The sequence below is a fragment of the Paenibacillus sp. TAB_01 genome, assembly GCF_043945595.1.
Classification (GTDB): domain Bacteria; phylum Bacillota; class Bacilli; order Paenibacillales; family NBRC-103111; genus Paenibacillus_S.
In genome coordinates, this window is record NZ_JBIFNP010000001.1 from 6,647,171 (window position 1) to 6,748,452 (window position 101,282).

General features: G+C 50.3%; 95 protein-coding genes, 5 tRNA genes, 5 rRNA genes, 9 pseudogenes and 1 other annotated feature (1 of these 115 cut by a window edge). Of the genes and pseudogenes, 57 read left to right on the forward strand and 57 right to left on the reverse strand.

The genetic code is table 11. The features are described from left to right. Both ACHHV8_RS32415 and ACHHV8_RS32420 read right to left on the reverse strand, forming a co-directional pair. Positions 1-547: the 5' end (the start) of an NAD(P)/FAD-dependent oxidoreductase gene (locus tag ACHHV8_RS32415; RefSeq protein WP_395163298.1), read on the reverse strand. Its footprint begins 632 nt before the window's first position; only the first 547 of its 1,179 coding nucleotides appear in the window; it begins with the start codon at positions 545-547; the stop codon falls past the left edge of the window. A gap of 36 nt (positions 548-583) precedes the next feature. After that, complete coding sequence (locus ACHHV8_RS32420; RefSeq protein WP_395163299.1) at positions 584-1,015, reverse strand: DUF1641 domain-containing protein; 432 nt, start codon at positions 1,013-1,015, stop codon at positions 584-586. Positions 1,016-1,612: 597 nt separating this feature from the next. On the opposite strand from ACHHV8_RS32420, the gene ACHHV8_RS32425 reads away from it, so the two are divergent. The 3 genes from ACHHV8_RS32425 (at position 1,613) to ACHHV8_RS32440 (ending at position 4,748) form a co-directional block, all read left to right on the forward strand. After that, entirely contained in the window at positions 1,613-2,236 is a 624-nt protein-coding gene (locus tag ACHHV8_RS32425) for a TetR/AcrR family transcriptional regulator (protein WP_395163300.1), read from the forward strand. A 145-nt stretch (positions 2,237-2,381) separates the two neighbouring features. After that, the gene (locus ACHHV8_RS36845; RefSeq protein WP_483874895.1) at positions 2,382-3,266 is read left to right on the forward strand and encodes a PEP/pyruvate-binding domain-containing protein; all 885 of its coding nucleotides are present in this window, start codon (positions 2,382-2,384) and stop codon (positions 3,264-3,266) included. 27 nt (positions 3,267-3,293) lie between these two features. Then, positions 3,294-4,748 (forward strand): PEP-utilizing enzyme, encoded by a 1,455-nt coding sequence (locus tag ACHHV8_RS32440; protein WP_395163301.1) that lies wholly within the window; start codon positions 3,294-3,296, stop codon positions 4,746-4,748. A gap of 80 nt (positions 4,749-4,828) precedes the next feature. Here the strand turns inward: ACHHV8_RS32440 and ACHHV8_RS32445 are convergent, their stop codons facing one another. Further along, complete coding sequence (locus ACHHV8_RS32445; protein WP_395163302.1) at positions 4,829-5,152, reverse strand: MGMT family protein; 324 nt, start codon at positions 5,150-5,152, stop codon at positions 4,829-4,831. 238 nt (positions 5,153-5,390) lie between these two features. On the opposite strand from ACHHV8_RS32445, the pseudogene ACHHV8_RS32450 reads away from it, so the two are divergent. The 9 genes and pseudogenes from ACHHV8_RS32450 to ACHHV8_RS32490 all read left to right on the forward strand — a co-directional run bounded on the left by ACHHV8_RS32450 (position 5,391) and on the right by ACHHV8_RS32490 (position 15,437). After that, a pseudogene (locus ACHHV8_RS32450) lies at positions 5,391-6,281 on the forward strand (TIGR01777 family oxidoreductase). 449 nt (positions 6,282-6,730) lie between these two features. Further along, complete coding sequence (locus ACHHV8_RS32455) at positions 6,731-8,626, forward strand: sulfatase family protein (RefSeq protein WP_395163303.1); 1,896 nt, start codon at positions 6,731-6,733, stop codon at positions 8,624-8,626. A 508-nt stretch (positions 8,627-9,134) separates the two neighbouring features. Further along, positions 9,135-10,139: an ABC transporter substrate-binding protein gene (locus ACHHV8_RS32460; RefSeq protein ID WP_395163304.1), complete on the forward strand. Its 1,005-nt coding sequence runs from the start codon at positions 9,135-9,137 to the stop codon at positions 10,137-10,139. A 27-nt stretch (positions 10,140-10,166) separates the two neighbouring features. After that, positions 10,167-11,168, forward strand: a complete 1,002-nt coding sequence (locus ACHHV8_RS32465; RefSeq protein WP_395163305.1) for a FecCD family ABC transporter permease — start codon at positions 10,167-10,169, stop codon at positions 11,166-11,168. Beyond that, a complete protein-coding gene (locus tag ACHHV8_RS32470) occupies positions 11,165-12,208 on the forward strand; it encodes a FecCD family ABC transporter permease (protein WP_395163306.1) in 1,044 nt (347 codons plus the stop codon). The genes ACHHV8_RS32465 and ACHHV8_RS32470 overlap by 4 nt, the downstream gene beginning before the upstream one ends. A 12-nt stretch (positions 12,209-12,220) precedes the next feature. Continuing rightward, positions 12,221-13,084, forward strand: a complete 864-nt coding sequence (locus ACHHV8_RS32475; RefSeq protein WP_395163307.1) for an ABC transporter ATP-binding protein — start codon at positions 12,221-12,223, stop codon at positions 13,082-13,084. A gap of 86 nt (positions 13,085-13,170) precedes the next feature. Next, on the forward strand, positions 13,171-13,755 hold the full coding sequence (locus tag ACHHV8_RS32480; protein ID WP_395163308.1) for a nitroreductase family protein: 585 nt from the start codon (positions 13,171-13,173) through the stop codon (positions 13,753-13,755). A 190-nt stretch (positions 13,756-13,945) separates the two neighbouring features. Continuing rightward, a pseudogene (locus ACHHV8_RS32485) lies at positions 13,946-14,041 on the forward strand (hypothetical protein); the annotation flags it as partial. Between the two features lie 196 nt (positions 14,042-14,237). Next, on the forward strand, positions 14,238-15,437 hold the full coding sequence (locus ACHHV8_RS32490; RefSeq protein WP_395163309.1) for a helix-turn-helix domain-containing protein: 1,200 nt from the start codon (positions 14,238-14,240) through the stop codon (positions 15,435-15,437). Positions 15,438-15,519: 82 nt separating this feature from the next. Here the strand turns inward: ACHHV8_RS32490 and ACHHV8_RS32495 are convergent, their stop codons facing one another. From ACHHV8_RS32495 to ACHHV8_RS32510, 4 genes are all read right to left on the reverse strand, one after another. After that, entirely contained in the window at positions 15,520-15,987 is a 468-nt protein-coding gene (locus ACHHV8_RS32495; RefSeq protein ID WP_395163310.1) for a hypothetical protein, read from the reverse strand. Between the two features lie 253 nt (positions 15,988-16,240). Further along, positions 16,241-16,744: an MFS transporter gene (locus ACHHV8_RS32500; protein WP_395163688.1), complete on the reverse strand. Its 504-nt coding sequence runs from the start codon at positions 16,742-16,744 to the stop codon at positions 16,241-16,243. Continuing rightward, on the reverse strand, positions 16,626-17,462 hold the full coding sequence (locus ACHHV8_RS32505; RefSeq protein WP_395163311.1) for an MFS transporter: 837 nt from the start codon (positions 17,460-17,462) through the stop codon (positions 16,626-16,628). The genes ACHHV8_RS32500 and ACHHV8_RS32505 overlap by 119 nt, the downstream gene beginning before the upstream one ends. A gap of 266 nt (positions 17,463-17,728) precedes the next feature. Then, complete coding sequence (locus ACHHV8_RS32510; protein WP_395163312.1) at positions 17,729-18,673, reverse strand: iron-hydroxamate ABC transporter substrate-binding protein; 945 nt, start codon at positions 18,671-18,673, stop codon at positions 17,729-17,731. A gap of 301 nt (positions 18,674-18,974) precedes the next feature. Here ACHHV8_RS32510 and ACHHV8_RS32515 point away from each other — a divergent pair, with 301 nt between their 5' ends. The 3 genes from ACHHV8_RS32515 (at position 18,975) to ACHHV8_RS32525 (ending at position 22,313) form a co-directional block, all read left to right on the forward strand. After that, complete coding sequence (locus ACHHV8_RS32515) at positions 18,975-20,195, forward strand: mandelate racemase/muconate lactonizing enzyme family protein (protein ID WP_395163313.1); 1,221 nt, start codon at positions 18,975-18,977, stop codon at positions 20,193-20,195. 187 nt (positions 20,196-20,382) lie between these two features. Continuing rightward, a complete protein-coding gene (locus ACHHV8_RS32520) occupies positions 20,383-21,450 on the forward strand; it encodes a Gfo/Idh/MocA family protein (RefSeq protein ID WP_395163314.1) in 1,068 nt (355 codons plus the stop codon). 20 nt (positions 21,451-21,470) lie between these two features. Then, positions 21,471-22,313 carry a sugar phosphate isomerase/epimerase family protein gene (locus ACHHV8_RS32525; protein WP_395163315.1) on the forward strand — a complete coding sequence of 281 codons (843 nt, stop codon included), beginning with the start codon at positions 21,471-21,473 and terminating at the stop codon, positions 22,311-22,313. 159 nt (positions 22,314-22,472) lie between these two features. On the opposite strand, the gene ACHHV8_RS32530 is transcribed toward ACHHV8_RS32525, so the two are convergent. Further along, positions 22,473-24,017, reverse strand: coding sequence for a malate:quinone oxidoreductase (locus tag ACHHV8_RS32530; RefSeq protein WP_395163316.1), 1,545 nt, complete (start codon positions 24,015-24,017; stop codon positions 22,473-22,475). 304 nt (positions 24,018-24,321) lie between these two features. Here ACHHV8_RS32530 and ACHHV8_RS32535 point away from each other — a divergent pair, with 304 nt between their 5' ends. Further along, complete coding sequence (locus tag ACHHV8_RS32535; protein ID WP_395163689.1) at positions 24,322-24,525, forward strand: AAA family ATPase; 204 nt, start codon at positions 24,322-24,324, stop codon at positions 24,523-24,525. Next, the gene (locus tag ACHHV8_RS32540; RefSeq protein ID WP_395163317.1) at positions 24,458-24,814 is read left to right on the forward strand and encodes a hypothetical protein; all 357 of its coding nucleotides are present in this window, start codon (positions 24,458-24,460) and stop codon (positions 24,812-24,814) included. The genes ACHHV8_RS32535 and ACHHV8_RS32540 overlap by 68 nt, the downstream gene beginning before the upstream one ends. 212 nt (positions 24,815-25,026) lie before the next feature. Here ACHHV8_RS32540 and ACHHV8_RS32545 read toward each other — a convergent pair whose 3' ends face one another. The 9 genes and pseudogenes from ACHHV8_RS32545 to ACHHV8_RS32590 all read right to left on the reverse strand — a co-directional run bounded on the left by ACHHV8_RS32545 (position 25,027) and on the right by ACHHV8_RS32590 (position 33,265). After that, entirely contained in the window at positions 25,027-26,250 is a 1,224-nt protein-coding gene (locus ACHHV8_RS32545) for an RNA polymerase sigma factor (RefSeq protein WP_395163318.1), read from the reverse strand. 7 nt (positions 26,251-26,257) lie between these two features. After that, positions 26,258-26,605: a YciI family protein gene (locus ACHHV8_RS32550; RefSeq protein WP_395163319.1), complete on the reverse strand. Its 348-nt coding sequence runs from the start codon at positions 26,603-26,605 to the stop codon at positions 26,258-26,260. Positions 26,606-26,885: 280 nt separating this feature from the next. Further along, a pseudogene (locus ACHHV8_RS36850) lies at positions 26,886-27,464 on the reverse strand (transposase); the annotation flags it as partial. Positions 27,465-27,649: 185 nt separating this feature from the next. After that, positions 27,650-28,894 (reverse strand): annotated as a pseudogene (locus tag ACHHV8_RS32565) (P-loop ATPase, Sll1717 family); the annotation flags it as partial. Between the two features lie 55 nt (positions 28,895-28,949). Then, positions 28,950-30,428: a KGGVGR-motif variant AAA ATPase gene (locus ACHHV8_RS32570; RefSeq protein WP_395163321.1), complete on the reverse strand. Its 1,479-nt coding sequence runs from the start codon at positions 30,426-30,428 to the stop codon at positions 28,950-28,952. Further along, positions 30,428-30,847 carry a hypothetical protein gene (locus ACHHV8_RS32575; protein WP_395163322.1) on the reverse strand — a complete coding sequence of 140 codons (420 nt, stop codon included), beginning with the start codon at positions 30,845-30,847 and terminating at the stop codon, positions 30,428-30,430. The genes ACHHV8_RS32570 and ACHHV8_RS32575 overlap by 1 nt, the downstream gene beginning before the upstream one ends. A 109-nt stretch (positions 30,848-30,956) precedes the next feature. Continuing rightward, a complete protein-coding gene (gene rlmH / locus ACHHV8_RS32580) occupies positions 30,957-31,436 on the reverse strand; it encodes a 23S rRNA (pseudouridine(1915)-N(3))-methyltransferase RlmH (protein WP_395163323.1) in 480 nt (159 codons plus the stop codon). A 402-nt stretch (positions 31,437-31,838) separates the two neighbouring features. Then, positions 31,839-32,006: a CxxH/CxxC protein gene (locus ACHHV8_RS32585; protein ID WP_395163324.1), complete on the reverse strand. Its 168-nt coding sequence runs from the start codon at positions 32,004-32,006 to the stop codon at positions 31,839-31,841. 27 nt (positions 32,007-32,033) lie between these two features. After that, positions 32,034-33,265 (reverse strand): annotated as a pseudogene (locus tag ACHHV8_RS32590) (S1C family serine protease). Positions 33,266-33,484: 219 nt separating this feature from the next. On the opposite strand from ACHHV8_RS32590, the gene ACHHV8_RS32595 reads away from it, so the two are divergent. After that, positions 33,485-33,703 (forward strand): hypothetical protein, encoded by a 219-nt coding sequence (locus ACHHV8_RS32595; RefSeq protein WP_395163325.1) that lies wholly within the window; start codon positions 33,485-33,487, stop codon positions 33,701-33,703. Here ACHHV8_RS32595 and ACHHV8_RS32600 read toward each other — a convergent pair. The 8 genes and pseudogenes from ACHHV8_RS32600 to ACHHV8_RS32635 all read right to left on the reverse strand — a co-directional run bounded on the left by ACHHV8_RS32600 (position 33,672) and on the right by ACHHV8_RS32635 (position 41,050). After that, positions 33,672-34,475 (reverse strand): MBL fold metallo-hydrolase, encoded by an 804-nt coding sequence (locus tag ACHHV8_RS32600; protein ID WP_395163326.1) that lies wholly within the window; start codon positions 34,473-34,475, stop codon positions 33,672-33,674. The genes ACHHV8_RS32595 and ACHHV8_RS32600 overlap by 32 nt on opposite strands. Positions 34,476-34,667: 192 nt before the next feature. Then, complete coding sequence (gene yycI / locus ACHHV8_RS32605; RefSeq protein WP_395163327.1) at positions 34,668-35,414, reverse strand: two-component system regulatory protein YycI; 747 nt, start codon at positions 35,412-35,414, stop codon at positions 34,668-34,670. A gap of 54 nt (positions 35,415-35,468) precedes the next feature. Next, a complete protein-coding gene (locus tag ACHHV8_RS32610; RefSeq protein WP_395163328.1) occupies positions 35,469-36,752 on the reverse strand; it encodes a YycH family regulatory protein in 1,284 nt (427 codons plus the stop codon). Further along, positions 36,749-37,297, reverse strand: a complete 549-nt coding sequence (locus tag ACHHV8_RS32615; RefSeq protein ID WP_395163690.1) for a sensor histidine kinase — start codon at positions 37,295-37,297, stop codon at positions 36,749-36,751. Before ACHHV8_RS32615 ends, ACHHV8_RS32610 begins: the two co-directional genes overlap by 4 nt. A gap of 12 nt (positions 37,298-37,309) precedes the next feature. Next, a pseudogene (locus ACHHV8_RS32620) lies at positions 37,310-37,591 on the reverse strand (histidine kinase dimerization/phospho-acceptor domain-containing protein); the annotation flags it as partial. Then, complete coding sequence (locus ACHHV8_RS32625; RefSeq protein WP_395163329.1) at positions 37,591-38,589, reverse strand: HAMP domain-containing protein; 999 nt, start codon at positions 38,587-38,589, stop codon at positions 37,591-37,593. The pseudogene ACHHV8_RS32620 and the gene ACHHV8_RS32625, both read right to left, overlap by 1 nt. A 3-nt stretch (positions 38,590-38,592) precedes the next feature. Continuing rightward, on the reverse strand, positions 38,593-39,309 hold the full coding sequence (gene yycF / locus ACHHV8_RS32630; protein ID WP_395163330.1) for a response regulator YycF: 717 nt from the start codon (positions 39,307-39,309) through the stop codon (positions 38,593-38,595). 178 nt (positions 39,310-39,487) lie between these two features. Then, positions 39,488-41,050, reverse strand: coding sequence for a peptidoglycan DD-metalloendopeptidase family protein (locus tag ACHHV8_RS32635; protein ID WP_395163331.1), 1,563 nt, complete (start codon positions 41,048-41,050; stop codon positions 39,488-39,490). 281 nt (positions 41,051-41,331) lie between these two features. Between ACHHV8_RS32635 and ACHHV8_RS32640 the strand changes: the two genes are divergently transcribed. Continuing rightward, positions 41,332-41,616 (forward strand): hypothetical protein, encoded by a 285-nt coding sequence (locus ACHHV8_RS32640; RefSeq protein ID WP_395163332.1) that lies wholly within the window; start codon positions 41,332-41,334, stop codon positions 41,614-41,616. Positions 41,617-41,781: 165 nt separating this feature from the next. Here the strand turns inward: ACHHV8_RS32640 and ACHHV8_RS32645 are convergent, their stop codons facing one another. From ACHHV8_RS32645 to rpsF, 11 genes and pseudogenes are all read right to left on the reverse strand, one after another. Then, positions 41,782-42,543: a hypothetical protein gene (locus tag ACHHV8_RS32645; RefSeq protein WP_395163333.1), complete on the reverse strand. Its 762-nt coding sequence runs from the start codon at positions 42,541-42,543 to the stop codon at positions 41,782-41,784. Between the two features lie 349 nt (positions 42,544-42,892). Then, the gene (locus tag ACHHV8_RS32650) at positions 42,893-44,176 is read right to left on the reverse strand and encodes an adenylosuccinate synthase (protein ID WP_395163334.1); all 1,284 of its coding nucleotides are present in this window, start codon (positions 44,174-44,176) and stop codon (positions 42,893-42,895) included. 325 nt (positions 44,177-44,501) lie between these two features. Next, positions 44,502-45,839, reverse strand: a complete 1,338-nt coding sequence (dnaB, locus tag ACHHV8_RS32655) for a replicative DNA helicase (protein ID WP_395163691.1) — start codon at positions 45,837-45,839, stop codon at positions 44,502-44,504. Between the two features lie 465 nt (positions 45,840-46,304). After that, on the reverse strand, positions 46,305-46,751 hold the full coding sequence (rplI, locus tag ACHHV8_RS32660; RefSeq protein ID WP_395163335.1) for a 50S ribosomal protein L9: 447 nt from the start codon (positions 46,749-46,751) through the stop codon (positions 46,305-46,307). Further along, positions 46,748-48,719, reverse strand: a pseudogene (locus ACHHV8_RS32665) (DHH family phosphoesterase). The gene rplI and the pseudogene ACHHV8_RS32665 overlap by 4 nt, the downstream one beginning before the upstream one ends. A gap of 23 nt (positions 48,720-48,742) precedes the next feature. Next, positions 48,743-49,645 carry a DUF2232 domain-containing protein gene (locus ACHHV8_RS32670; protein WP_395163336.1) on the reverse strand — a complete coding sequence of 301 codons (903 nt, stop codon included), beginning with the start codon at positions 49,643-49,645 and terminating at the stop codon, positions 48,743-48,745. 26 nt (positions 49,646-49,671) lie between these two features. Continuing rightward, positions 49,672-49,974, reverse strand: a complete 303-nt coding sequence (locus ACHHV8_RS32675; RefSeq protein WP_395163337.1) for a MazG-like family protein — start codon at positions 49,972-49,974, stop codon at positions 49,672-49,674. A gap of 52 nt (positions 49,975-50,026) precedes the next feature. Then, complete coding sequence (locus ACHHV8_RS32680; RefSeq protein ID WP_395163692.1) at positions 50,027-50,443, reverse strand: CBS domain-containing protein; 417 nt, start codon at positions 50,441-50,443, stop codon at positions 50,027-50,029. Positions 50,444-50,890: 447 nt separating this feature from the next. After that, the gene (gene rpsR / locus ACHHV8_RS32685; protein WP_395163338.1) at positions 50,891-51,175 is read right to left on the reverse strand and encodes a 30S ribosomal protein S18; all 285 of its coding nucleotides are present in this window, start codon (positions 51,173-51,175) and stop codon (positions 50,891-50,893) included. Between the two features lie 21 nt (positions 51,176-51,196). Further along, a pseudogene (gene ssb, locus ACHHV8_RS32690) lies at positions 51,197-51,678 on the reverse strand (single-stranded DNA-binding protein). Between the two features lie 42 nt (positions 51,679-51,720). Continuing rightward, a complete protein-coding gene (rpsF, locus tag ACHHV8_RS32695; RefSeq protein WP_395163339.1) occupies positions 51,721-52,005 on the reverse strand; it encodes a 30S ribosomal protein S6 in 285 nt (94 codons plus the stop codon). Between the two features lie 247 nt (positions 52,006-52,252). Here rpsF and ACHHV8_RS32700 point away from each other — a divergent pair, with 247 nt between their 5' ends. Next, positions 52,253-52,432: a YjzC family protein gene (locus tag ACHHV8_RS32700; RefSeq protein WP_395163340.1), complete on the forward strand. Its 180-nt coding sequence runs from the start codon at positions 52,253-52,255 to the stop codon at positions 52,430-52,432. Positions 52,433-52,494: 62 nt separating this feature from the next. Beyond that, positions 52,495-52,743 carry a hypothetical protein gene (locus ACHHV8_RS32705; RefSeq protein ID WP_395163341.1) on the forward strand — a complete coding sequence of 83 codons (249 nt, stop codon included), beginning with the start codon at positions 52,495-52,497 and terminating at the stop codon, positions 52,741-52,743. 99 nt (positions 52,744-52,842) lie between these two features. Here the strand turns inward: ACHHV8_RS32705 and ACHHV8_RS32710 are convergent, their stop codons facing one another. The 6 genes from ACHHV8_RS32710 to ACHHV8_RS32735 form a co-directional block, all read right to left on the reverse strand. After that, positions 52,843-53,007 (reverse strand): SEC-C metal-binding domain-containing protein, encoded by a 165-nt coding sequence (locus ACHHV8_RS32710; RefSeq protein ID WP_395163342.1) that lies wholly within the window; start codon positions 53,005-53,007, stop codon positions 52,843-52,845. After that, a complete protein-coding gene (locus tag ACHHV8_RS32715; protein WP_395163343.1) occupies positions 52,928-53,944 on the reverse strand; it encodes a hypothetical protein in 1,017 nt (338 codons plus the stop codon). Before ACHHV8_RS32715 ends, ACHHV8_RS32710 begins: the two co-directional genes overlap by 80 nt. 404 nt (positions 53,945-54,348) lie before the next feature. Beyond that, a tRNA-Ser gene (locus ACHHV8_RS32720) sits at positions 54,349-54,439 on the reverse strand. Between the two features lie 56 nt (positions 54,440-54,495). After that, a complete protein-coding gene (locus ACHHV8_RS32725) occupies positions 54,496-54,735 on the reverse strand; it encodes a DUF951 domain-containing protein (protein ID WP_395163344.1) in 240 nt (79 codons plus the stop codon). A gap of 161 nt (positions 54,736-54,896) precedes the next feature. Further along, the gene (locus tag ACHHV8_RS32730; protein ID WP_395163345.1) at positions 54,897-55,655 is read right to left on the reverse strand and encodes a mechanosensitive ion channel family protein; all 759 of its coding nucleotides are present in this window, start codon (positions 55,653-55,655) and stop codon (positions 54,897-54,899) included. Positions 55,656-55,664: 9 nt separating this feature from the next. Then, complete coding sequence (locus ACHHV8_RS32735; protein WP_395163346.1) at positions 55,665-55,907, reverse strand: putative Se/S carrier protein; 243 nt, start codon at positions 55,905-55,907, stop codon at positions 55,665-55,667. A 113-nt stretch (positions 55,908-56,020) separates the two neighbouring features. Here ACHHV8_RS32735 and yyaC point away from each other — a divergent pair, with 113 nt between their 5' ends. Further along, a complete protein-coding gene (yyaC, locus tag ACHHV8_RS32740) occupies positions 56,021-56,638 on the forward strand; it encodes a spore protease YyaC (RefSeq protein WP_395163347.1) in 618 nt (205 codons plus the stop codon). Here yyaC and ACHHV8_RS32745 read toward each other — a convergent pair. The 12 genes from ACHHV8_RS32745 to rpmH form a co-directional block, all read right to left on the reverse strand. Next, on the reverse strand, positions 56,610-57,104 hold the full coding sequence (locus ACHHV8_RS32745) for a DUF4446 family protein (RefSeq protein WP_395163348.1): 495 nt from the start codon (positions 57,102-57,104) through the stop codon (positions 56,610-56,612). The two genes, yyaC and ACHHV8_RS32745, sit on opposite strands and share 29 nt — an antisense overlap. A gap of 41 nt (positions 57,105-57,145) precedes the next feature. Beyond that, a complete protein-coding gene (locus ACHHV8_RS32750) occupies positions 57,146-58,300 on the reverse strand; it encodes an aminotransferase class V-fold PLP-dependent enzyme (protein ID WP_395163693.1) in 1,155 nt (384 codons plus the stop codon). A gap of 135 nt (positions 58,301-58,435) precedes the next feature. Next, complete coding sequence (locus tag ACHHV8_RS32755; RefSeq protein ID WP_395163349.1) at positions 58,436-59,290, reverse strand: ParB/RepB/Spo0J family partition protein; 855 nt, start codon at positions 59,288-59,290, stop codon at positions 58,436-58,438. Beyond that, positions 59,287-60,045 carry a ParA family protein gene (locus ACHHV8_RS32760; protein WP_395163350.1) on the reverse strand — a complete coding sequence of 253 codons (759 nt, stop codon included), beginning with the start codon at positions 60,043-60,045 and terminating at the stop codon, positions 59,287-59,289. Before ACHHV8_RS32760 ends, ACHHV8_RS32755 begins: the two co-directional genes overlap by 4 nt. A 209-nt stretch (positions 60,046-60,254) precedes the next feature. After that, positions 60,255-61,070 (reverse strand): nucleoid occlusion protein, encoded by an 816-nt coding sequence (gene noc, locus ACHHV8_RS32765; protein ID WP_395163351.1) that lies wholly within the window; start codon positions 61,068-61,070, stop codon positions 60,255-60,257. A 445-nt stretch (positions 61,071-61,515) separates the two neighbouring features. Beyond that, positions 61,516-62,241: a 16S rRNA (guanine(527)-N(7))-methyltransferase RsmG gene (rsmG, locus tag ACHHV8_RS32770; protein WP_395163352.1), complete on the reverse strand. Its 726-nt coding sequence runs from the start codon at positions 62,239-62,241 to the stop codon at positions 61,516-61,518. A 3-nt stretch (positions 62,242-62,244) separates the two neighbouring features. Next, positions 62,245-64,131, reverse strand: coding sequence for a tRNA uridine-5-carboxymethylaminomethyl(34) synthesis enzyme MnmG (gene mnmG, locus ACHHV8_RS32775; protein WP_395163353.1), 1,887 nt, complete (start codon positions 64,129-64,131; stop codon positions 62,245-62,247). A 36-nt stretch (positions 64,132-64,167) separates the two neighbouring features. Then, positions 64,168-65,544, reverse strand: a complete 1,377-nt coding sequence (gene mnmE / locus ACHHV8_RS32780; RefSeq protein ID WP_395163354.1) for a tRNA uridine-5-carboxymethylaminomethyl(34) synthesis GTPase MnmE — start codon at positions 65,542-65,544, stop codon at positions 64,168-64,170. Between the two features lie 81 nt (positions 65,545-65,625). Then, on the reverse strand, positions 65,626-66,243 hold the full coding sequence (gene jag / locus ACHHV8_RS32785; RefSeq protein ID WP_395163355.1) for an RNA-binding cell elongation regulator Jag/EloR: 618 nt from the start codon (positions 66,241-66,243) through the stop codon (positions 65,626-65,628). Then, entirely contained in the window at positions 66,240-66,974 is a 735-nt protein-coding gene (yidC, locus tag ACHHV8_RS32790; RefSeq protein ID WP_395163356.1) for a membrane protein insertase YidC, read from the reverse strand. Before yidC ends, jag begins: the two co-directional genes overlap by 4 nt. Positions 66,975-67,049: 75 nt before the next feature. After that, positions 67,050-67,394, reverse strand: a complete 345-nt coding sequence (gene rnpA / locus ACHHV8_RS32795; RefSeq protein ID WP_395163357.1) for a ribonuclease P protein component — start codon at positions 67,392-67,394, stop codon at positions 67,050-67,052. A 130-nt stretch (positions 67,395-67,524) separates the two neighbouring features. Then, positions 67,525-67,659, reverse strand: a complete 135-nt coding sequence (rpmH, locus tag ACHHV8_RS32800; protein ID WP_054975180.1) for a 50S ribosomal protein L34 — start codon at positions 67,657-67,659, stop codon at positions 67,525-67,527. A 503-nt stretch (positions 67,660-68,162) separates the two neighbouring features. Here rpmH and dnaA point away from each other — a divergent pair. The 24 genes from dnaA (at position 68,163) to ACHHV8_RS32920 (ending at position 91,934) form a co-directional block, all read left to right on the forward strand. Then, on the forward strand, positions 68,163-69,527 hold the full coding sequence (gene dnaA / locus ACHHV8_RS32805; protein ID WP_395163358.1) for a chromosomal replication initiator protein DnaA: 1,365 nt from the start codon (positions 68,163-68,165) through the stop codon (positions 69,525-69,527). Between the two features lie 205 nt (positions 69,528-69,732). Next, entirely contained in the window at positions 69,733-70,875 is a 1,143-nt protein-coding gene (dnaN, locus tag ACHHV8_RS32810) for a DNA polymerase III subunit beta (protein ID WP_395163359.1), read from the forward strand. A gap of 29 nt (positions 70,876-70,904) precedes the next feature. Then, positions 70,905-71,120 (forward strand): S4 domain-containing protein YaaA, encoded by a 216-nt coding sequence (yaaA, locus tag ACHHV8_RS32815; RefSeq protein ID WP_395163360.1) that lies wholly within the window; start codon positions 70,905-70,907, stop codon positions 71,118-71,120. 40 nt (positions 71,121-71,160) lie between these two features. Continuing rightward, complete coding sequence (gene recF / locus ACHHV8_RS32820; protein ID WP_395163361.1) at positions 71,161-72,270, forward strand: DNA replication/repair protein RecF; 1,110 nt, start codon at positions 71,161-71,163, stop codon at positions 72,268-72,270. Between the two features lie 51 nt (positions 72,271-72,321). Then, positions 72,322-72,570, forward strand: a complete 249-nt coding sequence (gene remB, locus ACHHV8_RS32825) for an extracellular matrix regulator RemB (RefSeq protein WP_094016635.1) — start codon at positions 72,322-72,324, stop codon at positions 72,568-72,570. Between the two features lie 28 nt (positions 72,571-72,598). Continuing rightward, the gene (gene gyrB, locus ACHHV8_RS32830; RefSeq protein ID WP_395163362.1) at positions 72,599-74,512 is read left to right on the forward strand and encodes a DNA topoisomerase (ATP-hydrolyzing) subunit B; all 1,914 of its coding nucleotides are present in this window, start codon (positions 72,599-72,601) and stop codon (positions 74,510-74,512) included. Further along, the gene (locus ACHHV8_RS32835; RefSeq protein WP_395163363.1) at positions 74,490-75,386 is read left to right on the forward strand and encodes a polysaccharide deacetylase family protein; all 897 of its coding nucleotides are present in this window, start codon (positions 74,490-74,492) and stop codon (positions 75,384-75,386) included. The genes gyrB and ACHHV8_RS32835 overlap by 23 nt, the downstream gene beginning before the upstream one ends. A gap of 107 nt (positions 75,387-75,493) precedes the next feature. Further along, positions 75,494-77,977 (forward strand): DNA gyrase subunit A, encoded by a 2,484-nt coding sequence (gyrA, locus tag ACHHV8_RS32840; protein ID WP_395163364.1) that lies wholly within the window; start codon positions 75,494-75,496, stop codon positions 77,975-77,977. Between the two features lie 105 nt (positions 77,978-78,082). Beyond that, complete coding sequence (locus ACHHV8_RS32845; RefSeq protein ID WP_395163365.1) at positions 78,083-79,150, forward strand: HD-GYP domain-containing protein; 1,068 nt, start codon at positions 78,083-78,085, stop codon at positions 79,148-79,150. A gap of 315 nt (positions 79,151-79,465) precedes the next feature. Continuing rightward, a 16S ribosomal RNA gene (locus ACHHV8_RS32850) occupies positions 79,466-81,008 on the forward strand. A 114-nt stretch (positions 81,009-81,122) separates the two neighbouring features. Next, positions 81,123-81,239 (forward strand): 5S ribosomal RNA (gene rrf, locus ACHHV8_RS32855). A gap of 37 nt (positions 81,240-81,276) precedes the next feature. After that, positions 81,277-81,353, forward strand: a tRNA-Ile gene (locus ACHHV8_RS32860). Between the two features lie 19 nt (positions 81,354-81,372). Next, positions 81,373-81,448 (forward strand) — tRNA-Ala (locus tag ACHHV8_RS32865). Between the two features lie 124 nt (positions 81,449-81,572). Further along, positions 81,573-84,522, forward strand: a 23S ribosomal RNA gene (locus tag ACHHV8_RS32870). A gap of 142 nt (positions 84,523-84,664) precedes the next feature. After that, positions 84,665-84,781 (forward strand): 5S ribosomal RNA (gene rrf / locus ACHHV8_RS32875). The 16S, 23S and 5S rRNA genes sit together here with 2 tRNA genes alongside, the layout of an rRNA operon. 316 nt (positions 84,782-85,097) lie before the next feature. Further along, a complete protein-coding gene (gene guaB, locus ACHHV8_RS32880; RefSeq protein WP_395163366.1) occupies positions 85,098-86,555 on the forward strand; it encodes an IMP dehydrogenase in 1,458 nt (485 codons plus the stop codon). Between the two features lie 142 nt (positions 86,556-86,697). Next, the gene (locus ACHHV8_RS32885; protein WP_395163367.1) at positions 86,698-87,984 is read left to right on the forward strand and encodes a D-alanyl-D-alanine carboxypeptidase family protein; all 1,287 of its coding nucleotides are present in this window, start codon (positions 86,698-86,700) and stop codon (positions 87,982-87,984) included. Between the two features lie 117 nt (positions 87,985-88,101). Then, a complete protein-coding gene (gene pdxS, locus ACHHV8_RS32890) occupies positions 88,102-88,983 on the forward strand; it encodes a pyridoxal 5'-phosphate synthase lyase subunit PdxS (protein ID WP_395163368.1) in 882 nt (293 codons plus the stop codon). 26 nt (positions 88,984-89,009) lie between these two features. Beyond that, positions 89,010-89,582: a pyridoxal 5'-phosphate synthase glutaminase subunit PdxT gene (gene pdxT, locus ACHHV8_RS32895; RefSeq protein ID WP_395163369.1), complete on the forward strand. Its 573-nt coding sequence runs from the start codon at positions 89,010-89,012 to the stop codon at positions 89,580-89,582. An 11-nt stretch (positions 89,583-89,593) separates the two neighbouring features. Beyond that, positions 89,594-90,874, forward strand: coding sequence for a serine--tRNA ligase (serS, locus tag ACHHV8_RS32900; protein WP_395163370.1), 1,281 nt, complete (start codon positions 89,594-89,596; stop codon positions 90,872-90,874). Between the two features lie 46 nt (positions 90,875-90,920). After that, positions 90,921-91,010: transfer RNA gene (locus ACHHV8_RS32905), tRNA-Ser, on the forward strand. A 203-nt stretch (positions 91,011-91,213) separates the two neighbouring features. Further along, positions 91,214-91,561: a hypothetical protein gene (locus ACHHV8_RS32910; RefSeq protein WP_395163371.1), complete on the forward strand. Its 348-nt coding sequence runs from the start codon at positions 91,214-91,216 to the stop codon at positions 91,559-91,561. Between the two features lie 16 nt (positions 91,562-91,577). Then, on the forward strand, positions 91,578-91,760 hold the full coding sequence (locus ACHHV8_RS32915; protein ID WP_395163372.1) for a hypothetical protein: 183 nt from the start codon (positions 91,578-91,580) through the stop codon (positions 91,758-91,760). Positions 91,761-91,787: 27 nt separating this feature from the next. Continuing rightward, positions 91,788-91,934: a small acid-soluble spore protein P gene (locus ACHHV8_RS32920; protein WP_395163373.1), complete on the forward strand. Its 147-nt coding sequence runs from the start codon at positions 91,788-91,790 to the stop codon at positions 91,932-91,934. A 126-nt stretch (positions 91,935-92,060) separates the two neighbouring features. Here the strand turns inward: ACHHV8_RS32920 and ACHHV8_RS32925 are convergent, their stop codons facing one another. Then, positions 92,061-92,267, reverse strand: a complete 207-nt coding sequence (locus ACHHV8_RS32925; RefSeq protein ID WP_395163374.1) for a hypothetical protein — start codon at positions 92,265-92,267, stop codon at positions 92,061-92,063. Positions 92,268-92,446: 179 nt separating this feature from the next. Here ACHHV8_RS32925 and map point away from each other — a divergent pair, with 179 nt between their 5' ends. The 9 genes and pseudogenes from map to ACHHV8_RS32970 all read left to right on the forward strand — a co-directional run bounded on the left by map (position 92,447) and on the right by ACHHV8_RS32970 (position 98,063). After that, positions 92,447-93,193: a type I methionyl aminopeptidase gene (gene map, locus ACHHV8_RS32930; RefSeq protein ID WP_395163375.1), complete on the forward strand. Its 747-nt coding sequence runs from the start codon at positions 92,447-92,449 to the stop codon at positions 93,191-93,193. Positions 93,194-93,266: 73 nt separating this feature from the next. Next, positions 93,267-93,341: transfer RNA gene (locus ACHHV8_RS32935), tRNA-Arg, on the forward strand. 216 nt (positions 93,342-93,557) lie between these two features. Continuing rightward, positions 93,558-93,890, forward strand: a complete 333-nt coding sequence (locus ACHHV8_RS32940) for an amidohydrolase family protein (RefSeq protein ID WP_395163376.1) — start codon at positions 93,558-93,560, stop codon at positions 93,888-93,890. A gap of 62 nt (positions 93,891-93,952) precedes the next feature. Next, complete coding sequence (locus tag ACHHV8_RS32945) at positions 93,953-94,969, forward strand: amidohydrolase family protein (protein WP_395163377.1); 1,017 nt, start codon at positions 93,953-93,955, stop codon at positions 94,967-94,969. A gap of 181 nt (positions 94,970-95,150) precedes the next feature. Next, positions 95,151-95,300, forward strand: a complete 150-nt coding sequence (locus ACHHV8_RS32950; protein ID WP_395163378.1) for a hypothetical protein — start codon at positions 95,151-95,153, stop codon at positions 95,298-95,300. A gap of 31 nt (positions 95,301-95,331) precedes the next feature. Further along, positions 95,332-95,724 (forward strand): sigma-70 family RNA polymerase sigma factor, encoded by a 393-nt coding sequence (locus tag ACHHV8_RS32955; protein WP_395163379.1) that lies wholly within the window; start codon positions 95,332-95,334, stop codon positions 95,722-95,724. Further along, positions 95,721-96,254: an anti-sigma factor gene (locus ACHHV8_RS32960; protein ID WP_395163380.1), complete on the forward strand. Its 534-nt coding sequence runs from the start codon at positions 95,721-95,723 to the stop codon at positions 96,252-96,254. The genes ACHHV8_RS32955 and ACHHV8_RS32960 overlap by 4 nt, the downstream gene beginning before the upstream one ends. Continuing rightward, positions 96,254-97,397 (forward strand): annotated as a pseudogene (locus ACHHV8_RS32965) (hypothetical protein). The gene ACHHV8_RS32960 and the pseudogene ACHHV8_RS32965 overlap by 1 nt, the downstream one beginning before the upstream one ends. Before the next feature lie 3 nt (positions 97,398-97,400). Beyond that, complete coding sequence (locus tag ACHHV8_RS32970) at positions 97,401-98,063, forward strand: hypothetical protein (RefSeq protein WP_395163381.1); 663 nt, start codon at positions 97,401-97,403, stop codon at positions 98,061-98,063. Positions 98,064-98,190: 127 nt separating this feature from the next. On the opposite strand, the gene tadA is transcribed toward ACHHV8_RS32970, so the two are convergent. Both tadA and ACHHV8_RS32980 read right to left on the reverse strand, forming a co-directional pair. Further along, positions 98,191-98,661: a tRNA adenosine(34) deaminase TadA gene (gene tadA, locus ACHHV8_RS32975; protein ID WP_395163694.1), complete on the reverse strand. Its 471-nt coding sequence runs from the start codon at positions 98,659-98,661 to the stop codon at positions 98,191-98,193. A gap of 163 nt (positions 98,662-98,824) precedes the next feature. Beyond that, on the reverse strand, positions 98,825-99,163 hold the full coding sequence (locus ACHHV8_RS32980) for a thiol-disulfide oxidoreductase DCC family protein (RefSeq protein ID WP_395163695.1): 339 nt from the start codon (positions 99,161-99,163) through the stop codon (positions 98,825-98,827). After that, positions 99,158-99,388 (forward strand) — a sequence feature (23S ribosomal RNA rRNA prediction is too short). (Overlaps the previous gene by 6 nt.) A gap of 154 nt (positions 99,389-99,542) precedes the next feature. Here ACHHV8_RS32980 and rrf (ACHHV8_RS32985) point away from each other — a divergent pair. Together rrf (ACHHV8_RS32985) and guaB (ACHHV8_RS32990) are read left to right on the forward strand one after the other, a co-directional pair. Beyond that, a 5S ribosomal RNA gene (gene rrf, locus ACHHV8_RS32985) occupies positions 99,543-99,659 on the forward strand. 316 nt (positions 99,660-99,975) lie between these two features. After that, the coding region (guaB, locus tag ACHHV8_RS32990) for an IMP dehydrogenase (RefSeq protein WP_395163382.1) at positions 99,976-101,282 on the forward strand (1,307 nt) is incomplete at its 3' end.

The window sequence follows — 101,282 nt, forward strand, 5'->3', positions numbered from 1 at the left end:
CAAGGCATACGGCTGGAAGCGTATCAACCAGCTCGCCGATCAGCTCGATACCGGAAAGGCCGCCGCCGCCGATAACGATCGTAGCGTCCGCTTTGTTCTTCGATTGCTTGTACGCATCAAGACGAGCGGAGATGTGAGCGCGGATACGGTTCGCATCATCAACCGATTTCAGCGTGAAGCTGTTTTCTTCCAGGCCTGGGATGCCGAAGAACGCCGTGTCGCTGCCGAGTGCGATAACCAGCACATCATAAGTCAATGTCGTGCCGCTTGTCAGCTTCACTTGCTTTTGATCTACCGCAATGTTCTCAACCGAATCGATGCGAAGATCGATGGATTTGCCGCCCAGCAGCTTTTCCAGCGGAAGCGCAACATTGTTCTCGTGTACGTTGCCGGCAGCCAGACGGTGCAGCTCAGTCACGATTTGGTGGGAAGGGATACGGTTTACAACCGTGATTGAAGCTTCTGCAGCCGATAAATGTTTACGTGCGGTCAGTGCAGTCAACAAACCGCCGTAGCCGCCGCCTAAAATCAAAATGTGCTTTGCCATGATGATCCTCCTCTTATTTTAACAATCCGTTCGAAATTAACGTTGGTTTTGGCGCTCCGACATCACATCAAGGTAAGCCTGCGTGAAACGGAACATTTTTTGCATTTGCGGATCCTTCAGCAATTTCAACAAGCCGAACAAACCGATCGTCGCGCTGTCTTTTTGAGCGCGGTCATTGGCTTCGATCGCTGCGGAAGCGATGTCCTTGGCTTTGTCCTGAACTGGTTTTACAAACTCGGCAAATCCATGCTTCATGTCATCGATAAGCACTTTATCCGTTGCGACGGTTTGAGCCAGATCGTATGCTTTGGTCAATACGGTTACCATCTCGGTCAATTTCGGTAAATTTTCTACCAGATCCGTCAGGGACTTTTGAATTTCGGGCTTCATCAGCTGATCAAGCACATCCAGCTCTTTCGCTGCAGTGGCTTCAACGCTAGCCGGTTGTTGTGTTAATGTTTCGGACATGTGAAAACGGCCTCCCTTGATTTAATGAATCCATGTTTTGCTACCGTTAGAGTAATATTCAGTAAGCCTGTTTTATCAATTATCCCACACACTTACGCTGAACATGCTCCACTACCTTTGTGAATTTATTCACAATAAAGTCACAAGTAATAAACGTTCCACTAATTAAATACTGACTTATCTATTGTAAAGCTTTTTTTCAATAACTGCAAAAAAAATTTTATCGATAAACTCGTATTCCTCTTCTTTTTATTCTGTTTTTACCCATTTTTACCGTATTCGCAAGCAATATCGATGGTTTTCTCCTGAATGCAAGGAAACAGCCTGTCTAATGCTAGATTATACCGAAATTTATAAATTTACCCGCATTTTTTAGGCAAATGATCTCGAAGACAACCAGGACGCCGGATGAAAAAAACGCTTCCGATCCATCGCCGGATCGTGTCCGGTTATGCAAACCTCCCTTCTCCCCCGGACCACTTCTCAGCCGCTGCACAATACAGCATCAGCCCATTGACCACGCTGGTCAACAATGCTACAATTCGTTTTGACCAGTGTGGTCAATTTATTTGAAGTCCTCATGAAAGAAGGAACCATATGTTCGAGAAGTTTCAAAGCCTTGAGCTGGAAAAGCAGGAGCTTATTTTGAATGCGGTGATGAAGGAATTTGCCGAGAAGGGCTTTAAGAACGCCTCTACGAATGAAATTGTGACAAGGGCGGGCATTTCCAAAGGGCTGCTTTTTCACTATTTCCATAACAAGAAAGATTTGTACCTGTACGTATACGACTATGTGCTGAATCTGCTGATTCACGAGTTTTTTGACAAAATCGATTGGAACGAACGCGATATTATTGCGCGCTTGAGGCATTGTTCCCGTCTGAAAGTCGACATTATTCAAAGGTATCCCGAGATGTTCGATTTTTCCCTGGCTGCCTTGCAGGAGGACGCTCCCGAGTTAAAGCATGAGCTGCAGCACAAAAACAAGGCGGTATTAACGAGTCATCAGGCTCGCCTGCTGGAAGGAATCGATCCTTCCTTGTTCAGAACGGACGTCGATATTCCGAAGGCACTGCAGATCATTTTGTGGACTCTGGAAGGAATGTCGAACCGCGAGAAGCTGAGAGCGCCGTCGACGATAATGGATGCAGCATATTATGCCCGAATTTTGGAGGAGACCGACACCTATCTGGACCTGCTGCAAAAAAGCTTTTACCGCTGATCAAGCGTCGGCTGAGTCAGAGCAAGCCTCCTTACTCTGCTGCACGAATACCTCCCTTGCGTCATGTGACGGCTCTGCATGAGGCCGGTCTGTCGAATCCCTCGCCAGCTTTGCAAAAGAGGTCAATTGAAAGGAGATGTTCCATGTGGAACATTGTGTCATTCGTTTTCGCGATGTAACGTCGGCTCATCAAGCCTCCGCAGGCGGCAAAGGCGGCATGCTTGCTAGAATGCTTCAGGCAGGCTATCCGGTGCCGGACGGCTTCGTCATCCTCCCTGCGGCCTTTCAGCAGGATGAGCTGGCTCCGGAAGCCTGGGAGCTCGTGGCTGAATCGCTGCGCACCTTGCGCAGGCATCAACCCTCGGCACCGGTTGCGGTCCGATCGTCCGCATTAAGCGAGGATTCGGATGCCGCCTCATTCGCCGGGGAGTTCGAATCCGTACTAAACGTACGGACAGAGGAAGAGGTACGGGAGGCGATTGCCGCTGTACGCCATTCCGGACGATCCGAGAGGGTGCAAGCCTACAGCCGGCATCAAGGCATGACAGAGGCTCACCAGGTCGCCGTCGTTGTGCAGCTGATGGTGCCCGCGGCACTCGCAGGTGTCCTGTTCACGGCAGATCCCATTACCGGAAGCCATGCGCGGATGTCCGGCAACTATGTCCACGGCTTAGGAGAACGTCTGGTTTCCGGGGAGGCCGATGCGCAGCCCTTCTCCTTCGAACGGCCTAAGGGAATATACACAGGTCCAGGAGGAGCTCAAGCCTTTCGCCAAAAAGCTGTACGCTCTGGCCGCCAGACTCGAACGCGAGCTGAAAAAACCGCAGGATATCGAGTGGGCTGCAGCCGACGGCAAACTATTTATTTTGCAAGCAAGGCCCGTGACGACCCTTCGAACGGGAAATCTCGATACGTACGAATGGAACGATTCGCTCGACGGCGATTTTCTGTGAACCAACACCAACGTAGGCGAGGCCATGTCCGATGTATTCACACCGCTCAGTTGGTCGATGATCCGGAAGCTGGATGAGGAACAAAGTGTCCTGCCCGGCTATTATTGTTCTCCGGCAACATCTTCGGACGCGCCTATACCAATATCAGTCTGGGCCTTTCCTTGTATCCGGCCTTCGGCAAAGAAATGACGCCTCTGATTCAACGTATGAGCGATGTATTCGGGCATATGCCGGAAGGAGTCCGGGTGCCGGTTTATCCGTTTTCCCGGATGAGCCTCCTTCGCACGATGATTCCGCTGGTGTTCACCCGGCTGCGCAAAATGAGGAAGGCAGCCCGGGCCATTCCTCGTCATCTGGCGGAAAATGCGGAAGTATGCGCAGAATTGACCCAGCGGATTCAGCAGACCGATACCGCCGCGGAGCTGGCTTTGCTCTGGCGCGATACCCTGCTGCCCTTGAATTTCGCGGCGCTATGGGCTGCCCTGACCGGCGGCCGCGGGATGGTGATCGCCCATAAGCTGAATCAGGAGCTCACCCGGCTCGCCGGTCAAGAGGATGCCAATACGCTCCTGTCCAATCTTAGAGGGGATGCCGTGCTGGAAAGTCTCGGGCCGGTAATCGGAATCTCATGTGTCATGAAAGGTGACATGGGCCAAGAGGAATATAAACGAAGCTACGGGCATCGCGGGCCGCACGAATTCGAGCTGTCCTTTCCCCATCCCGGTGAAGCGAATGACTGGCTTGCGGCGCAGATGGAGCAATTTGCGGCCTCCGGGGTGAACGTGGAGGAGCTGCTGCAGAAGCAAAACAAACAGTACGAGGAAGCCCGGGAACGTCTGAACCGCCGGCAGCCTGCGAAGACAGTGAAGCGAATCGGCAAGCAGCTGCAAAAGATTGCCGAAGCGGCGCGCCTGCGGGAAGCCGTCCGCTCCGAGTGGACGCGCACGTTTCGGGTCAACCGCGCCTTCGCCCTCCAAGCCGGGAAACTGACCGGCATTGGAGAGGCTGTCCACTTCCTCTATATCGATGAGCTGCTGGAGCTGCTTGGCGGCGATCGGAGCGCTCTGAAGCACGTTCCGGCCCGGCGCGAGACGCATGAGAAGTACCAAGCGCTCCCTCCCCTGCCTTCCCTGATCCGCGGCCGGTTTGATGCGCAGCAGTGGGCCGGCGATCCGCACCGGCGGGTCGATTACTACGATGCAGGTCAGCCCGCTCCGCCGCCGGATCGCTCGGAGACGCTGAAAGGCTTCGCCGGCGCCGCTGGCAGGGTTGAAGGCAGCGTGCGGGTACTGTACCGGCCCGAAGAGGGCGGTGAGCTGCAGGTAGGCGAAATTCTGGTGGCGTCCACAACCAACGTAGGCTGGACGCCGTTATTCCCCCGTGCCGCCGCTATTATTACCGACATCGGGGCACCGCTGTCCCATGCGGCCATCGTCGCCAGAGAGCTGGGCATCCCCGCCGTGGTCGGCTGCGGCAGCGCTACGGCAAGGCTTAAGACCGGCGACCGCGTCATCGTTGACGGCGGGCAGGGCTTGGTGTACCTCGTGAACCGAGGATAACGGGAACTTCAATGCCAAAAAGCTCCAGCGCCGCATTTCAATGGGGTGCTGGAGCTTTTGTTGAGTGGGCGGCCTGCCGCTTATACCCCACCTTCACAGTCGGGATTGTAGCGGTATACCTCCAAATCAATTCTTCCATTTCCGTCTACTTGTATGCCCTCACCTGTCAGATACAGCAGCTGCAGCGAGCGGGATTCGTCATCGCGGATCGCAATCTCGCCCTTGGCGTTAACCACCCGATGCCAGGGCAGCTGATGAATCCGGCTCAGGGAATGCAGAATTCTTACTACCTGACGGGCGCCTCTCCGGCTTCCGGCAAGCTCGGCTACCTGCCCGTAAGTCATCACACAGCCTTCAGGAATGCTTTTAATAATCTCGATTACCTTGCAAGTAAATGGATTCATGCGATACGCTCCCGCCGCTCATAGTCCTTGTCCCAGCCGGTTTTCTCCATTCCTCCGATGCCCGGACTTGGCGCTTTGAAGCGTATTGTACTCCATTTCCTCTCCGGTCTCAATAGAGCATACCCCGCCGCCGCTTCTTGCAGGCACATCCTTTCAGCGTCAAAATGCACGACACAATCCGGCGATCGTGGTACAATCGACGTAACTGTATCGGACATCATTACACGGGGGTGGAACCATGAGCAAAAAAGTCGTCTTAGCCGGTGGAAGCGGTTTCGTCGGGACTTATCTGGAGAAAAAATTTCGGCATCTCGGCTATGAGGTAGCCATCCTGTCGAGAACGCCCGGCCATATTTCATGGGATCAGCGCGAGGCTGTCGTCGATGCTTTGGAGGAGGCCGAGCTGCTTATTAACCTGGCCGGCAGGTCGGTCAACTGCCGTTATAACGAGGCGAACAAGAAAGAAATTTTGACATCGACGAACCGAAACGACCGCTCTGCTCGGGGAGGCCCTGCTTGCCTGCTCCAGCCCGCCCCCTTTATGGATTAATTCCAGCACAGCCACCATCTATAGGCATGCCGAAGACCGCCCCATGACCGAAGAGAGCGGCGAGATCGGGTCGGGCTTTTCCGTCGATGTCGCTAAGGCATGGGAGCAGACTTTCTTCTCTTATAAGCTCCCTACAACTCGTCAGGCAGCCTTAAGAATTGCGATTGTACTGGGGAAAGACGGCGGCGTGATGACCCCTTACCGCAACCTGACCCGCTTCGGCCTCGGAGGCGTCCAGGGACCGGGAACGCAGCGGTTCAGCTGGATTCACATCGAGGATCTGTACCGGATCATCCGTTTTCTTCAAGAAAGAAGCGATCTGAGCGGGGTGTTTAACTGCTCCTCTCCCCACCCTGTGACGAATCGGCAGCTGATGGAGCAACTGCGGTCGGCAATGGGCGCTTCTTTCGGGCTGCCCTCCCCGCGATGGATGCTCGAGCTGGGCGCTCGTCTGATCCACACCGAAACCGAGCTGATTCTAAAAAGCCGCTGGTCCTTCCCGAAAGACTCGTTCGTGAAGGCTATACGTTCCAGTTCGCCCAGCTGGATGAGGCGCTGCACGACATTTTGCAGCCTTAGACCTGCAATCGGGCGCTGCGGTACCTTGCGCTGCGCCCGCCCCTTCCCCCGCTTGCGATCTTTATTCTATTTTTGCGGCATCCGCCTTGTATGCTCTCCACTTACTCCAGTTTGTGCAGCTTCCGCTCCACATGCTTTCCACTTACTACAGCTTGTGGCTTCCTCCTTGCACGGTTTTCACTTACTCCAATCCAGAGCTTTCTCTCGGCACGCTCTCCACTTACTCCAATTCGCGGGTTCCGCTCTGAACCGCATACGCCGTCCGTATAGAAAACAGCTCCCAGGAACGGATATTTGGCAAGCAGGGGAGGCACAATCCCCAGCCCCAGCCTGGGAGCGCCTCGCAGAAAAAATGACAGCGGCTTTTCCTTTTCCCTCCCATCTGGTTATAAGCGGGAGGCCTCCTCATATATTTAACTTGGATATGTACCCAAAGGAGTGGATGAGCCTTGCACACAGCGAAAGCCAACGCTTTCCAGGCGGCGGACAAAAGCCGCGCCCCGCACAGCCGCAGGCCGAACTTTCTCGTCCTGATGGTCGACGAAGAACGGTACCCCCCTGTATATGAAACCGAGGAAATCCGGCAATGGCGCCGCGAGCATCTGCCTGCCCATGAATGGCTGCGCGAGCACGGCATGGAGTTTCACCGGCATTATGCCGGATCCGTCGCCTGCTGCCCAAGCCGCGCTACCTTGTTTACAGGCCAGTATCCTTCCCTCCATGGGGTTACCCAGACCAACATGCCGGGAAAAGGGCCTGCGAGCGAAGAGGTGTTCTGGCTCGATCCCAATACGGTCCCTACAATAGGGGATTATTTCCGAGCCGCGGGCTACCGGACTTTTTATAAGGGAAAATGGCACATTTCCTATGAGGATATCCCGATTCCCGGTACGTACAATGCGTTTCCCAGCTACAATCCGGCGAACGGCGTACCGGATCCAGGGAAGGAGAGCCTGTACGACAATGCCGACCGGCTGGACGCGTTCGGGTTTAACGCTTGGATCGGCCCTGAGCCCCATGGAGCGAATCCGCGAAATTCCGGCTCATCGGATGCGCGCGGCCTGGCGGGGAGGGACCAGGTCTACGCTGCGGAAACGGTCCGGCTGATCGAAGAGCTGGATCGAGAGCGGAAAGAGCAGCCGCAGGCGCAGCCTGAACCTTGGCTCATCGTGTCTTCCTTCGTCAATCCTCATGACATCACCTTGTTCGGAGAGGTGACCCGCAGGCTTCCGATTTTTCGATTCGAGGTCGATCCCGGCGTGCCGGATATTCCCCCACCCCCTACGCTTGCGGAGTCCCTGGCGACGAAGCCCCGCTGTCAGCAGAGCTACCGGGAGACGTATCCGCGTCTGTTTCAGCCTACGGCCAACAGTAATTTTTACCGCAGGCTCTACTATCAGCTTCAGCACAACGCCGACAAACAAATGCTCAAGGTGCTGCAAAGTCTGCGCGATTCATCCTTTTATGAGGATACGATCGTTATTTTCACTTCTGATCATGGGGATCTGCTCGGCGCTCACGGAGGCCTGCATCAAAAATGGTTTACCGCCTATGAAGAGGCTCTTCACGTCCCGCTCATTCTTCACAGCCCCCGGCTGTTTTCCCGCCGTCAAGCGGTTCAAATACCGACCTCTCACGTCGATTTGCTCCCCACGATGCTGGGACTCGCAGGCATTGATCCGGAGGAAATGGCGGAATCTCTTCGTTCCTGCCATACGGAGGTGCATCCGCTGGTCGGCAGGGACCTGTCCCCCTGGATACTGGGCCGCAAAACGTTCATATCCGAGGAACCGATCTATTTCATGACCGATGACGACCCCACATGGAACTCTATCCATGCGGGCGCCTTGGGGATCCCCTATGAGCCGATCCTGCAGCCGAATCACTTGGAGACCGTCATAGCGTCTCTCGTCATTCGCGGAGAGAAAACGGTCTGGAAATATTCCCGTTATTTCGATAATCCTCAATTTGTTCCAAATCCCGGCTCAAGAGATCTCGGGCCTGTTTCGATGGCCGGTACTGCCAATGCTGCCGATGTTTCCGGTGCTGCCAATGCTGCCGATACAGCCGGTTTGAACATCAGCCTCTCCGTTCCGCCGGGGCTGCCCTATCCCGCTGCAGCGGCAGCAGGCGCGCCTGCTCCGGTACCGGATGAGTTCGAGCTGTACAATCTGACCGCCGATCCGCTGGAACGCGTCAACCTGGCGCACCCGAGCTTCTCGACCGAAGAATCGAGAGAAGTACAAAGACATCTCGCCACGCTGCTGCAGGAGCAATGCCGGAAAAAGCGGCTGCCGCCGGCCAGCGGCGATGCGCCCGGAATGCCGTCATGCAGTGAAATTTGATTCAATATGCTGTGAGAGGCAGCCTATGCCGGGACATGGGCTGCTTTTAGCTATTCGAGATCCAAGATGAGGCTGGCTAACGCGTGCGAGTCTAACTGCGCGGCGGCCGTTCGAGCCTCACGCGAGTGTTTGCATCGTCCCCTGAGTCTGCCTCCTTTGACAGCCTCGGCTTTGCTGCTCCTGCCTCTCTTCCTGCTTTATCGCCCTTGCCACTTCTCCTGCATCCTCACCTTTCCCGTCCTCCCGCTGCCTCCGCCGTTCCTTCCATGGAACGCCTGCAGCACAGCCTGCTCCCCTTTACTGGCGCGTGCCTCTTCAGCGAAACACGTCATGATAAAATCAGTATGTAAAACGGATATAATCCGTCATGTACAACCGTAAGAGCGCCTTTTATAATTGATAATAATTATCAGTATCAACCATACAAAATCAGCCACGGCATCCTGCAGAAGACGGTCGTCTGCCGCAGCAGGTGCTTTGCTTTGCTGTACAAGGAGGAAAAACATCAATGAAAGCTTGGCCAATTATGATGATCCTGATGCTTGTCTGGGCGGTAACCGGCTGCGGAAGCACCGCGCCCAACAACGGAACCGGCAGCAGCGCCGCTGCCCCGCCAGCCAGTGCCACAGCTCCCAAGGATGCCTCGCAGCCGCCGGCTGCCGACGGAGAGAAAACCATCAAGCATGCGATGGGCACGCTGACGCTGAAGAAGAAACCGGAACGAATCGTCGTCCTGTTCAACGGGATGGTCGACATATCGGTCGCCCTCGGCGTCAAGCCAGTCGGAGCCGTCGAATCGTGGGACCAGAAGCCATGGTACAACTTCCTGCGGGATAAAATGGACGGCGTCAAGGATCTCGGCGAAGAAACGCAGCCGAACCTGGAGGCGATCATTGCGCTGAAGCCGGACCTGATCATCGGTACCAAATCGAGACATGAGAAAATTTATCCGCAGCTGAGCAGCATCGCTCCTACCCTCATTACCGAAGAGGTGTTCAACTGGAAGGAGAACCTGAAGCTCGGCGCCCAAGCGATGTATAAGGAAAAAGAGGCCGGCGATATCTTGACCAAATGGGATCAGCGCGTAGCCGAATTTAAACAAAAGGTCGGCAGCAAGCTGAGCCAGACGGAAATTTCGATCATGCGGTTCGAAGAAGACGGCAGTGCCCGCATTTATGTTACAGGCTTTGCCGGAACGATTTTTAATGAGTTGGGCTTATCCCGTCCGAAGGCCCAGCAGATAGAGGGCAAGACCGTCGTTAACTTGACCTCCAAGGAACAAATGTCGCAGCTGGACGGCGACTTCATCTTCGATATTACCCAGCTGGGAACCGATCCGGGTAAAGAGAAGACACAGAACGATTGGACCTCGCACCCGCTGTGGAAAAATTTGAAGGGCGTTAAAGCGGGCAATTATTACAAAGTCGATGTGGTCACATGGAATTTAAGCGGAGGAGCGCTGGCGGCTCAATCCCTGCTCGACGACTTGTACAAATACTTCAAAATCAACTAAACGGACAGGACTAAAAAGAGGATGAGAATGAACACGAATGTAGGGAAGGCTGCGGGGCTTCTGGCGGGCTGCGTTCTGCTGCTGCTCGGCATTGCGGCAAGCATGATGTTCGGTGCGTCCCATTACACCGTATCCGAAGCCTGGCAGGCAGCCTTTCATTATGATGAGTCGGTTAGCGAACAAATTATTATCCGGACGACGCGGATTCCGAGAGCCTTGATCGCCGCAGTCATCGGCGCCAGTCTGGCGATTGCGGGCGCACTGATGCAGACGTTGACCCGCAATCCGCTCGCTTCCCCGAGCGTGCTCGGGATCAACGCGGGCGCCAGCTTTATTGTCGTCCTGGCTGCCCTCGTCTTCTCGGTATCTTCCATGCAGGCGCTTATGTGGCTCGCATTCGCGGGAGCCGCCTTCGGCGCAGTGGTCGTCTATATGCTGGGGTCCGTCGGGCGCGACGGCCTCACCCCGCTTAAGCTTGTACTTGCCGGAGCCGCCATGACGGCTCTTTTCGCATCGTTTACCCAAGGGATTCTGATGCTGAATAAGCAGAGTCTCAGCACCGTGCTGTACTGGCTGACAGGCACCGTAGCGGGCCGGTCTCCGGATATGCTGCGCACCGTCATGCCTTACATCGCGGCCAGCTGGGTAGCTTCCTGGTTTATCGCCCGCGATTTGAACGTGCTGATGATGGGTGAGGACGCAGCCAAAGGATTGGGACAGCGCACTGTCCTGCTGAAAGCGCTGGCCGGGCTGCTGATCATCGTGCTGGCCGGAGCCGCGGTATCGGTCGCCGGGCCGATCGGCTTTATCGGCATTGTCATTCCGCATGCCGCCCGGTTTCTGGTCGGAATCGATCTGCGCTGGGTGATTCCTTACTGCGCGCTGCTCGGTGCGATTCTGCTTCTGGCCGCCGATCTGGTCGCAAGGTTCATCATGATCCCCGAGGAGGTGCCGGTCGGCGTCATGACCGCCGTGATCGGCGCCCCGTTCTTTATGTATATCGCGCGAAGGGGGATTTTGAAATCATGAAATCTTACATTCCCTTCCGCATCCCGAGGCGCAATTGGTCGTTCCTGGTGCATAAGAAGACGGTTGTCATCTCGCTCATCCTGTTCCTGGTTTGTCTGGCTGCCGCGATTGTCAGCACGGGGCTGGGAGATATGTATATCTCCCCTCTGGAAGTGATCCGCTCCTTATTCGGCAGGGGCGCGGAGGAGCACATGATGGTGGTGCAGAAGCTCCGGGTGCCGCGTATCCTCGTCGCCCTGCTGGTCGGCGGCTCCCTCGCGGCCTCAGGAGCGATTCTTCAGGGGATGATCCGCAATCCGCTCGCTTCGCCGGATATGATCGGCGTCACGGGCGGCGCATCGGTCGCAGCCGTCACGTTCCTGACGTTCTGGACCGGCCAGGCCAGCATCCGCTGGCTTCCCGTCGCCGCCATGGCTGGGGCGGTTGTCGTATCCAGCATCCTGTACATTCTCGCCTGGAAAAAAGGCGTAACGCCGATCCGTCTCATCCTGATCGGTATCGGCATGTCGGCCCTCACCTCGGCGGCGACGACGATGATGATTCTATTCAGCCCGAAAAATGACGCCGGGCAGGCCTACCTGTGGCTCACAGGCTCCGTGTACGCCTCGAATTGGGAAAACGTGCTGGCCATTCTGCCCTGGAGCCTGGTCTTGATCCCTCTTGCCTTCGTGATGGCAAGGCATATCAATATTGGGCAGCTCGGCGACGATATCGCCGCCAGCGCGGGCAGCGCCGTCGAGGCGAACCGGCTGCTGCTTCTGCTGATCAGCGTCGCTCTAGCTGGCGCAGCCGTCTCCGTCGCAGGAGGCATCGGCTTTATCGGGCTGATCGCCCCGCATATGGCCCGCAAGCTCGTAGGCTCCAGCTTTGGCAGCGTGCTTCCTGTTTCGGTGCTTCTGGGGGCTGTCATTGTCCTGCTGGCCGATCTTGCCGGCAGAACCCTTTTCCTGCCCCTGGATGTCCCTGTAGGGGTATTCACCTCCGCGGTGGGAGCACCCTTTTTTATTTATCTGCTGTACACCAAACGAAACTCGGCTTAGGAGGTCCATCGCATGAGCGTGCTGGAGGCAAGAAACCTTAGTTTAACCTATGGGAACGGTACGATTATCGACAGGCTAACGCTCACTGTGCCCAAGGAGCAGATTACCGTATTCATAGGCTCGAACGGGTGCGGCAAATCGACGCTGCTCCGTTCCATGGCCCGGCTGCTCAAGCCTTCGGAGGGTGAGATTGTGCTGGAGGGAAAGCTTATCGCCGAGCTGCCTACCAAGGAGATTGCCAGGAAGCTGGCCATTCTCCCTCAGGGGCCGATAGCCCCCGAGGGGTTAACGGTGTTCCAGCTTGTGAAGCAGGGCAGATACCCTTACCAGCACTGGCTCAAGCAGTGGTCCGACGAGGATGAACGGATGGTTCATCAGGCACTGGAGGCCACGAAGCTGACGGAATTCGCCGAACGTCCCGTCGATTCGTTGTCCGGCGGGCAGCGGCAGCGGGCCTGGATCGCCATGACCTTGGCTCAGGGCACCCGCACCATCCTGCTGGATGAACCGACTACGTATCTGGATATGGCACATCAGATCGATATTCTCGACCTGCTGTTCGAATTGAACGAGACGAAGAAAACTACGGTCGTGATGGTTTTGCACGATCTCAATCTGGCCTGCCGGTACGCCCATCATATTGTCGCCATCAAGGACAAAGCCATTTACGCGCAGGGCAAGCCGGAGGAAGTAGTCCACGCCGAGTTAGTGAAGCATGTATTCGACATGGATTGCCAGGTGCTGACCGATCCGTTTTTTGGCACACCGTTATGTATTCCGCAGGGCAGGGGACGAACCGTCGCAGCCGCAGACCCAGCTGCGTATGGAAGCGCCGGAGTCCTTCAGAACAACCGCGTATTGGTGGCCGGACGGTAAGGATAAGCACGCCTAGCTCGTGAGCATGGAGCGTGGACGCACCATGATAATAACAACCTGATATAACCAAAGGGAGGCACCTCGATATGAAGCCAGCAGAAACCAGACTGGAAAGCGCTGAAAGCACAATAGCGGAGCTGATCAAAAACCGGAGAACGGTCCGGCTGTTCAAAGACGATCCGGTTTCGGCCGAGCTGCTGCTCGAGCTGTTGAATGTCGCGATCTGGGCGCCTAATCATATGAACCGGCAGCCCTGGAGATTTATCCTCGTACAAGGGGAAGGACGCAAAGCCTTCGCCGAGGCGATGGTCCAAACCTACGGCGCGGATGACCGCGAACGGTACGGCAATAAGAAAAAAGCTTATTTCGAGCAGGTTCCGGCTCATCTCGTCGTCGTCCTGAAAGAAGATCCCCGCCAGAAGGTATGGGATGAAGACTATGCCGCCGTCTGCAGTCTGATCCAGAACTTCCAGCTCGCCGCATGGGAGCAGGGCCTGGGCGTTGTCTGGAAAACGAACAACTACGGCTACGACCCCCGCTTCCGGCAAGCCGTTGGCGTGAAGTCCGGAGAGAAAATTGCCGGCCTGCTGCATATAGGTTATCCCGCAGTGATTCCCCCCGTTCAGCCGCGCACCAAGGCGGAGGAGCTTCTGACCGTTTTTGAAGGCTAACCCGTCAGGTGTCCGGCCTCCCTTCCCAAACCGAAGCCAAATGGTTATACTTGCATTAGTGATAACCATTCTCAATGGTAACTTTGGTTTCGGGAAGGTGAAGCTGGTTATGCAGCCTGAGAGTACCTCCAACTACCCTCTTATATTCCTGTCCTCCCTATATAAACGAAGATATTTCCGGAGCAGCGCCATGCCCCTTTTCAAGCTCCCTGCCGATATCCTCTGCATTGTGATCCAAGGCAAAGGTCTGCTTCGCATCGACCATGAAGTGCTTCCGCTGCAGCCGGGAGATGCTTTCTTTCTCCGTCCCTCCATGCTGCTGGAAGTGATCCTCGAGTCCAGCCACGCCGACTGCTATATTCTGATGCCAAGCCGTGTGACGCTGTCCCGCCAAAGAGGACAATGGAATGCGGCTCCTACCGAAGCAGAGACGCCCCTGCTGCCTCCGGGCAAGCTGACTATGAAAACCTCCCGCTCCATTCTTGAGCAGGCACACCAGCTGTTCCATAACAGCCGGGCCTGCCAAGCCCGCTGGCGCTGGCGAGCTGCAGCTTCAATTCCAAAGTCTGATCGCCTCCATCCTCCGCGATTTGCCCGAGCAGGGGCTCAAGGAGGAGGCAAGCCAAGGCATCGATCTCAGCATCCAGTATATGTACAACCATTTTCGGGAAAAGCTCAAGCTCGATACGCTCTCCCAAATCGCAGGGCTGACGCAAACCTCTTATTCCAGAAGCTTCAAGAAGGCAAAGGGCGTCTCGCCTGTCGAGTATCTTAACCGCATCCGCATCGATTATTCCAAGCAGGTGCTGAATCAGGAAGGCTCGATTAAAGAGGTTTCCGAAATGGTAGGCTTCCGCAACGAATTTTATTTCAGCCGCATGTTCAAGCGGGAGACCGGCATCACTCCTACCCTGTATATGCAGCGAAAGCAGCTAAAAGTAGCCGTAGCGACCTGCTATCGCTATCAGGATAATTTGCGTTCGCTGGGCGTAGATGCTGCGGCTGTTATGAATTGCCACAACTATGGGGAGCGCAGTGAGACGGAGCATCGGCAGTTCATACAAGATCAGCTGAACGACCTGCGTCAAGCGCGGCCCGACTTGATTCTGGCTGATTTCCGGCATGTCCCGTTCTACGAGCAGCTCAAGCAGATTGCCCCTACCGTCGTGCTCGATTATACGATGGACTGGCGTAAGACGCACCGCAGAATTGCCGAGCTGGTCGGACGGGAAAAGGAAGCTCAGCACAATTTTGCGCAGCTGGAACAAAAGATCCACTACACCCGCCACCGGCTGGCCGATACCTTCGGTAAGGAAACGATCTCCGTCCTTCGTCTATACCCTGACAAAATAAGGGTACAGGGCTCCGTCGGGCATCCGCTTAATGAGCTGCTCTACTCGGAGCTAGGCTTAAAGCCAGGAAGTATCGTGTCGTTTAAGGAGCAGAACAAGGAGTTTCCTCTGGCCAGTCTGCCTCCTTTTGAGACGGACCATCTGTTTATCTACAAATATTATTTGCCCGACCAGGATGAGCAGGTGCAAGCACGGCTGCAGCAAAGCGTCTCCTGGACCGGCATGCAGGCCTACCGCAGCAGTCAGATCCGGATTATCGGAAACTGGATCAGCTCCAGCTGGGCTCCCGTAGGGCAGAGCCGCATTATGGACGAGCTTCTCGATTTGTGATAGATCGGCGGTTCCTTCTGCCAGATACATCAAAAGGAGGCGCCGCCTCCTTTTTAGTACAATAATATTGTATTGTTCAGCTTTATAGTTCGATAAGAGTCAGGCTGGCATAATCAATCCGCAGCAAGCTGCCGGACGGCAAAGGATTGGGGCCTGTCAGCCATATTTGTATTCTATCGCCTTTATCCAAATACTGAAGCAGCAGATTCGAGGTTACATATATCGTATCCGCCGTATTGGCATTAAAGCTCGTTTGCGAAGGTATGACAATGCCGCCGTTTCTTGCTATGGCGAAGGTCAGGACAGGGTTCGGGTTCTGCGGCGGAGGGAAGGCTACGTTCGCCAGTTGAATGGAGAACTGACACTGGTACAACCCCGACTTACGGACGGTCACCGTATCTGTACCGGCATCGAAGCGGAAGCCGTTTACCGCTCTTGCGCTGTTTAAGTTCACGATGAAAGGGATAGATGCAGCTGCATCAACGAATTGCTGAAGAAAATCGCTCGATACATAGATATGTCTCTTATCGCTATGATCCTTGGAAGACATTCATCTCACCCCCTCTCGGTTCCTCTTATAGTAGATGAGCGAGACGGCGTGCTTGTGTTAGTCTATTAACCTATTATCGAAGCAAACGGAGTTTTCTAGGTGATAACCCTGGCAGGATATATCACGTCTATCAACCCATGTCCCCTGCTCGCTATTCCTGGCGGTCTCTTTGCACGAGAATAAACCTAGCGATGCGTCCCATAACGGAAAAAAATAGAGGACACCCACTGGAGCTGTGGGTGTCCTCTAAGTTTTACTGGCTTTCCGATAAGGAACGAAGCCGCCGGAGCGACGGGAACAAATACATCCATAAACCCGCGATAACGATCGTACCCAGCCCTCCGATGAGGGCCGCCGGCACCGCTCCGACAAAACCGGCGAGCGTGCCTGACTCGAACTCGCCCAGCTGATTGGACGTCCCGATAAAAAGCGAGTTTACCGCGTTCACTCGCCCCCGCATCTCATCCGGGGTTTGCAGCTGCACCAGCGTGGACCGAATGACAACGCTGACGACGTCCGAAGCCCCGATAATAAGCAAAGCGAACAGCGATACCAGCAGATTCGTCGAAATCGCGAAGAGCATCGTCGCGAGGCCGAACACGGCAAGCGCTCCGAACAGCGTTGGGCCGAAGGCTTTTTTAAGCGGATAATACGCGAACAGGATCGACATCAGCAAAGCCCCGACTGCCGGTGCCGTCCGCATTAATCCAAGCCCCCAGGGGCCTGTATTCAGAATGTCCTGGGCGAAGATCGGCAGCAGCGCAGTCGCTCCGCCCAGCACGAGCCGCGAACAGGTCCAGCGAGATCGTACCCAGAATGACCGGGTTGCGATAGACGAATACCATCCCTGAGAAAAGAGAGCTTAACGATACAGGCTCTATCTTCCGCACGCTCTGCTCCATTCGGATCAGAATCGTCAAGACGGCGGCGACCAGCAGCGCCACGGTAGACGTAATATACACGGCGCCGGCGCCGAGCGAGAACAGCAGGCCTCCGAGGGACGGGCCCAGAATCTGGGCCGTCTGTCCGGCCGAGGTGCTCCACGATATCGCCTGCTGCAGGTTTTCCTTCGACACCAGCTGCGGCAGCAGCGCCGAAGACGAAGGGCCCTCAAAAGCACGGCAGGCGCCAATGATGGCCGCCGCCAGCAAGATCTGCTCGCGGCCGAGCCAGCCGGCCAGACTGCCCATCAGCAGCAGCGCAGCGATCACCGCTTCGACGAGCTGGCACAGGAAGACGATACGCCGGCGGTCAAACCGGTCGGCGACATGGCCCACAACCAAAGTAAGCACCACCATCGGCGCAAATTGGGCCAGTCCTACCAGTCCGAGACTGAACGCATCATGCGTCAGATCGTACATCTGCCATCCGATCGCAACGGACAGCATCTGGAAAGAGGATGAAGACAAAATTCGCGATGTCCAGAATTTCGCGAAGGAAGGCTGCTTCAGGAGCGAATCCGTTGATTGAAGCAAGGCAGCTCACGTCCTTTGTATAAAGTTTTGCAAAGAATAAATGATCTAAAGCCCGAATAGCCCGTACATAAATTGGGGTAAGGGATATTATACCATTTTAACGCGGTGTTGTGTTGAATAGAGAAATAAAAAAGAAAGACACCCCCTAAAGGGTGTCAGGCTGTCGAGAAAGCCTCGTTAAGTGAAGCAGGAGTACCGACGGAGTATCCTCCAAAATAGCAGCGAGCAGCCTCGCATATTAGATTCAGGCTGTATGAGCCTTCGTTCTATTCAGTACCCAGAAAGCCCTTCTTGAAAATACCGAACAAATATTCAAGCGATATCGGATCGCTGTAGGAAGCAGATTTCGTATCGATCTCAATGACGTGATTGTTTTTGACGGCGGGGATCTTCTTCCACACCTCAGAATCCATAAACGATTTGTCGCCCTTCAGGTCCCTGCTAAGCACGATATAATCGCCGGCATATTCCGGCAGCACCTCTTGGGATAGCATATAATAGCCGGGCCCGAGCGCATCCTTCGAGACCTTGTCAGGCATCTTCAGCCCCATCGCTTGATACAGAATCTCCGTGCCGCGCGCCCATTTGTCTCCAAAAACATAGAAGTTCTTCTGATCCGTCTCAAATACGGATACCGTGACATTCTCACCAAGCTTGGCTTTAATTTCCTTGCCTGCCGCTGCCGTCCGCTGTTTGAAATCGTCAATCCAGGCTTGGGCTTCCTTCTCTTTGTTAAGCAGCTTTCCAATCTCCAGCTGCTGTGCCAAATAATCGAGCTTGCCCCATGTGTAAACGACGGTTGGCGCTATTTTGCTGAGCTCGGCAATATTTTTCATTTGGGTACCTACGATGATCAGATCCGGGTCCTGGGCCGTAATTTTCTCCAGGTCCGCTTCCGATACAACTTCAACGCCCTCCACCTTCTTCGTAAACAGAGGATTCATCTGCGTCCACTGATCCACCCCCACCAGCGTCCCGCCGAGCGCGAGCACGTTAGGCGCATTCGTTAAGGCAACGATCCGCTTCGGGTTCGCAGGAACTTCGACCGGCCCCTGTTCGGACTGATACGTGACTTTACCGGAGTCCTTGGCATCTGATGCCGGCGCCGCTGTATTCGGCGAGGGAGCACTTTCCTTATTGGCTTGGCTGCCGCATGCGCTGGACACGACCATCAGCAGCAAAAGAACGGGAATTAACAGCTTGTTTTTCATGTTCAGATCTCCTTGTGTTGGGTTGCAGAAATTCAATACCGATAATGATTATCAATATCAGTCATTTGTTTATGATATATTCTCCTCCACCGGTTGTCAAACCTTTGACGGTTACAACGAGTCTCCTCTTAAAAAACTGCCGCAGAATGCGCCGGATCGATGAATTGTCTCGCTAAGGATTATATGATTTTGTCACAAATCTTGAGATAATGTAACCAATGGAATCTTCGATGAAATCGGAAGATGAAATTTCTCACGAAATTATGCACTCTATAATTCTACATTTTTAGGAGGGTTTATTATGGTTAACACGTATGACGATTTATCGTATTTACATTTGGATCCGAGTTTAGTCCAGCGCGGTACGAATGTAAGCACAGCCGACCTGGAGAGAGAGGCCAATTCTCCTGTTCTTCTCGTTGGCGACATTCCATCTCCTGTCATTATTGAATCCATAGAGCTGCTCTTTAATAACGGGCTTTACTTTCTTCGCTCAAGATCTAAGGACGGTTCCGAAGGCGTGGCTGTCTTAAGCCCGCGTGCCGAATATTTAGGGCCTCTACTCAAGCAATTAATTATTCCGTATTTTATAAATAAAGATGCCAGAGATTTGGAAAAGCTGTTGGACGAGGTCTACGTATTTGATAATAACTATAAGCTGTCGGGGCTTGCCCTATGGTGCTGCGTTTCTTGGCTTGAAGCCAGCCTGCTCGATCTGCTCGGACGCATCAGCGGGAAATCGATCGGAGATCTGCTCGGCGGCGTGATCCGAAATGAGGTTCCCATTTACGTAGCAAGCGGCAACCGGGGAACGACGCCTGAGGAAGAGATTGCGGTTCTCCAAGCACGTGTTGCGGAAACAGGGGCTAAGGCTATTAAATTCAAAGTAGGCGGCCGGATGAGCAAAAATGCGGACTCGATTAAAGGCCGTTCCGAGGGGCTTATCGAGCTTACGCGGAAAACCTTTGGCGACAGCATGAGCATTCATGCAGACGGCAATGGTTCCTATGATCCTGAGGTAGCTATTAAATATGGCAGAATGCTTGAAGATATAGGTGCGTTCTTCTATGAAGAGCCGTGCCCATTTGAGCATTTGGAAGAAACGAAAGAAGTGGCGGACGCCCTGGACATTCCTTTGGCTTTTGGCGAGCAGGAGACCAGCATGAGACGCTTCAGATGGATTATTGATAACGATGCCGCCCAGATCGTTCAACCGGATCTGCAATACAACGGCGGGTTTATAAGAAACACCCGGATAGCCAGAATGGCCGCTTTGAAGGGCATTCCTGTAACGCCTCATATCTCGGGAGGGTACGGCTATGTGTACGTGCTCCACTTCGCTTCCTATATTCCTAATATAGGAAAATTTCAGGAGCATAAGGCCGGCCTGAAAGAGACGCAAGGTTTATTTGCCCCAATGATGGAAGTGAAGGATGGCGTCATGAAAGCGCCTACCGGCCCGGGCCTGGGTATGGATTACACGGAAGTGAACCGCATTCTCCGCCGTGCCCTTATTTTATAAATTGACCCTATCACAATAACTGAATTTCCTCCCGTTTGGAGAGATAGGTCTGACGACTCTGACACAAACCAAGTCCGTATCCTTCTATGGTGCGGGCTTGTTTCGTAAAAAGCGGCCGGCATCCCACTGGAACCATACTAGGGAAAAGACGCTGAGCGGCAAACTTTAACGATAAGGAGAGGATGACATGGATCTTAATGCTCATATCAATCTCGGAATTATTGGTGCGGGAAGGGTTACCGTTGAGAGACACATACCGTCCATTCGATCACTGGGCCACCCGAAGGTGTCCCTGCTCGGAGTCGCGGACGCGCTGCCGGGTGTAGCGGAGAAACGGGCTGCAGAGCTTCACATCCCTTATGCGTTTGACGATTATAGAAAGCTGCTCGCACTGGATGAGATCAACGCCGTTTCCATATGTACACCAACCTTTACTCATGCCCAAATCGCAATAGACTCGCTGAAGGCCGGAAAGCACGTATACCTGGAAAAGCCCGCGACCCTGAACGAAATGGAGATGCACCAAGTGATGGAGGCGGCCAAGGAAAGCGGCAAGGTGTTTATTGTCGGCTCTAACGGTATGCTTCAAAGTCAAATGCTGATGTTTAAAAGGATGATCGACAACAACGAGCTGGGTGAAGTGTTCAATATTAGTATTACTCGAGCTTCTGCAAGAAGCAGCAATGATGTCAAACGAAAAACAATCGGCGGCGACGGCATCAGCATGGAAAGCGCGTCCCACAACGTGGAATGGGCGTTATATTTGTTAGGCGATCCCAAGCCCGTTTCGGTAACAGGGATAGGCTACTATAAATATGACAATCTATCCATTCCTCTGGAACTACGGGAACATAACGAAGTGGACGACTGCACGCTGGCTCTGATTCAGTTCGATAACGGAAGCAGCTTTATGTACAAAGCGATGAGAAATGCCGTAGCTCCTGCCGAATATGAGGTCCGCGTTCAAGGCGATAAAGGCCTGATTCAATACGATGTAAATAAATGCTATAAGGAAAAATCCGATGATTGTATTCGTTTCTTCAACCAACGGGAGGACGGGCATCTGGTGGAATCCAGACCGCTTATGAAAACCGGCAAAACCCACGCGGCTATGTATGCCCACTTTTTCGACTGCATCATGGAAGGTAAACCGTCTCCTATAAGCAGCGGAACCCGAAGCGTGGTCGTTATGAAAGTGTTGGATGCATTAAAATTGTCGATGCAAAACAAAGGAAAGCAGATCATCTTAAACTGATTTCAAGGATCGGGGGGCATATGATGATAGGACTCAGCTGTCATTCCAGAAACTACGGTGGAAGCACGCCCGATGAAATCTTTGAATTTATCAAGAAGCTCGGATATGAATTTATCGATGTCGATTCTGTCGGAACGATCAGGCAGGTCGATGTTCTCGATAATTATGAGAAGCAAGCGGAGCTAGTCAAGCACTTGTCTGAAAAATACGAGCTGAAGCTGGCCGAATATTTCTTGGGCGGCGTTATGGTAGATGGGCGGAAAATCGAACCCGGTGATCCGGATCTGAATAAAAGAAAGCAAATGTACGAGAGCTTCCATAAAATTTGCAGCTTTGCCCGGCTTGCAGGATTTCGAAGCATTATGGGGTCCGCGGGTGTTGCTCATAAGGAAGCCGGTATTGACCATTCATTCGAGTCTGCGGCCGCAGCTCTGGACAAGATGATTACAATTGCTTCAGAGCATGGAGTCGCTTTTCATGTAGAGCCCAGCCGTCATTCTTTGCTCAATACTCCGTCCAGGGCTCTTGAAATGGCGAAAGCAGTAAAAGGCTTGAAATATACGCTTGATTTCTTGCATTACCAGATCCATGGCTTCGATCAGAAGGAATCGATGAAGTTACTCGATTTTACTGGACATATGCATGCCCGGCAGGCAGCCGTCGGCTGGCCGAAATGCCCATTTGAATACGGGGAAATAGATTATGATGCGATCATCAAGAGACTTAGAGGGCTCCAATGGAATGGAGTCATTGCGATGGAGTTCTGGAACGGACCGGCAGAGGAAGCGGCGGGAATGAGTCCGGTTGAACAGACGATATTGATGCGATACCATCTGAAGGGCCTAATTAAAAAATACTACTAGTATGAACCCTACAAGTTCTTCTTAAAGGTCTCAAGTGCCAGAAACAACCCCACAAAGTGGGCTTTTGCTTCGAAGCGGACACAAGTACTTTGCGGGGGCCCCGAAAATTTACAAATTCTGATAGGCAGAAAAAAAAGCATAAATCGCCGAAACGGCAATTTATGCTTTCTTAACCATGCGGGTTTCGCCGCCGGTTTCTTCGCTGCTCGAAGCGGTTTGTTTGGTGCCCGCTAAACCAAGCATCCGCGCTGTTGTCACATGAATCTCGTGAATCAGACTCGGATTGTTCAATAACGATTCGCCGTAAGACGGAATCATTTCTTTAAGCTTCGGCTCCCACTCTTTGATATGCTGCGGGAAACATTTGTTTATAATTTCCAGCATAACGGAAACCGCGGTAGAAGCACCTGGAGAAGCTCCGAGCAATGCAGCTATCGAGCCGTCCGCCGCGCTGATCACTTCCGTACCAAACTGAAGCGTTCCTTTGCCGGCTGCCGTATCTTTAATAATTTGTACACGCTGACCTGCCACCAGCAGCTCCCAGTCCTCGCCTTTGGCGTTCGGGACGAATTCGCGTAATTCTTCCATGCGCTGTTCCTTCGACAGCATCACCTGTTTGATCAGGTAGGTGGTCAATGGAACGTTCTTCACCCCTGCCGCCATCATCGTGGTGAGATTGTGCCCTTTGATAGAGGTGAACAAGTCCAGCATGGAGCCGAATTTCAAAAATTTTGGCGAGAAGCCGGCAAACGGTCCGAAGAACAACGATTCTTTGTTATCGATGACCCTGGTGTCAAGATGCGGAACCGACATCGGAGGAGCGCCGATTGCGGCTTTACCGTAGACCTTAGCGCGATGCTGTTCCACAACCTCTGGATTCTTACACACCATAAAGAGTCCGCTGACCGGAAAACCGCCGATTCCTTTGCCCTCAGGAATACCGGATTTTTGCAGCAGATGCAGGCTGCCGCCCCCGCCGCCGATGAACACGAATTTTGCCGTATGCCGTTCAGCGTTGCCGCTGTCGACATTCCGCACCTTCAATTCCCACAAGCCGTCGCTAGTCCGTTTAATATCATCAACATTGTGATTGAAGTGGAGATCGACGTTCTTGCCCTTTAAGTGATCAAACAATATACGTGTCAAAGCACCAAAGTTGACATCCGTACCGGATTCAATTCTGGTTGCAGCGATAGGTTTATTCGATTTGCGATCCTTCATCATCAGCGGAATCCATTCCGCCAGCTTTGCCGGATCGTCGGAGAATTCCATTCCTTCAAACAGAGGATTGTCGGATAATGCTTCAAACCGTTTTTTCAGAAAAGCTACATCCTGCTCTCCTTGCACAAAACTCATATGAGGTACGGGTACGATGAAATCTCGCGGGTTCCGTATCAAATTGTTGTTGACAAGATAAGACCAGAACTGCCTTGAAGCTTGAAACTCTTCATTTACTTTTACAGCCTTGCTAATATCTATGGATCCGTCCGGTTTTTCGGTGGTGTAGTTCAGCTCACACAAGGAAGAATGCCCTGTACCTGCATTGTTCCATTCGTTAGAGCTTTCCTCACCTGCGTTTGCGCGTCTCTCAAACACTGTGATTTTCCAGTCCGGTACTAATTCTTTCAGCAGTGATCCCAAAGTCGCACTCATGATTCCGGCACCAATTAAGATAACGTCTGTTCTAGTTTGTCTGTTGCTCATTTTAACCGTCCTTATACCCTAAGATTTGCAGAAAGGATGTAGGCGCACCTATTAGACGCCACAGCAAGCCAGGGCGACCAGTCTCACATCTTTCCTGGATCAAAATATAACCTTAATTATAGTGTAACACTATTAAATGTAGATTAAAATATTAATTTACTATTAATATGATAGTTATGGGCTATAATCGATGCTAATTCGATATGAACGCTCGGTTTTCTCCGAACAATTGCCAAGCTGCCCATGATGTACTATGGTTGACTTCACCTATTTTCCGGGAAAAGAGGCCCAACCAGTGAATATTATGGATCCAGCTTCAAAAAAGGGCGTGATCATCCTGGTGACAGGAATGTCCGGCACGGGGAAGTCAACGGTTCTGGCCGAGCTGGCCCGCAGAGGTCACCGGGTGGTCGATACCGATTACGACGGCTGGAGCGAGCATGTGGACGGCTCCGGGTGGTTGTGGCGCGAGGACCCGCATCGATACGCTGCTCACAGAGCATACTAAAGGCGCACTCTTTATTTCGGGCACGGTATCTAATCAAAGGAAGTTTTATCCGAGGTTCGATGCCATCGTACTGCTAAGCGCTCCGCTGGAGGTCATCCTCGGGCGTATAGCTTCCCGCCAAACGAACGATTATGGAAAAACCGCCGAGCAGCGGGAAGAGATCGTACACTACTTCCATACGGTCGAGCCTCTCTTTCGGGCTGGAGCCACCCTTGAGATTGATACCCGGAAGCCGCTGCATCAAGTGGCCGACGAGCTTGAGCTTATTGTCGGGCAGGTTGCGGGTTAAAGGTTTACTGAGGAGATGCGTAGATCTCCCTTAGCTAGTTTATCCCTCACCCTGAACCCGTGAACGTTTTCCGCACATGCAAGCGACGAGTGTACGATTGTGAAAATATGCCATTTAGTGTTTAGGATACGGCTCTCCGCGCTGTCTTTAGCAGCAAGCTAAAGGCACCCTAGCCGGGTGCCTTGAAGAAATCTTTTTTATTGACTCTGTATTTAATTCTCGTAAGCTTGGCGGTTCAGAAATTGTCGAACCGACACATCTGTACTTAGACCAATAGCACGGCTATACGCGGAACGGGCATCTTCTTGTCGATGCATCCGCTTGTACAAATGCCCGGCAAGTGCCCAATAAGGCTGGTAGCCCGCCACTTCTGCAGTCGGAATAGCTTCCAGCAAGGCAATACCGCGTTCCGCCCCATAAGCCTCCGCGACCGAAGCGGCTCGACCGACTAAGGAGCCCAATGTAGGGTTCAGACGAATGAGACCCTCGTATAACTGAGCAATCGCTTCCCATTCTATACGCCCATTCCATAAACGCTGTGCATGTACTGATTGAATCGCGGCCATTAGCTGAAAGCGGCCGATTGTACCCGCCTGTGAGGCAATATTTAGATAACCCTCCGCCTCCATAATCAAGCCTCGTTCCCATCGCGAACAATCCTGTTCAGAGAGGGGAATATAGTTCCCCTCTTGATCATGACGAGCCTCACGGCGCGCTTCGCAGTGCAGCATAAGCGCCAGCAGGCCGTAAACCTCCGGTTCCCGGGGTGCGAATCGAAGGAGCAATTTGCCCAGGTAAATGGCCTCCTCTGCCAATTTCCTGCGAGGCGAATCAGCAGTAGCTGCTTCATCCCACCCGCTTCCATAGGCAGCATAAATAGCCTCCAGAACGGGATCAAGACGATCCGGGATTTCTTCCGGGTCAGGCATTTCAAAAGTAAGACGTTCGGCACGAATTTTAGCTTTTGCCCGAGTCAGACGCTGACTCATGGTGGAAGGCTTGATGATGAACGCAGACGCAATTCGGGCTGCATCGATGCCAAGCACCGTTTGCAGCATAAGCGGCGTACGCATCACGGGATCAATAGCCGGATGCGTGCAAAGAAACATCATTCTAAGTCGTTCGTCCGGAAAATCAGTACTTGAAGAAATCAGACGTTGTGTATCCTCCGACATGGCAAGGAGCGTCGGCAGCGCACTTTCGGAAATTCGCGCACGGCGGGAGCGGTCAATAAGCCGCCTGCGGGCGGTGGTCACCAGCCATGCCTCAGGCTTATCCGGAATGCCGTCCCTAGGCCAAGTTTCCAGTGCGGCGAGAAAAGCATCTCCCATAGCATCCTCAACTGCCTGCAAATCCCGCCAATTTACCGCGAGATAGGAGAGCAATCGGCCATACGCATCACGTGCCGTTTGTTCAATGACCTGATGAGTTTCCATTGAATGATTACTTCAACGCGGGAATGTTCTGTCTGACCTCAATCGTATCGACAGGTCCCCGAGCAGCCCACTCTAGTGCGGTGTCTAAGTCCGGAACATCTATCACGAATATCCCGCCAAGCTGCTCTTTCGTCTCGGGAAACGGTCCGTCCTGGACCACCATCTCCCCGCCGCGCCGTTTCACCGTGGCAGCTGTCTCAGGAGCATAGAGACCCGAACCGAATACCACGATTCCGGCCTGCCGCAAAGCGTGCACATAGTGAGTCCAGCCTGCCAAGTATTCTTGTTGCCGGGCCGGATCTGTTCTTGCCGCAAAATCCTCCTGGCTCTCGTAAAACATCAAGGTGTAATTCATACAAAGCTCCTCCCTTTAAATCGTATTGGAATTTGGTTTCATTATAATGTCGTATTGGTTGTTTCGATTTCTACATTTAGTAAGAAAAAATTTAATTTAGTTAGGGGGTGCCGTTATTGGTAGTATTGTCTCTGCGATGTCTATTAGCGGATAGTTTAGCCTTAAGTATAAGCCTTAGGAGAGGAAGCGTAATCTAGTTTCCTAATAATCCGTTTAATGCCCCTTACAAAGATTGTTAGTAAGACGTGGCCAATAGCTCCATATGCAGAATGAAGCAGCACGTATCGGTAGGTCGCTGATGAAGGCTGTAAAACAAAATGAATTGGTTTTCTGTTATCATCTGCACATTGTAGCCTAGCTTCAGCTGACCATTCTTCATGTGGTCTTCCTTCATACGCATAAATGTGGCATCCCGATCGGTTTTGGAATAGCTGTTGCGATCGCCGAAGCAAGCTTTCTGTGCTTCGTATGTGGCTAATCGTGGAGCATGTCCTCACGAATGATTTTTTAAGGCACTACGCTGCATCCCAGCTAACCACATGGCGGGAATATTCTCTTGGAGCAGCTTTTCCGTGCCCCGACAGGAGTAGACCTTCTGCGAGTACCCGTAGAGAATCATTTTGAGCATCATTTTGGGATGGTAGGCACTCCGACCTCCACCCGTATAATGAGCAAACAACAGCTCGTCAGGGACGGCTTCTATCATTTCATCAATGACCCGCGCCACATGGTGAACGGGGATAAGAGCCTCCACATCCAAAATCATGTTCATTTGCTTGTTGTCGTAGGCTTTGAAGGTAGGGGCAAGAGTTCGTTTGGAAATCACTCTTTCTTCCAAATCCCCTAGAGGAAGTGTCATTTGCATGGTATACTGTTCAGTAATAGTCGTCAGATTACGCATAAAAACCGTCCTTCTTAAAATGGTGGTGTGGTAACTTTCATTTTACAGGAAAGACGGTTTTTATGTGTGTATTTTTATCATTTAACAAAAACGGGGCGTCCAGTAGTCAGTTTTCACTGACATTCTGGACAGCCCCATTCTACTTATTTATGTGCTCTTAATCCTCTTCTTGCTAATCCAAGTCCTATAAGAAAAATATCCGGGATGTGATATCTTACTGGATCATTTTTTTTCCTTTGATAAGGTTTCATTACACCAATGTTAACCAAATCATCAATTGTAGCTTGTTCTCTATTTTGGGATACTCCACATGATTGTAGTGCATTTTTAAGATCATTTTCATTTGCAGGGAAATTTGGTAGATATTCTTTTAAGCTCGTAAAAATCTTCCGGTACTCATCGTATTCTTCTAATAGGTCTGTTACTCTATCGTTTGATACTTCAAACATAACATTTTGCAAATTTCTACTCTTAATCAGAATTTTTGATGGGAAAAGTTCGATTTGCTCTGATTCTTTTCTCGCAGCCGATGCAAATAATGTGATTATACTTCTTGGAACTATTTGATCATTTGTATCTGCTAGATGATTTCTAATCCAGTTATAGGTAAAAGCTGCTTTTCCGGTTCCCATACGTTCGCCGAACAGTATCTTTAATATAGCTTTATTGATATCAGAATCTGGTCTCGGTACATATCCTACTCTCTCGTCGTATGGTATTGCAAGTCCAAGTGGGCGTAGTGCATCTTTAAATAACTCCGCTAATGAATGGGAGTGCTGAACAATTCGTTTGTAAACCATCGCCAATAATGAATCATAGTTCCAAGATATCTTTTCTGAATAATTCCCAAGCTTGACTTTATCAGCAATATCCCTTACCTCATTTCTAAAAATATCCTCTCTCAAGAATATTTTCACGCTAATATTTTGATACCTTGAGATATATTCATACCAAAGCGAAATGAGGGCAGAAATCATTTTCCCTCTATAATCTTTATTTTTCAATAGTACATCTAATCCATCATAAATAATGGAAACCTTTTGGGAATTCTGTCCTAGAACTATATCTAGAGAATTCAAGTAATCCTCAAGTTTCTCGGATAACAACAAATCCTTTGATAGCTCCCTTAATTTACTAGTAGGAGAACTAAGTATTTCAGTAATTTCACTAAATACATTTGGAACCTCGATATTAACTTGTTTGTGTATTGATCTTATAGCCAATAATCTCCAATATCGACGAAAAACATCAACATCATCTTCACTACCAATAGATTCAAAGTTGGCAATAGATGGAAAATCGTTAGATTGCTTAAGTCCCTTCAATCCGGTAATCCAGTGAGTACTTTGAATTGATTCAGTTGTAAAACCGAGGTAAGATGCCAATTTTTCGGCATAATCACGGTGCTCTAGTACGGAAAATAAGGCTGTTTTTCCGCTTCCTTTACGGACCTAATATAAGAAACTTTTCTGTATCAAAAATAAACCTATGCTCACGTAATGGATAAAATTTATTTACTAGGTCTTCACTCGTATTAAACTCATTTTCTGATGCTGCTAGTGCCCCCGTCATAATCTCAGATATTTCTGTTAAAATAGTACTCTTGTTTGTGTAATTCTCTATAATTCTTTGGCCTAAATCTTCTCCAAAAAATGAGGCGATTTGTTCCGAAAGTTCAATGTAGCCATTAGAACTACCACTGTTATCTAACAATTTCTTTAGTCTACTGTTTGAATTTAAGAGTACTGCTAGGCTATCATACGAAATGTTGATTGGATAATGATCAGCACTTTCATCATAAATGTCAGGTAAATACTCTGGGAAGTAATCACTCTCAACTAATAAGTTGTATGTATTTTCTAAATAGTATTCTAATTCTTCTTTACTTTCTTCTTCAGTAATAGGAACTGGGCTATTAATTAATAAAAAAGGCACTTCAGCTTGTATTACTTTTGGCAATACTAATCTCATACCAGCAATGTTTTGTTCATTACCATAAAAAAGCAAGCAAGCCAAATCAGTGTAATTTGTTAATGTTAATCCTCCAACATCATTAATTCCTGTTCTAGCATCAAGTAATATAAATTCTGGTTTAAATCTATCCGAAATTTGTTTCAACATTCTTGATACTGGATTATCGATTCTTTCATAAATAGGGGAATTAAAATCAACTCTTCCCATTTTTTCAAGGTAATCGTCTGCTTTTTCTGTTGTTAATTTAGACGCTGGAAGAATATATACTTGCCCACCGTTATTACCCAACAATTGCTTATCTTTAAATGAGTATGTATATTCGTTTATATCTACTTCTAATTGAGTATAGACATTACTTTCAATTAAAAAATCAATCAAACCATAGTTTGGTGTTTCATCATTATCCGGAGGTAGTAACGAGGCTAAACCTGGTGCTTCTAAGTCAAAGTCAACTAAAACAACCGTTTTTCCTTTTCTAGCCAAATTTAACGCTGACATTACCAAAGAAGTTGTTCTACCTAATCCACCCTTAAATGAATAAAATGTAACAACTTTTGTTTTAGGTAAATTGATATATTTATTCTTTTCTCTAAACCAATTTAATCTAGTTAAGTGCCTTTCCCCAAAATAAATACTATTTGTAACTTCAAAAGTGCTTTCCCTCAGTTGGTTTATTATGCTTTGGTTTGAAGATATTTCTTCAACTTTATTAAACCATGAGGAACCTATTTCTGTTTCAAACAATTCCCTTAATTCTAACAGTGCTTTCTCGATCGCATCTGGAATGTAAACTCCATCTTGATTAACCACATATACAGATACTCTCCCAAAAACATCTCTAATAACATAAATACTTAACATATTATCAGTATTTCTACTTTTGAATTGTAATAATAAATTTATAACCTTTTCTTTAATTTCATCAAAATGAAGTATTTTTGAGTTCATTATATCACCCCATCCAATTTCATTTTATTTATCATATCCATTACGCACTGTGCTTCTGTAATATAGGCCTCAGCAATAGCCTCGGTATCCCAAATCCCGGTACTACCCTCATACCTTTTTTTAGGATCCCATTTATTGGGTTCATGGTATATAGTATTGCAGTCTTTTTTAAAATCTAAACAGTATTTTGCTAGAGATGGATTTATTAAAATATGGTCAGTAATAGAGTCATTTATTGTAGAAATGTCATGTCCATAACGTTTACTAGGCCCGTAAGATAGAAGTAACAACTTGCCGTAGCATTCCAGAATGTACCCTGAAAGATAACAGGTGTTAAACCAACTTTTCTTATTTGTTGAGTTCTTTAGTATGTTTGCATCTTCCCACATTCTTTGTGCCGTTTTAAAAAAATCATCCATAATTCAGATTGTCCCCTTATACTATCATCAAGATATATACATATTATTCTATTTCACTCTTGTTTTTCCTCCATTTTGCAGAAAAGTCTTGACAAAGAAAATTTAGCCGTCATTTATGATATGGTTCCCCCCGCATTATCTTAAACGCCCGATAAACCTGCTCCACCAGCACCAGCCGCATCAGCTGGTGCGGCAAAGTCATGCGCCCGAACGACAGCTTCAGTTCGGCGCGCTGCAATACCGCGGGGGCGAGCCCGAGCGAGCCCCCGATCACGAAAGCCACGTGGCTCCGCCCATACGTGGCCAGGCCCTCCACATGCCGCGCGAGCTCATCGCTCGAGAGCGGCTTGCCGTCTATGGCGAGCGCCACGACATAGGCGTCGCTCTTGATCTGCGCGAGGATGCGTTCGCCCTCGCGCTGCCGCACGAGCGCCTCCTCCGCGGCGCTCATCGACTCCGGTGCCCGTTCATCGGGCACCTCAGTGATCTGCACCTTGGCGTACGGCCCCAGGCGCTTCACATACTCAGCGATCCCCTGGACCAAGTACGCCTCCTTCAATTTGCCGACAGCAACGATTTGAATTTGCATGATTCCCTCATCCCTTTCTGTTCTGCATTCAGTCCAGAGTCCAGTCCACTCCGAGTGGACATAGACTCGGTTAGCAAAACCGTCTTCTAATCAACTCATCGTCCCTACAACTCGCCCGTCATCCTTCCAACACTCCGTCTTCCCAACTCTCTCTATCGACCTAACCTAAGCCTGTCCCAAATACATCCACCGCCCGTCAGCCTATTGTGAAACACATAGAGCTCCGTCAGTTCCATTTGTGCACAAAATATGAGTCTCTTCCGGCGAAGCAAAGCCCTGCGAATAAATGCTACCCAATGCAGCACCATACTCCCTACTCCACCCTTCCAATCCACCCATCCGTGCCTGAATCGCGAAAAAAAGGAAGGCCGCGCTCCCGCGCAAAGCCTTCCCCTTATTCATTTACACGACGAGAAACCGTGCCTTCGCCTGGCAACGTTCGCAGTGCGCCGGCGGCTCCCATGCCGAGAAGTGTGTCTTCTCCAGATCTACCACATCGGGAGCGTCCTCGTACTCGTCGACGAACTGGTCGATGGCCAGCTCCAAGTGTTCCATACAAACTACATACATCCCAAGACCCCATTCTTACTCTCTAATTTATCGATCCATCAGCTCGGTCATCGTTAACGTAACGTTCGCTTTTTTACTGCCCCTGTAGTAGGTGACGCCGATCTTATCGCCGATCTGCTTGTGCTCATAAATGTATTTGCGTAAAGCGAGCGTGCTGTTCACCGGCTGGCCGTCCAGTTCAACGATGACGTCATTCGTTTTAAGTCCCGCGTCTTTCGCCGGTCCTGTAGTATCTAATACAATAATACCAGTTTTCACATCTGCAGGCAGCTTTAAAACTTCTGTGCCCACAAAAGATTGCAAATCCTGCGTCACAACGCCCATGTAGGGCCGTTTGATTTTGTGATCCTTGATGAGCGTGTCGATGATCGGCTTGGCCTCGGTAATCGGGATGGCGAAGCCGAGTCCCTCGACGCCCATATCCGCGACCTTCATCGTGTTGATCCCGATCACTTTGCCGTCCAGGTTGACCAGCGCGCCGCCGCTGTTGCCCTGATTAATCGCGGCATCCGTCTGGATGACGTTCATTTCCCAATCGTACTCGCCCTGCTGGCCGAGCGATACAGGGATGGTCCGCTTCGGCCAGCTGATAATGCCCTGCGTAATCGTCGGCGCATAGCCGAGTCCGAGCGGATTGCCGAAGGCGACCGCCGTCTGTCCGGCTTTCAGCGTATCCGAATCTCCGAATTCGGCTACCTGTTTAACCCCGCTTCCGTCCATCTCCAGCACCGCCAGATCGGACATCTGATCGCGTCCAAGCAGTGTGGCTTTCTTTTGCTCCCCTGCCGAGGTTACGACGTCCAGCTGGTTGAAGCCTTCAACCACGTGGTTATTCGTGACGATCCTTACTTTGTCTCCCGCCTTTTGGAAAATGACGCCTGAGCCGAGACCCCTCGTACCGCCGTGCGGGGAAGCTTTTTCCCCTTCCTTCTGCGAGCCGATAATGCTCACTACGGTAGCTGCCCTACCTTCTCTACCATCCGCACGACCGTATCGCTGGCCAACTGGTGCGCATCTCCGGACGCTATAGCACTGGCTGCCTGCTGGCTGGATGCAGCCACGGAGCCATCGCCCTTGGAGCCCGTGCCGCCTGCGCTGAACAGGAGCACAACCCCCAGCATGACCGCAGCGCCGCCCAGCGCAGGCCAGACCCATGGCGCAGCCTTGCCTATCCGTACACGCCCGCTCCAGCCGCTCGGCGTCCACTGCTCCCAGCGCGATGTCTTCGTCGAATAAAAATCATCATCAAACAGGCTCATCTTCTCCCGCTCCCTTCTCCGCTGCTGACGAGCAGAGTCCCCATACTAGCAATCTGATAATCTTATAAACTTTTAAACATGGTGGAATGTTTTGCACCCTAGAAGACTAGAATAAGAGTAGATCCCATTCCGAGCTATGACAGATGACCCCAACAAGCCGGAAAATCTTCGAAAAGATGCCTGAGACAAAAACATATATCAAGAAAGGATGATGGAACGATGAACCGGATAACCAATCATTTGGAGCAGATCGATCTGATCGGCAAGCTCGCCGACCTGAAAAACGCCCACTACCAGAATGCGCTGATGGTCAGCGCGTTAATTGAGGTGCTGGTTGAAAAAGGCATCATCACCGCTCAAGATATCGCGACAATGTCCTCCTCCCTGGATGCGGCCTTTACTCCCGCTACTCCGTATCCAGCCGATCCCACTCCGTAGCCCGGTCATGATACGTATCCATGAGCCGTGCCCGATGATCCTCCGGCTCCAGGCGCTCCTCTACTACGTTATTCACGGTCAGCCTGGCCAGATCCATCAGATTGTGATCACGGCTCAAATGCGCCAAATAGACCCGTTTTGTCTTTGTTGTCATTACATCGACCAGTCCGATCCCCGCCGCTTCGTTGGATAAATGGCCGAGATCGCTCAGGATGCGGCGCTTGATGTTCCACGGGTATTTCCCCATGCGCAGCATCTCGATATCATGGTTGGACTCCAGAACGAGCACATCGCTGTCCTGAATCTGTTCCTTCACCTTGGCGCTCATATAGCCCAGATCCGTCGCCAGGCTGAGCTTCTCGTCCCCTTCGTAGAAGCAGTACCCAACCGGCTCAGCCGCATCGTGGGAAATACCGTACGACTGCACCTGGAGCGATCCGAAATCCCGGACCTCGCCGGTTTCCATCACGCACCGCTTGTCTTCGGCGATTTCCCCGACATGCCGGTTCAGCTCTTCCCAAGTCTTCTCATTGGCATAGATCGGCAGATCAAATTTGCGGGCTACCGCTCCCAAGCCTTTAATATGGTCGGCATGCTCATGCGTCACCAGAATCGCATCCAGCTCGGACGCCGACATTCCTTTTTCCTTCAACAGCTGGTCGATCTTCTTGGCGCTTAGGCCGGCATCGATCAGTACCTTGCTGTCCTCCGTCGCCACTACCATCGCGTTCCCCGTGGAACCGCTGGACAATACCGTAAAACGAATTCCCATCTGACTGACTCCCATCTCCTCATAGCCTTGCTGCGGCGCTGACCTGTTCCCCTAGCCAACAACCGAATAAACCGCCTTCGCTGCCCATTTCCCCGGTTAGTACATCCCGTCATCCAACACGATCAGCGGGCATGCCCAATGAGGCACAAGCATCCGCTTTTCGCTCCGTCAGTTTCCGTCGCTTTACCCTGGCTACTTCTTGTTCTTCTGTGGAAGCTCGACAGCTCCATTCAGCGCATTGACATAATATATGTCCCCATCCCCGTTCCCCAGCACAACCCGCCAATACGGCACCATAAACATCGTCTGCGAGTTGAACACCTGACCGTGGTATCCGAGCTTAATGCTCGTAACGACACTGCCGCTGGGAAAATAGGTCTCGATCAGGCTCCTGAGAACCGTGTACGGCGAAATGACCTTCTGCTCCTTCTGGTCGCTCTCCGACTGAACCTCCACATACCCCTGGCTGTAAGAAGTAATTAATCCATTCTCCTCGTTCAGCTCCAGCTTAACCTCAAACATCGGCACCGAATTGTACAGCTGATGAAACACGTACACACCGTTCACGCTGAGCACCGGATCGTATTGGTACGCATCCAGATTCGGAATGACGGCCTTGGCCGCCGTATCCTTCGGTGACCCCCGGCTGAGCAGCGGACTGTATTTAAACGGCGTGCCGAGCGGAATCCTTTTATCCGACTTCATCTTCTCATCGAATTGGACGACGATCTCCTTCAGCCGCGGAATTTCCTTCGGCATCTCCGCCGACACCTGGATGTTCTTGCTTTTTAACAGCCGCTGTATTTCCTCGGCCGCGCTCGCCGTGTTCGCATCGAATTCCAGAAGGTCGGACCGGGTTGTCCATAGCTGGTAGCCGAGCACAACGTTGAGCATGAAGAATGACAAAATCAGAATTAATTTGGCCCGGCCCCAGTCCATGGGCTCACCTCCCCAACGCGTTTTCGTTGAAATGCCTGCCTTTGCAAGCAGCCCTTACTCCAGAAATTCATACGTTCCGTCGCGCAGCTCAACCGTCCATGTCGGCACCAGCTCGACCGTCTGCTCCCCGACAATCGGGCGGTAGCCCGGAAAAACGGAAATGACCGCCGTCTTCTTGCTGTACTGATTCAGCTTCGCATCGAGCTCCTCGCCGCCAATGAGCGAGCCGTCTTTTTTGACGACGCCCCTCGGCTCGGGAATCATGGTCGAACGCTCGTAGCTGGATACGACGCCTTTTTGCAGCACCATCTTTATAAAGCCGATATTATCGCTGTTCTGATTAATAATCGGCAGCGAGCCGTAGTACTGCCGGAAAATAAACGCCTGATTGGCCGGCAGCAGCCGCTGAGGCACCTTTTGCACCGCGTATGTGCCGTTCCAGCCGCCATGCTGGTTCACAAACTGAACGGCTGACAGCAGGTTGTCCTTCAGGTCGACCTTGCTGTCGACAGGCGCCACAGGGTCGGAATACGTCATCCAGCGCTGATCATTCTTCAGCTGCAGCCCCCGTTTGCTGTCCGTATAAATCTCTGAGCCGTCCCGCTCCGATATGTTGCGCGTAATCGCCGGATCGACGAAGAAGCTGCGTTTCAGCTGATCGACCGTGTAGGAAATGTACGGCAGCTTATACACCGGAAAACCAAGCGGCTTGGCAGGCAGATAATAATCGCCGTTCGCCATCGCTTTGTAAGGAGTAACCTCTTCCATCGTTACGAAACGCTCGATATCCTTAGCGGAAATATCCGCCTTCTGAACCTCGTAGACCGTGCTCGCCGTATCGGTAAAAAGAATCGTACGAACCTCGTCCTTCGTATCTTTGGCGAAAATCCAAATCTTCGTAATCACATCATTATCCGCGGGAAGCTCGCCCTTGAGCTGCATGACCCGCTGAAGCACGTCAATCGGCACGCCGTCGCGGAACCGAACCTCAATCCCCTGCTGCTTATTGCGGATATCGTCCCAATTCAGGTTGAGCGTGGACAGATTCGTCTTGCGAAAACCGTCCAGCGTCCGCTGCTTCACATTGTCCAGAATGGAACTGTACGCCGCCGTGTCGGGGTAAAGTACGGTGTGTACCTGGTTGCCCAGATGCATCACGATTTCGTTCGGAAACAGCAGATCCTCCAGCGGGGCCTGCGAACCGATCGGGTCGGTCTTCACATATTCCTCCTGCACCAGCGGATCGAACTTCGGCGAATTGTACGAGAGAAAATACGTTTGCAGCAAACTGAGCGATACCAGCAGCACCAGCAGGGCTGTTTTCAGCTTTTCCATCATACCGCCGCCTCCTCCTCATGCAGATAAGGAAGCGTGAATGTAACCTTCGTTCCTTGGCCAAGCTCCGATTCCAGCGTAATCGTCCCGCCGTGGGCCCTTACTATTTCCCGGGCAATCGATAGGCCCAGACCCGTACCGCCCATACTGCGGGAGCGTGCCTTATCTACACGGTAGAACCGTTCGAAAATCCGGCTTAAATCCTTCTTCGGAATACCGATCCCGTTATCCTGAACGGAGATTTCCAGCAGCTTCGCATCCGGACGGGTCGCACGAATGATAATATGTCCCTCTTCCGCCGTATATTTAATCGCGTTGGATACGAGGTTGTCCAGCACCTGATCGATGCGGTCGCGGTCCAGCACGATTTCCTCCACGTCCGGCTGAACGTGAATTTCAACCCGGATCGAACGCTGTTCCAGCTGGAACGAGAACCGGTCCGCCACCTCGTCGAGCATCTCGCTGACATCGGTAACTTCTTTGCTGATAATCGCCTGCTTGGAGTCAAGCCGGGACAGCTGCAGCAAATCCGTAACTAGTCGTATCATCCGCTCCGTTTCGTTGCGTGTAACGCTGACGAACTTGGACGCCACCTTAGGCTCTTCCAGGGCGCCGTCCTCCAGCGCTTCCAGATAGCTTTTGATCGTCGTCAGCGGCGTGCGCAGCTCATGAGATACGTTGGCTACGAACTCGCGCCGGGATTCCTCCAGCTTCTCCTGGTCCGTCACATCCTGCAGCATGGCGATCGTGCCCGCCGAGCCTTTGCCCTTGCTGTGAATCGTCGTAAACGTCACGCGGACGGACAGCTGCTCTTCTTCCTCATCGTGATAAAAATGCATCATCAGCGTCGGGTCCTCTCCGGGTCCTGCTGCCGCATCGATTCCCTCGTGATGCCCAGCACTTCATACAGAGGCTTACCGAGCGTCGTATCCTCGTTCACCTGCAGAATCTGCTTCGCTCTGCGGTTAATGACGATGACATGTCCCTGATCGTCGGTCGCAATAAGACCGTCGTTCATATTCGTCAAAATGGAAGCCAGCTTCTCCTTCTCTTCCTCATTGAGGGAGAGAGCGTCCTTCAAGCGCTCCATCATAAAATTGAACGTCTGCCCCAGCTGCCCGATCTCGTCCTTGCCGAGCACCGGCACCTTGTCGTTGAAGCGCCCCTCGGCTACGGCCGTAGCCTGCCTTGTAATGGCCTTGATCGGCGACGTAATGGTAGCCGTCAGCAGTACGCCCAGCACGGCTGTCAGGCCTAGTGCAATGAGCGTACCGGTGATCAGGAACCGGTTAATCCGGTTCATCGTGTTGTAGAGGTCTTCCATGGAGGCAATAATGTACACGGCCCCATTGACCTTAACGCCGGAGCCGATCGGCTTCGCAATGATCATCTTGCGGATGCCGTCCAGATCGGTGAACATCCGCTGGTTGTCCTTGATCCCCTGCAGCGCGCGGCTGACCTCCGTCTGCGTGTTCTTCTGGCCGACAATCGCCTGATGGCTGGCCATCGAAGTGGAGAGCACAATCCCGTTCGCATCGATCACCTGAATCTCCGCATTGCTTATCGCGAACAGGTTGTTCACGACATCGTTCAGATCGGCATACGTCTTCCGGGTATCTCCCGCTTTGTTGTCCTCATTGTTAGCCGATAAATACGGCTCCACAAACTGCGTCAGCAGCAGCGCCTGTTTATTGTGCGAATCGATAAAGTCCGTCTTGAAATAGCTCTCCAGCGTACGGATGAAATATACTCCGATCAGCTGCATCGCGATCAGGATCAGGAGCACATAAATAATAATCAGCTTCGCTTGAATCGATTGAAAGAAACGAAGTCCTTTCATCGCTTAGAAGCCTCCGGTCTTCGGGTTGCGCATCATATAGCCGAGACCTCTGCGGGTCAAAATATATTCCGGCCGGCTCGGATCATCCTCGATCTTCTCGCGCAGCCGGCGAATCGTCACGTCGACCGTGCGGACATCGCCGAAATATTCGAAGCCCCATACCGCCTGCAGCAAATGCTCGCGGGTCATGACCTTGCCGCAATGCTTCGCCAAGTACTGGACCAGCTCGAACTCCCGGTGCGTCAGGTCCAGCGCCGCGTCATCTTTATATACGACATACATGTCGCTGTCGATAAACAGGCTCATGATCCGGATGCCCTGACGCGCTTCCGCTTCCTGAACGGGCGCCGTCTGCGCCTTCGTCTGTCGGCGCAGATGCGCCTTCACCCGGGCCAGCAGCTCCCGCGTCCCGAACGGCTTCGTCACGTAATCGTCCGCGCCAAGCTCCAGTCCCAGTACTTTATCAATCTCGTTATCTTTCGCCGTCAGCATAATAATAGGCGTGTTCAGCTTGACGCGTACCTCTCTGCAGACGTCCATTCCGTCTTTTACAGGCAGCATCAAGTCAAGCAGAATGAGATCCGGCTCCTCCTTGAAGGCCAGCTCCACCGCTTCCCCGCCGTCATAGGCACAGATGACCTCGTGCCCTTCCTTTTCCAAATTAAATTTCAATATATCCGCAATCGGTTGTTCATCATCGACAACGAGTATTTTCGCCAATCTCGATCACCGCCTTGAGAACTTGACATGGTATTAGGAATGGCTTATTTGCCTATTCCTTGCTCCCCTCTATCTTACCACACATGGAAGCAAAAAGAGACACGGACAAGCAGCTTTCCTGCTTATTCCATGCCCCTTTTCAGTTCAAAACAATTCTATGAATAATGGCTCTAACGCTCTAGCGGTTCAAATATTTCAAAGGATTTTGCGGTACCTCATTAACCTGAACCTCGAAGTGAAGGTGGATGCCTGTGGAGTCGCCCGTACTGCCCATATAGCCGATTTTCTCGCCCTTCTCTACGATCTTGCCTACCGTCACATCAATCTGGCTTAAATGCCCGTACAGCGTCTTATAGCCGTTCAAATGGTCGAGAATAATCGCATTTCCGTAGCCCGACTTCACGCCGGCAAAAACAACCTTACCGTTATCTGCCGCCATAATATTGCGGTTGCCCGTCAAATCGATTCCTTTATGGAAAGCGCCCCACCGGGTACCGAACGTACTCGTAATGTTGGAGGAGAGAACCGGCCAAGCAAATTTGCCCGTCCCTTCGCCCTTCACGACCTTCGTGCCTTTGCGCACAACGGCGGTTACCGGCTGCTGCACGACCTCTTCATTCAGCACCGTCTCGTCCGTCATCAGACCGTTTACCTTCGTAACCTGAATCATGACCTTCTTCACGCCGTTCTGTCCGGCTTTGATCACCTCGGACTCGCCCAAACGCATTGAATCGTCCTGCTGGGTTTCCGTCTCGTATTGAATTTCCTGCGTTTCAGCAACCTTCTCCACCGTACGGACAGCCAGCTTCGGCTGCAGCACGGTCAAATCGAGCTGCTGGCCTACCTTGATCATATCGTCGGTAATCGTCGGGTTGTTCTGATAAATAACCTGCTTCGGAATGTCCAGCTTCTTGGCGATGCACGACACGCAGTCGCCCTTCTCTACCGTATACTTGGTCGGCTGAACGTCGCCGGTCTCCAGCTTCTTCTGCATTTCATCCGGCTTCATAACGTCCTGCGGCTGCACGTCGACTTCCTTCAAATCTACCTTTTGAACGAACTCTACCTTTTGCAATTCTACCACTTCGGCATTGGATGCCGGCGAGGCGGACAGCACTTTAACAACGCCGGAATTTTTCTTCTTCTCCAGCGCCGTTGCTTTGATCGATTCCAGTACTTTATTGGCCGTTGATTCGTCCTTCACGACCCCCATCGGCTTCCCGTCTACGATCATCTCGATTCCTACCGGATGCGCCGTAATATAGCCCGACAGCTTGTCCATCACCTGTTGTTCCTGAGCCTTTGCCATGAAAGCCTTTTCAGGTGTAAATTCGATCTCCGGAACGTTAACCGACATCCGAACGTCAGTGCTGCTGTTGGACAATTCCTTGACCTTCGCGTCCTTGAATCGCTCCACGGTGTCCTTATCTTTAACGGTACCCAGCTCCTGGCCGTTTACCGCCACATGGTACACTTCCGAAATATGGCCGTGCACATACGCATTCCCGCCCCACACCAATACGGTTACGGCGCCTACGACAGTGGCCGTCTTAGCCAGCGTCCATTTATTGATTCGTGTGCCTTGTACTGCGATTTTATTTGTTGTTTCATTCGTTTCATCATTGGTTACCGGTTTGACCTTTAGCTTGGCAGTCAAGTTGCGTAATTGGAGCTGGGACAGCTTCTGTCTGGACTTGTCCAGCAGGCTCTTCACCCCGTCCATTCCCTTGAAAACTCTCATGATCTACTCCTTTTAAGTCCATTTTTACGAGATCTACATAAAAAAGCCTAAAATAGGGATAATAATCTTGCAAACAAGCTTTATGGCTATTCCATTCCCTATAGGGTACGTGCAATTGTTGTCAAGGCTGATTCCAGCCGAAATCACTGCAAAATGTAATATTTGTCACAAATCTAAATGTTCCTTTATCAATTTACCATAATCCATCTGCTTGTTTCAACATTATTCGCGGTCGCAGGGGTGTTTCCCCTCGTTTCGTGGCAGGAGTGTGAAGTTAATCAATGGAAAATATTACGGCTACCTTCCGCAGCTGGACGGATATCGAGCAGGTCTCGGCCGCGCTTCGCGAGCAGGGCGCCATTAATATTCATGTGGAATCCGATGGCACAGCATCCTATTCCTCCCCTGACCCCCTTGGTTTGGAAGCGTCCTTGCAGCAAGGGCTGACAGCATCGCAGCCGGACTGGAGCGGCGAAGAACCGAGCTATACGCTGCAAGTAATTGTTGAATCCTCACGGTCCCGCCAGGCGGCCGACACCATTGCCCGGTACGGCGGTCAGCCCTAGGACGGCCAATATACATTGCAGCTGCGGTGAAACAACGCTCAATCAATCAATTAAGGAAAGCTGCTCGTCATCGATTCTGGTCATGGCGGAAAAGATAGCGGCGGCCTTGGAGAATAGGCAAGCAAAAACAGGCGTCCCCTCTATGAAAAGGGACGCCTGTTTCTTTTAATTCGTCTTGATCATGCCGAGCAGCTGGTTATATTCGTCCTGCTTCAAATATTTTTGCAGCACCTGCTCGATTTCCTTCAGCTCGGATGCGGTAATGCCGTCCTCCATGAGCCGGGAGATACGCTGCATTTCATCCTGCGGGATCCGGGAAACGAGCAGATTGAATATTTTATTCTTGTCCTCGTTGGACAGCTGCTCCTTCTTCTTCGTGAAGTCCTCGCCGGATACGACGACCCGCCGATCCGCATCGGAGGCTTCGGAGCCGCTTAGCCCGCTCCCGGAGGAACCGGCGGCGCCAGCGCCAGACTGTCCGCTCTGATGGCCGAATACGGCAATCGCGTCCTCCGGCGGGTTCTTGTCCGCAGACGTGCCGTTCTTGACGGACGGAGCCGCGGGACTGCCGCTTCCGGTTCCCCCGGCGCCTGAGGTTCCTGAAGTGCCCGTGCCCGCCGCGCTGGCGCCGGAGGATGCTCCTGTGCCTTGCGGACCCGTACCGGATACGCCCGTATCCGTCCCTCCCGCGCCTGATGCGGCACCGCCCGATGCTCCACTCAGCGCCCCGTCTGGCTGCGCATCGGAGGCTCCCCCGCTCCCGCTGATCGAGCCGGAAACCGGCTGATCCGCCGGGGGCTGTTTTTTGTCGCCTAAGGCAACGCTCGACGAATCGATCTTCGACGAGCTGCCGGACAGCGACAGCTGCTGCGTTAACCGGCCGGCCAGCTGCGACCAGCTGGGGGTCGATTGTACCATCGGCTTCAACTGATACTGCTCCAACACTATATCAACATAAGTCTGAATCACCCAAAAGGTCGACGCTATACATACCGCTGACGTAATTAGTGCACTAAGAATAAGCTTTGTCAGCCACTGAATGCCTCTCATTGTTTTTTATCATCTCCCTAATGCTGGAATCATGCCGCCTCCCCTCCAGTATTGACCTTTTTGGCTGAATACAACCGCTTCTCGAAAAATATTCGCCGTTCGGCGCTCCTCTCGCTCTCCCCGTCCGTGCCCGTTTGAACAAAAAAAAGACCCCGCGGCCTTCCAAACATAAGATGTTCGGGCTCCCGGGATCTTTTCTGATCAATCTATTTGATAGTGCATCTTATTAATAAATCGGTTTTACCAGGTTCGTTTGCTCGCGGTTGCGGCCGACGGAGAAGATGGCAATTGGAATGCCTGTCAGCTCGGATACGCGCTCCACATAACGTCTTGCATTCTCAGGCAGCTCTTCCAGCTTACGTACGCCGGTAATATCTTCGCTCCAGCCTGGCATTTCCTCGTACACCGCTTCGCACTCGGAGAGCATTTTCAAGCTTGCAGGATAATGCTCGATCACTTCGCCGCGGTATTTGTAGGAGGTACAAATTTTGACCGTCTCCAGCCCTGCCAGCACGTCCAGCGAGTTCAAGGACAGACCGGTAATACCGCTCACGCGGCGGGCATGGCGAACAACGACGCTGTCGAACCAGCCGACACGGCGAGGTCTGCCGGTTACGGTACCGTACTCGTGACCTTTTTCACGGATCAGATGGCCGATTTCATCGTGAAGCTCCGTAGGGAACGGACCGTCGCCGACACGGGTCGTGTACGATTTCGCTACCCCGATAATTTGCTGGATCTTCGATGGCCCTACGCCGGAACCGATACATACGCCGCCGGCCGACGGGTTGGAGGAAGTAACGAACGGATACGTACCTTGGTCAATATCCAGCATAACCCCTTGCGCACCCTCGAACAGCACCTTTTTGCCTGCATCGATCAGATCGTTCAGCACAACGGAAGTGTCCGTCACGTAAGGACGAAGCTTCTCGGCATAGCCCAGGTATTCTTGAATGATCGTTTCCGCATCCAAGCCTTTGGAGCCGTATACCTGCTCGATCAGCACGTTTTTCTCAGCTACCATGTGGCGGACTTTACGCTCGAATTCCTCAGCGTCCATCAAATCGGCGATCCGGATACCGTTTCTTGCCGCTTTGTCCATATAGCAAGGGCCGATCCCTTTGCGGGTCGTTCCGATTTTGTTATCGCCTTTACGCTCTTCTTCCAGTCCATCCAGCAGCAGGTGGTAAGGCATAATCACATGCGCGCGGTCGCTGATGCGAAGATTTTTGGCGGAGAAGCCGTTCTCGTGAACGTAAGCGATCTCCTCCAGCAATGCACCCGGATTGATAACCATCCCGTTACCAATCACACAAACTTTATCTTCATAAAAAATGCCGGACGGCACCATCGTCAATTTATACTTCTTATTATCGATCAGAATCGTGTGGCCCGCGTTGTTACCGCCTTGGTAACGAGCAACGACCTCCGCCGACTCCGCCAGATAATCGGTTATTTTCCCTTTTCCTTCATCGCCCCATTGGGTTCCGACAACTACAACCGTTGACATATTCATAACCCCCGTCAGGTGAGTGTTCACCTATATTTAGCCAAAAGGCATAAAGCACCATCAAATAGTTTATCAGCACCCGGTAGTAAAGTCAATAAAAACGAACAATGATAGATGCCTCTTAATCATTGTTCGGGAATGGTTTATATGTAAGCGGTAAGCGCCGCGAGGCTCTTACCCTGTTTTTTTCAAGACCAATGTTCCCCGTGCAACATCTTATGGGGGGTTCCATCTTAACGATCGGCAAACGGCTGATTCACATTGCATCCGGACTTTCATCATGGAGACCAGCTACATCCAGACACCGGATGCGGCAAGTTATTTCCTAGCCTACTTCCTGATGCGTGCGATCCAAGCCGACGAATTTATTGAAATTTTTAAGGAAAGCCAGCTCTACCGTGCCTACCGGACCGTTCCGCTGCTTGGCGATAATAATCTCAATAATGTTCTTCTTCTCGGACTCTTTATCGTAGTAATCGTCACGGTACAGGAACGCAACGATATCGGCATCCTGCTCGATCGAACCGGATTCCCGCAAGTCGGACATCATCGGACGCTTGTCCTGCCGCTGCTCTACGCCCCGGCTGAGCTGGGACAAGGCGATAACGGGAACGTTCAGCTCCCTGGCAATCTGCTTCAGCGTACGTGAAATTTCGGAAACCTCCTGCTGCCGGTTATCCCCTTTGCCGCGGCCGTGGATCAGCTGGAGGTAGTCGATCAGGATCATCCCGAGCCCCTTCTCCTGCTTCAATCTGCGGCACTTGGCCCGGATATCGGCTACCGTTACCGACGGCGAATCGTCGATGTAAATATTCGCTTCCGACAGGGCGCCGATCGCCATCGTCAGCTTCTCCCAGTCGTCGCCTTCAAGGAAGCCTGTCCGCATCCGTGTCGCGTCCACATTCGCTTCAGCGCAGATCATCCGCTGAACGAGCTGAGCGGCGCCCATCTCCAGACTGAAGATGGCGACGGTTTCCTTCTCGCGCACCCCTACGTTTTGCGCGATATTCAAAGCAAACGCCGTCTTCCCTACGGAAGGACGGGCGGCAACAATAATCAAGTCGGACCGTTGAAAGCCGGCCGTCATTTTATCCAAATCCTGAAACCCGGATCTCACTCCCGTGGCTCCGCCCTTGTTGTTGTACAAGAACTCGACCTTGTCGAAAACCTCCATCAGCACATCGCGTATGGCGATAAAGCCCGTGCTCGAGCGCCGCTGGGAGATTTCAAGAATCTTCTTCTCGGCATCGCTCAGCAGGTCGCCTACCTCGTCGGACCCGGCGTAGCCGTCGGTCACAATATTCGTAGCCGCACGAATCAAACGGCGCAGCATCGACTTCTCTTCGACGATCTGAGCGTAATAGTCGATGTTCGCCGCCGTCGGCACCGCATTGGCGAGCTCCGACAAATACGTAATACCGCCGATCTCCTCCAGCTGCTGCTTGTTTTGCAGCTTCGCCGTCAGCGTAATCAAGTCGATCGGCTCATTTTCTTCCGCCAGCTCGATCATCGACTCGAAGATGCGCTGGTGGGAAGTGCGATAGAAATCATCGCCGGTGATGCGTTCCATCGCAGTGACGAGTGAATCGCTATCAAGCAAAATAGCGCCGAGCACGGCCTGCTCGGCTTCCAAATTTTGCGGAGGGATGCGATCCATAAACATACCTTCGTTCAAGTTCGTCTCCTCCTATATTCAAAGGTTTGCCCTCAGGCAAACCTGAGCTTGCTGCAGTACTCCGGTGAGGTACCTTCCTTCAGCCGCTGTTGAAATCCGTGAAATGGATTCGAATGAGCGGTATGTTCTCAGATTTCACACGTGGACGTTAGCTTGAATACCTCACCTGCGTTGAGGCCACTGAAAAAGGCATCGCTCCGCGTACGGAACATTCTTCCGATCGCTGTTGTCCCTGGATTTCTTTGATTATATCCCGCTCGTAGCGGTTGAAATCCAAGGACAAAGGCGAACGCATTCGCTTCTACAGAACGATTCCGCACGCTCCGCTAGTTTTTCAGTGGCCTCCCTGCGTTAAAGTTTATCTCTCACCTGTTCCAGGTTTCAGAACAGCCCGAGGTCTGTTCTGAAACCCTTCTATCCATCTCCGGCAAAAGCCGGATTATTCTTCCGCTCTTACTCTTCCGTGACATGCACCTTCAGCTTGGAGGTAACTTCCGGATGCAGCTTGACCGCCACTTCCGTGACACCCAGCGTCCGAATCGCGTCATCCATCACAATTTTGCGCTTATCCAGCTTGATCTGCTTTTGTTTCTCCAGCCCGTCGGCCACCTGCTTGCTTGTGATCGCTCCGAACAAACGACCGTCTTTCCCGGACTTCGCTTTCAGCTCCACCGTCAATGTCTCCAGCTTTTGCCCCAGCTCCACAGCATCGGCTTTCTCCTGATCCTTCTTGCGCTGTTCGGCCTTCTTCTGGTTGTCCAATACTTTGACAGACGAATCGTTAGCAGCTACGGCCAGCTGCTGCGGGAACAAGAAGTTCATTGCGTAGCCTTCGGACACGTTTTTAATTTCTCCTCTTTTTCCTTGACCCTTAACATCCTTCAACAAGATTACTTTCATTCGAAAAGCCCCTCCTCTGCGTGCATCTCATTTAATATTTGTTTTAACTTTTGCGCTGCTTCCCCAACGGTACTTTCCAGCTGTGTCGCCGCATTGGTCAAATGACCGCCGCCGCCCATCCGTTCCATCACGATTTGCACATTCATTTGGCCCAGTGAACGGGCGCTGATGCCGATTAAACCGTCAGGGCGTTCACTGATGACGAAGGAAGCCATCACGCCTGTCATAGTTAACAATGTATCAGCTACTTGCGCGATGAGCAACTGAGAATATTTGCGATTCGGCTCCGTCACCGCCAGAGCGATGTGATCGAAAATAATGACCGCATTCTTAATAATCTCCGAACGCTGAATGTAAGCGTCCAGATCCTCCTTCAGCAAGCGCTGAATCAAGGAGGAGTCCGCTCCGTTGCGGCGCAGGAAAGACGCTGCTTCGAACGTTCTCGCGCCTGTGCGGAGGCTGAAGCTCTTCGTGTCCACAACGATCCCGGCCAGGAGCGCCGTCGCTTCCAGCACGCCCATCGTCAGCCGTTCATTGAAATACTGCAGCAGCTCCGTCACGAGCTCGCAGGTGGATGAAGCATACGGCTCCATATACACAAGCGTCGCGTCCTGAATGAATTCCTCACCGCGGCGGTGATGATCGACAACGAATTTCCGCTGCGTCAGCTGCAGCAGCTTCGGCTCGGCTACCATGGAGGCTTTATGCGTATCCACAACGACCGCCAGCGAACGCTGATTCGTAATTTGCATTGCCTGCTCCGGCGTAATAAACCACCGGTTCAGCTTCTCGTCCTCGTGGATCGTATCCATCAGCTTTTGTATCGAAGGATTGATTCCTTCGAGTACGATATAGCCTTCCTTGTTGCTGACATGTGCCGCTTTCAGCACGCCGACCGCCGCGCCGATCGAATCCATATCCGGGTAGCGGTGGCCCATGATGATGACCTTCTCCGATTCGCGGATCAGGTCTCGCAGCGCATGGGAAATGACGCGGGCTCTGACGCGGGTCCGTTTCTCAATCGCATTGGAGCGCCCGCCATAGAAGGAAAGCCGCTCCCCTACCTTCACCGCCACCTGGTCGCCGCCGCGGCCCAGCGCCATATCCAAGCTCGTCTGAGCAAGCTGTCCGAGCTCCGTCAACGATTCCACGCCGGAGGCGATACCGATGCTCAACGTCAAAGGCAGCTTCTGCTCGATAGTCATATCCCGGACTTCATCGAGAATTTCAAACCGCGACTGCTCGAGCGCTTTCAGACCTTTTTGGTTCGATCAGGATCAAGTAGCGGTCGGACGCCGTCCGGCGCAGGTACACTTGATTCTTTTGCGCCCATTCGGTAATCTCGCCCGTCACACGAGCCATCATAATACTTCTCGTCTGGTCGTCCATCCCTTGGGTGGCCTCGTCCAAGTTGTCCATAGTGACAATCCCCATGGCCAGCTGGCTCTCCTCGTATCTCGCCGAAAGCGTCCGGTAGGCCGTAATATCGGTAAAATAAAGGAGGCGTTCGTCCGGACGGGCCTGCACCAGGTAAATTTGCTTGCCGATCGTGACTTCGAACTTCGTTTCCTTGACTTCCTTATCCTTGCGGGACTTCATTGCAGGAATCAGGTCAATCACAGATTCGCCGATCAACGACTCTTTGGAGAGCATTTTCGCAACAAACGGATTATGCCATTCAACGATCTTCTCTTCATTGTACAGCAGGATCCCCAAAGGAAGCTCCTGGATGACTTCGTTGCCGGCTCGTTTGATCCGGTGGGACAGCGTGCCGACATACTCATTCAAGTCTTTCCGGAAGGCCTGCTCGGCCTGCAGCGTATAGTAAATCAGTACACCGCAAAGAAGCAGGGCGATCACGCTGACCACCCATTGATAAGCCATAAGAATAAAAATCAAAATCGTCATTAATGCAAATATCCATACGATATGCAAGCCATGCCATCGCTTTAGCAGGAACTTCGGCATTTCACTCGCTCCTAATCATTTCATTATTTTCGGGTCATCCGTTCGCGAATCGGAAACGCTACATCAAAAACGCCCAACATACTGAACATGAAATAAGCTGGCGGGAAAAAGACCAACACCACGATCCCTCCGTAGGGCAGCGCGCGATTCCACCGGTTCCGATGGGCCACGAAAAACAGAAAAGCTACCGCTTGCACCGCGAACACCGCCGTCAAGAGAGGCAGCAAATTAAGAAGCAGAGTAAAAAGAATCGAATTCGTATCTTTTACGAAAAATTCCATAAACAAAGCAATCAGGTAATACCAGACAAAAGAGCGCGGCAGCATCCATTCCCGAATCGACTTGAACGCCGGCAGCCCTTCTCCTGAACGGTTCAACAGCTTTCTCGCCAGCCAATGAGTGACTACAACCAGGAATATCGAGTAGCCGATCATATACAGCGGCAGCATCTGGCTGACCAATTGCACCAGCGTTTCCTTCTCCATCGCCAGCATGCTCTGCAGCTGTTCAGGCAGCGTATTCATGCTTTCCATCATGAACTGCTTCATTTTATCGATCATATTGAAGCCCAGCGCATACCCGACTACAAGGCTGACCAGCATTTCCACCAGCAGCGTTACCGTACCTACCGTAATGACCGAGCGTGCCGGAGCCCGCTTCTTATATAAATTCCCCATCTGAATGACCGGAGGCAGCAGAAACAATGACATCGCTATCAGCAGAACACCTGCCCAGCCTACCATCATCAACGAGGTCAAGACATAAACCAAGGCCAAGCTGATACCGTAATACAAGAGAAACTTCTTCGTATCCAGCTTCACATACAGAATGACTACCGGAATCATCAGTAGGTGAAACGTAATTAAGCTAAACGGAGTTAGCACAGACAGGAGCAGCACAATGGTTGCCACGCTCCAGCCTAACATACGTACGGAACCCTTCCCCAACACCTTCACCTCTTACGCAAATGTTCTTCTAAAGCGGAAATATCGCCGTACCATTCTTCCAGCTGATGCCCTTCTTGTCTATGCTTCTTCATTTTGTCCAAAACCGCTTCATCCAGACTGCGCAGAGAAATGCCGAGACGCCTTCCGAGAATATAGGAGCTGGCTACCAGGCTCGCCAAAGCATCTGTAATTTTATGCGAGCTGCCTTCCCAAATCGCTTTTAACAAGTGTGCCATATGATCCACAATTTCCGTCTTCAGCCATTCAATAATTTTGGCCCGCTTCGCCAAATCGACATCACGTTCCATGCAGGACCAGCCGCCTCTCTCCTTAACACACTTTAGTTAATTATACCACAATTTATACCTTTTGTTCCGCTTGCCACAGCTTGAAGCAGTAATCGATGATCTCCCGGCGGCGGATAATGCCTATAAAAACGCCGTTATCGTCTACAACCGGAACATAGTTCTGATTCGTAGCCAATGTAATCAGGTCCTGCATCTGCTGATCGATTCGCACCGGTTTAATATTCATATGCTGAGGCACATCCTTAAGATGTACCTTATGCGCATTCTCAAACCCTATTTCCGGCGAATGCTTCAGCTTCCACAGCAGATCCCCTTCCGTGATCGTGCCGACATACCGGCCGTGCTCATCAATAAGCGGCACTGCGGAATACCGGTGATACTCCATCCGTTCCAATGCTTGGCGCATCGTTGAATTGGGAGATAAAAAAATAACGTCCTCTTTTGGTACCAGAAAAAACGCGATGTTCACCCAAGCCACCCTTTCCTCCAAAGTCAAGCTGCTCCCTGCCCAACCTTAAAACAGATTCCCTACCTTAACCTTATGATACATCGTGGTAAGATACGACCCTCCGTCTTGTTCATACACTTCTATTTTATCAAAAGATACGGCATACTTCACCCTGCGATGTCCTATATGGTATCAAATAAGCAAACCAGGAGGAATTCCAATCTGATCAAATGGCTGCACTCCCGGCCGCCAATGTCCGTTTCGGCATCTTCGATGGCGCTTATCGCCGTTTCTCGGATTTGCTTAGTTAAAAAAGCAGAAAGAGAACATCCAACCTGCGGTGGAGTCCTCTCCCTATAGGCTCTGAACGATGCCCGGAAATCCGGCTCACCGGCTTCCCTGCAAAGCTCAATTTCCATAAAAAAAGACGGCCCGAGCTTCCGTTCGAGTCGTCTTTTTGTGAAGCTATTACTCCGTAGTGTATGGCAGCAACGCTACTTGACGGGAGCGTTTGATCGCAATCGTCAGCATACGTTGGTACTTAGCGGATGTTCCAGTTACACGGCGTGGAAGAATCTTGCCGCGCTCGCTGATGAACTTCTTCAGCGTTTCGATGTCTTTATAATCAATGTGCTTGATTTTATTTACAGTGAAGTAACACACCTTACGGCGTTTTCCACCTTTTTTACCACGACCGCCGAATTTACGCTCGCCGCGCTCTTCGCCGCCGTTGTCTCTTCTTTGGAAACTCATCGATGCTCAGTCCTTTCTACGTTAGAATGGCAAATCATCATCAGAAATATCAATCGGTCTACCGTCATCTTGGAACGGATCTTGATTGTCGCGCCGGTCACTCCACCGTAACGCTGTTGGCCTTGGCCTTGGCTTGGAGCTTGGCCGCCACCCATACCTTCTTCACGGGCTCCGCCGCCACTATTGGAAGATTCCAAGAAACGAACATTATCAGCAATAACCTCCGTCACATAAACGCGACGGCCCTCGTTATTGTCATAGTTTCGTACTTGAATTCTGCCTTCCACCGCAGTTAACCGGCCTTTACGCAAATAATTGGCACATGTTTCAGCAAGCTGACGCCATGTTACAATATTAATAAAGTCCGCTTCACGCTCTCTTTGCTGGTTCGTAAAAGGACGATCCACAGCCAGTGTGAACGTAGTTACGGCTACGCCTGACGGAGTATAACGCAATTCAGGATCACGAGTCAGCCTTCCGATTAGAATCACACGATTTAGCAATCTAACACCCTCCCAACATGTCAATTACGGCACATGGATAACTTAAGCTACGTCTTTAACGATCAGGTAACGAATGACTTCATCAGAAATCTTCATCACACGGTCAAGCTCGGAAATAACCTCGTTGTTAGCATTGAAATGAACTAACACGTAATGGCCATCACGGTGCTTGTTGATCTCATACGCAAGACGGCGTTTACCCATTACATCGTGCTTCGTAATCTCGCCACCGTTGTTGATGATGCCTTGAAATTTCTCAATCGTAGATTGAACAACTTCTTGCTCGATGTCCGGACGAATGATGTACATCACTTCATATTTGCGCATGGTTTCACCTCCTTTTGGACTAACGGCCCCTCTAGTGAGGAGCAAGGAGCGAGTAAATAAACTAACGTTTCAAAACTCGCACCACAATACTATAGCAAAATCAGCGGACAATGACAAGTTTATTTTCTTCCACCCTATAAAAAGCTGGTGCATATGCTATTTTCCATCCGTGGTAAATATTAATCGTCATGCGATGGCCCCCCGCCGGAGAAACTACCAGTACACTTCGTACAGGAGGTGACCAGCGATGGGTGAATGGAGTCAATTCAGGCCCGGTGACAAAGCTCCGAATGACGGAGAATACTTGGAGATGGGTGAGAATGCGTTTCATATGGGGATCAATAACCCGAAAATCATCACCTTGAAAAAAGGGGATACGTTCCCCGAAACCTCCAACCATAACCGGAAGTGGAAAAGGAAATACTAGCTTCACCCTTCCGCGCGGCAGGCGCGGAGGGCTTTCCCATCAACTATTAAAGGAGCTTGCTCATGAACAATAAATTCACTCTGTTTTGTACCGCGATCGGCGCAGCCGTCTGTCTTATGCATGCCATCGGGCACGATTCCGAGCCGGTTTACATCCTATTTTACTGCCTCAGCGTTCCGGCCTGGTTTTACCCGATTTTCGGTTATACCAATGTGAACCCGGCGATTTTGTATGTTTTGACGATTCTTTCCTGGACGGTGATCGGCTATGTGATCGACCGTTTCAGCGTCCGGAGAAGAAGCCGGTCTTAATATAGGGATTTAGAAAAATAGGACGTCATCTCCCTGGAGAATCTTCTCGGGGTTATGACGTCCTTTTATTATTTTAAACGGAAGGCCTCACCTCAACGGTTAGGCTCCACAGCATTTTTTGTATTTTTTCCCGCTGCCGCAGGTACACGGATCGTTGCGGCCTACTTTTTTCTTGGAGGCGATTTTAACGGTTCCGATTCTGCTGCCTTCGGACTGCAGCAATTTTCTTTGGGCCGACAGCTGATTTAACGTATACCCCTTCAAGGTCCGATTGACGGGTGTGATTCTCAAGCAAGATGGTTTGCTCCATCACCGCTTTAATGAGATCAACCTCATCGAGATCCATTTTTGTCTGAAGCATCTTAAACAGATCGCTCGACGTCTTTCCGTTCCGAATCGCGTACACGCACTCTTGAATGACATCGTCCGCTTCATCGCGGGAAATCGTGTAGTTCACCTTAATCAGATTTACAAAGTTCTGGTAGATCGGCGTACGGTCGATGAAGCCGGGCTCGCCTGCAGCGAGCAGCTCTTCCTTGGTGCAAGGGGAAAATGCCAGCTCCGGTCTGGACTGCTGCTGCCGAAGCACCTCATCCGGATTTTGTACCCGCGTATGCCACACGATTCGATCGTTAGCTTCGAGTTCATCAGCCGCGGACGCGATACGAAGCAGTTGATCGGCAGCCGGTTTAACGCCGGTGTACAGCTCCATGCTCTCTGCCCACTGCTCCAATGTTTGGACACCATAATAATACAGCAGGCCTTGTGCCAGCCTGATAGTCTCATCCGCTTCTTGACCCAGCTCCACCTTTGGCGTCTTTTCTCCATCTGCAGCCTCTGCACCGGTCTCAAGCTTGGTGAAGCATGCCAATACTTCCTTCGGCATACGAGTCCAGGTTTTGCCCTCAATAGTCTCCTCGAAGAGGATAGCCCGCTGAGTGAAGAACTCCATCTCCGCTTCTTCTAGCTTCAGCTCACTATTCCCGCCTTCACCAGCAACCTGCCTGACAATGCCGGATTGCTTCTCATTTAACGCAGGAAACAGCTCGGTTAATTTCTCCGGTATTCTCTGTACCAATACTTCAACTAATTCTTGCTTCTTTAGTGTGCTAACACCCTGAATGCCTAAATGAGTACGGATGTGCGTCAGATTTTGTTTGGTCAGCCCTGTTAGGCATTCACTAAGAGTTAACTCCTTCACTGAACCCGTCCCCCCTTTTTTCTAGTTGAGCCGATATCATTTACTGAATCCACTTCTCTCAATAGCCTGTCCATACTTTCGTCCTTTCTGTCCATCCTGCGTTCCTTAGCAGCATGACTCCACTCGAACAACAGAAACCCTCCCACTTTCGGTAGGAGGGTCTAATTTGAGTAACCTATTTGTTTCACGTGGAACCGCCCAGCTCCTTAGCCAACCGTATCGCCTACCGGACAAAATGATCTCATTCCTAGTATATCCTTAAAAAGTCATCTTTACAAATTATATATGGTAAGGATGCGATTATCAACTTTAGGTGGTCATTCTTAACATAAAAAAAACCTTCTACGTCGATCTATCGCATAGAAGGTTGGTATGTCGTTAATCATTTTATACAAATGAATTGGTGGCGGAAAGAGTGGGATTCGAACCCACGCACGGCTTGCGCCGCCTAGCTGATTTCGAGTCAGCCCCCTTGGGCCTCTTGGGTACCTTTCCGCGTTTCAAAAGGGACAAGGCTTATAATAGCATAAGGAACCACCCTATGGCAAGCCCTAATTTAAATCATTTTCGCTCGTCCCGGAAAGCTCCTCTGCAGACTGAGGATTCGACCTCAGCACTTTCTTCAGCTTGCTTTCAAACTTGGCTCTGGGCACGAGCACGCTGTGCTTACACCCTACACACTTGATTCGAATATCCATCCCCATCCGTATGATTTCCATTTCATTGGTTCCGCAAGGGTGTGGTTTCTTCATTTGAACAATATCGCCCATTTGATATTGTTTTCTTTCCATTTCACTCCCCCCTTTAATCTTTATGGTAATTCGAGACTTCGGAATAGGGAAGCTCAATTCCGTTATTATCAAAAGCCTTCTTGACTTCTGCATACAATTCTCTGGAAACGGCAACTTGTGTATTGGGTCGGCATTCCACGGTAGCGCGCAGCGTTACTTCATTACGGACCTCTTGTTTGCACACCAAGCACCGCCGGCGCACTAACCATATTGATATTCGTTTCGTAAATTTTATCCACGGCCTCTTTCAAAACCTTAGTCGCTTTATCTACATCTTTTTCATAGGCGATAGAAACATCAATAATGGCGATAGAGTTATTAACCGAGAAATTGGATACTTGGGCAATCGTCCCGTTCGGAATAATATGTACTTCGCCGTTCTCGCTCTTCAGCTTCGTTACCCGTAGCCCGATCTCTTCCACCGTTCCCTTATAGGTTCCGATTTGGACGATATCCCCCACAGCGAATTGATCCTCGAAGATGATGAAAAACCCGGTGATCACGTCTTTAACCAGGCTCTGCGCACCGAACCCGATAGCTAATCCGAGCACGCCTGCCCCGGCCAACACAGGTTCCAAACGGATGTTAAACTGATTTAGAATCATCAATATCATTATAAAATTAATAACATAGGTAATAGTATTTCCCAATAATTTCCCAATTGTTTTGGTCCGGCGCTGGTCGAATTTCAACGGGTTTTTATCCCGCTCCACCAGCATGTGCTCCAGCGCTTTATTGGCCAGCTTGATGACTATTTTTCCTACCACAAAAATAAATATGATTTTTACCGCAACCAGGAAAAATTGGGTCCAAACGGCGGGATTGGTTATATAGGCAAACACCTGTTCTTGTGCTTGTTTCCATGTTGTCGCCTCTGCCTCCAATGAATCGGACAGAATCCAATGAAGCTTATTTTGCATAAGATCACCTTACCATTCTATGTTAACATAATGATCCTCTTTTTTAAAATAAATGCCGCGGATCTCCACTCTTTCTTCCACAACAATCTGTTTCACTTCCTCAAGCGCCTCCTCCGGAAATTCCAGGGACAGCGCACAGCCCGCAGTAATATCCTTCGGAGTCGGGCACATATCATTCTCGATGTCCGCATATTCCAGCAGCATTTCGGCGCGCAGCGCCTGTTGAGTTGAATCGAATGCCATCAACAGCATGACCGGTCCTCCACTTGCTTCCATTATATTTAGAAAACGACGTATAAAATGGGTTTTGTTTCCGTATACTAGTAAAAATGTTTTTATACTCCTAGTATATGGAGGGTTATTATATGAAAATGCCGTTTCATAGAGACGTTGTTCAGCAAGAAATCGAAGCGCTCAAAGTTCCTCATACCGACAGCAATATCCTTGAAGTTTTATCCGATCGTCTCTTCTCGATTATCGGACAAATTCCCTCGCAGCAGCCGCTTATTATCGTATGTGTAGGAACCGACCGCTCGACCGGCGACTCCTTAGGCCCTCTTGTTGGTTCGCAGCTTCAAAAATACAACATCGATGGTCTTCATCTTTACGGTACATTGGATAATCCCGTGCATGCCATGAATTTAAAGGATACGCTGACGACCATCCAAAATCATTACCACAATCCGTTCATTATCGCCATAGACGCCTGCCTGGGGCAGCTAACCAGCGTAGGATGCATTCAAATCGGCAATGGTCCTGTCAAGCCAGGGGCAGGCGTGAATAAAGATCTTCCTCCGGTAGGCGATATCCATATTACCGGGATCGTCAATGTGGGAGGATTTATGGAGTATTTCGTTCTGCAAAATACCCGGTTGAGCCTGGTTATGAACATGGCGGAAGTCATCTCCAAATCGTTCCAAATCGCTCTGAATGGAATGCGGCGCATAACCGCTTCTACTTCTTATGCGCGCCTCGATGGATAGCTTCCTTTTCTTCAGGAGAGAGTGTGTAGCTGGACTGGCCTTGTGTAATCGGTTTGGCATATACGTAAGTTTCATCACGGTTATGAATCCCGGTTAATACAACGCCGTCCAGCTCTTCATCCAATATGGCTACGGAGAAGCTTAAATCGCTGCCGCCCTCCGCGAATGCATTATAACGATGAATCCCGATATGGGATTTCATTTTTTTCAGCTGCTGCACGACCTCGGCAATTTGCTGCTGCGTTGAGTCGGTCCGTTGATTCAATGCTTCGGCTTTTTCCTGCAGTTCAATCAATGCATCCTCCACGTTCAAGCTGCTTTCACCATTCAGCATCGCCATGTAAGTTTTACGAAGCTTGTTCAGCTTACTCCACAGGGTCATTACCAAAACAATAAAAATAATTACGATGAATGAAAAGGCAATGAGCACTACCCTCATATCAATTAAGTCAAGAATCTCCCCCATGCTTATCCCCCTGTATGCGCCTCTCGTGCGGTTTCGTGCTGCTATTTCAAATATTTCGCAATTTCTTTCACGGCGTCAACCATCCGTGTTACTTCTTCATCCGTTGTAAAATAACCGAGGCTGGAACGGACTGAGCCTCTTTCCAAGGTACCCGCGGATTCATGCGCTAATGGCGAGCAATGAAATCCGGAACGAACGGCGATTTGGAAAGACTGATCCAATATAAAAGCAACCTCCGAAGAATCCGCTTGGTGAATATTAAACGTAACGATGCCAGTTCTATTTTGTCCCAAATCCGGGCCATACACCTGGACTCCATCAATTCCCATCAGTTCAGCCATCAAGGTTTGCGTCTGAGTCCATTCCTTATGGTGAATGCGTTCGACGGTTTCGTTAAGCACGAATTTGACCCCTTCATTCAAACCGGCGATCCCTACCGTATTCTGCGTACCCGATTCATACCGGTCCGGCCGGACTGCAGGCTGATCAATCGCCTCCGACTGGCTTCCCGTTCCGCCGTGGATTAAGGGATCCAGCTCAATATCAGGCGCTATATAAAGGCCGCCTGTCCCTTGAGGCCCCAATAACCCTTTATGTCCTGGAAAAGCGAGCATATCAATCCCCATTGCGCTTACATCGATATCCAGCACCCCTGCGGATTGAGCGGCATCCACTAACAATTTAATACCCTTCCCGCGGCACAGCTCACCAATCTGTTCTACCGGCAGAATACTGCCAAGCAGATTGGAACTGTGACTGCACACTACAAGCGAAGTATGTTCAGTTATCGCCCGTGCGACATCCGTTATATTTAGCTCGCCCTTTTCATTCGTTTTCACATATGTAATTGTAATCCCTTTGGTTTTCTTCAAGTACTCCAGCGGTCTGCGGACGGAATTATGTTCTACAGCAGTACAAACGACATGGTCGCCTTCCCGGACAAAACCTTTGATCGCCTGGTTTAATGCCATCGTTGTATTTAATGCAAACGAAATATCGTTTGGGTTTTTAATTCGGAACAGCTTCGCGAGATGCTTACGGGTATCGAACAGTACCCGGCTTGCCTTCACAGCCATTTGATGACTGCCCCGGCCCGGATTGGCGGAATAGTGCAGCATACAATCCTGCATAGCCTGCAGCACTTGAGGGGGTTTCGGCCAAGATGAAGCAGCGTGGTCGAAATAAGCTACCTCCATGGTCATGATTTCACCTTCCTTCACAAAAAGTAGCATACCTAGGTTGCCCAGAAGCTTCAGGCCATAACAAGGTATGCTACATTTAAAATTGATCGGCATGTATGACAATAAAGTATACGATAGCCGGCATTTATCTTAGGAAATCCTGCCTTGCAGCAATTCTAACAACCGATCCAAATCATCCTTGGAATAATACAGCAGTTCAATTTTACCCTTGTTATTATTGTGCTTGATTTTCACCGTTGTCCGATACGCTTCGCGCAGGCTCTCTTCAAGCTGGTTGATATAAGGATCCTTACGCTTCGCCTTAATGGAGGCTTTTTTCGGATCGGCCTTTTCTTCCAGCCGCTTCACTTCCTCTTCGAGCTCACGCACACTCCACTGATCCTTGATAGCCTGATCGGCCAAAGAACGAATGAGCTTCGGATCCTTCAATCCAATAATTGCCTTAGCGTGACCCATTGACAATGTTCCACGTGAAACATACTCTTTGACTTCCTCAGGCAAATGAATCAAACGCAAAAAATTGGCGATATGCGAACGGCTCTTCCCTACTTTAACGGAAAGCTCCTCCTGGGTCAGCGAAAACTGATCGATAAGAGACTGATAAGCAACGGCAATTTCCATTGCGTTCAAATCTTCCCGTTGCACGTTCTCGATCAGAGCGATTTCCATCACCTGTTGATCGGAAAGCTTCTTTACTACCGCTGGAATTGTCGCAAGTCCGCAAACCTGCGAGGCGCGGAACCGGCGTTCCCCGGCAATAATCTCATAGCCTTTCAGCACCGTTCTTACAATGATAGGCTGAATAACCCCATGCTCTTTAATGGATGCAGCCAAATCATTGATCGTTTCGTCATGAAACGTTCTTCTCGGCTGGTAAGGATTCGCTCTTAATTGAGATAAAGGGATTTCAACTACTTTGTCGTCATCATTAATACTTAATGCGGGCAGTAATGCATCCAGCCCTTTTCCTAACCGTTTACTCAAAGTGCACTCACTTCCTTTGCGAGCTCCATGTAGACTTCCGCTCCTTTAGAACGCGGATCATAAGTAATAATGGATTGCCCGTGGCTCGGCGCCTCACTTAACCTGACATTTCTAGGAATAATCGTCCGGTACACCTTCTGTTGAAAATATTTCTTAACCTCTTCAATAACCTGCATTCCAAGGTTGGTTCTGGCATCGAACATCGTCAACAATACGCCCTCAATCTGCAAGGTCGTATTCAAATGCTTTTGAACTAAGCGAACCGTATTTAGCAGCTGGCTTAATCCCTCCAACGCATAATATTCGCACTGAATTGGAATGATGACGGAATCAGCCGCTGTCAAGGAATTGACCGTAAGAATACCCAAAGAAGGCGGGCAATCAATAAGAATATAATCAAATAGATGCTTAACTAGCTGCAGCGATTTTTTAAGACGCACTTCCCGTGAAATGGTTGGGACCAATTCGATTTCGGCGCCCGCCAATTGGATCGTTGCAGGGATAATTTTCAAGTTAGGAATCGCGGTATCCACCATTGCATCCTTGGGGTGAATATCATTAATGATTACATCGTAAATACAATAGACGACGTCTGCCTTATTGACCCCAATCCCGCTTGTGGTGTTTCCTTGGGGATCGATATCGACCAAAAGCACTTTTTTCCCTAAGGAGGCCAAGGAAGCACCCAAGTTCACGGAGGTCGTAGTCTTTCCCACCCCGCCCTTTTGGTTCGTAATTGCTATAATCTTAGACAAAATCATTTCACCTCAATAACATACTAGTACAAAACGTGGTACATCCTGTCGATAATTCTTGAAACCTGCCTTTATCCCGCTAGCTGCAACCAGAAAATGACGTCCCGAGTATAGAACCAATCGGTGCGAGAGTAAAGAAAAGCTCCTTTACGGAGCTTGAAGGATTCATTATATAGTTGTAAAGCTTATACTCTATCATACTACAAAAACTATTTTTTTGGTATCTTGATTACGATTTCATAGTGATCCTCGTAATCCTGTTCCGTCGTATTAATCTGAAGCCCGGAGGAAGTAACCATATCGACTGACTGCCGAATCGTATTCAAAGCAAGACGCACATCCTTGGAATAGGATACACGCTTCGCCTTCTTCAGCTTTACCGTCTCCTTGAGCAGTTGAATTCTTGCTTCAGTTTGTTTGACATTCAGCTCTTTAGAAAGAATATCTTCCAAGACTTTCACTTGAAGATCTTCCTGATCCAAGGAAAGCAGCGCCCTCGCATGTCTTTCCGTTATTTTGCGCTCCATAAGCGCAGTCTTAACAGGCTCGCTCAAATTGAGCAAACGGATTTTGTTTGCAATCGTAGATTGACTTTTTCCCAAACGCTGAGCCAAGCTTTCCTGCGTCAAAGAATGCAGATCGATCAGTTGCTGATAAGCCAACGCTTCTTCGATCGCAGTCAACCCTTCCCGCTGCAGATTTTCTATTAAGGCGATAGACGCCGCTTGAGAATCGTTGAAATCGCGAATGATTGCCGGGATGGTATCGAGGCCAAGCTTTTTAACGGCTCTCCAACGGCGTTCGCCCGCTATCAATTCATAGGCATTTTCTCTAACACGCACAACGATCGGCTGTATAACGCCATGAGTCTTAATGGTCTGACACAGCTCATCAATTCGTTCGTCATCAAATATGGTTCTAGGCTGATATGGACTTGGAATAATATCTCGAATAGAAATGTTTTTTATTTCATCCGCCGTCGCTTTTTCCGAAAATCCAAACAATTTTGAGATCTGTTCTTTCATTAATTTATCCACCCGATCTTTTGCCGTAAATAAGAAACTTTGAAAAAGAAGAAAGCTTACCCTGCCAGGCAACCCGGAAACTTTCTATCCGCCAGAAAAGCCGCATCGCCCCCTTGGAATAGATCCATAACTGAAGGTTTGCTACATCAAAGCTTTTCCTATTCTTACCTTACTCTTTACTAATTCTCCAGCAATTTGAATTTTCCTGCAACAGAAGGACATTCCGGCTTATTAATATTTAGTGCGCTGACGCAAAAAATTCATAACTTCCCTATTGCATCGCAATCTAGTAAATGCGGCTCTTCTTTTACTAGATTCACTGCCTGTAAAATGCTTTAAAAAAAGGATGCACAAAGTCGCACCCTTTTCCTTAAATATTCAGCAGTATATCTATTTCTTTAAGCCCTTCGCAGAAAAACATGTTTCACGTGGAACATACACCCAATTATACAAGAGGTGCTTTAAGCGGAGTTCCTGCTTTTCTCGGATATTTGGCGGGTGTTGCCGCTTGCTTTTGAATCATTACCAAATGTCTTACCGAGCCTTCGCCATCAGGCAGTTCAAACCGGTGCGTATGTATATGCCTTCCTTTCAACTGCTTCAAGCTATACTCCGCTTCCTTCAATTCATCCTTCAATTCACTGCCCTTCATGGCAACAAACAAACCATTCACCTTGCAAAAAGGAAGGCAAAATTCATTCAGAACAGCCAATCGCGCTACAGCTCTCGCCGTAACTAAATCGTAACGGTCCCGGTGCAGCTCATTTCTTGCTATATCCTCCGCCCTGCCGTGAATGCAGCTAACGTTCTCCAGCTCCAGACGATTGGACAAATGCGTTAAAAATTGAATCCTTTTGTTCAGCGAATCAACAATAGTCACCTTCAAATGCGGAAAGGCGATTTTTAAAGGAATGCTCGGAAATCCGGCGCCGGAGCCGATATCGGCAATGCTTTGCTTCTCCGTCATCGAAGTAACAAAAGAAACGGAAAGAGAGTCGTAAAAATGCTTTACGTATACTTGCTCTCTCTCCGTAATGCCGGTCAAGTTCATCTTCTCGTTCCACTCCACCAATTCTTTGTAATAGATCTCGAATTGGTGGAGCTGACGGTCAGACAACTCAATCTGCTGTTCCTTGCACCAATCAACAAATTGCGTCTGTATAGAATCCATTATTTAACCTCTGGCTGCAACGACTTTATTGTAGTGTTCCAAATGCACAAGCAGAATTGAAATGTCTGCCGGCGTTACGCCGGAAATTCGCGATGCCTGGCCAATGGAAATCGGACGGATTTTGGCAAGCTTCTGCTTCGCCTCTGTGGCAATCCCATGAATTTCGTCATAACGGATGTCGTCAGGGATTTTCTTTTTCTCCATCTTATGAAGACGGTCCACTTGGGCAAGCTGCTTCTCAATATATCCCGTATATTTAACTTGAATCTCTACCTGCTCTTTCATTTCATCGGTCAGCTCGACGGGAGCCGGAGAAATGCCATGAATATGCTCATACGTTACTTCCGGACGGCGAAGCAGCGAAATTAAGTCAACTGAATTGTTGATCTCTGCGCTTCCCAGCGAAGCAAGCATAGCCTGCGCATCAACCGGTTTTACCTTTGTCGTTTTCAACCGCTCAATTTCTTCTTCAATCCGCTGCACTTTCAACAGGAACTTTTGGTACCGTTCTTCTTTAATCAAACCGATCTCGTAGCCGATTGGCGTCAAACGTTGATCGGCATTATCGTGTCTTAGCAGCAAGCGGTACTCCGCGCGGGACGTCAGCAGCCGATAAGGCTCATTCGTTCCTTTTGTGACCAGGTCGTCAATTAATACGCCGATATAGCCCTGCGAGCGATCCAAAATAACCGGTTCTTCGCCCAGCACTTTACGGGCTGCATTAATTCCCGCCATAACGCCTTGCCCTGCCGCTTCTTCGTAACCGGAGGTGCCGTTGATTTGACCGGCCGTAAACAAACCATCGACAATTTTGGTTTCAAGCGACGGCTTTAATTGAGTAGGAATAACCGCATCGTATTCAATAGCATAGCCCGTGCGCATCATTTCTACTTTTTCCAGACCAGGAATCGAACGCAAAATGTCCAATTGCACGTCCTCCGGCATACTTGTGGAAAGCCCTTGAACATAATATTCCGACGTATTGCGCCCTTCCGGCTCCAAGAAAATTTGATGCTTCGGCTTGTCGCTGAAACGAACGATTTTATCTTCAATCGATGGGCAGTAACGCGGACCCGTCCCCTCAATGGCACCCGAAAACATCGGAGCCCGGTGAAGATTGTCATTAATAATTTGATGAGTCGCCTCAGACGTATAGGTCAACCAGCAAGGCAGCTGATCGGGAATTTCCTGTGTCGTTTCAAATGAGAAGAACTTCGGTTTCTCATCGCCAGGCTGAATGACCGTTTGGCTGAAATCAATCGTATCTTTATGCACGCGCGGCGGCGTACCCGTTTTGAAACGAACAAGCTCCAGTCCCAAGTCCTTCAGCGATTGAGACAGCTTCACGGAAGGCTGCTGGTTGTTCGGTCCGCTTTCATACATCAGCTCGCCCATAATCACTTTGCCGCGCAGGTAAGTTCCTGTAGTAATAACAACCGCTTTGGCCATGTACTGAGCACCGGTTTTAGTCACGACGCCTTTAATCGCGCCGTCTTCCACGATCAGATCCTCCACCATACCTTGACGCATCGTCAGCTTCGGTTCGTTCTCCATCGTTTGCTTCATCGTGTGCTGATACAAAAATTTATCCGCCTGCGCACGCAAAGCATGCACCGCCGGGCCTTTACCTGTATTCAACATCCGCATCTGAATATATGTTTTGTCGATATTGCGGCCCATTTCTCCGCCCAGGGCATCGATTTCCCGCACCACATGACCCTTGGCCGGACCTCCGATAGACGGATTGCATGGCATGAACGCCACCATATCCAAGTTAATTGTGATCATTAAAGTTTCACAGCCCATTCGCGCAGCGGCAAGCGCCGCTTCGCAGCCGGCATGACCGGCACCGACGACAATAACATCATATTGTCCTGCTTGATAACTCATTGTTGCTCATCCTCCTCGCTAAAACCTACCATTATATTATTTACCCAAGCAAAATTGGGAGAAAATTTGATCAATCAAGGAATCGCCTACGGAATCGCCGATAATCTCGCCGAGAAACTCCCAGGCATTCCGAATATCGATTTGCACCATATCAATCGGAACAAAAGCCTCTGTAGCTTGATACGCTTCTTTCAGGGAACTGTTCGATTTCTTCAATAAAGAAATATGTCGAACATTGCTCACATAAGTCAGGTCACTTGATTCTACCTGACCGCTGAAGAAAATACTAGCGATAGCTTTTTCCAGATCAATAATCCCCTGCTGCTCCAACAGCGACATTCGGACAACACGCTCTGCCGGAAAACGGCTCGTCAGCTGTTCCATTTCCAATTGCTGCGGCAGATCCAGTTTATTCACGATAACGATTGTCTGCTTATCCTTCAGCTGGTCCATCAGTGCGATTTCGTCCGGCTGCAGCTCCTCTGCGCCATTAAACACCAGCAGGATCAAATCCGCATCGGCCAAAGCGCTTCTCGACTTTTCCACGCCGATCTGCTCGACAATATCCGACGTCTCTCGAATGCCTGCCGTATCCAGCAGCTTGAGCGGAATGCCGTTTACATTCACGAACTCCTCAATCACATCCCGCGTAGTGCCGGGAATATCGGTTACGATAGCCCGGTTTTCCTGGGCAAGCGTATTTAATAAGGAAGATTTGCCGACGTTCGGCTTTCCGATAATGGCCGTGACAATGCCTTCACGCAAAATTTTCCCTTGCTGGGCCGTATTGAGCAGCTGCCCGATCCGGTCCATAGCCAGCGTGCACTTTTCCTTAATAAAGGCATTCGTCATCTCTTCCACATCATGCTCCGGATAATCAATGTTCACCTCAATGTGGGCCATCAATTCAACCAGATCATGACGAAGCGCCTTGATTTGCTTGGACAGGCTGCCTTCCGACTGCTTCATCGCAACCTTGTACGCCCGGTCGGACTTAGCGCGGATCAGGTCGATAACCGCTTCGGCTTGGGATAAATCGATACGCCCGTTCAGATACGCTCTCTTCGTAAACTCGCCCGGTTCGGCCAAACGAACATCGTGCTCCAGCAGCAGATCCAATACTTTCTTGACCGAAATAAACCCGCCATGGCAGCTGACCTCGACCACATCTTCCATAGTAAAAGAGCGCGGCGCTCTCATAACGGTCACAAGTACCTCGTCGATCCGCGTCTCCGTCGCCGGGTCTTGAATCCATCCGTAGTGCACCGTATGGGTCGCGACTTGGGAAAGCCTGCTTTTTCCGTGAAACACCGATTCAACCGCGGCAACCGCCCCGTCCCCGCTGACCCGAATGACGGCGATGCCGCCCTCGCCAAGCGGCGTTGATATCGCCGCGATAGTATCATTAGTCATAGCTGCACCTCAATCTCTTAAGCTGAATTGAAAAAAAGCAATGAGTCATAACCATGACATCATTGCAGCGATAGCAATCGTTTATCTGAATACGATGACCACTCTTCGATTGGGCTCTTCGCCCCTGCTGAACGTGCGAACCTTCGGATGCTCCTGCAGCTTCGCATGGATCACCTTGCGTTCCTGCGGAGACATCGGCTCCAGTACGACTTCTTTCTTTGTCCGGATCACCCGCTCCGCTAAACGCGCAGCCAGGTCCTCCAATGTTTTTTTACGTCTTTCCCGGAACTGCTCGGCATCAAGCACAATGCGCAGGTGGGAATTCGAATACCGGTTAGCTACGATATTCACGAGGTATTGAAGCGCATCCAAAGTTTGTCCGCGGCGGCCGATCAGCATGCCAAGATCCGATCCGTACATATGCAGCTCAACGCCGTCTTTGTCCTTCTTCTGCTCGACACGTACTTCCAGGCTCATCGTCCTAAATACATCTTTCAAAAAAAATATGGCTTCTTCTATAGGATCCGGTATAAACTCCAATTCCACTTTCGCTTCCTTGGCGCCAATGAGGCCGAACAGCCCTCGAGAGGGCTGCTCCAATACCGTCATTTTTACCCGATCCTCCGTGGTATTCCATTGTCGAAGCCCGTTTTTTACAGCTTCTTCAATCGATTTCCCCGTTACCACCATTTTCTTCATTTTGATTGGCCACCCTTTTTTTGAGATCCACCATAAATAAAGTAATTTTGAACGATCGTAAAGGTATTACTGAAAATCCAGTAAAGCGGAAGCGCGGAGGCAAAGTTCATCGCCATGACGAAAATCATGACCGGAAAGATAAACATCAGGTTTTTCATTTGCGGATTCATCTGCGAGGACATCGTCTTCTGCTGAATGAACGTGGTGAGTGCCGCAAGTAAAGGCAGAATATAATATGGATCCTTCGTTCCAAGCTGCATCCATAAGAAGGAATGTTCGGCGATGTTATGATTTCTCATAATCGAGTTATACAGCGCAATAAGAATCGGCATTTGAACGATCAGCGGCAGGCAGCCTGCCAGAGGATTTACTCCGTTCGACTGAAACAGCTTCATCGTTTCTTCCTGCTGCTTCTTCGGATCGTCCTTATACTTCGTTTTCAGCTTAGCCAGCTCCGGCTGGATATCCTGCATCTTCTTGGAGCTTTTATACTGCTTCAGTGTAAGCGGTAATATGATAAACCGAATAATAATCGTTACGACTAGTATAGCCAATCCATACGAACCCCATAGCACATCTGCAAACCAGTCCAGCACGTTTGCCAGCGGTCCGACGAAATACTTGTCCCATACACCGTTTTCCGGATTGATAGGAGTGGTTGCCGGAGTACAGCCTGCAAGCAGCAGGAACATGAAAAGCAGCGGCAAATAGGTAGCAAGTCGACGAGTCAAAATAAGTTCCTCCTATAGTTTCTTTTCCAATAATAAACTATACCATATCTCTCCCTAAAAAAGAAATGGCTCGTCCTATTTTCGAACGGACATTGAAGCTCTTTTGAACACATGGAGAATGCTCTTCTCCACTTCCTGATAGGACAGGCCGACAACGGGCTTGCGGGCAATTAATATGTAGTCGTATCCCCCGGCGAACCGGTGAATGTTCAGACGGACAATTTCCTTAACCACTCTGCGTATCCGGTTGCGGACCACCGCATTGCCAAGCTTCTTGCTGACCGAGATCCCCAGGCGGAACGATTCCTGCTGAGGTCTTCTATAATAATATAGAACAAACTGGTGATTGGCAGCCGATTTCCCGCCGCGGTACACCTTGTCAAAATATTCTCTTTTCGTTAACCGGTTCTTCTTCTCCAATGTGAACTCTCCCTATTTCTCAGGGTCCGATTCGCCAAAACAGTAACTAGCCTGTACTATTTTCGAGCCTTTTATGCCATTCGGGTATATGAGGGCAACAAAAAAAGCCACCTGACAGTGGCCTCTTGTATTATGCGCTCAAAACTTTTCTTCCTTTTTGACGACGAGCAGCCAGTACTTTGCGGCCGTTCTTCGTACTCATTCTTTTACGAAAGCCGTGTACTTTTTTGCGTTTTCTAACGTTCGGTTTAAACGTAGGTCTCATCTATCATGCACCTCCTCGAGGAAAATCCATTCCCAAAAATACCTTCTAACATTAAACCATCTTATAACGGAAAAGTCAACTTCCCCATTTCACAAAGTTTTGCCAGTCGAGTGCCGTCATTTTTTCGAAAAGAATAGCCTGTGTATAAAAAAATACGCGAATGCGCAGCATTTGTCGAAATGACCACAATTTATTAACAATATCTAGTGTTGTGCATAACAGTTACACACAATCTGTAGAAGATGTGGATAAGCCCAAACATTTCATTGATTAACCTAGCATATTTTGATATCATGGTTATGCTTATCCTGTGGATAGTGCCTACTTATCAACTTTTTTATCAACAGGCTGTGGATATCTTTGTGAACAATTTACCCGCCTTCTGAATAATAGTTACCCACACGCTCTTAATGATGTGGATATATTCCGACACCACCCGCGTTTTTTCTACACTCGTATGGCTTACGCCACACCGCTTATTTTTTTGAAGGAGTGAATACATTGTGGAAAGCCATCCCAACGAGCAATGGCTGCAAGTCCTTTCCATTATTCAAACAAGGCTGAGTAAACCAAGCTTCGAAACCTGGTTTACATCCACAAGAGCCGTGGTTTTTAACGAATCGAAGGTCGTGATCTGCGCACCGAACAATTTTGCCAGGGAATGGCTTGAGAATCGGTATACCAAACTGATCAAAGATACGGTGTTTGATTATATGGGAAAGCCTGCGGAAGTGAAGTTTATTATTGAATCCGACGAAGATAAGAACGCCGGTGCTCCCTCCTCCCCGCCGACAGTCCCTGCCAAAGCTCCCGCAGCTGCTCCAGAAGAAACTTTTAGTCATATGATGAACCCGAAATACACGTTCGATACGTTTGTTATTGGCTCCGGCAACCGCTTTGCGCATGCCGCTTCTCTTGCTGTGGCCGAAGCGCCGGCGAAGGCTTATAACCCGTTGTTTTTGTACGGGGGCGTTGGACTGGGCAAAACCCACTTAATGCACGCCATCGGACACTATGTGCTAGAACACAATCCGAGTGCTAAGGTGCTGTACATCTCGTCCGAGAAATTTACGAACGAATTCATTAACGCGATCCGCGATAACCGGGGCGAGAGCTTCCGCAACAAATACCGCAGCATCGATGTGCTACTTATAGATGATATTCAGTTTCTGGCCGGAAAAGAACAAACGCAGGAAGAATTTTTCCATACCTTCAATGCGCTGCATGAAGAACGTAAGCAAATCATCATCTCCAGTGACCGTCCGCCTAAGGAGATCCCGACGCTCGAGGAACGGCTTCGTTCGCGCTTCGAATGGGGACTCATTACCGACATTCAGCCGCCGGATCTGGAAACAAGGATTGCGATTTTGCGTAAAAAGGCGAAGGCCGAGAACCTGGAGATCCCTAATGAGGCCATGGTTTACATAGCCAATCAGATCGATTCCAACATCCGGGAGCTTGAGGGCGCCTTAATTCGCGTTGTTGCCTATTCTTCGCTGATCAACGAGGATATCACTTCGCATTTGGCCGCGGAAGCGTTGAAGGATATTATTCCGAGCAGCCGGCCGAAGGTGATTACCATCCAGGATATTCAGCAGAAGGTTGGGGAATTTTACGGACTGAAGCTCGAGGATTTCAAAGCGAGGAAGCGTACCAAGATGGTCGCCTATCCGCGGCAGATTGCTATGTATCTCGCTCGGGAAATGACCGATTTCTCCCTCCCGAAGATTGGCGAAGCGTTCGGCGGCCGCGATCATACAACCGTCATTCATGCTCATGAGAAAATTTCGGCTGCGCTGAAAACGGATCAGGAGCTGTCCAAGATCATTCAGAACCTCATGGAAAAAGTGAAAAACGTAACAATGTAGCCGAACCTGCTTTTTTGCATTGCAATCACATCTGCATAACTCTAAGCCTATGCACAATCTATTCACATGTGGATAGGCTTTCGTTTTGCGCTCATTTTCCACATATCCACATATCCACGGCCCCTACTACTATTACTAAATAAAAAGATGTATTATAGAGGTATATGGCCATCTCCATCATTTTCGAACTCATAGGAGTGACAGTATGAAATTAACGATTTTGAAAGAGCAGCTGAACGAGTCCATTCAGCACGTATCCAAAGCGATTTCCAACAAAACGACCATTCCAATTCTTAGCGGGATTAAAATAGATGCTGATTCCAGGGGCTTAACGCTGACGGCCAGCGATACGGATATTTCCATTCAAAGCTTTATTCCCAAAGAAAAAAATGAACTCAGCATTATCCAGATGGAGCGTACAGGCAGCGTCGTGCTGTCCTCCAAATTTTTTGTCGAAATCGTACGTAAGCTTCCTGCCCAGCAAGTCGAAATTGAAGTAAAGGATCATTTTCAAACAACGATTCGTTCGGGTTCTTCCGAAATTCAGCTGGTAGGTCTGGATCCTGAGGAATATCCGACACTTCCCAGCATTGAAGAAAATCGTCGTATTCAGTTGCCGAGCGATCTGCTGAAAACCATGATCAAGCAAACTTCGTTTGCCGTTTCGACGAATGAATCGACGCCTATTTTAACCGGGATTTTGTGGACTATCGCCAATCAGAAGCTGAAGTTCACCGCCTGTGACCGGCACCGGCTCGGCAGCCGCGAAACTTCGGTTGAGGTCGATGCGGATTTTCAGCTTAATAATATTTCCATCTCCGGTAAAACCTTAAACGAGCTGTCCAAGATCCTGCCGGATCAGAACACGCTGATCGATGTGATTTTTGCAGAAAATCAAGTGCTCTTTAAGCTGAGCTCGATCTTGTTCTATACAAGAATTTTGGATGGGACCTACCCGGATACATCCAAGCTCATTCCGCAGTCGTTTCAGACCGAGATGGTCATTCATACCCAGCAGCTGGCCGACGCTATCGACCGCGCTTATTTGCTGTCCAAAGAAGAAAAGACGAATATCGTTAAGCTGATTATGCGCGAGGATCATACGATTGAGGTTTCCTCCAGCTCTTCCGAGCTCGGTAAAGTAACGGAGCAGCTGGAAGTCCAGACCTTGAACGGCGAGCTGCTGCGGATTTCGTTTAACTCGAAATATATGCTGGATGCGTTGAAAGTGATGGACAGCGAGCTGATTCGGATCGGATTTACGGGTGCTATGCAGCCGATCATTATTCGGCCGGAGGAATCGTCGACGCTGCTGCAGCTTATTTTGCCGTACCGTACGACAAACTAATATTTGATTGCTTTGGAGGCCCTTTTGTTATGAAAACCATTTCCATAAACACCGATTACATTACCCTTGGTCAGTTTCTAAAACTGGCCGATTGTATTTCTACCGGCGGACAAGCGAAAAGCTTTTTACAAGAAACGGCGATTTGGGTGAACGGAGAGCCGGAAAACCGCCGCGGCAAGAAGCTGGTCGACAAGGATACGATTCGTGTTGAGGGCTGTGGAGAATTTGTCGTAGCTCGTTATTAACATGTGAATAAAGCGGCGAGAAGCCTTAGGAGGAACCGCTTTGCAACTGAAAAAGCTGTCTTTGCAGCATTATCGCAATTACGATGAGGTTTTTTTTGAGTCCGGCCATATGGTGAATATCATTGTGGGACCGAACGCGCAGGGGAAGACGAATTTGCTGGAATCCATCTTTGTGATGGCTTTGACCAAATCCCACCGGACGCACCAGGACAGGGAGCTGATCCAGTGGGAGCATCCGCATACGCTGCTTCATGCCGAGGTGGACAAAAAGTATGGCTCGGTGACGCTCGACCTGGCCATTTCCCAGCAGGGGAAGAAGGCGAAGATTAACGGGCTGGAGCAAAAAAAATTAAGCAACTTTATCGGTTCGCTGAACGTAGTGATGTTTGCGCCCGAGGATCTCGAAATTGTCAAAGGCTCCCCTTCCGTCCGCCGCCGGTTTCTCGATATGGAGCTCGGTCAGGTGCAGCCGTCCTACTTATACGATTTATCGCAGTATCAGAAAATTTTGGCGCAGCGGAACCAATATTTAAAGCAATTGTTCAGCACAAGGGATACAAAAGCGGCCATGCTGGAAGTTTGGAATGAACAATTGGCGCAATTTGGTATTAAAATCATTAAAAAACGTCAAAGCTTTATAAAGAAGCTGCAATCCTGGGCGGAGAAGATTCATTCCGGAATAACCGCCGGCAAGGAACAGCTCCGCATTGTGTACTCCACGGCTTTTGAAGAAGCGGCCATCGAAGATGAATCTGTTTTATTTGACCAATTTATGATAAAGTTATCACAGGTAAAAGAACAGGAACTTCGGCGTGGTGTTACATTGGTCGGTCCGCATCGGGATGATTTGTTGTTTTATATTAACGACAAGGAAGTGCAGACGTTCGGCTCTCAGGGCCAGCAGAGGACGACCGCCCTTTCTTTAAAGCTGGCAGAAATCGAATTGATCCGGGAAGAGGTTGGAGAATATCCGATCCTTTTGCTGGACGACGTGCTGTCCGAGCTTGATCAGTTCCGTCAGACGCAGCTGATCGAAACATTTCAGAATAAGGTTCAAACCTTCATAACAACGACCGGCATTGAAAGCATAGATTTGTCAAAATTGGAAAATGCTTCTGTCATTCATGTTTGCAGCGGAAGCTTGACATAGAGCAACGTACTGTTCCTTCCAGCAAGTCTCACGTTAAAAGGAGATGGCCTCATGTTCATCCATTTAGGCGGAGAAAAAATTATTCGCGCATCCGAGCTCGTTGCTATATTCGACTTATCCATCGAAAAATCTTCGAAAATATCTAAGCAGTTCGTCAGCTTCGCGATCAAGGAGAAACGGGTCGAAGTGATCGGTGAAGAGGAAAGCAAATCGCTTGTCGTTACGCAATCCAAAGTTTACTACTCTCCAATCTCATCCATGACCTTGAAGAAACGGGCGCATCATTTGTTAACAAACTAGATTTTACCTTGGAAAAGTAGGTGTCAACATGTCTGTGAATCAAAATACGTATGATGAAAGTCAGATACAGGTGCTTGAAGGGCTTGAGGCTGTTCGTAAACGTCCGGGGATGTATATCGGATCGACCAGCAGCAGAGGCCTTCATCATCTTGTTTGGGAAATCGTCGATAACAGTATCGATGAGGCGCTGGCTGGCTTTTGCACGAAGATTGAAGTGATCGTTCACAAAGATAACAGCGTCACCGTCATTGATAACGGCCGCGGTATTCCTGTAGGTGAGAATGCGAAGCTGAAGCGTTCCACGCTTGAAGTCGTGCTCACGGTACTTCACGCCGGAGGTAAATTCGGCGGTGAGGGTTACAAGGTGTCCGGGGGGCTTCACGGGGTAGGTGTGTCGGTTGTTAACGCTTTGTCCAAAAAACTGGTGGCTCAAGTCAAGCGTGAAGGAAAGATTCATCAGCAGGAATACCAGCGCGGTATTCCCCAATACGACTTGAAAATAGTCGGCGAAACGGATGAGAACGACACAGGCACCGTCATTACCTTTTGGCCGGACGAAGAAATTTTTTCCGAGACGACGGACTATGATTATGACACGCTGCAGGCCCGGATCAGGGAACTGGCGTTTCTCAATAGAGGCATTGAAATTTCGTTAATCGACGAGCGTACGGACGTCAGCAACACCTATATGTACGAGGGAGGGATTGTCTCTTTCGTCGAGTACTTGAACCGCAACAGAGTGGCTGTGCATGAACCGATATTTACGGAGGGCACCAAAGATTTTATCCAGGTGGAGATCGCCCTTCAGTATAACGACAGCTACACAGAGAACATTTATTCGTTCGCGAACAACATTAACACGCATGAGGGCGGTACGCATGAATCGGGCTTTAAGAGCGCATTGACGCGGATTTTGAACGATTATGCCCGGAAGTACAACTCGTTGAAGGACAGTGATTCCAACCTGTCGGGCGATGATGTGCGCGAAGGCTTGACCGCGATCATTTCGGTGAAAATCCCTGAGCCTCAGTTCGAAGGACAGACGAAGACCAAGCTCGGCAACAGCGAAGTTCGCGGTATCGTCGAGTCCCTGTTCTCGGAGAAGCTGATGGAGTTTCTTGATGAGAACCCGGCCGTTGCCAAAAAAATCATTGAAAAAGGCGTCCAGGCCGCGCGTGCCCGCGAAGCTGCACGGAAAGCACGCGAGCTGACTCGCCGTAAAAGCGCGCTTGAAGTAAGCGCCCTGCCGGGGAAGCTGGCGGACTGCTCCTCCAAGGACGCATCCATCAGTGAAATTTATATCGTTGAGGGTGACTCGGCCGGCGGCTCCGCCAAGCAAGGGCGGGACCGTCATTTCCAGGCGATTTTGCCGCTGCGCGGTAAAATTTTGAACGTGGAGAAAGCGAGACTGGACCGGATTTTGTCCGATACGGAAATTCGGGCGATGATTACGGCGCTCGGCACCGGAATCGGAGACGATTTCGATATTTCGAAGGCGCGTTATCACAAAGTCATTATTATGACGGATGCCGACGTCGACGGCGCCCATATTCGTACGCTGCTCTTAACCTTCTTCTACCGCTACATGCGCAAGCTGCTGGATGCGGGCTATATTTATATCGCTCAGCCGCCGCTGTATAAGCTGGAGCGCAACAAGACCGTTCGTTATGCTTACAATGACAAGCAGCGCGAGACGATTATGCAGGAGTTCGGTGACGGCGGCAAAGTAAACGTTCAGCGTTATAAAGGTCTCGGCGAGATGAATCCGGAGCAGCTGTGGGAAACGACAATGGATCCGGAAAGCCGTACGCTTTTGCAGGTTAGCATCCAGGACGCGATTGACGCCGATTTTATTTTTGATATGCTCATGGGCGAGAATGTAGAGCCGCGCAGAGACTTTATTCAGCAGCATGCCAAGTATGTCAAGAACTTGGACTTCTAATAGCGGCGCTGGTAGAACCAGACTTACCCGGATTCAGAGAATCGGTTTGTGGTTTCTGGCCGCTCTCCTTTTATGGCTGACGCCGGGACTATTCCCGCAGAAACCGCTGGTGTTATATACCGATTACGTTACGGTTCTCGCTTATCATCATATTGATGATTCCACCAATGGTATGGTTACTATAAGCACGCCATTGTTTCATAGCCAGTTAACCGATTTGATGGAGCGAGGGTATCACTTTATTACGTTGGCGCAGTTCAAGCAATTTTTGGCGGGAGGGTCGGTTCCTCCCAATGCCGTGCTTGTGACGTTTGACGACGGGTACAAAAGCTTTTTTACGAATGCATACCCTATTCTCAGAGCAATGAACATCCCTGCCGTTAATTTTGTCATTACGAAGGATTTAGAGCACCCCGAGCAGAGCCGTATTCCCTCCTTGTCGCGGGATGAAATCAGGCAGATGACGCGCGAGGATTCAGATATCGATGTGCAGTGCCACACAGACAGTCTGCATGATACCGCCCCGAACGGAGAGGCTCTCTTTACGTCAAGACTCAGCGGCGGGAATACGGAGGAGACGGAGCAGGCGTTCGAGCAGCGGATCATTGCCGATACGAGGCTGTGCCGCTCCAAGCTTGAGGCGCTCTATGCCAGGCCGGTCGATGCCTTCGCCTATCCCTTCGGTACGTATGATGCGGAATCGGCGGATATTCTTACCCGATCGGGAATCAAGTATGCTTTTACGACTTACAGCGACATCGTCACCCGCGGAATCGATCCGCTGCAAATTCCGAGGATTAATGCGGGCAGCCCGTTTATCCGGTCGAATTCATTGAATAATTTAATTATAAAACGGCTGTACCAGCAAAAATGACGGATATCCGCTAGTTGAAATTTTTGTTACAAGGGCGTTGCTTATGCAAACCCGTGAATGCTTATGAAGTAGGCTTTGTTTTAAGCAAAGCCCTTAGGAGGTAAACCATGTCCGAAGAACAACGTTCACAAATAAAAGATATCGATATCGGCTCGGAAATGCGTACTTCCTTTATCGATTACGCTATGAGTATTATCGTTAGCCGTGCTTTGCCGGACGTAAGGGACGGGCTGAAGCCGGTGCATCGCCGTGTTTTGTTTGCGATGTCCGAGCTCGGCATGTCTCCGGACAAGCCTTACAAGAAATCGGCCCGTATCGTTGGTGAAGTCATCGGTAAATACCATCCTCACGGGGATGCTTCCGTTTACGGGACGATGGTTCGGATGGCGCAGGATTTCTCCCTTCGCTACATGCTGGTCGACGGTCATGGGAACTTTGGTTCGATTGACGGCGATATGGCTGCGGCGATGCGGTATACCGAGGCACGTTTGTCCAAAATCGCGATGGAGCTGCTGCGCGATCTGAATAAGGATACGATCGACTTCGTTCCGAACTACGACGGCGAGGAGCACGAGCCTGCGGTACTGCCGTCCCGGTTCCCTAACCTTCTGGTTAACGGCAGCTCGGGGATTGCGGTCGGGATGGCCACCAATATTCCGCCGCATAATTTAACGGAGGTTATTGACGGGGTTCATCAATTGATCGAGAACCCGGATATCACACCGCTTGAATTGATGCAATCGATCAAAGGACCTGACTTCCCGACCGGCGGTTATATTATGGGCCGTGAAGGGATCAAGCAGGCTTACAGTACCGGTCGCGGCTCTGTAACTATGCGGGCCAAGACAACCATTGAAGAAAATAACAATAAGGCGCGCATCATTGTTCACGAGCTGCCTTATCAGGTTATTAAAGCCCGGCTGATCGAGAAAATCGCGGAGCTTGTCCGCGATAAGAAAATCGACGGCATTACGGACCTGCGGGACGAGTCCGACCGCAACGGCATGCGCATCGTGATCGAGCTGCGCCGTGACGTCAACCCGAACGTCGTACTGAACAATTTGTTCAAGCATACGGCGTTGCAGTCCAATTTTGGGATCATTATGCTGGCGCTTGTCAATGGTGAGCCGAAGGTATTGAACCTGAAGGAAATGCTGTTCCATTACCTGGAGCATCAAAAAGAAGTCATCCGCCGCCGTACGGAATTCGAATTGCGTAAAGCGGAGGCGCGCGCTCACATCCTGGAAGGCTTGCGGATTGCCTTGGATCACCTTGACGAAGTCATTGCTCTGATCCGCCGGTTCCAAACGACCGAGGAAGCGCGTGAGGGCTTGATGAGTCAATTCTCATTGAGCTTTGACCAAGCCCAAGCTATCCTGGATATGCGTTTGCAGCGCTTGACAGGATTGGAACGCGAGAAAATCGAAGCCGAGTATGCGGAGCTTCTGAAAAAAATCGCGGAATTCAAAGCGATTCTTGCCGATGAGCAGCTGGTTCTGGCTATTATTAACGATGAGCTGAAGGAAATTAAAGAAAAATTCGGCGATGAGCGCCGTTCGGAAATTACATTCGGTGGAGACAGTATCGAAGATGAGGATTTGATTCCGCAGGAAGATGTGATTATTACGATTACCCATACCGGGTACATCAAACGTCTGCCTGTTACCACGTATCGCAGCCAGAAGCGGGGCGGTAAAGGGGTCATCGGAATGGATACGAAAGACAACGATTTTGTCGAACATCTATTCGTAACCAACACTCACCACTACCTTCTGTTTTTCACGAACAAAGGGAAGGTATACCGCTTAAAAGCTTACGAGGTGCCTGATCTGAGCCGGACGGCCAGAGGGACACCGATCATTAACCTGCTTCAGATCGAGCAAGGTGAAACGATCAATGCCGTTATACCTGTAGAAGGCTTTGAATCCGAGCAGTATTTGTTCTTTGCAACGAAGAACGGGCTGGTGAAGAAAACCCCGCTTAATGATTACGGCAATATCCGCAAAGGCGGTTTGATTGCCATTACTTTGCGTGAGGACGACGATCTGATCGGTGTGAAGCTGACGGACGGCAACCAAACGATCATTATGGGCACCAAAGAAGGGATCTCCATCCACTTCCCTGAACAGGAAGTCCGTCCTATGGGGCGTTCCGCTACCGGTGTGAAAGGGATTCATATTGGGGAAGAGGATGCCGTCATCGATATGGATGTCGTGGATGTGAATAACAGTGTCTTGATCGTTACTTCCAAAGGCTTCGGCAAAAGGACGCTGGTTTCCGAGTACAGACTGCAATCCCGTGGCGGCAAGGGCATTAAGACGCTCAATGTAACGTCGAAAAACGGTCCTGTCGTCGGCTTGAAAATCGTCAGAGACGATGAGGATCTCATGATCATAACCGCGCTTGGCACCATTATACGGACGAGCATGTCGGGAATCTCCATGATGGGCCGGAATACGCAAGGGGTCCGGTTGATCCATATTCGCGACGAAGATGAGGTTGCAACTGTCGCTAGAGTGGAAAAGAGCGAAGAGCCTCTTGATGATGAAGAAGAGGGCGAAGAAACGAATATTTCGCAAGACAATGAATAAATAGTCTGCCTTTTTTAGCGGTACAAGGAAGAATGGGGGTTACATCCCCATTCTTTTTCGTTTAGAATAAGTATTGATACGATAGAAAGCAAGGTGACGCGATCCATGGCGATTGTTTCCGTTTCCCAATTAAAGCCCGGTGAGAGAATAACTGAAAATGTACAGACCAGAAGAGGCAATCTGTTGCTGCCCAAAGGAAGAGTCATCACGGAGAAGGAGATTGAAGTATTAAAAGCATTTCTCATCTCATCCGTCCAGGTGGATTCCAAAACGCCCGAACCTCAAGTGTCAAAAGAAAACGCAGTTGTTGAGGAAACGGCAGCACCGGTTAGAAGCAATCCGTTTTATGACGAGTATGATAAGATGCTCTCTTTGCTTAAGAGGGTCTTCACTTCGGTCAGCGGGGAGATTCCGCAAATCCTTGAAATACGTAACCAACTGGAAAGCCTGCTTCAGTACATTGATCAATATCAAGTACTTACGTTTTCGCCCCGATCGTTTCAATTGGAGGATTACATATATCACAACAGCATTATGGTGAGCCTTACTTCCTACTGCTTAGCCAAATGGCATGGGCTCCCCTCCAAGGACTGGATCCCTGTTGCTCTAGGCGGCTTGCTGCACGATATTGGCAATGCCAGAGTCGATACGCATATCCTGTTTAAGCCGAACAAGCTGACAAAAGAAGAAGCCGAGGAAATGAGAAAGCACACCATTATCGGGTACAACTTTTTGAAGAATGTGAAGGCCATCAGTGATGGGGTTAAGTTTACGGCGCTGCAGCATCATGAGCGTGAGGACGGTTCCGGATATCCTTTAGGAGTAAAGGGTGAGAACATCCATCTTTATTCAAAAATTATCGCGATAGCAGATATGTTTCATGCCATGACGACAGACCGGTATCATAAAAAAGCCGAGTCCCGATATCTTGTCTTGGACCAGCTTTTCAATGAGTCTTTCGGGAAGCTGGATCCCGCTTTAGTCCAGACTTTCATTCAAAAGGTGACCCAGTTCCATAACGGTGTCCTGGTGAAGCTTAATGATAATCGCATTGGGGAAATCGTATTTTCAGATCGAACGCATCCAACACGGCCATGGGTGAATGTAAACGGCACAATTATTAACTTATCGCTGGAAAGAAGTCTATATATACAAGATGTGATTCAAAAGTAAACTTCATCCTTGACTTGGAATGATATCCTATGATAAATTAATCTTCGCTGCTTTTGCAGGAAGATTTTTTTGTTTGAAGAAAAAAAAGCTTGCAATGATATAGGCAGATGTGATATATTAAAAAAGTCGCCGCTGAACAAGGTGACAATAACCGACAAAGCTTGAGATTGTAGTAAAATCATGCTTTTGAGGCTTGAATAAGAAGCATTGCCCTTTGAAAACTGAACAACGAGTGAGTGAAATAAAAGAGAATGCAAATTCTCGCTAGCAAGAAATTTTGAGCTTAAGACAAGCTCTGTTACAAGTTATACAACTTTAATGGAGAGTTTGATCCTGGCTCAGGACGAACGCTGGCGGCGTGCCTAATACATGCAAGTCGAGCGGATTGTTCCTTCGGGAACAGTTAGCGGCGGACGGGTGAGTAACACGTAGGCAACCTGCCTGTAAGACCGGGATAACTATCGGAAACGATAGCTAAGACCGGATAACTGGTTCTCTCGCATGAGGGAATCATGAAACACGGAGCAATCTGTGGCTTACGGATGGGCCTGCGGCGCATTAGCTAGTTGGTGAGGTAACGGCTCACCAAGGCGACGATGCGTAGCCGACCTGAGAGGGTGATCGGCCACACTGGGACTGAGACACGGCCCAGACTCCTACGGGAGGCAGCAGTAGGGAATCTTCCGCAATGGACGCAAGTCTGACGGAGCAACGCCGCGTGAGTGATGAAGGTTTTCGGATCGTAAAGCTCTGTTGCCAGGGAAGAACGCTTGGGAGAGTAACTGCTCCTGAGGTGACGGTACCTGAGAAGAAAGCCCCGGCTAACTACGTGCCAGCAGCCGCGGTAATACGTAGGGGGCAAGCGTTGTCCGGAATTATTGGGCGTAAAGCGCGCGCAGGCGGTTATTTAAGTTTGGTGTTTAAGCCCGGGGCTCAACCCCGGATCGCACTGAAAACTGGATGACTTGAGTGCGGGAGAGGAAAGTGGAATTCCACGTGTAGCGGTGAAATGCGTAGAGATGTGGAGGAACACCAGTGGCGAAGGCGACTTTCTGGACCGTAACTGACGCTGAGGCGCGAAAGCGTGGGGAGCAAACAGGATTAGATACCCTGGTAGTCCACGCCGTAAACGATGAGTGCTAGGTGTTAGGGGTTTCGATACCCTTGGTGCCGAAGTAAACACAGTAAGCACTCCGCCTGGGGAGTACGCTCGCAAGAGTGAAACTCAAAGGAATTGACGGGGCCCCGCACAAGCAGTGGAGTATGTGGTTTAATTCGAAGCAACGCGAAGAACCTTACCAGGTCTTGACATCCCTCTGACCGGTACAGAGATGTACCTTTCCTTCGGGACAGAGGAGACAGGTGGTGCATGGTTGTCGTCAGCTCGTGTCGTGAGATGTTGGGTTAAGTCCCGCAACGAGCGCAACCCTTGACTTTAGTTGCCAGCATTGAGTTGGGCACTCTAGAGTGACTGCCGGTGACAAACCGGAGGAAGGTGGGGATGACGTCAAATCATCATGCCCCTTATGACCTGGGCTACACACGTACTACAATGGCCGGTACAACGGGAAGCGAAGGAGCGATCTGGAGCGAATCTTTAGAAGCCGGTCTCAGTTCGGATTGCAGGCTGCAACTCGCCTGCATGAAGTCGGAATTGCTAGTAATCGCGGATCAGCATGCCGCGGTGAATACGTTCCCGGGTCTTGTACACACCGCCCGTCACACCACGAGAGTTTACAACACCCGAAGTCGGTGGGGTAACCCGCAAGGGAGCCAGCCGCCGAAGGTGGGGTAGATGATTGGGGTGAAGTCGTAACAAGGTAGCCGTATCGGAAGGTGCGGCTGGATCACCTCCTTTCTATGGAGTCCATGATGACTGCAGGTCATCGGACATAAAGCAGCGCAAGCTGCAAACACTCATTCACTCGTTGCTCAGTTTTGAGAGGTGCAATATCCTTTCAAACCTAATTCGTTTGGTGATGATGGCGGAGGGGAACCACACGTTCCCATCTCGAACACGACCGTTAAGCCCTCCAGCGCCGATGGTACTTGAACCGAAGGGTTCCGGGAGAGTAGGACGTCGCCAAGCGAACCTGTATTATGCAGGTGGATATAAGTCATGTTGCGGGCCCTTAGCTCAGCTGGTTAGAGCGCACCCCTGATAAGGGTGAGGTCGGTGGTTCGAGTCCACTAGGGCCCACCATAACTAAATAATAAGCTATGGGGCCATAGCTCAGCTGGGAGAGCGCCTGCCTTGCAAGCAGGAGGTCAGCGGTTCGATCCCGCTTGGCTCCACCAAGATTATGTTTGTTCCTTGAAAACTAGATAACGAAACAAAAGCATAGAATCATCCTTGAAAGAGGTAGATCTTATGATCTTACTCTTTACCATCTTTAGCTGCCGTTCGATCGTATCGAACACGGGTTAAGCTAATAAGAGCACACGGAGGATGCCTAGGCGCTAGGAGCCGACGAAGGACGTGGCGAACGACGAAATCGCCTCGGGGAGCCGTAAGCAGGCGTTGATCCGGGGATGTCCGAATGGGGGAACCCAGCTGAGGTAATTCTCAGTTACCGCTATCTGAATACATAGGGTAGTAGGAGGCATACGAGGGGAACTGAAACATCTAAGTACCCTCAGGAGAAGAAAACAAGAGTGATTCCGTCAGTAGCGGCGAGCGAAAGCGGAACAGCCCAAACCAGAGGGCTTGCCCTCTGGGGTTGTGGGACGTCAATGTGGGTTTAGCAGAGTAGATGAAGCGGTCTGGAAAGGCCGGCCACAGAAGGTAACAGCCCTGTAATCGAAATTTTGCGAAAATCCTAGACGGATCCCGAGTACCGCGAGACACGTGAAACCTCGTGGGAAGCAGGCAGGACCATCTGCCAAGGCTAAATACTCCCTAGCGACCGATAGTGAAGCAGTACCGTGAGGGAAAGGTGAAAAGAACCGCGGGAGCGGAGTGAAATAGAACCTGAAACCGTGTGCTTACAAGAAGTCAGAGCTCGTTCATGAGTGATGGCGTGCCTTTTGTAGAATGAACCGGCGAGTTACGTTCCCGTGCAAGGTTAAGGTGAAGAGCCGGAGCCGCAGCGAAAGCGAGTCTGAATAGGGCGTATCGATATTTTCTTACGAAAAATCGCAGTACGTGGACGTAGACCCGAAACCGTGTGATCTACCCCTGCCCAGGGTGAAGGTGCGGTAACACGCACTGGAGGCCCGAACCCACGAATGTTGAAAAATTCGGGGATGAGGTGGGGGTAGCGGAGAAATTCCAATCGAACTCGGAGATAGCTGGTTCTCCCCGAAATAGCTTTAGGGCTAGCCTCGGGAGATGAGTAGTGGAGGTAAAGCACTGATTGGGTGCGGGGCCCGCCAAGGGTTACCAAGTCCAGTCAAACTCTGAATGCCACATACTTTATCCCGGGAGTCAGACAGTGAGTGCTAAGATCCATTGTCAAGAGGGAAACAGCCCAGATCATCAGCTAAGGTCCCCAAGTGTGTGTTAAGTGGGAAAGGATGTGGAGTTGCAAAGACAACCAGGATGTTGGCTTAGAAGCAGCCACCATTGAAAGAGTGCGTAATAGCTCACTGGTCGAGTGACTCTGCGCCGAAAATGTAACGGGGCTAAACACACCACCGAAGCTATGGCTCGTGCAAACAAGATTTGCACTTGGGTAGGGGAGCGTTGTATGTAGGTAGAAGGTGTACCGTAAGGAGCGCTGGACAGCATACAAGTGAGAATGCCGGTATGAGTAACGAAAAGATCAGTGAGAATCTGATCCGCCGAAAGCCTAAGGGTTCCTGAGGAAGGCTCGTCCGCTCAGGGTAAGTCGGGACCTAAGGCGAGGCCGAAAGGCGTAGTCGAAGGACAACAGGTTGAAATTCCTGTACCACCGTGAACCGTTATGAGCAATGGGGTGACGCAGAAGGATAGTGACGCGGACTGATGGATGTCCGTCCAAGCAGAGAGGCTGGTGTGTAGGCAAATCCGCACATCGTAAGGCTGGTCTGTGATGGGGAGCGAAAATTGCAGTAGCGAAGGTCATGAGTTCAGGCTGCCAAGAAAAGCCTCTAGCCAGGGAGAAGGTGCCCGTACCGCAAACCGACACAGGTAGGCGAGCAGAGCATGCTAAGGCGCGCGGAAGAACTCTCGTTAAGGAACTCGGCAAAATGACCCCGTAACTTCGGGAGAAGGGGTGCCTCGGTAGGGTGAATAGCCCGAGGGGGCCGCAGTGAAAAGGCCCAAGCGACTGTTTAGCAAAAACACAGGTCTGTGCGAAGCCGCAAGGCGAAGTATACGGGCTGACGCCTGCCCGGTGCTGGAAGGTTAAGGGGAGTGGTTAGGGGTTTACCCCGAAGCTATGAACCGAAGCCCCAGTAAACGGCGGCCGTAACTATAACGGTCCTAAGGTAGCGAAATTCCTTGTCAGGTAAATTCTGACCCGCACGAATGGCGTAACGACTTGGGCGCTGTCTCAACGAGAGATCCGGTGAAATTTTAATACCTGTGAAGATGCAGGTTACCCGCGACAAGACGGAAAGACCCCATGGAGCTTTACTGCAGCTTGATATTGGACTTTGGTACGATCTGTACAGGATAGGTGGGAGCCTGAGAAGCCTGAGCGCCAGCTTGGGTGGAGGCGACGTTGGGATACCACCCTGATCGTATCGGAGTTCTAACCTGGTACCGTAAGCCGGTATGGGGACAGTGTCAGGTGGGCAGTTTGACTGGGGCGGTCGCCTCCTAAAAAGTAACGGAGGCGCCCCAAGGTTCCCTCAGAATGGTTGGAAATCATTCGAAGAGTGCAAAGGCATAAGGGAGCTTGACTGCGAGACAAACAGGTCGAGCAGGGACGAAAGTCGGGCTTAGTGATCCGGTGGTACCGCATGGAAGGGCCATCGCTCAACGGATAAAAGCTACCCTGGGGATAACAGGCTTATCTCCCCCAAGAGTCCACATCGACGGGGAGGTTTGGCACCTCGATGTCGGCTCATCGCATCCTGGGGCTGAAGTAGGTCCCAAGGGTTGGGCTGTTCGCCCATTAAAGCGGTACGCGAGCTGGGTTCAGAACGTCGTGAGACAGTTCGGTCCCTATCTGTCGTGGGCGCAGGAAATTTGAGAGGAGCTGTCCTTAGTACGAGAGGACCGGGATGGACGTACCGCTGGTGTACCAGTTGTTCCGCCAGGAGCACGGCTGGATAGCTACGTACGGACGGGATAAGCGCTGAAAGCATCTAAGCGTGAAGCCCCCCTCAAGATGAGATTTCCCAGTACGTAAGACCCCTTGAAGACGACGAGGTAGATAGGTTCGGGGTGGAAGTGCCGTAAGGTATGGAGCTGACGAATACTAATCGGTCGAGGGCTTATCCAAGAGAAAGCAAAGAAGAAGGATGTATGCTTGTTTCGTATCTAGTTTTCAGGGTAACAACCTTGAACAAATAGCTGCATGTCCCTTATAGGGATGGATATTTTCTTGCAGCGTTTTCGAAGAAGCAACGCTTCGAAAAATCCCGTTTGGTGATGATGGCGGAGGGGAACCACGCGTTCCCATCTCGAACACGACCGTTAAGCCCTCCAGCGCCGATGGTACTTGAACCGAAGGGTTCCGGGAGAGTAGGACGTCGCCAAGCACAAGAAGATCCTTTTGGTAATAGACCAGAAGGGTCTTTTTTATTTTCGGAATTTGAAGAAGGGGCAAGGCCGTGGAAAGAAGGAGTGAAAAAAGGGTAAGAAGTAGGATGAGTTTGTTTTTTTGAAGTATAAAGGAAATACTGAGTATGAAAGAAGAGGGAGCGTTCAAGGAATGTTTGTTCTTTTGTCATACTCTGGTACGGGATTGGATGAATGTGGGACTGACTGATAATATGTGCTTGACATTAAAAATGGGCTTTTGATAATATTGCAATAATATCCGCGGGTAAGCGAAAATGAAGGAGGATTACGTTCGTGTGGGAATCTAAGTTTGCTAAGGAAGGCTTGACCTTCGACGATGTGCTGTTAATGCCAAGTAGGTCGGAGGTATTTGGTAAAGAGATCGATATCACTACACAGCTTGCGAACAATATCAAGTTGAATATTCCGTTGATCAGTTCGGCTATGGATACCGTAACGGAATCCAAGATGGCTATTGCTATGGCAAGAGAAGGCGGTATCGGGATTATTCATAAAAACATGTCCATCGCTCAGCAAGCGGAAGAAGTGGATCGAGTGAAGCGTTCCGAGAGCGGCGTTATTACTAACCCATTCTCGCTGACACCAGAGCATCATGTGTACGATGCAGAGGAGCTGATGGCGAAATACCGCATCTCCGGGGTGCCGATTTGTGATGAGAACAAGAAGTTAGTTGGGATTCTGACGAACAGAGACCTTCGTTTCGTTCACGACTACTCCATTAAAATCAAAGAAGTTATGACACACAGCGATCTGGTAACGGCTCCGGTCGGGACGACTCTGCAGCAGGCAGAGGGAATTTTGCAGAAGCACAAAATTGAAAAACTGCCGATTGTGGATGAGAACAATACGTTGAAGGGACTTATCACGATCAAGGATATCGAGAAGGCGATACAGTTCCCTAACTCCGCTAAAGACCAGCACGGACGTTTATTGGTTGGTGCAGCGGTAGGCGTATCCAAAGACGTTATGGAGCGGACTGCAGCGCTGGTGGAAGCCGGAATCGATATGATCGTGGTGGACTCGGCACACGGTCAGCATATTAATATCCTGAATACCGTAAAGAAAATCCGCGAAGCGTATCCTGACCTTCCTATTTGCGCAGGTAACGTAGCGACCGGACAAGGAACGAAGGACCTTATTGAAGCCGGGGCCTCGATGGTTAAGGTAGGTATTGGTCCCGGTTCGATTTGTACGACACGTATTATCGCAGGGATCGGCGTACCTCAAATCACGGCCATTTACGATTGCGCATCGGTTGCCAGAGAATATAATGTGCCGATCATTGCGGACGGCGGTATTAAATATTCCGGCGATGTGACGAAGGCTATCGCTGCAGGAGCAAGCGTAGTTATGATCGGCAGCTTGTTTGCAGGTACGGATGAAAGCCCGGGCGAATCGGAAATTTATCAAGGCAGAAAGTTCAAAGTTTACCGCGGCATGGGTTCGCTAGGAGCGATGAAGGAAGGCAGTAAGGACCGTTACTTCCAGGAAAATGAAAGCAAGCTGGTTCCGGAAGGCATTGAAGGACGTATCGCTTATAAAGGTTCTTTGGCAGATACGGTTTACCAGCTTATCGGCGGTCTTCGTTCCGGTATGGGGTATTGCGGCGCAAGAAACATTAAGGCATTAATCAATGAGACTTCGTTTATTCGCATTACGGGTGCCGGGTTGCGCGAGAGCCATCCGCACGATGTCCAGATTACGAAGGAAGCACCTAACTATTCGCTATAATCATTGATGAGTTTATTGGTTTGTCAGGATAAGAGACGGGGGCCGAAAAGGGCTGCCGTTTCTTTGTTTTGTACAGGCTCTAAGGCTTGTGGTACAATAAGACTTACGTGTTTTGACCAAAATTATAGTGAGGAGTGGGAACGTGTTGCTTTCAGTAAGGCGCATAGCAGTCATTTTAACGTTAGCTATTATTGTTCAATTGAGTACATCTTTATGGAACCCGGCGAATAAAGCAGAGGCGGCGGAAGCGTCAGAGTTAAGTCTGGATGTGAAGTCCGCTATTTTGATAGAGGCAAGTACAGGTCAAGTTTTATATGAGAATAATGCGGATGTTGCACTACCGCCCGCAAGTATGGCCAAAATGATGACGGAATATTTGGTTATGGAAGCTATTAAAAGCGGAAAGATCAAATGGGAGGACATGGTTCCGATCAGCCAATACTCCGCGGATGTTATCGGCTCCGGAGGCTTGCTGAATGTCGGAGAGCAGTACTCCGTCAAAGATTTGTTCGGCGCTATGTCTATTTACTCGGCCAATGATGCTTCTGTTGCTTTAGCCGAATATTTAGGAGGCACTGAAGAAAAATTCGCGACAATGATGAATGACAAAGCCAAGGAAATGGGCTTGTCCGATCAGGCACATTTTATTAGCGCAACGGGCTTGTCCCGCGCCGACCTGGGCAAATATGCTCCGAAAGAGGTACAAGGGGAGACGCTGCTCACGGCGAAGGATGCTGCGCTGATTGCTTATAATATTTTGAAAGATCATAAAGAAATTCTTGATTTCACGAAGCAGCCGTCCAAGAAGTTCCGCGAAACGGATAAATCCCCGATGATTAACTGGAACTGGATGCTTGAAGGTAATAAGGACAACGTGAACTTTAAAAAGTACGCCTATCAAGGCCTCGATGGTTTGAAAACAGGTTCCACCGATGATGCGGGATATTGCTTCACAGGTACGGCTGAGCGCAACGGTATGCGTCTGATCAGTGTAGTAATGGGGACGAAGACGGAACCGAAACGGTTTGAAGAGACGAGAAAGGTGTTGGATTACGGGTTTAACAATTTTGAAATGAAGCAGGTACTGACAGCCAAGGCTGAAATAGATTCCCTGAAAACAGTAAATATTAAAAAAGGCGTGGAAACGCAAGTACCGGTCGTAACTCAAACAGGGCTGTCGATCGTTGCTAAAAAAGGCGCAACTCCGGATCAATTCGTGATTACTGCAGAGCCTGCGGATGAGAGCAAGCTGGTTGCTCCAATTGCCAAAGGTGCCGTGGTGGGGACGGTTAAGGTAACTTACCAGGGAACGGAGAAAACAGCGAATCTGATTGCGAATGAAGATGTGGAAAAAGGCAGCTGGATCCGGTTGTTCTTCAGAGCCATTAAGGATTTCATTGTCGATACCATTTCGGGTAAGAAGAAGTGATAAAAACCAAGTAAACTGGTTGTTTATTTAAAGGTATTCCTGTAAAATAATTGTTTAGTAGTTTGCTGATAAGGATTCACGAAATTTTATCGATATAGGTTTGGAGGCAGATTAGAGATGGAAACGGGAACTTCGCGCGTTAAAAAAGGTATGGCTGAAATGCAAAAGGGTGGCGTCATCATGGACGTTATGAACGCCGAGCAAGCAAAAATCGCTGAAGCGGCAGGGGCTTCTGCCGTTATGGCTTTGGAACGGGTACCTTCGGATATTCGCGCAGTGGGCGGCGTAGCCCGTATGGCCGATCCTACCGTTGTGGAACAGGTTATGAAGGTTGTTTCTATTCCTGTTATGGCGAAAGCACGGATCGGACATTTTGTTGAAGCCAAGATTCTTGAGACGATGGGTGTCGACTACATCGATGAGAGCGAAGTATTGACTCCGGCAGACGAAGTGTTCCATATCAATAAAAGAGAGTTCACTGTTCCTTTCGTATGCGGAGCCAGAGACCTGGGCGAAGCGCTGCGCCGTATCGGCGAGGGTGCGTCCATGATCCGTACCAAAGGTGAACCGGGAACGGGCAATATCGTGGAAGCCGTTCGTCATATGCGTATGATGGTAGGTCAAATTAAAAAAGTACAAGCTATGTCGAAGGACGAGCTGATGGCTGAAGCGAAGAACCTGGGCGCGCCTTACGAGCTGCTGCTGCAAGTGCACGAAACAGGCAAGCTGCCTGTCGTTAACTTTGCTGCAGGCGGTGTAGCAACTCCAGCGGATGCCGCTTTGATGATGCACCTGGGATCGGACGGCGTATTCGTAGGCTCCGGTATTTTTAAATCGGATAGCCCTGAGAAATTCGCTAAAGCGATCGTGGAAGCAACGACTCACTATACCGACTATGCTCTTATTGCCGAAATTTCGAAAAACCTGGGAACGCCGATGAAAGGGATCGAAATTTCCAAGCTGGACGCTACACAGCGCATGCAAGAGCGCGGCTGGTAAGAGTCCGATAGAAGGATGGATTCACTATGAAAATTGGAGTATTAGCGCTTCAAGGCGCCGTAGCCGAGCACATTCGTTTAATTGAAAAGGCTGGCGGCGAGGGAGTTATTATAAAACGCAAGGAACAGCTCGATGAAATAGACGGAATTATTATTCCCGGGGGCGAAAGCACAACAATCGGCAAATTAATGCGTACCTTTCAATTTATTGAAGCACTGCAGTCTTTTTCGGCTAAAGGCAAGCCGATATTCGGTACCTGTGCAGGTCTGATCGTGATTGCCAAAGAGATTGCCGGGCAATCGGAGGCGCATCTTCAATTAATGGATATTAAAGTGGCGCGCAATGCCTTCGGACGGCAGCGTGAGAGCTTTGAGACGGATTTGGAAGTCAAAGGGATCGCCGATGACGTCCGTGCCGTTTTCATCCGTGCTCCGTTAATTGAAGCGGTTGGCGAAGGCGTTGAGGTGTTATCTACGTACCGCGACCAGATTGTTGCCGCACGTCAAGGGCATCTGTTAGCCGCCTCGTTTCATCCGGAATTAACCGATGATGAACGGATGCACGCATATTTCTTAGACATGGTTCGTGAAACGAGGTAGGAGGGTGCCCCTTGTTGGATATAAAGTTATTACGTAACGATTTAGCAAAGGTTGAGCAGGCGATGACCAATCGCGGCAAAAGCCTGGAGGAAATCAGCCGTTTTTCCAATCTCGATGTGAAGCGCCGGGAGCTGCTGCAGGAAGTGGAGCAGCTGAAAAACCGCCGTAACGTGGTTTCTCAGGAAGTAGCTTCCTTGAAGAAGGCCAAGCAGAATGCCGATGCGTTGATTGAGGAAATGAAAGGCGTCGGTGACCGCATTAAAGCGCTGGATGACGAGATTCGTGGATTAGAATCGGAGATCGACAGCATTGTGATGGCCATTCCTAATATTCCTAGCGACAGCGTGCCTGTAGGCAAATCGGAGGAGGAGAACGTAGAGGTTCGCCGTGTCGGTGAACCGGCGTCTTTTTCCTTCGAGCCTAAGGCTCATTGGGAGCTTGGACAGGATTTGGGAATTCTCGATTTTGAAGCCGCTGCGAAAGTTACCGGTTCCCGCTTCACTTTCTATAAAGGGCTGGGAGCTCGTCTGGAGCGCGCATTGATCAGCTTCATGATGGATCTTCACAGCGATCAGCACGGATACGAGGAGATGCTTCCTCCGTATATTGTTAACCGCGATAGTCTTACCGGTACCGGACAGCTTCCGAAATTTGAGGAAGATGTATTTAAGCTTCAGGGTACGGATTATTTCCTGATCCCGACGGCTGAGGTTCCTGTAACGAATTATCATCGGGATGATATATTGACGGTGGAGGAGCTGCCTAAATATTTCGTTGCCTTCAGCGCTTGCTTCCGTTCGGAAGCGGGCTCGGCGGGAAGAGATACGCGCGGCTTAATACGCCAGCATCAATTTAACAAAATTGAGCTCGTAAAGCTCACAACGCCGGAATCGTCTTATGATGAGCTGGAGAAGCTCACAGCGGACGCAGAGAAGGTGCTTCAGCTGCTTCAGCTGCCTTACCGTGTACTCACGCTTTGTACGGGGGATATCGGTTTCTCGTCGGCTAAAACATACGATCTCGAGGTATGGCTGCCGAGCAGTCAAACTTATCGCGAGATTTCGTCCTGCAGTAATTTTGAGGACTTCCAAGCGCGCCGTGCGAATATTCGTTTCCGCCGCGACGCTAAAGCGAAGCCGGAGTTCGTTCATACCTTGAACGGTTCGGGTCTTGCCTTGGGCCGGACGGTAGCCGCGATTTTGGAGAACTATCAGCAGGAGGATGGCAGCGTGGTGATTCCTGAAGTGCTGCGTCCTTACATGAACCAAATCGATCGGATCAGCAAAAAATAGACTTGAAAACAGCCAACGAGTTGTGATACAATGCAATTTGTCACCCGGAGAGGTGGTCGAGTGGTTTAAGGCAGCGGTCTTGAAAACCGCCGAGGTCGTGAGGTCTCCGTGGGTTCGAATCCCACCCTCTCCGCCATATTTGTTTCAGGTGGCCATATTGGCTGCAATAAAGCAAGCAGAGCTTACATATAAAGCTGTACCATTCTTTTGATGAATGGTATGGCTTTTTTTATTGGCCAGGAAGCAAAGTACGTCCATTCCTTTTTTTGTGAGAGGCGGCCAAGTATAAAGATGTTTACCGCTCCGCAACTTATAGAATGTGGAGGTGGTAATAAAGAGATGGCAAAGACGGACACACTGAATGTCGATCAGCAAAAGCTCGTACAAGCTTGGGCGGAGTCGCTCCCAACCGTTCTGAACGCATCCGACCGATCGGAGGTTCTAGCGGATGAGGCTGACCCGAATACGATCCGGGTGCATATCGCTACCGCAGGTCATTCCGATTACAGCTTCGATTTCAAGTGCACATATGTGGATTCCAGAGAAGTGAAGGTCGAGCTGGTGGATGTCGAGCGGGAAGGCCGGAATGTGGACGAACGGACGGATATCATTCAAACGATGGTCGACGATTACGTAAGACACATTCATGAATGCGCGCAGCTGCTTCAAGCTGTGACAAACAGCTAATGCGGAGGGAAGAGCCATGACTAAAAATAAAAGCGACGTCGATAAAAACCTGCAAAATGTCGTAAAGGATCTGGATCATACGATCGTCAACAGCCATCAGGCGCAGCAAGTTCAGCAGCAGACGAACGATCACCGGCACCAGGATGCGCTGAATCACGATAAGCCGACAAACAACTCCATTTTAACGGATAAAGAATAAAGATCATTGAGAAGGGGGACCCATCCAATGCCAAAAGATATTCCTCAGCCTGTGAACCCTCCGGGCGGACAAAAGAATCAAAACAGGCAGGAAAGCCAGCCGAACGAGCCCTTATCCGGATCTAAAAAGGTGAAGCAGCAGAACCATTCCCGTCATAACAACGGCGAAGGGTAAGCTGCTGCCGTACCGTAAGCTTCTGAAGAACCCTGGAAAGGGTTCTTTTTCTTTATTATAAAAGAAGTCCCTTCCGCTTTCAGCCAGAGAAAGAGAGGCTGAAGCGGAAGGGACGCTTCAAATGATCTATGTATTGCGCATGGTCAAATATTGGAAGCACTCCATCAGTAGAGCATGAGCGACTTCTTCTTCATCTGCATAACCGTACAGCGTCCCCCCGGCGGCCAGCTCTTCGCAAACATCATCCAGCAGGGAATAAATAGCGATCGTAAAATCGTCGTAAACTATATAGAACTGATGGTTGTCCAACATGCTGTGCAACACCTCACCCATATGCTTCCCCTCATTCTACCATGAAGGTCTCTAAAAGAGAATCCTGTAATGCTTACTTGTCATGTAAATTCTCAAATAAGTGAAAAAGGGGGCATTTTGGCTTATTTTTCTCGGACATGAGCATTTTCATGTACTGCAGCGTACGATAATGCAGAAAGAAGTACAAAAGGAGGGGCTTCATGATCAATCTAAAAACCCCCGAGGAAATTGCGATGATGCGCCAGGCCGGGCGAATTCTTGCTTTATGCCATCAGGCCATTGCACCGATGATTCGCCCCGGAAGAACGACATTGGAAATTAACGATTTTGCAGAGAGCTTCTTGACGCGGCACGGGGCCAGCCAGGTGACCAAGGGCTATAAAGGCTTCCCTTACGCTACGTGCGCTTCCGTGAACGATGTCATTGCTCACGGCTTCCCCAACGACACGCCGCTGCGCAGCGGCGATATTGTCAAGATAGATATTGTCTGCAGCGTAGACGGCTGGATGGCCGACTCAGCCCGTACGTATGCTGTCGGAGATATTTCGGAGGAGGCGGGCAAGCTGATCCGGGTCACTCGGGAGTGTCTAGAGATGTCCATTCCGAAGGCGGTCATTGGAAGCCGCATCGGCGATGTGACTCATATCATCAAAAAGCACGCGGAAGCGGCAGGCTTCTCGGTTGTGCGGGGACTTGTAGGACACGGCATCGGCCGATCGCTGCACGAGCAGCCGAGCTTCGATCATGCGGGTGAGCCGGGTAAAGGCTTCATGCTGAAGGAAGGGATGGTCATTACCATCGAACCGATGCTTAACACGGGTTCGGAAGAGATGTATATCGAGCTTGATGGGTGGACGGCCCGGACCTGGGATGGCGGTTTGTCGGCTCAATTCGAGCATACGGTGGCCATCACGAAGAAAGGCCCGTTGATTCTTACGAAACTATAATCGCCGCTGAAGGACCCGCTTGGCGACCGAGGCCTCGACGCTGTTCGCCGGATATGATATAATGAAAGTATATGTCCTCGTAGTTCAACGGATAGAACGGATCTCTCCTAAAGATCAAATGTCAGTTCGATTCTGGCCGGGGACGCCATAGAAATGCAAATCAGTCAAGCAGATCGCTGTGAACTAAGGTTCCGGCGGGTCTGCTTTTTTGCCTTCTTCGCGAGGAATAGATACAGCACTAAGCGTTGGATACAGAGGGAGCGCCCTGCCTTCGTTATGCCTCACAAAAAATGCGGGAAAGTCTTGAACGCCCGCTGCTGCTTCCCCTAGACTGGAGGCATGAATACAGGATGGGGGAGAGCCGATGTCCACGCTGTTAATCAAGAATGCTAAAAATATCATTACTATGGATGGCCAAAGAAACCAATATCCCGGCGGATCCCTATATATTGAGGGACAAGGAATTAAAGCGATTGGAACGGAGCTGCCTTATGACACGGCCGACCGGATCATTGACGCCCGCGGCCACATCGTATATCCGGGTCTTATTAATACGCATCATCACTTATACCAGACGTTTACCCGGAACATTCCGCTGGCGCAGGACTGCTCGTTATTCGACTGGCTGTTGACATTGTATGAGATATGGCGACACCTGCATCCGCAGGATGTATATTTAAGCGCGCTTGTAGGTTAGGGGAGCTGCTGAAAAGCGGGTGCACGACCTCATCCGATCATTTTTATTGCTTTCCTCAGGCGGTGTCGGGCGAACTGATCGATGAAGAGATCCGTGCTGCCCGGGAGCTGGGGATCCGGTTTTATCCGACGAGGGGATCGATGAGCCTGGGGCGGTCAAAAGGAGGTCTGCCTCCTGATGAAGTGTGTCAGACGGAGGATCAGATTCTGAAGGACACGCAGCGTGTCATTGAAACCTACCATGATTCCGCCCGGTTCTCGATGCTGCGCGTTGGCGTAGCGCCTTGCTCTCCTTTCTCCGTCACGACAGGACTTCTGAAGGAATCGGCCGCTTTGGCCCGCAGCTATGGTGTGAGGATGCACACCCATTTGGCGGAGACGCTGGATGAGGAGAGCTTTTGTATCGAACGGTTCGGCATGCGTCCGTTGGATTATATGGAATCGGCCGATTGGGTCGGAACTGACGTATGGTATGCCCACGGCATATGGTTTAACGAAAGGGAGATCCATCGACTTGGCGCCTGCGGCTGCGGCGTGGCGCATTGCCCGACAAGTAATATGAAGCTGTCTTCCGGAGCGCTGCCGATACGCGGGCTGCTCGATGCGGGGGTTAAGGTAGGATTAGGCGTAGATGGCAGCGCATCGAATGATGCCTCGAACATGCTGTGGGAGCTTAGAATGGCTTATTTACTGCACAAGCATCAGGTTCATCTCGGAGCGCCGTCTCTCACAGCGGCGGAAACGCTCTATATCGGTACGATGGGCTCGGCCAAGGTATTGGGCTGGGACGATGCGATCGGCTCTCTGGAGGCCGGGAAGGCGGCCGATTTATTTATGGTGGATACCCGGAAGCTTGGCTTTGCCGGGGGGCTTTTTGACGATCAGGCGCTGCCTATGACGATTGGAGCGGTACAGGCCGATATAACCGTCGTCGGCGGCCGAATCGTGGTGCAGGATGGCAGGCTCTGCGGGATCGAGGAAGAGTCCGTCGCAGAGGCCGCGCAAAAAGCGGCGGAACGGCTGATGAATGAAGCAGCGTTAAGAACGGGGCTGAGCTACCGGACCTCAAGACACGGATAGTGCCGATGCCTTAACCCGAAAAATTTAGTGCAGGATTGGCCCTCCAGCGGATTTTTCGTGATCTCCTTATATTGGCTTACGCTAAATCGGACAGCCTCGTTATAATGAATGCCGGGGCTTTTTGAGCTGCCCGAATTTTTTTCAATCCGGTGCAGTGAAAGCGCAGGGTGGCTGCGTCTATATGTACGGAGAGGAGGGGGAGAACATTACGGAGGAAACAGAATGGATCGAACGAACGATCGCAGGCGACAAGGAGGCATTCCGCTGCCTGATGGACAAGTACGGTCCGTATCTTTTCCACGTGGTCTATTCTGGTCCTGAGGTCGACTAAGGACGCCGAAGATGTCACGCAGGAAGTGCTGTTGAAAATATATGCTTCTCTCCCTCAGTACCGTCACCAAGGGTTGAAAACATGGATGACCCGTATCGCCGTCAACAAGGCCATTGATTTTAAGAGAGCCGCCGAGCGGAAGCGGGAGCAGTTGAGCGACGAGATCGAGCTGCTTATACCGGCCGATGAGGAATATTCATTAGAGGATGAAGTGCTGAGCAAGCAGCAGCAGCAAAAGATTCGGGACTATCTGGACCACATGCCGGACAATTACCGCGAAGTGGTGGTTGCTTTTTATATGGAGGATAAGAGCTATCAGGAGATTGCCGCCGAGCAGGGAGTCGCGCTGAAGACGGTAGAATCGAAGCTGTATCGGGCCAAGCAATGGCTCCGCAAGCATTGGAAGGAGGAGGAGTGGGAATGAAGCATTATACCTTGGAGCGGTGGACGCAGTACGCGAGGCAGGAGCCTCCGCTGACACCGCAGGAAGAAGCCGAACTCGAGCAGCATCTGCAGCAGTGCGATACGTGCCTGGAGCTATATATGCTCGGACTAGAAGAAGCGGAAGCAGACTATCCGGCTCTAGCCGATCCTCAGGTACTTTTAGACCAGGTTATGCTCAAGCTGCCTCCAATGGCCCCAACGCCTCAAGCAGACTTCTCCCCCCTTCCGGCCAAAAAGATTGAGGACCGGAGAACGGGGTGGCTGCGACACCCGGTCTTTCATTATACCGTGGCCGCCGCCATTACCGTGGTGTTGATGAGTTCAGGCGCATTCCAGACGATTGTGGACCGGTTGCAGCCGGGAGACTCTTACGGCAGCGAGGCGATGAAGCTGGAGCACCGCGACAAGGGGCAAGCAGAGCGGACTTCCATGTCGCAAACCATTATGAACAAAACAATCGTGATGCTGGACGCCATACAAGCAAAACATGAACGGGGAGGAACGCGATAATGCACTATAAAAATCCGATGGCCGCGCTGCTGTTGTCCTTGATTCCAGGGGTCGGCCATTTGTATATGAACCGCAAAGGAAGAGCTTTTGTCTACGGAGCGGGATTTTTCGGCCCGATGCTGCTGCTGTTTCTGCTCGTAGTCACTGGAGAGGCCCGCCACGCGGACGGTCTGCTTGTTCTGCTTTTGATTGTCGCATTTCTCGCAGGCACGATCAATCTGATCGATATGATTCTTTATCTGCTGAGAGCGAGAGACTTAAGATATGCGGCGGCAGCCCAGTCTTACGGTAACGGGAGTGACGGTGTTGATGTATCCGGAGCCGGATCCAGGAACGGAATGGGGCCGTTTGCCCCGCCGCCGAACGGCGACAATGACCGGATGTTTACGATTTTTCTTTCGCTGATTCCGGGTCTGGGCCACTTTCAGCTTGGTCTGATGCAGCGGGGCTTGGCGTTTCTGATGGCTTTTTTCGGATCGATGGTCATGGTATTCTTCGTTGCCGTCCTCGCCCACCGGGATGAATTTCTCGTGTTTCTCGGGTCCTTCCGGTCATTTGGCTGTATTGTATGTTCGACTGCATCCAGCAGCTGAATAAAAAGCGAAACGGAGAGCCTTTGATCGATCAAACGATGTTCGATGACTTCCAGGACAGCCGCGAGGACGGCCGGAAAAGCAAAATGATCGCAACCTTCCTTTCGATTGTGCCCGGGGCGGGGCATATGTACCTGGGCCTGCAAAAAAGAGGGCTGCAGCTGATGGTCGCTTTCTTCCTTTGTATTTATGTGATGGATGTGCTCCGGCTTTCGATTTTCTTGTTCTTGATTCCGATTATATGGTTTTACAGCTTTTTTGATGCGCTGCAGCAAATCTCAAGGCAGGGCCGCGAGGAGCTGAAGGATGTGCCTTTCGTGGAGTGGCTTGTAAACCACCAGCGGTGGGTGGGCATCGCCCTTTTGTTCCTTGGCGCGTACTATTTATTGGATGAAGTGCTGTTGACGACGCTGGACCGGCTGTTCCCGGAAGAACGGATCTCGTATTTATTCCATCAATATTTCCAGACGCTTGTCGTTTCGGTCTATTCCTGATCGGAGGCGGCCTGAGGCTGGTTCTCGGCAGCAAGAAACAGAAGAGGGGGGACTAAACGATGAAAAAATGGCGGGTAGGCACCTTATCGATGGGCATATCGCTCATTATGCTGGGCACGGTGCTGTTTACTTCACAGTGGCGGGGAACGGAAGCATTCGACGCGTTTTTGACGTGGTGGCCTATTGTTTTCGTCCTACTGGGGCTTGAAATTCTAGGCTACCTCGTGTTCGCCAAAAAAGAAAACAGCGTGCTCTACTACGATATGCTGAGCTTGTTTTTCGTCGGGGTGCTCTGTATCGGATGCTTGGGCTTTGCCCTGCTGACCTCAACAGGTCTGCTGAATGAAGTCCGGTCGATGCTCGGCGCGGTAGAACAAACCAAGGATCTTCCGGCTGTAAAGGAAGCGTTGGGTGAGGGGGTCAAGAAGGTGATTGTCCAGTCTCCCGATCAAGACATTAAGGTAGATCAATCGACGGAACGGTCGGTTCAAGTGTTCGGCACTTACCGGGAGCGGGTGAGAGCGGGAGAGCAGGAGCAGACGCTTGCGAAGGATCAGGTTGTCTCCGTCCATACGGTTGGGGATACACTGTATGTACAGATCAAGCGCTTACCGCAGGAGCGGGGGCTGGACTCGTTCTATCCGTGGATGAGCGTCACGGTCGTCGTTCCCCAGGATGTTCAAGTGGAACGGCGCGGGGCGGACAATCAGGTCATTTCCTGAGCACGCAGATAAAAAAAGCAGGTACCGCGGTGAGGAAAAACACACCCTTCCGCGGACCTGCTTCTTTGGCTTTCTCAAGGCTCCGTTCGAATAGGAGCGTCTAGTATCTGTCTGTACGGCACCGCGGTTATTTTCCCCTCAGCTTACGGAAAAATTGAGTCAGCATGGCGCTGCACTCTTCCTGAAGCACCCCGCTGACCACATCGACCCGGTGGTTAAACCGGTCTTCCTGGAGCAGATTCATCAGCGTGCCGGCACAGCCCGCCTTCGGGTCGGTCGTACCGTAGATGACCTGCGGAACGCGTGCCTGCACGATGGCTCCTGCGCACATGGGACAAGGCTCCAATGTCACATACAGCTTGCAGTCCAGCAGCCGCCAAGCTCCCAGATGCTCACTTGCCTGCTTAATGGCAATCAGCTCGGCATGGGCCAGCGGGTCCCGGGTGGTTTCCCTCAGATTGTGCCCTCTTCCGATGATCTGATCCTGCCAGACGACAACGGCTCCGATAGGCACCTCCAGCTTCGCTTCGGCCAGCCGGGCTTCCTCCATAGCGGCTCTCATATAAGCAACATGCTCTTGCAAAATCAGGCACCTCATTCTTATATTGTGGATAGAACGAACAGATATTCGTTTTGTTAACATGCTGTGGATAACGTTGTGGATAACGCTGTTTTTGTACACATTTCATTGTAGTGAATTGGGGATATTTCATCAAGTAGGGCTTTGTTGTTCTTGAGTCTATCCCCAACTGGGGAAAAGTTCAGCTGTCGATAAATTTGCGGCGGATGGCTTCAGTCGGCATCATGCAGCTGTCTTGTTTTCCGAACAGCTTGTAGCGGTATCGGGCAAAAGCCTTATACACCGCATCTCTAAGCGGTCTGGGTATAATAATGAACAGATAGAGCAGCGGCCAAGCCCTGCCTAGAAGCCTGCAAATGCGGAGTACCGCCGTAGAGTGCGAGTATAGAATCCCTTTTTCCATCAAAAGGACGGTATCCGGAACCGAAGCGGCATCCGGACGCATAGATTGAAGCAGCGCCTGCGCATAATCGGATTGCAGCGCGGCAAAGCGCAGCCGGTCTTTTTTGTCTTGACGAATGAGGAATTGGACCGGGATGGACGTACCGCTGGTGTACCAGTTGTTCCGCCAGGAGCACGGCTGGATAGCTACGTACGGACGGGATAAGCGCTGAAAGCATCTAAGCGTGAAGCCCCCCTCAAGATGAGATTTCCCAGTACGTAAGACCCCTTGAAGACGACGAGGTAGATAGGTTCGGGGTGGAAGTGCCGTAAGGTATGGAGCTGACGAATACTAATCGGTCGAGGGCTTATCCAAGAGAAAGCAAAGAAGAAGGATGTATGCTTGTTTCGTATCTAGTTTTCAGGGTAACAACCTTGAACAAATAGCTGCATGTCCCTTATAGGGATGGATATTTTCTTGCAGCGTTTTCGAAGAAGCAACGCTTCGAAAAATCCCGTTTGGTGATGATGGCGGAGGGGAACCACGCGTTCCCATCTCGAACACGACCGTTAAGCCCTCCAGCGCCGATGGTACTTGAACCGAAGGGTTCCGGGAGAGTAGGACGTCGCCAAGCACAAGAAGATCCTTTTGGTAATAGACCAGAAGGGTCTTTTTTATTTTCGGAATTTGAAGAAGGGGCAAGGCCGTGGAAAGAAGGAGTGAAAAAAGGGTAAGAAGTAGGATGAGTTTGTTTTTTTGAAGTATAAAGGAAATACTGAGTATGAAAGAAGAGGGAGCGTTCAAGGAATGTTTGTTCTTTTGTCATACTCTGGTACGGGATTGGATGAATGTGGGACTGACTGATAATATGTGCTTGACATTAAAAATGGGCTTTTGATAATATTGCAATAATATCCGCGGGTAAGCGAAAATGAAGGAGGATTACGTTCGTGTGGGAATCTAAGTTTGCTAAGGAAGGCTTGACCTTCGACGATGTGCTGTTAATGCCAAGTAGGTCGGAGGTATTTGGTAAAGAGATCGATATCACTACACAGCTTGCGAACAATATCAAGTTGAATATTCCGTTGATCAGTTCGGCTATGGATACCGTAACGGAATCCAAGATGGCTATTGCTATGGCAAGAGAAGGCGGTATCGGGATTATTCATAAAAACATGTCCATCGCTCAGCAAGCGGAAGAAGTGGATCGAGTGAAGCGTTCCGAGAGCGGCGTTATTACTAACCCATTCTCGCTGACACCAGAGCATCATGTGTACGATGCAGAGGAGCTGATGGCGAAATACCGCATCTCCGGGGTGCCGATTTGTGATGAGAACAAGAAGTTAGTTGGGATTCTGACGAACAGAGACCTTCGTTTCGTTCACGACTACTCCATTAAAATCAAAGAAGTTATGACACACAGCGATCTGGTAACGGCTCCGGTCGGGACGACTCTGCAGCAGGCAGAGGGAATTTTGCAGAAGCACAAAATTGAAAAACTGCCGATTGTGGATGAGAACAATACGTTGAAGGGACTTATCACGATCAAGGATATCGAGAAGGCGATACAGTTCCCTAACTCCGCTAAAGACCAGCACGGACGTTTATTGGTTGGTGCAGCGGTAGGCGTATCCAAAGACGTTATGGAGCGGACTGCAGCGCTGGTGGAAGCCGGAATCGATATGATCGTGGTGGACTCGGCACACGGTCAGCATATTAATATCCTGAATACCGTAAAGAAAATCCGCGAAGCGTATCCTGACCTTCCTATTTGCGCAGGTAACGTAGCGACCGGACAAGGAACGAAGGACCTTATTGAAGCCGGGGCCTCGATGGTTAAGGTAGGTATTGGTCCCGGTTCGATTTGTACGACACGTATTATCGCAGGGATCGGCGTACCTCAAATCACGGCCATTTACGATTGCGCATCGGTTGCCAGAGAATATAATGTGCCGATCATTGCGGACGGCGGTATTAAATATTCCGGCGATGTGACGAAGGCTATCGCTGCAGGAGCAAGCGTAGTTATGATCGGCAGCTTGTTTGCAGGTACGGATGAAAGCCCGGGCGAATCGGAAATTTATCAAGGCAGAAAGTTCAAAGTTTACCGCGGCATGGGTTCGCTAGGAGCGATGAAGGAAGGCAGTAAGGACCGTTACTTCCAGGAAAATGAAAGCAAGCTGGTTCCGGAAGGCATTGAAGGACGTATCGCTTATAAAGGTTCTTTGGCAGATACGGTTTACCAGCTTATCGGCGG

Excerpts from the sequence above, each read along its gene's own strand:
- ACHHV8_RS32420 (WP_395163299.1), bottom strand. The coding sequence starts at position 1,015 with ATGTCCGAAACATTAACACAACAACCGGCTAGCGTTGAAGCCACTGCA.
- ACHHV8_RS32425 (WP_395163300.1), top strand. The coding sequence starts at position 1,613 with ATGTTCGAGAAGTTTCAAAGCCTTGAGCTGGAAAAGCAGGAGCTTATT.
- ACHHV8_RS32445 (WP_395163302.1), bottom strand. The coding sequence starts at position 5,152 with ATGAATCCATTTACTTGCAAGGTAATCGAGATTATTAAAAGCATTCCT.
- ACHHV8_RS32460 (WP_395163304.1), top strand. The coding sequence starts at position 9,135 with ATGAAAGCTTGGCCAATTATGATGATCCTGATGCTTGTCTGGGCGGTA.
- ACHHV8_RS32465 (WP_395163305.1), top strand. The coding sequence starts at position 10,167 with ATGAACACGAATGTAGGGAAGGCTGCGGGGCTTCTGGCGGGCTGCGTT.
- ACHHV8_RS32470 (WP_395163306.1), top strand. The coding sequence starts at position 11,165 with ATGAAATCTTACATTCCCTTCCGCATCCCGAGGCGCAATTGGTCGTTC.
- ACHHV8_RS32475 (WP_395163307.1), top strand. The coding sequence starts at position 12,221 with ATGAGCGTGCTGGAGGCAAGAAACCTTAGTTTAACCTATGGGAACGGT.
- ACHHV8_RS32480 (WP_395163308.1), top strand. The coding sequence starts at position 13,171 with ATGAAGCCAGCAGAAACCAGACTGGAAAGCGCTGAAAGCACAATAGCG.
- ACHHV8_RS32495 (WP_395163310.1), bottom strand. The coding sequence starts at position 15,987 with ATGTCTTCCAAGGATCATAGCGATAAGAGACATATCTATGTATCGAGC.
- ACHHV8_RS32510 (WP_395163312.1), bottom strand. The coding sequence starts at position 18,673 with ATGAAAAACAAGCTGTTAATTCCCGTTCTTTTGCTGCTGATGGTCGTG.
- ACHHV8_RS32515 (WP_395163313.1), top strand. The coding sequence starts at position 18,975 with ATGGTTAACACGTATGACGATTTATCGTATTTACATTTGGATCCGAGT.
- ACHHV8_RS32520 (WP_395163314.1), top strand. The coding sequence starts at position 20,383 with ATGGATCTTAATGCTCATATCAATCTCGGAATTATTGGTGCGGGAAGG.
- ACHHV8_RS32525 (WP_395163315.1), top strand. The coding sequence starts at position 21,471 with ATGATGATAGGACTCAGCTGTCATTCCAGAAACTACGGTGGAAGCACG.
- ACHHV8_RS32530 (WP_395163316.1), bottom strand. The coding sequence starts at position 24,017 with ATGAGCAACAGACAAACTAGAACAGACGTTATCTTAATTGGTGCCGGA.
- ACHHV8_RS32535 (WP_395163689.1), top strand. The coding sequence starts at position 24,322 with ATGGATCCAGCTTCAAAAAAGGGCGTGATCATCCTGGTGACAGGAATG.
- ACHHV8_RS32540 (WP_395163317.1), top strand. The coding sequence starts at position 24,458 with ATGTGGACGGCTCCGGGTGGTTGTGGCGCGAGGACCCGCATCGATACG.
- ACHHV8_RS32545 (WP_395163318.1), bottom strand. The coding sequence starts at position 26,250 with ATGGAAACTCATCAGGTCATTGAACAAACGGCACGTGATGCGTATGGC.
- ACHHV8_RS32550 (WP_395163319.1), bottom strand. The coding sequence starts at position 26,605 with ATGAATTACACCTTGATGTTTTACGAGAGCCAGGAGGATTTTGCGGCA.
- ACHHV8_RS32570 (WP_395163321.1), bottom strand. The coding sequence starts at position 30,428 with ATGAACTCAAAAATACTTCATTTTGATGAAATTAAAGAAAAGGTTATA.
- ACHHV8_RS32575 (WP_395163322.1), bottom strand. The coding sequence starts at position 30,847 with ATGGATGATTTTTTTAAAACGGCACAAAGAATGTGGGAAGATGCAAAC.
- rlmH (WP_395163323.1), bottom strand. The coding sequence starts at position 31,436 with ATGCAAATTCAAATCGTTGCTGTCGGCAAATTGAAGGAGGCGTACTTG.
- ACHHV8_RS32585 (WP_395163324.1), bottom strand. The coding sequence starts at position 32,006 with ATGTATGTAGTTTGTATGGAACACTTGGAGCTGGCCATCGACCAGTTC.
- ACHHV8_RS32595 (WP_395163325.1), top strand. The coding sequence starts at position 33,485 with ATGAACCGGATAACCAATCATTTGGAGCAGATCGATCTGATCGGCAAG.
- ACHHV8_RS32600 (WP_395163326.1), bottom strand. The coding sequence starts at position 34,475 with ATGGGAATTCGTTTTACGGTATTGTCCAGCGGTTCCACGGGGAACGCG.
- yycI (WP_395163327.1), bottom strand. The coding sequence starts at position 35,414 with ATGGACTGGGGCCGGGCCAAATTAATTCTGATTTTGTCATTCTTCATG.
- ACHHV8_RS32610 (WP_395163328.1), bottom strand. The coding sequence starts at position 36,752 with ATGATGGAAAAGCTGAAAACAGCCCTGCTGGTGCTGCTGGTATCGCTC.
- ACHHV8_RS32615 (WP_395163690.1), bottom strand. The coding sequence starts at position 37,297 with ATGATACGACTAGTTACGGATTTGCTGCAGCTGTCCCGGCTTGACTCC.
- ACHHV8_RS32625 (WP_395163329.1), bottom strand. The coding sequence starts at position 38,589 with ATGAAAGGACTTCGTTTCTTTCAATCGATTCAAGCGAAGCTGATTATT.
- ACHHV8_RS32635 (WP_395163331.1), bottom strand. The coding sequence starts at position 41,050 with ATGAGAGTTTTCAAGGGAATGGACGGGGTGAAGAGCCTGCTGGACAAG.
- ACHHV8_RS32640 (WP_395163332.1), top strand. The coding sequence starts at position 41,332 with ATGGAAAATATTACGGCTACCTTCCGCAGCTGGACGGATATCGAGCAG.
- ACHHV8_RS32650 (WP_395163334.1), bottom strand. The coding sequence starts at position 44,176 with ATGTCAACGGTTGTAGTTGTCGGAACCCAATGGGGCGATGAAGGAAAA.
- dnaB (WP_395163691.1), bottom strand. The coding sequence starts at position 45,839 with ATGTTTATGGATCGCATCCCTCCGCAAAATTTGGAAGCCGAGCAGGCC.
- rplI (WP_395163335.1), bottom strand. The coding sequence starts at position 46,751 with ATGAAAGTAATCTTGTTGAAGGATGTTAAGGGTCAAGGAAAAAGAGGA.
- ACHHV8_RS32670 (WP_395163336.1), bottom strand. The coding sequence starts at position 49,645 with ATGTTAGGCTGGAGCGTGGCAACCATTGTGCTGCTCCTGTCTGTGCTA.
- ACHHV8_RS32675 (WP_395163337.1), bottom strand. The coding sequence starts at position 49,974 with ATGGAACGTGATGTCGATTTGGCGAAGCGGGCCAAAATTATTGAATGG.
- rpsR (WP_395163338.1), bottom strand. The coding sequence starts at position 51,175 with ATGAGTTTCCAAAGAAGAGACAACGGCGGCGAAGAGCGCGGCGAGCGT.
- rpsF (WP_395163339.1), bottom strand. The coding sequence starts at position 52,005 with ATGCGCAAATATGAAGTGATGTACATCATTCGTCCGGACATCGAGCAA.
- ACHHV8_RS32700 (WP_395163340.1), top strand. The coding sequence starts at position 52,253 with ATGGGTGAATGGAGTCAATTCAGGCCCGGTGACAAAGCTCCGAATGAC.
- ACHHV8_RS32705 (WP_395163341.1), top strand. The coding sequence starts at position 52,495 with ATGAACAATAAATTCACTCTGTTTTGTACCGCGATCGGCGCAGCCGTC.
- ACHHV8_RS32725 (WP_395163344.1), bottom strand. The coding sequence starts at position 54,735 with ATGGAAAGAAAACAATATCAAATGGGCGATATTGTTCAAATGAAGAAA.
- ACHHV8_RS32730 (WP_395163345.1), bottom strand. The coding sequence starts at position 55,655 with ATGCAAAATAAGCTTCATTGGATTCTGTCCGATTCATTGGAGGCAGAG.
- ACHHV8_RS32735 (WP_395163346.1), bottom strand. The coding sequence starts at position 55,907 with ATGCTGTTGATGGCATTCGATTCAACTCAACAGGCGCTGCGCGCCGAA.
- yyaC (WP_395163347.1), top strand. The coding sequence starts at position 56,021 with ATGAAAATGCCGTTTCATAGAGACGTTGTTCAGCAAGAAATCGAAGCG.
- ACHHV8_RS32745 (WP_395163348.1), bottom strand. The coding sequence starts at position 57,104 with ATGGGGGAGATTCTTGACTTAATTGATATGAGGGTAGTGCTCATTGCC.
- ACHHV8_RS32750 (WP_395163693.1), bottom strand. The coding sequence starts at position 58,300 with ATGGAGGTAGCTTATTTCGACCACGCTGCTTCATCTTGGCCGAAACCC.
- noc (WP_395163351.1), bottom strand. The coding sequence starts at position 61,070 with ATGAAAGAACAGATCTCAAAATTGTTTGGATTTTCGGAAAAAGCGACG.
- rsmG (WP_395163352.1), bottom strand. The coding sequence starts at position 62,241 with ATGGATTCTATACAGACGCAATTTGTTGATTGGTGCAAGGAACAGCAG.
- mnmG (WP_395163353.1), bottom strand. The coding sequence starts at position 64,131 with ATGAGTTATCAAGCAGGACAATATGATGTTATTGTCGTCGGTGCCGGT.
- mnmE (WP_395163354.1), bottom strand. The coding sequence starts at position 65,544 with ATGACTAATGATACTATCGCGGCGATATCAACGCCGCTTGGCGAGGGC.
- jag (WP_395163355.1), bottom strand. The coding sequence starts at position 66,243 with ATGAAGAAAATGGTGGTAACGGGGAAATCGATTGAAGAAGCTGTAAAA.
- rpmH (WP_054975180.1), bottom strand. The coding sequence starts at position 67,659 with ATGAGACCTACGTTTAAACCGAACGTTAGAAAACGCAAAAAAGTACAC.
- dnaN (WP_395163359.1), top strand. The coding sequence starts at position 69,733 with ATGAAATTAACGATTTTGAAAGAGCAGCTGAACGAGTCCATTCAGCAC.
- yaaA (WP_395163360.1), top strand. The coding sequence starts at position 70,905 with ATGAAAACCATTTCCATAAACACCGATTACATTACCCTTGGTCAGTTT.
- remB (WP_094016635.1), top strand. The coding sequence starts at position 72,322 with ATGTTCATCCATTTAGGCGGAGAAAAAATTATTCGCGCATCCGAGCTC.
- gyrB (WP_395163362.1), top strand. The coding sequence starts at position 72,599 with ATGTCTGTGAATCAAAATACGTATGATGAAAGTCAGATACAGGTGCTT.
- ACHHV8_RS32835 (WP_395163363.1), top strand. The coding sequence starts at position 74,490 with ATGTCAAGAACTTGGACTTCTAATAGCGGCGCTGGTAGAACCAGACTT.
- gyrA (WP_395163364.1), top strand. The coding sequence starts at position 75,494 with ATGTCCGAAGAACAACGTTCACAAATAAAAGATATCGATATCGGCTCG.
- ACHHV8_RS32845 (WP_395163365.1), top strand. The coding sequence starts at position 78,083 with ATGGCGATTGTTTCCGTTTCCCAATTAAAGCCCGGTGAGAGAATAACT.
- pdxS (WP_395163368.1), top strand. The coding sequence starts at position 88,102 with ATGGAAACGGGAACTTCGCGCGTTAAAAAAGGTATGGCTGAAATGCAA.
- pdxT (WP_395163369.1), top strand. The coding sequence starts at position 89,010 with ATGAAAATTGGAGTATTAGCGCTTCAAGGCGCCGTAGCCGAGCACATT.
- ACHHV8_RS32910 (WP_395163371.1), top strand. The coding sequence starts at position 91,214 with ATGGCAAAGACGGACACACTGAATGTCGATCAGCAAAAGCTCGTACAA.
- ACHHV8_RS32915 (WP_395163372.1), top strand. The coding sequence starts at position 91,578 with ATGACTAAAAATAAAAGCGACGTCGATAAAAACCTGCAAAATGTCGTA.
- ACHHV8_RS32920 (WP_395163373.1), top strand. The coding sequence starts at position 91,788 with ATGCCAAAAGATATTCCTCAGCCTGTGAACCCTCCGGGCGGACAAAAG.
- ACHHV8_RS32925 (WP_395163374.1), bottom strand. The coding sequence starts at position 92,267 with ATGGGTGAGGTGTTGCACAGCATGTTGGACAACCATCAGTTCTATATA.
- map (WP_395163375.1), top strand. The coding sequence starts at position 92,447 with ATGATCAATCTAAAAACCCCCGAGGAAATTGCGATGATGCGCCAGGCC.
- ACHHV8_RS32940 (WP_395163376.1), top strand. The coding sequence starts at position 93,558 with ATGTCCACGCTGTTAATCAAGAATGCTAAAAATATCATTACTATGGAT.
- ACHHV8_RS32950 (WP_395163378.1), top strand. The coding sequence starts at position 95,151 with ATGTACGGAGAGGAGGGGGAGAACATTACGGAGGAAACAGAATGGATC.
- ACHHV8_RS32960 (WP_395163380.1), top strand. The coding sequence starts at position 95,721 with ATGAAGCATTATACCTTGGAGCGGTGGACGCAGTACGCGAGGCAGGAG.
- ACHHV8_RS32970 (WP_395163381.1), top strand. The coding sequence starts at position 97,401 with ATGAAAAAATGGCGGGTAGGCACCTTATCGATGGGCATATCGCTCATT.
- tadA (WP_395163694.1), bottom strand. The coding sequence starts at position 98,661 with ATGAGGTGCCTGATTTTGCAAGAGCATGTTGCTTATATGAGAGCCGCT.